The following is a 115343-nucleotide window of genomic DNA, read 5'->3' on the forward strand; positions in this document are numbered from 1 at the left end:
GTTAGCGACCAGCTCTGAGAGCAAAGTGGTTTTACCAGCACCAGGATCACCAGAAATAAGATTTACCGAACCGCGAGTGACACCACCGCATAAAACACGATCAAGCTCTCCTATGCCCGTTGGTATCTTTTCTGCATCGGAGGCGGCTATCTCGTTAATTTTCTTAGAGCCACCACCAATTAAACCCGCATAACCTGCCGTTTTTGCGGTGCGGGTGACCGCAGTTGTACTGGTCGATTTAGGAATTCTCATTTCTACCACGGTATTCCAAGCACCGCAACGGCATTGACCTTGCCAGCGCGTGAAATTCATGCCGCAATCTGTGCATACAAATTCGATTTTTGCTGCTTTTGCCATTGAGATTATTCCTACCTTTAAATGATAAAGTGATTGTAATAAGGATCTGTCATCGCAGATGTATTATGTTAATTGGACTAACTATAGCGTTATCAAGGAAAACACCATAGGATGAAAAAGTACCTTGCTCAACTTGCCTTGTTGATAGGCACAGAAATTGCTTGGTTTATTTTGATAAAGTCGGTTAGATTATAATGATTTTGATTTTTTTGTCTAAGCTAAAAAATGTTAACCTGCAATGTAAGTCATAGATTGCGATTAAAACAGCGAGTAAAGAGAAGTTAATAATAAAATTATGAATAAAGATTTCAGCAAACACCATAAAATCATTAATAATTTTCGTGGTGAAGTGAGCAGTAATAATTTTGAAACTAATTTTAGTGCTGTGACCAAGCACCTAAAAAAAACAGAAAGATTTTTGTTAAAAATGGAATTAAAACGCTTAGCTGGTCTTTGTACTCGAGCCATCGATTTACGAGGTTTGGTTGATGGCGAGTGCCAGTTATTTGACTTTCAAGGACAAAGTCACTTTTTGGATAATGTTGCTATTGCTACGTTCAATGACAATGTTGCGATTTATGGCGGTTATACTTTTGGTGTCTATGAGGTGGTAAAAGATGCCAAAAATAGTTTTCGTAACCTTTATCAAAATGAACAAGTTACCGCGAGTAGTATTGAGAATAATAAAAAATCTTCCATAGATAAACTGCAATATCCCGCCAAATTACAGCTTTTGGCAAACTACCCTGATCGCGTGGAAGAGCGGATGAACTTTGCTATATCGATCACCTTAACTTTGTCGAATAAGCAGCAGCTGATAACGACCAGTATTGATCTCAGTGTAACCGGTATCAAATTTAAACTTATTAATGAAGTGACGGTCTTTAAAGGTGATCAGTTAACCATAGCCTTTACTGGCTTAGAGCAAGAGTTTCAATTTAATAAAGAAAGCTTGTTTTCTTTTGACGTTAAAAATGTCTTACGTGATTCTGGCACTCAGCTTATTGGCTGCCAGCGCATAGCTATCCCTGATAATGATAGTTTTGAACGTTTTTTAGCCGGTTATATCCAAGGCAATAAACGCCGTTATAAAATAAATTTAGATAATAGCTTGGTGGCATTACAAGCGAGAAGCCTAGAGCAGTACGCTTTAGTTAAATTGAATGAGTTAGTTGTTTTTATGCATGGCACGGGTACAGACTCAGTGGCCAATACTATCCCTCGCTATGCGCTAACGACTAGAAATAATCAGAAATTATATCAATATTGGCTAGACGATAAAAAACACTCTACCTTGCACTACCTTATTAATGCGGAACGACTACAGCGTTTAGTTACCTTGCCACCCGGTAAAAGCTTGTTAGTTTTTAGCTTTACTCATCAACATAAGGGGCGTAAGTATTTCTACACTGTCGATGAAGAGCAGCTTAAGGACGATGATACATTTTTTCAACAATTTTTAGCTTTTGCGGCCAGTAAAAGTACTTTTGTCATCACAGCGTTAAGGTCCCACGCGGTGAACCCAGCACAGGCTTATTCACCGTTTACCTTGTCTACCGCGATGACCAAGCAGCAGAGTTATTTAAACCCGCCGCTAACCAATGAAGTCAATGCTATTCTGGCCAAATTACCTTATCTGGTAACGGTAACCGATGTCACTAACGTAAATGCTCTCAATGATTATCAAGCCTTGGGTTATGAAGGTGTTGATCTTGGACGTCTGAAAAGTTTTGGTCATACACAGGGTAATAAACAAAGCTGCAGAATTGATGAAATAGCGCTAGCTTATGGTCATCAACGTCAAGAAGTGCGTTTTAAATATAAGACCCCAGTTATCATTGAATGTGAAGGGTCAAAGTGGTCGGGACAATCGGCAGATTTTTCGGTTTCTGGACTGAAAGTTGACATACAAAACCCTGCGCGACTGACTAAAGGTGATATCGTTTATTTAACTTTTCCTAAATTGCAAAAAATCACCTCAGCATTTGACCTTAAAAAATTACCCTATAAGGTCATGAGGATCAGCAAAGATAAATCCGTGGTAAATTTACGGGTATCGATTAAAGAACATCAACATATTGGTCGTTCGTTTTTTAAATTATTAATTGATAAAAATAAGAGTAAGTTAACGCCTGATGAATATGCCATGTTAACCCCAGGTTTATCCAGCGCATTAAGAACCCTATATGCGGTGAATATGGCAATACCGACCGCTATAGTGCAATCAAGTGGTAGTCGTTATAAGATGGAAACCCTAGTGGCAGGGGAATATGCCTATCAAAATCATAAAAACTTATTATCAGCGATGTTACGATTAAGCGATCGTCATGGCTATTATAATTTATATCCATTACTGGGCAATATTCAGCTCAGTAGTTTACTTGATCAACATATGAAAAAGTTATTGGCAAGCGATGTTGCTGTTTGTGAACTTATCTATGTCGCCATCAATACCACGGTTAGCGATATTGAAAAATCGGTAATTATAAAACAGGACAGTGACTTAAATACCCCGCAACTACGAAACTTCTTTATTAAGCAATCGTTAAAAAAAGGGGATTTTTTTGCCTTGCAATTAAATCTGTCGCGTAGTGATGAAGCCCATATGGAATATTTAAACCCAGAGTTAGCTTATATTAGCGCTTATGCCATACATCGCGGTAAACAACTTGAGCAAGAGATATATAGTGTCGCCGGGCTAGTTCAATTGATTGATGTCACCCAAGAAACACTGTTAAGGTATTCATTCACTAAGTCGTACTAACGCGCTTATATTTACCATATAAAAAAGCCCCAGCATTGATAGCAATCAGTGCTGGGGCTTTTTGTTTATCAGCTTAACTCGTTAGGCTAACCAATGTAATAAGCAGTCTAAACCTTGTACGTTAATGCTACTGTCAGCTTGTGCTAAGACAATCGTTTTGGCATGAAAGGCAACACCAAAACTTGCTGCTGCCATCATCACTAAGTCATTAGCGCCGTCGCCCATGGCAACTGTTTGGCTTTTTGGAATGTTATATTTTTTACTCAATATAGCCAGAGAGTCGGCTTTAACTTGTGCATCCACCACATCACCTAATACCTTACCGGTGAGTTTGCCATCTATAATTTCTAACGTATTGGCAAACGCTGCATCTAAATTCAAGGTTTCTTTTAGGTGGTCAGCAAAATAAGTAAAGCCACCAGAAGCAATTGCTATACGCCAGTTGTGCTTTTTAAGCTCGGTAATCAAAGGCTTTAATCCTGCCATTAATGGCAGGTCTTTGGCGACATCACTTAATATGCTTATCGGAGCGCCAGCTAATGTCGCTACACGTTGATGTAAACTTTGCGCAAAGTCCAACTCACCTAACATAGCGCGCTCAGTGACTGCTGCCACTTCTTCACCGACACCGGCTAGTTTAGCTATTTCATCAATGCATTCTATTGCTATGGTGGTTGAGTCCATATCCATGACGAGTAAACCCGGTTCACTTAAGCGAGGTACTTGGCTTAATAAGGCCGCCTCAACTTTATTGGCTAAGGTAAAGTCAGCCAGCGCTTTACGTGCTTGTATAAAGTCGGCGCAATTTACTTGAAAACGACAGCTGGTTTGATTATTACGGTGATTGATTGTGGTTAATGAGATGATTTCAAGCTTCACTTTGCTTTGTATTGCTAACAGTTGCGCCAGGGTCAGTTGTTGAAATACCACCAATTCGATCTTATCTTGCGCCGAGCTTGTGCCCAGCGGGTGTTTATCAAGGTTAAGTGCTTGCTCGGATAAGTCAAAGGCAATGGGTAATCGCTTATCTTGTAGGTTTTGGGCTAAATACTGTGCAAGGGACAGGGGTAATACATTGGCGATAAAAGACACGTTAACTCTCTAGGGTATTGGTATATACCCAAGCCACATGAAACACGGACCTTCAAGTGGCTTGGGAATGTTATAAATATTAAACTTCACATCAGTTAATAATCTAACTATAGTGAGACTATTAATGCGCTAAAATAGTCACCTGTGTTTTTATGAAGCAAGCCGAACAGCCTTTATACCCTAAATTATCGTCGATTTATAATAAAATTCTGCAATTAGCTAGTGCTATTTTGCTTATCATAGTGCTGATCAGTATCTTACAAGCGAGCGGGATCAAAAATAGTAATAATTTAACTAAGCATTTTAACTTTATTGCTAAGCTGCAATTACAACAAGCCATTGTTGGTGTCACTGTGATACTTGAGCAGGAGTATAAAAAAAAACACCAACAAAAAGCCATATTACAACGCTACCTTGATGGCTTGGTACAGGTTGATTTTGTTAATCAAATACACTTATATGATGCCACCGGCCGGCTGTTCGTCTCTAGCACATCGTTGAAAAACGGTAAGCAAGCTAGTGGCATTGCTCGTCCTAAAGCGAAAAGTATTAACGATCTATATGGCATTTCACCCCAACAACGTAACCTAAGTGCTAAGTTAACGCCTCTTATTGCAGAAATTCGCCATAGCGATTTAGCCAGTGAGAAGCTTCATGGCTACCTACGTTTTACTATCGAGCCAACTTATTTAATTGCGATATTAGCAAAAGCGGATAAAGAGCAGCAGTCATTACAGCGATTAATGCTGCTAGTGGCAGGTGTAGTCGGTTTTCTGCTGACTCGCGGCTTAAACCGCTTTAGCAGACGCGGTTATCGTTTGTCTGCTAGCAGATCAAAGTCTAAAAGCGCGTTATCAAAAGAATGATCGGCTAAGCGTTAATAATTACTTGCTTAAGCTCATACCTTAAAAAAATCTGTAATAAAGACCTCAACTAAGGATGCTAGTCAAAGAATATCCGTTCAATATTAACTTCCAGTTGACGGGCAATTTCTTCAGCACTCTCTACACGTATTGTGCTTAACACGGCAAAAATCTTGCTTAAATTTACTGGGGAGTTTGCCGGGGCGTTAGCTTCTGCATGTGCAGAAACCCTATGTTTTTCTTGTTCAGTTAGTTCGCTATTAGTCAGTACGTCTTTACCCGTCTCATCAGCAGCCATTACCTCAGAGCTTAAGGGCATAGATGGCGAATCGGTTTCTAAGACTAAACAGTCTAAGGGCAGGCGTTTGAGGGTATTGATGGTTTTCTTCGCCCGAGAATAGGTGATGGTACTACCAACACCGAGTTTAAAACCCAAATCTAGGTAGCCCTTAGCTTGTTGGTAACTGCCAGTAAAGCCATGAATGATACCGGCCCGGTTTAGCTGGTAGCGTTTTAAAAAAGGCATGATTTTATCGTGCGATTGTCGATGATGAACTATTACCGGTAAGTTTTGCTGTTTAGCGAGATTAAGTTGAAAGTCAAAAAAATGTTGCTGTTTTGCTAATTCTGCTGCGGGATCATCACTGCGTTTGATAATGGCACCATCTAAACCAATCTCACCAATGGCAATAATGTTATTTTTAGCCTGGGTTACTTTTTCACTTAACAGTTCAAGATGAGTATCGTTTAATTCGTGTAAAAACCACGGATGAATACCTAAACACGGGTAAATTTTAATGGGCTTATTATGGTGGTATTGAGCTAGATTTAGTACTTTATCAAAGTTATCGGGGGCAATGGCGGGCACGATAATTCGCTTAATAGCCAATTTGGCGCATTGCGCTAATAAAGCGGGCAGTTGCTCACTAAAAACAGAGTCGTCAAGGTGACAATGACTATCGGTAAACTGCATCATTGCCTCCTCTCGTAATTATTTGCTATCACATGTAGTGGTTTATGAACTGCGGCTCAAACAAGCAAAGCGCGGTAAATCCATCCGTGAACGCTCTACGTAATCGTCAGGACAATATGCTCCATGCATTGTCTAATAAGATGTATCCATACACCGTCGTGATTATGAAGCTTGTTTGTTCTGAATCCACAATACATAAACTGTATTTCCGACAAGATGGGTTTTTAATCTCAAGTAATTCGGCTCTGTTGTAGCTTGGTGTTGTTGAGTAAACGAGCGAGACGCGTACACGCTCTTTGACATCCTGTCACCGCGATATACCGTCCCTCCTGAACATAATCCCGTCCATGGGGCTCTACACAAACATCAGGACAGTGTGCTCCTGCACTGTCTAATAAGGGTATATCCATATACCGTCATGCTTGTGAAGCTCGCTCTTATCACATCAGCAACACCTTCCTTTAAATCAGTATGTTACATTATAGACAACAGTGTTCTACGTTAGTCAGTAAGTACTTTTGACGTATCAATTGTGCTAAATAGAACTAAATTTATATAAATTACATGCGATCCATCACTTCAATGCCTAATATATCTAACCCTTGTTTTAAAGTGTTGGCAATCACTTGGCATAATGCCAAACGTGACGCTTTAACTTCCTCACTAATTCCTTCTTTAAGAATAGGGCAGGCTTCATAAAAACTCATGTAAAGACTGGCTAATTCGTAAAGGTAATTACATAACAAGTTAGGTGTACATTCACTAATGACCACATCAATGACATCTTCAAGTTGTAATAACTTTAATGCTAAGGCTTTTTCTTGTGGTTCAATGATGTTAATAGTGGCAGTGTTATCAAGGCTATCGGCCTTAGAGAATATACTTTGAATACGTGAATAAGCGTACTGCAAGTAAGGCGCGGTAGCGCCTTCAAAGCTCAACATGCTTTTCCAGTTGAAAATATAATCACTGGTACGGTTTTTCGATAAATCGGCAAACTTAACGGCGCCAATACCGACTTTCTTTGAAATTACGGCTAAATCATCATCAGTGATTTCTGGGTTTTTTTCCTTGATTAATGCCGCTGCACGAACGATAGCTTCATCAAGTAATTCTGCTAACTTGATAGTACCGCCAGTACGCGTTTTAAAGGGCTTGCCATCATCGCCCATCATCATACCAAAGGGACAATGTTGGTAACTTACATTGTCAGGTAAGAAGCCAGCTTTACGGGCAACGATCTCCACTTGTTTAAAGTGTAATGCTTGGCGAGCATCAGTAAATATAAGGATGCGATCAGCCGCTAGCTTGCCACTACGGTAGCGACACGCAGATAAATCAGTCGTGGCATATAAAAAACCGCCCCCCGATTTTTGTACGATGAACACAGGTGCATCACCATCTTTGTTGGCCATTTCATTAATAAAAACAACTTTAGCGCCTTGACTCTCCTCGGCAATCTCTTTCGCCATGAGTTCATCAACTACCCTTGATAAATCGTCGTTATAAGCACTTTCGCCCATAATGTCGGTACGCTGTAATGAAACATTTAACTTAGCGTAGATTTCTTCACTGTGGGCAATGGAGATATCAATAAATTGTTGCCATAATTTGGCGCAATCCGCATCACCACTTTGCAATTTAACGACATCAGCACGCGCTCTATCGGCAAAACCTTCTTCGTTGTCAAAGCGAACTTTTGCTTCACGGTAAAAGTTTTCTAAATCGCTAAGGGCCGTTTCAGCCACTTGCTCGCTGGCCAATTTATCGCTTAAGTGCGCGATTAACATACCAAATTGTGTACCCCAATCACCCATGTGATTTTGACGAATAACTTTGTCACCACGAAATTCTAGCGCGCGTACTACCGCATCACCAATAATGGTTGAGCGCAAGTGACCAACGTGCATTTCTTTGGCAAGGTTTGGTGCACTGTAATCAACCACGACAGTTTGCTGTTGATCATCGATGTTAACACCACGTTGTCTTACGCCGAGGTGAACATCTTGAGCAACCGTATTTAGTTGTGTCGCTAACCAATTTTCACATAAGTGAATATTGATAAAGCCAGGGCCGGCTAATTCGATTTTGCTAGCGATACCGTCTAGGTTTTTACTTGAGGTAAGGTGCGCAACAACCTTAGTAGCTAACTCGCGCGGATTAGTTTTTAATTTTTTTGCTGCGCCCATCACACCATTAGCTTGATAATCACCAAAATTTGGACGGTTAGATAAGCTAACTGCCGGGTTCGTGCCTTCAGGCAATCCCGCAGCAACCATAGCAGCACTGATTTTTTCACTCAATATTTCTTTAATATTCATTTAATAGACTCTTTATCATTGTTATTTGGCTCAATACATTCATCAATCGTGCTCATTGACATGCGTCAATTCCGCGCATTTTCTTCTGTCTTGAACCAACTAACTGCGATAAAGAAGCTATTACGCAGTTAGTGAAATTTATTTTTTATTATTTTTGATTTTTTACTTAATAGAGCATCAAAACTTTTTTAATTCGCTCAGGTTTGCAAACTAAATTGGACTTTAGCAAGCATCAAAAATAATATTATACTTCTCATGTTTGGCAAAGTAGTTTGCTTATTTTACCAGGCGCTTGGTCATTTTTATAAAGGAGCTTAGTACACTAAGTGACTGCATAAAAATGATTAAGCAACGCCGTAAAATGACAAACTAGGAAGCCAAACTAGTGTTCACGGGTCGAGTGGAATTGAATATCAGGATGACGCTCTTGCGCGAGTGATAAATTAACCATAGTTGGTGCGATATACGTTAAGTTATTACCACCGTCATAGGCTAGGTTATCACCGGCTTTCTTTTTAAATTGCTCTAAAGTGCGTTCATCATCACAAGTACACCAGCGTGCGGTAGCAACATTAATCGGTTCGTAAATAGCATCAACCTTGTATTCGCTCTTCAATCGGTGCACAACCACTTCAAACTGTAATACACCAACCGCGCCAACAATCATGTCATTGTTAATAAAAGGTCTAAATACTTGCACCGCACCTTCTTCAGATAACTGTATTAAGCCTTTTTGCAGTTGCTTAGCTTTTAGTGGGTCGCGCAGACGAATACGGCGGAACATTTCCGGGGCAAAGTTAGGGATACCGCCAAACTTCATCATTTCACCTGTGGTAAAGGTATCACCAATTTGGATACTGCCATGGTTGTGTAAACCGATAATATCGCCGGCATAAGCTTCATCAACGTTTGAGCGATCACCAGCCATAAAGGTTACCGCATCGGCAATTCTGACCTCTTTATTAATACGCACTTGTTTCATTTTCATGCCTTTTTCATACTTACCTGAGCAAATACGCATGAAAGCAATACGGTCTCTATGTTTCGGATCCATATTGGCTTGTATTTTGAAAATGAAACCCGTAAATTTTTCTTCTTCCGGGTTTACCGTACGTAAATCTGTTTTGCGAGGTAAGGGCTTAGGTGCCCATTTGATCAGACCATCAAGCATGTGATCAACACCAAAGTTACCGAGTGCGGTGCCAAAAAATACCGGTGTTAACTCACCTTTTAGAAAAGCATCTAAATCAAATTCATGGGAGGCGCCAAGTACTAACTCCATTTCTTCACGGAAATCTTCAGCAAACGGACCAATGGCTTTATCAAGCGCCGGATTATCAAGGCCTTTAATGACGCGCTTTTCTTGGATCATGTGGCCTAGGCCTGATTGATATAAAAATATTTCATCGGTCAATAAGTTATAAACACCTTTGAATTCTTTACCCATACCTATTGGCCAAGTTATCGGGGCACATTTTATCTTTAAAACGTCTTCAACTTCATCCATGACTTCAATAGGGTCGCGGACATCACGATCCATTTTGTTCATAAAAGTAATGATAGGAGTATCGCGTAGACGAGTAACTTCCATTAATTTAACGGTACGTGCTTCAACACCTTTGGCCACGTCAATGACCATTAAACAAGAATCAACGGCGGTTAATGTCCGGTAGGTATCTTCCGAGAAATCTTCATGACCTGGGGTATCAAGTAAGTTTACTAAACAGTCTTTGTAAGGAAATTGCATTACCGAGGTAGTAATTGAGATACCACGCTCTTTTTCTATTTCCATCCAGTCAGATTTTGCGTGTTGACCTGATTTTTTACCTTTTACCGTGCCGGCTCTTTGTATGGCTTGACCAAACAAAAGTACCTTTTCGGTGATGGTGGTTTTACCCGCATCGGGGTGAGAGATGATAGCAAAGGTGCGACGTAAGTCGACTTGCTGTTGCTGTACAGACATGCAAATTACCTGTTAAGTAAATAGTAGAGAAGCACCTTTAGCACTTGGTTTAGTACAGGGCTTTTCATAATGATGAGAAAATTGCATATATTGTATCATTAAAATAGAGCTGATCTGAAAAAAGCATAGTTATTAGCACTAACTTTTTATATTGATTGTCGTAGTGGTAGCGCGGTGGGGCAGAAGATAGCTAATAGCTCAGCATGGGTTGAGCTATTAGCTGGTTCAAGCTTAGTTTTTAGCTTTGATTTAGCGGCTTTTAGGGCTTAAAGGTATACGGGGGGTTTCTGGGTGATATGGCTAAAGTCAGAGCAGCTATATCACCCCATAGGGATTAACATCATGAATATTACAGACAATAATAGTCGACAAAAAAAAGGATTTTAAAATTTAACCGTATTTGTACTTGATTTACTTACCCAGCATTAATTAAATAGACTTGCAATGAATTGAGATTCATCTCCTTCTAATAATGGAGAGTGTACTTTTGAGGTGCTTTCAAGGCTAACTTGATTGCTCTGTCGGCTCACCTGACTCAGGAATAATGCAAAAGCCTGCTGTTGGTTCAGTCCGGTTAATTTGCTAATGTTCTTTAATGCATCATTTACCATAAGGTTGGCAACACCTTCATTTGATAACTGGCTATCTGTGGTAGGATTGATTTTAGTAAACATGTTGCTCTCCCTATTAATGGTTAGGAATCTTGTTAGCAATGTAGCTAAGAAAGTTGTTAACTATCTTAGCTAAAAGAGCGGGATTAACTAGCTAGTTTACGTATCGAAATGTGGTATTTTGTTAATGTTGTGGCTAAATTGTTATTTAAAGCTAGAGCGGTTACTTGTTCGATCAAGAACTATACCCGTTACCATTCAAGATGCATGTTTCAGAGTGCTTGAGCAATTTCAATTCAAGGCGCTGTGATGAAATAATGGTTATTCCCTTATAAATCATAGCAACGATGAAGTGATGTTGCTCAAACGCTTCTTCGATGGGTTTAACATGACTTTATACCGCGTTAAATAATTAAACCATAGAATGACTATGCTGCAATTATTTCACTTGCCTAAAGCCATGTTAATTCCCACTGAAATCGAGCACTTTGAATGGTGACGGGTATATATATTAGCAAGTGAGTGACATCACGATAGCATCTTCATAACCAAAGCCTGAACTGCTAGGGTAGTACCCTGTGCGGCGGTTAATTTCGATAAAACCGGCATTCATATAGAGCATGTGTGCCGCGATGTTTTTTGCACGTACTTCTAAGAATATTTTCGTTGCGCCGAGTTTTTTCGCTTGCGCTAAAAATTGCTTAAGTAAGACTTTACCATAGCCTTTACCTTGCTCACTTGGCAGTATACAAATATCCATAAGCGTGGCTTCACCGACAACGTATTCACCAATATAAAAACCAATGGCCGTTGCAACTTGTGGCGATTTTACTTCTCCCGGTATTACCGGGCTAAGTTTTTCACCAAAGTAACGGCCACCGATACAGCTTAAAAAGGTTTTTTCGCTCCACGGATGTGAGTGGCAAGCAAGCTCTATTAACATTAACTTATCGACATCGGCGGGTTTTATTTCAGTAAAATTATGGCTGTTTAGCTTTGAGGAATGACTCATTGTGTTTGTTTACCTAGTATTTGCCACAGTTGCTTTTTAAGCGTAGGCGACTTTGAAATTTCAGCGATAGCAGGGGTGATTAACTGCTGCTCAAGCCAGTGCATTTCACCGGGTAATGATTTCGAGGTGAAATACCAGTTAAAGAGTCCTAAATCTAAGTGGTCACCTTGATGTTTGATTTCACCGATACTCAGTCCTGCAGCTAGCAAAATATCATTAAATAATTGCTGTTTAGCTAAATCTTTTAAATCAATATCAAGATAACTTTGTACATGATCCTGAGCGGTATCATTCTTGTTATCACGCGAGCGGCTCTGCCATAGGCTAATACCCATTTCAGTTAGTTGCTCAAATTGATTTTGATTAATGCTCATCTGTGATGGCTCATTAGCGGTTAGATTTAAGGTTGGATATAATGACAGAATTTATCGCTAACGAAAAGCAGATATATTTATGCTTGATCGAATGTCTTTAGTCGTCATTTCTTTGCTGTTTATCAGATGTTTTACTGCTAATAACTTGATAAATTATTAGCTATTTTATTCGGGGATTAGACAAAAACTATTAAGATTAAGCAGAAGATGAAATGGCAGGGGTGGAGAGACTCGAACTCCCAACCATCGGTTTTGGAGACCGCTGTTCTACCAATTGGAACTACACCCCTGCAACGGATTCGAATTATACTGATGCGCGCTAAAAGGTAAAGCACAAATGCTGATTTTTTATTAAATAGCGGTTGTTTGCCTGATTTATCAACAAACTGGCAGTAAAGTAGCCAGTCCATCTACCTTTTTACTTTGTGCTAAGTTAACGCTTATTCATTAAGTGATAAATTTTTGGTGACAAAATCGGTATTTATCGGGATAAGGGAATACATCTTTATAAATACCATTGGCAACATCTTGCTGACACTGCTGCCAATAAGCCGGCGTTAATAAATCTTGATGATATATCTTAAAGGCTGTTAAATAACTCGGGTTAGCCAGTGCAAAAGTGGCAAGCTCTTCTGGGAACATGTCCCCAGGTAGAACACTGTACCATGGCTCGGCTGCATAGAGTTGTTCTTCGGTAATGGCTTTAGGTTTTACCCGGAAGTTGACTTCATTCATATACGTTATTTCATCATAATCATAAAAGATCACCCTGCCATGGCGAGTTACGCCAAAGTTTTTCAGTAACATGTCTCCTGGAAATATATCAGCCGAGATCAGCTGCTTAATGGCCTCGCCATAACCAAACATGGCTTGATTTATTTTTTCCTGGGCTTTATTTTTTAACGCATCCATTAGGTATAGATTAAGTGGCACCATGCGGCGCTCTATATAGAGATGTTCAATAATAATCAGTTCGTCTTTTCCTTCGCCTTCATAACGAATAATGGACGCTGCCACTTTTTGTAATTCAGCTAACAGTTCATCGTTAAAACGTGCTTTGGGAAAGGCGACTTCTGAATATTCCATGGTATCAGCCATGCGACCCACTCTATCGTGCAGTTTAACTAAGCGATATTTGCCCTTTACATCATTTTTAGTTATGTTTTTACTGGGAGAAAATTTATCTTTGATAATTTTAAAGACGTAAGGATAAGAGGGCAGGGTAAATACCGACATCACCATGCCCTTAATGCCGGCGGCTAATTCAAATTGATCGTCACTGCTATCGAGGTGATTGAGGAAATCTCGATAAAACTGGGTCTTGCCATGCTTATGAAAACCGATAGCGGAATATAAATCTGCTTTGGTTTTATGGGGCATAAGCCCTTGTAAGAAATTAACCAGAGCATAGGGGTGTAGGCAATCGACAAAAAAGTAAGCACGGGCAAAACCAAAAACTACCGCCATACTTTCGCTGGTGGTCAGTAAAGCATCTAAATATAAGCCGCCTTTCTCGTTGTTAAGTACCGCTACAATAAAAGGTGTTTCTCCTGCGGGGGATAATACTCGACCAATTAAGTAAGCGCCTTTATTACGGTAAAAAGTAAAGTTAAGTATATCAAACTGTAAATCTGCTAATTTAACGCGAGTTTTATGGGCATCACGACGAAAGGCTTTAATAAGTGCGTCGACATCACGGCCGAGGTTATCAAAGGGAATCACCGTTCGGTGACTATTCATAATGTCACAAATCGTTTGTTTTAAGCCAAGGGTTTGTGGTTGATAAGAGGTGTAAATGTCAGGAACCGCTTTATCATCAAGGCGGTGCGCAGTACTTTCGACAAAAATATAATTATTGTGATAATACTTACGCTCAAATAAGTGACAAAACACTGAGTTATAGAAGGTTTCCGCTAACTCTGGCTGGTTATGTTCAGTTAATAAATCAGAGTAGACGACTTTAACCTGTTGCCATAAAGTGTTATCAAGTGAGCTAATTTTTAAATCGGCCTTAATACAATTGAAGGTTTCCTTTACCCGTTCATCATAAAAGTTGGTCCTCGCTCTGGCCGAACGATGTACATCATGCCATTGGCATTGTTGAAACCGCTCTCGGGCTGATTGAGTAATTTCAATGAAAAGAGAAATATGGCGTTCAAAGCCGTTAATGATGGTGTTGGCTATAGTAAAAGCAAGTTCATCTCTCATAGGGCAATTAGCTCTTTAGTCAGTTTTAAGTAGGTGTTAAGTCAATATTGGCTGATTTACCAACATACACTAAAACCCTTAGTGTTGAGATTATTTTCATAAATAGTGGATATCACGGGCAATAATGTCATTAAAGATAACTTTGCTCACTGTGCTTTACTGTTAAGGTTTACGCTAAAGAGCTAAAAGTACGAATTAACTTGCTATCAAGGGCTCGCAGCTCTAAAATCACACCTTTTTTAAGCCAAAAAATAGCCAATATCATGCGTGTTTCAGACTTTTCCTTCAAATTACCCGAAGCCCTTATTGCTCGTTATCCAAAAGCCGAGCGTAGTGCTAGCCGTTTAATGTCCTTAAATGGTAATACTGGTGTGATAACTGATGGCGTTTTTACCGATATTGTTGCGCAATTAAATCCAGGTGATTTGCTGGTTTTTAATAACACTCGAGTGATCCCTGCTCGAATGTTCGGTCAAAAAGCCAGTGGTGGTAAAATTGAGGTCTTGGTTGAACGTATTATCGATGACAACACCGCGCTTGCTCACATTCGCGCCAGTAAATCACCTAAAGTCGGCAGTGAAATTTACTTAGGTAATGGCGAGGGGCAAGGTAAAGTGAAAGCAACCATGGTGGCCCGTCATGGTGCTCTTTTCGAGCTGAAATTTACCGGTGAGCAATCTGTGTTAGCTATTTTAGATGACATAGGTCATATGCCACTGCCGCCCTATATTGACCGCCCCGATGAAGACAGTGATAAAGAACGTTATCAAACGGTATATAATGAAAAGCCAGGTGCGGTGGCAGCACCAACGGCTGGTTTACATTTCGATAATGCCTTATTAGAGAAAATTAAAGCCAAGGGTGTTGAGCTGGCATTTATTACCTTGCATGTCGGTGCAGGTACTTTTCAACCGGTTAAAGTGGCCGAGATTGCCGATCATGTTATGCACGCTGAATATGTGGAAGTGTCAGATAAAGTAGTTGCGCAAATAACAAAAACTAAAGCGGCTGGTGGCCGAGTTGTCGCTGTTGGTACCACCTCGGTACGCTCCCTCGAAAGTGCGGCTAAAGCTGCGCAAGATAAAGGTGAAGCCTTAAGCGCTTTTTATGGTGACACGGATATTTTTATAACTCCAGGCTATCAATTTCAACTTATAGATGCTTTAGTGACCAACTTTCATTTGTCAGAGTCAACCTTACTTATGTTAGTCAGTGCCTTTGCCGGCTATGAGCATATAATGCCAGCTTATCAACATGCTATAGATAAAGAATACCGTTTTTTTAGTTATGGCGATGCTATGTTCTTGACCAAACAAGCGTTAACGAAAAAAGAGCAAAGCAAGAGCTAAGTAATCGTTAGTTAAGCAAAAATATTATTTTAAAAGCAAGCACCGCCAGCCTGTTTAGCTAGTAGGTGAGAGAGAAAACTTTATGACTAAAACTGTAAAAAATAAAATGACCTATGAGTTAATTACCACCGATGGTAAAGCACGTCGTGGTCGATTAACCTTTGATCGTGGGGTCGTGGAAACGCCCGCATTTATGCCCGTCGGTACTTATGGTACGGTTAAAGGTATGAAGCCAGAGGACGTTGCCGCGACTGGCGCAGATATAATTTTAGGTAATACCTTTCATTTGATGCTGCGCCCTGGTACTGACATTATTGAACAACATGGTGGCTTACATGGTTTTATGAATTGGGATAAGCCAATCTTAACGGATTCAGGTGGTTTCCAAGTTTTTAGTTTAGGAAAAACGAGCAAAATAACTGAAGAAGGTGTTCGTTTTAGCTCGCCGGTTAATGGTGAAAAAATTATGCTGACTCCTGAGCGTTCAATGGAAGTGCAGCGTAGCTTAAACTCTGATATTGTCATGATCTTTGATGAGTGCACGCCATATCCAGCAAGCCACAAAGAGTCAAAAGACTCTATGGAGTTATCACTTCGTTGGGCGCAACGTTCAAAAGATGCGCATGGCGATAGTCCTAATGCGCTGTTTGGTATAGTGCAAGGTGGTATGTTTGAAGACTTACGTGAAGTCTCTGTTGCTGGTTTACAAGCCATAGACTTTGATGGTTATGCTATTGGTGGTTTATCGGTAGGTGAGCCTAAAGAAGATATGATCCGTATATTAGATCATACTGCGCCCTTGATACCTAAAAATAAGCCCCGATATCTGATGGGAGTAGGCAAGCCAGAAGACTTAGTTGAAGGTGTTCGTCGTGGTATTGACATGTTTGATTGTGTTATGCCAACACGTAATGCCCGCAATGGTCATTTATTTGTCAATACGGGCGTTATTAAGATTCGCAACGCCGCTCATAAAACAGATACTGGCCCCCTTGATGATACCTGTGATTGTTATACCTGTAAAAACTACTCACGTGCCTACTTGCATCACTTAGATAAGTGTAAAGAAATTTTAGGCTCGCAGTTAAATACCCTGCATAACCTACATTTTTATCAAAAAGTAATGCAAGGTTTGCGTGATGCCATCGAGCAAGGTAGATTAGACGCCTTTGTAGAAGAGTTTTATGCTTTACGTGGTTTACCTGTACCACCATTAGCGACAGGTAGTAAGCAAGTTTAGCTTTAAGCCTTAACTAAAAAACAAGTTTAAGTAGTAAATAATTATCAACGTTTAATAAATCTAGTGGCTTAGTATTTTGCAGCTATTGGGTTCAATTGAAAGGAAAATGCACGGAGCTGACGTTAGTCAGTGAGTACCTTTGACGCCTCAATTGAGCGAAAGAGCAAAAAAATATAAAGTCACTAACCAATTAAGAATTAAAAATAAGAAGTAGAGGAATTTATGAGTTTATTTATCAGCACAGCACACGCCGCAGACGCATCCGCATTAACCGGTGGCGGTGGTATGGAAATGATCATTATGCTAGCCGTTTTTGGTTTGGTATTCTTTTTCATGATCTACCGTCCACAAGCTAAACGGGTAAAAGAGCATAAAGGTTTGATGTCTTCATTAGCGAAAGGCGATGAAGTGTTAACACAAGGTGGTATTGTTGGCAAAATCGTTAAAGTATCCGATGAAAAAGATTTTGTCGTTGTTAGCATTAGCGAAGGTACTGAAGTAACAGTACAAAAAAGTGCTATCAACACAGTACTTCCAAAAGGCACAATGAAAAATTTATAATCATTTTACCCTTGTTAATTGGCATTAGTTCGGCATCAAAAGTACTCATTAACGTGCGTAAATTCCGTGCATTTTCTTTGAATTAAAGCCAATTAACTTAGTTGAAAGTAATGATGAATATATCCCAATAATTATTTTTTGATAAAAATAGTGAAAGAAATAAACGAATAAAAAGGACTCATTGTGTTAAATAAATACCCTTTATGGAAAACACTGATGGTGGTAATTATTGTCGCTTTAGGTGCGCTCTATGCCACACCAAACTTATATGGTGAATCACCTGCGGTGCAAGTGTCAGGTTTACGTGGTATCGAAGCTGATGCCAGCACACTTGATAATATCAAGGCATATTTAGACGAAAATAACCTAGGTTTTGACAGTGTCGTTTTAGAAAATGGTCAAATATTAGCGCGTTTTAAAAATACTGAAGATCAGTTGAAAGCCCGTGATATATTGGATGATAAATTAGGTAATAAGTTTTCAGTTGCCTTAAATTTAACGCCTAATACACCAGACTGGCTAGCAGCTATTGGCGGTACGCCAATGAAATTAGGTTTAGATTTAAGTGGTGGTGTTAGCTTCTTGATGGAAGTAAACATGCAAGAAGCCATTAATAAAGCTAAAACCGCTATGGTGAGTGATTTTCGTGATGATTTACGCAGTGAAAAAATTCGCTATCGCAGCGTAAAAGAAGCCAATAATGGCGTCGTTGTTATCTTTCGTAAAGTTGCCGATCTAGAAGCCGCAGAGACACTACTGAAAAAACGTTATCGTGATTTACTGCTAAAAACGAATGATGATAAGTTAACGCTTAGCGCGAAAATGACCGAGCAAAAGCTGAAAGAAATTCGTGAATACGCTATTCAACAAAACATTACTATTATTCGTAACCGTGTTAACGAACTCGGTGTTGCCGAGCCGCTTGTCCAGCGACAAGGTAAAAAGCATATTGTTATTGAATTACCGGGTGTACAAGATACCGCTAAAGCAAAAGAAATACTTAATGCGACAGCAACTATCGAGTTTCGCTTAGTCGATACCGAAGGTGATTTAGCGAATGCCTTAAAAGGTCGTATACCGGCAAACTCTATTTTATTAAGGGATAAAGACGGTCGACCGAGCTTATTGAAAAAACGTGTCATGTTAACGGGTGATCATATTACCGATGCTAAATCAGGTTTTGACGAGTACTCACGTCCACAAGTTAATATTTCACTCGATAGTGCTGGTGGTGCAAAAATGTCCAATGGCACTAAAAGTAATATTGGTAAACCAATGGCGACGGTATTTATTGAGTATAAACCTACTGGTAAACGTGACGCCGAAGGCAATCTTATTTTTGAAAAAGTACAAGAAATAATCTCTATTGCTACAATCCAATCTCGATTAGGTAAATCCTTCCGTATTACTGGCGCAGGCAGTCCTGCTGAAGCGCATAACCTAGCGTTATTATTACGTGCTGGTGCGCTAATTGCGCCCATTACCATTGTTGAAGAGCGTACTGTTGGCCCGACATTAGGTGCTGAAAACGTGCGACTTGGCTTTGAAGCTATTATGCTGGGTTTTGGCTTAGTCTTTATCTTTATGATGGTTTACTATCGCGCCTTTGGTGTGGTTGCTAACCTTGCTTTAGGGGCAAACTTAATCCTGATAGTGGGTATTATGTCATTGATGCCAGGTGCAACATTAACATTACCCGGTATGGCAGGTATTGTCTTAACCGTTGGTATGGCGGTGGATGCTAATGTACTTATTTTTGAGCGGATTCGAGAAGAAATACGTGAAGGTAAGACCATTCAGCAAGCAATTCATCAAGGTTATGATGCCGCATTTTCTACTATTATCGATGCCAATGTCACTACTTTAATCGCAGCCGTAATTTTATATGCGATTGGCACTGGACCTGTTAAAGGTTTCGCCATCACCTTGTCTATCGGTATTATCACTTCAATGTTTACTTCTGTTATTGGTACTCGCGCAGTCGTTAATGCTATTTGGGGCGGTAAACGCCTTGATAAATTACCTATATAGAGACAGGAACGATAAATTATGCAAATTTTACACTTAAAAGAAACTGTCAAATTTATGAGCTATCGCAAGATAGCCCTAGTATTTAGCGCCTTAATGATGATCGCTTCCGTGATCTCGTTAGCAACAAACAAGTTAAATTTTGGTTTAGACTTTACTGGCGGCACCCTTATTGAAGTCGGTTTTGAACAACCAGCTGATTTAAAGATAATACGCCAAGTAATGAATGATAATGGTTTTTCTGATGCCAAAGTACAATTTTACGGCAGCAGTCGTGACGTAGTTATTCGCTTAGGTTTACGCGGTGATGTTAAAGCTGAGATGTTAGGTAATGAAATACTTAGCGTTTTACAAAAGGCTACTGGGCAAACTGTCGATATGCGCCGTATTGAATTTGTTGGTGCTAGTGTTGGTGATGAGTTAGCGGAGCAGGGCGGTTTAGCCATGTTAACGGCGCTTATCTGTATACTCATGTATGTAGCCTTCCGTTTTGAATGGCGCTTTGCTGTTGGCTCAGTGGTGGCGTTATTCCACGATGTATTATTAACACTGGGTTTGTTTTCTATTTTCCAACTAGAGTTTGACCTTACGGTATTGGCGGCGATATTAGCGGTTATTGGTTATTCACTGAACGATACTATTGTGGTTTCGGATCGTATTCGTGAAAACTTTAGGAAAATACGCAATAGTGATCCGGAAGACGTGATTAATATCTCTTTAACACAAACCTTGAGTCGTACCATTATTACTTCGTTTACCACGTTAATAGTATTGGCAGCTTTATTCTTTAGAGGTGGAGAGCTAATTCACGGTTTTGCCACAGCATTATTGTTTGGTGTTTTTGTTGGTACTTACTCTTCAATTTATGTTGCTAGTTTAGTCGCCTTAGCTTTAGGGGTCTCACGAGAAGATTTAATTCAAGAAGTGATTGAAAAAGAAGGTGCAGATCAAGACGCTATGATGCCTTAACAATTATTGTTATTGAGCCATAAAAAAAGCCGAGTAACGAAAGTTACTCGGCTTTTTTGTTTTACATGCTTTATTTTTCTATAAAACGACAATGTTACAAAACTCGCGCCGCGGTTCATCGCTTTAGATTACTTTAATTTAACCCTGAAAGTTCAACAGGCCCTAGCAATGATTCTGGTAAATCGAGCCGAGTCGGTAGATAACTTAATAGACTTGGTATTAACCTTACTGTATGCTGCCGCCCTTTCATGCTGCCAACATTTTCATTAGCGCTGTCAGTATTTGTTTAGGGCTGTTGAACTTTATTGATTGTTTTTACAGCCGCTTATTCGCTTTTTATAGCGGGCAGAGCAGATGTATCCTCATTATTTAGGACCATATGCTCCTACGTTGTCTAATAAGCTAGCTCCATGTAAGCCTGTTACACTAATAGGTGATAACGCATGATATGGCTACTACACGCTGTCCTTTGGCTTAGTTTAAATGCCTATTGCTCTGTGTTTGCGACGAATTTACATAGAACAACTATGTTTCATTCATAGCGCCTTGAGCAACAGGCAATTAATACCAACGAAATTTGAACATAAAAGGTCAATAGACCCTAATATATTTTAAAGAGATTACTTATGAGCGATACCCCGACAACTAAATTTACTGATTTAGGTTTATCTGAGCCATTACTAAAAGCAGTACGTGATAAGGGTTATGAAACACCATCTCCTATTCAAGCGCAAGCTATTCCAGCGGTTCTTTCTGGACGAGATATTATGGCAGTAGCGCAAACGGGCACCGGTAAAACGGCAGGTTTTACTTTACCGTTATTACAGCGCCTTTCTAGTAACAAAGGCAATAAGGTTGCGTCAAACAACGTAAGAGCATTAATACTTACCCCAACACGTGAACTAGCGGCGCAAATCCACGAAAGTATAGAGACCTATGGTAAGTATTTACATTTACACTCAATGGTAGTTTTTGGTGGCGTGAAAATTAATCCGCAAATGATGCGCCTTCGCCAAGGTGTTGATGTACTGGTGGCAACGCCAGGACGTTTACTCGATTTATACAATCAAAGAGCGGTAAAATTTAGTCAACTTGAAGTGTTTATTCTTGATGAAGCCGATCGCATGTTAGATATGGGCTTTATTCGCGATATTAAAAAGCTTATCGCAGTGCTACCAAAGGACCGTCAAAACTTACTTTTTTCAGCAACCTTCTCTCCTGAGATCCGTGCGCTTGCTAAAGGTCTGGTTAATAACCCATTAGAGATTTCGGTAGATGCTGAAAATAGCACCGCAGACAAAGTTACCCAATGGTTAATGGCCGTTGATAAAAAACGTAAGCCAGCAGTACTTACATATTTAATACAAGAAAATAACTGGCAACAAGTGTTGGTTTTCACTAAAACCAAACATGGCGCTAATAAGCTAACCAAGCACCTCGAAGCAGAAGGTATAACTGCAGCGGCTATCCATGGTAATAAAAGCCAAGGAGCACGTACTAAAGCACTTGCTGCCTTTAAAGATGGCTCAGTCAAGGTACTAGTGGCAACCGATATTGCTGCTCGTGGTATTGATATTGATTTATTACCCCAAGTGGTTAACTTTGATTTACCGAATGTGCCAGAGGATTATGTGCATCGTATTGGCCGTACAGCCCGTGCCGGTAATACTGGCCAAGCATTGTCATTAGTTTGTGCCGATGAGTTAGACTTGTTGTGGGGCATTGAACATGTTATTCAGCAGCATATTGAGCGTAAAGTTATTGAGAAGTTTATACCTGCCAATGAGCTGGGCGAATCACGTGCGATAAAACCTTTAAGAACAGGTAGGCCGCCAAAGTCTAAACCAAGTCAACATTCAGCACGTGGTAGAGGTCGAGTTGAACATAAAGATGGTCAACGCTCAGGTGGTAATGCTAATGGTCACAATACTGGTGGCAATAAAGCAAAACCAGCTAACAACTCCTCTAGACGTAAAAAGCCGGAATACGACGGTACTGGGCCTAAGCCACGTACCCCAAGACGTGCAGCAAATAATAGCTAGTTCTAATTAGCACATCGTAATAGCAAGAAAAAGGCTTATGACGAATAGTAATTCTATTCATCATAAGCCTTTTTTATTTGCTGCTCGGAATTGTTAGTGCAGTTAAGGTGTTAAGTAACCTAAGTTAGTGAGCTGCTCACTGGGAAATAGTCCAACAACATCACCAATCACAATTAAGCTTGGTGGTGTTATTTTATGTAAGGTTACCAGTTTGCTTAAATTAGCTAATGTCCCCTTTATCACCTGCTGATCTTGGTGAGTGCCTTTACGAATTAACGCTGCTGGGGTATTTATATCACGACCCGCAGCTATCAGTTGAGCGGTAATTATCGGTAAACTTTTTATACCCATATAAAAGACAATCGTTTGCTGTTTATCATTCAATGCCTGCCAAGGTAAGTCTAGTGCACCATTATCTTGCACATGCCCTGTGATAAAGGTGCAACTTCGAGCTATGTTTCTATGAGTTAACGGGATACCAGCATAACTAGTACAAGCCGATGCTGCGGTCATGCCAGGGACAATATGACACGCGATACCATGGCTTAATAAAAACTGGGCTTCTTCAGAGCCACGACCAAAGACAAAGGGATCGCCACCTTTTAAGCGGACCACTCTTTTACCTAATAGGGCATTATCAACCAAAAGTTGATTAATGCCTTCTTGCGGAACCCTATGATCTGCTTGCTTTTTACCAACATATATTTGCTGACAATCGCTAGGTAATAGTGCCATTACAGCTTCACTGACTAGCCGATCATAGATAACCACTTCTGCTTGTTTGATAAAACGATAGGCTTGAATGGTCAGTAAATCTGGGTCGCCAGGACCCGCGCCAACTAAGGCGACTTCTCCACCGATAAAAGCTTGTTTCGTGGTATTAATGTTATGCATGAGTCCTCTTAACAAAGGTACTAAAAACTATATAGCTAGTCTAAAGCAAAAAAAGCGCCACAGTGACCTTATTTAGTAAGGTTACTGTGGCGCTTAATATTATTGTGTTATTACTTAGCTATAATAATGTAAGTAAACTCAGACAAAAATTATTTGCTAAGTGCATCACCTAGGTGAGGACGAATTTCTTTCAACAAATCTTTTAATATGCGGGTATTTGCTGCAACAATATTACCTGATTGTGCATGATTATGACCGCCAGTAAAGTCAGTTACTAGACCACCAGCTTCAATTATTAATAGTTCGCCAGCAGCAGTATTCCAAGGTTTTAAGCCTATCTCGAAGAAACCATCAAAACGGCCAGCTGCGACATAAGCAAGGTCAAGAGCAGGAGAGCCTGTGCGGCGCATATCTGCGCTTTTTTGGAATAAGCCCGAGAACATTGCCATGTAAGCAGCAGTGTGTTGTTTGTGTTTGAACGGGAAACCCGTGGCTAAGACAGTTCCTGAAAGCTCTTTATTTTTATTAACTCGAATACGGAAACCGTTTAATTGTGCACCTTTACCACGACTGGCGGTGAATAACTCGCCACGAATAGGATCAAATACTACCGCTTGGTCTAGTTTACCTTTTACTTTTAAGGCAATTGAAACGGAAAAATGCGGAATACCTTTTATGAAGTTGGTGGTGCCGTCCAGTGGATCAACAATCCACTGGTAATCGTCATCACTACCTTTTAACACGCCAGACTCTTCACCGATAATGGTGTGATCTGGATATGATTTACGAATAGTCTCAATAATTGCCTCTTCAGCGCTAATATCAACACTGGTGACAAAATCGTTAGTTCCTTTTGATTCAATTTCAACTTTATCAAGTTGCTCCATAGAGCGAACGATAACTTTACCTGCTGTACGCGCTGCGCGCACGGCAATATTTAGCATGGGATGCATTATAGAGTACCTATTTGTAAATAATTTTTAAAGAACAATTTATTTCCAAGCAAACATTGTCTTGAAAATTGAGCGCGCAAATTATAGCAAATAAAAAGCCATTAAGCGATAATCTTATAAAATAAATCGTTTGATAAATGAGCGACTCATTGGCTTTATTTTTTAATAGAGAAAAAAAGACTATTAAATATCAAATTGCCCTAGATAAAGAGGCTTAATAAGCGTGCTTTTTGTTCGCTACAGCAGTAATCTTCTATGTTAGAATACTGGCCATCTAGATGGGCTAACAAACCCAGTAAAATAAACAGTAGAGTATAAGATGTCAGATCCCCAACAAGATTCTCAGCAAAGTAACACCCCAGGTTCACTATTAGATCGCGTTAAAATTATTTTAGTAAATACTTCTGATTGTCGAAACATAGGTAGTGCAGCACGCGCTATGAAAACCATGGGTTTAAGCCAGCTTATTTTAGTTGATCCTATTGAAATGCCTAATGGTCAAGCGCAAGCCATGGCAGCGGGTGCAACGGATGTGTTAGCCAATGCTAAAGTAGTTAGTACGTTGCAAGAAGCCATTGAAGATTGTGGTTTAGTGGTGGGTACCAGTGCTCGTTCTCGGACACTACCTTGGCCTATGCTAGAGCCCAGAGGCTGTGGTGAGAAGATGATTGCCGAAGCCGGTGAATATCCAGTAGCGTTAGTTTTTGGTCGAGAAAGTAGTGGTTTAACCAATGAAGAATTACAACTTTGTCATTTTCATGTACAGATACCCGCTAATCCAGATTATAGCTCGTTGAATTTAGCCATGGCGGTACAAACGTTAAGTTATGAAGTGCGTACCAGTTATTTACTGGCTCATGATAAAAATTATCAAGAACGCAGTACTGGTAATGGTAAATCTGTTGCTAAAAGCAAAAATGAAGGCGAAGAACTTTATCCGGTAAGTGAAGAAATTGAGCGGTTTTATCAACACTTTGAAAAAGCACTGAAAGCCACCGGCTTTATAGTAGAAAACCATCCTGGTTTAGTGATGACTAAGCTAAGGCGTTTATTTAATCGCGCTAGGCCAGATGTAAAAGAAGTTAAGATGATGCGTGGGATTTTTGCCTCAATGGAAAGGTCTAGTAAAGAGCAGTCATAATAGTTAGTCACTTAAGAGTAAATAGAAGGAATACTTTATGTTTAGCCGTATCAAAGAAGATATCAATAGTGTCTTTGATAGAGATCCCGCCGCTCGTACTAGTTTCGAGGTGTTACTTAATTACCCAGGCTTACATGCTATATGGTTTCATCGAGTGAGTCATAAATTATGGTGTGCTAATTGGAAGTTATTAGCGCGCGTTTTTTCTACGTTTTCACGTTGGTTAACGGGCATTGAAATACATCCCGGCGCCACTATTGGTCGACGATTTTTTATTGACCACGGCATGGGCGTTGTTATTGGCGGAACCGCCGAAATAGGTGATGATGTTACCCTTTATCAAGGTGTTACTCTCGGTGGTACTAGTTGGAAACCGGGTAAACGCCATCCCACCTTAGAAGACAATGTTGTTATTGGTGCAGGCGCCCAAGTACTAGGCCCTATCACTATCGGCAAGGGCGGTAAAGTTGGCTCTAATTCAGTGGTTGTTAAAGACTTACCCGCTAACGCTACTGCGGTAGGTATCCCTGGAAGAATCGTTCCGGATAAACCGAGTAAAGGTGAAGGCCAACAGCGAGAAGCCGCCGCTAAAAAATATGGCTTTGATGCCTATGCTGTTTCCCACGATAACCCTGATCCTGTGGCTAAAGCTATTGGTCGCTTACTTGACCATGTGCATTTAATGGATGATCGTGTGAGTGCTCTTTGCAAAGAAGTTAATAGCCTAGGTGGTAATATTTGTGATCAAAACTTGCCTGAATTAAGAGTGGGCGAGTTTATTGAAGATGAAAAAGCAGCGGCACAGCGTCGTGAAAGCAAGGTGAGCAGCTTTGATCCTGAAATTTAATTTCATTAAAAAATAATAGTTGACTAATTTAGTCAACTATTACTTCTCGCCTATCATTTCTTGGTGTACAATACTTGAGTAAATTACTAGGGTATTCATTTGACTAATATGTAGGGTTAAGTAGAATTGCGCAGCATTTACTAAACAAAGCATTTTTTTTATACTTTGGTGGTCAAATAGCTTTGACTTAATCGTCCTACTAAATTGATATATTGAGTACACTAACATAGTGTTTGAGAGCAGATTATGAAACTTACTTCTAAAGGTCGTTACGCAGTTACTGCCATGTTAGACGTTACTATTCATGCCGTATCTGGACCTGTATCTTTGGCGGATATTTCTGAGCGCCAAGGTATATCTTTGTCTTATTTAGAGCAACTGTTTTCTCGTTTACGCAAGCAAGGGCTAGTGACCAGTGTTCGTGGTCCTGGAGGCGGTTATCGCTTGAGCAGGAACTCAGCTGAAATAGCGGTTGCTGATGTTATTTGTGCGGTAAATGAAAGTGTTGATGCCACTAAATGTTCAGGAAAAGGCAATTGCCAGGATGGTCAACAATGTTTAACTCATTCTCTTTGGGAAGGGTTAAGCCAACGAATTGAAGAATTTTTGCAAAACATCAGCTTATCAGAATTAGTGGCAAAGCCTGATGTGATAGCCGTTTCTAAACGACAAGATAAACTATATATAAATGCTAATAAAAGCATAGCGTTAGAGACATTGATAACCACTAAAAATGTAATGAACGACTGGTAATAACCAGTCGCGTCGTATTAAAGATTTACCATCGGAGAGAGTTAGCGCATGAAGCTTCCTATATATTTTGATTACTCAGCTACTACACCTGTAGATAAGCGTGTAGCAGAAAAAATGATGCAATACATGACCACAGACGGTCATTTTGGTAACCCCGCGTCCCGTTCTCATAAATTTGGCTGGCTAGCCGAAGAGGCGGTTGATATCGCTCGTAATCAAGTTGCTGAATTAATTAATGCCGACCCACGTGAAATTGTATTCACCTCGGGCGCCACAGAATCAAATAACCTAGCCATTAAAGGCGCTGCTAATTTTTATCACAAACGTGGTAAACACATTATTACCAGTAAAACCGAACATAAAGCGGTATTAGATACTTGTCGCGAATTAGAGCGTCAAGGGTTTGAAGTAACGTACCTTGACCCGGAAGAAAATGGTTTAATTGATTTAAAAAAATTAAATGATGCCATGCGTGATGACACTGTTTTAGTGAGCATAATGCATGTAAATAATGAAATTGGTGTTATTCAAGACATCAATGAAATTGGTGAAATGTGTCGTGCTCGCAAAATTATTTTCCATGTTGATGCCGCACAAAGTGTCGGTAAAATTAACATTGATATGCAAGCGTTGAAAGTTGACTTGTTGTCTATTTCAGCACATAAAATGTACGGACCTAAAGGCATTGGCGCTTTATATGTGTCACGTAAACCGCGTGTTCGTCTTGAAGCACAAACTCACGGTGGTGGTCATGAACGTGGCATGCGCTCTGGTACCTTAGCAACGCATCAAATCGTTGGTCTGGGTGAAGCCTGTCGTTTGGCTAAAGCAGAAATGGCACAAGATCTTATCCATGTAACGGCAATGCGCGACCGTCTTTGGGCTGGTGTCAACTCAATGGAACAAGTTTTTGTTAACGGTGATTTTGACAAACGTTATCCTGGTAATTTAAACGTCAGTTTTAACTATGTTGAAGGTGAGTCGTTAATTATGGCACTGAAAGACCTTGCGGTTTCGTCAGGTAGTGCTTGTACATCAGCGAGCTTAGAACCGTCTTATGTACTACGCGCATTAGGGCTGAATGATGAAATGGCGCATAGCTCAATTCGTTTTAGCTTTGGTCGTTTTACTACAGCAGAAGAAATTGACTACGCTATTAAATTAATTAAAGGCGCTATTGGTCATTTACGTGATATGTCACCGCTTTGGGAAATGTTCAAAGACGGTATCGATTTAGATTCAATTGAATGGGCTGCTCACTAAGCTAAACTGAGTTAAATAAAATAACGTTTAGTAAAATAGTTCAGCACTTTAGATAACATTTAGTGTCAAATAAGGTGTATTAAGTAATTATCTCGAAATTATCTAATGACAATTTGGCACAAGTTAGGAGAGTAACATGGCTTACAGCGAAAAAGTAATTGATCACTATGAGAACCCACGTAATGTTGGTTCAATGGACAAAAACGATCCAACAGTAGCTACGGGTATGGTTGGCGCACCTGCGTGTGGTGACGTTATGAGGTTACAACTTAAGATTTCTGCTGATGGTATCATTGAAGATGCTAAATTCAAAACCTACGGTTGTGGTTCAGCGATTGCCTCAAGCTCATTGGTTACTGAATGGGTAAAGGGCAAGTCAATTGAAGAAGCGGGTAAAATTAAAAATACCGATATTGCTGAAGAGTTAGCTTTACCACCGGTAAAAATTCATTGCTCTATTTTGGCTGAAGATGCCATTAAAGCAGCGATTGAAGATTATAAAAGTAAACAAGGTAAATAACGGAGAAAACAATGTCTGTTACCATGACACCTGCAGCAGCTGAACGTATTCAATCGTTTATACAAAATCGTGGCAAAGGGCTTGGGCTTCGCTTAGGTATTAAAACTACCGGCTGTTCAGGTCTAGCTTATGTACTTGAGTTTGTCGATGATTTAAATGAAGATGATCAGCTGTTCTCTATTGATGATGTCAACATTATTATAGATGCGAAAAGCTTGGTTTATCTTGATGGCATTGAACTCGACTTTGTTAAAGAAGGCTTAAACGAAGGCTTTAAATTCACTAACCCCAACGCCAAAGGTGAGTGTGGTTGTGGTGAAAGCTTTAACGTATAATTGCTTAATTCTTTTGTCACTTGATTCAACTACGGTGTTGAAAGTACTCATTGACTAGCGTCAACTCCGTGCTTTCGCCTTGTATTTGAATCAAGTAGCTGCGAATTAAAGCATTGTCATGTGAAGTTTTTATAAGATAAATCTCTCTAGGTATAAGCAGTGAATTACTTTCAATTATTCGGCATTGAAGCCTCTTTCGATGTCGATTTACAAAATCTATCATCAAATTATCAAGCCTTACAAAAGGCTGCACACCCTGACAAGTTTGCCCACGCATCAGAGCAAGATCAACGCATTGCCGTACAAAAGTCTGCGCAAATTAATGACGCATATCAAACCCTAAAACAACCATTACCACGTGCTGAATATATATTAGTGCAACGCGGTGTTGATATGCCAAACGAGCAACACTCTTTTAGCGATACAGGTTTTTTATTGCATCAAATGGAATTGCGAGAAATGCTTGAAGACGTTAAGCTGGCAAGTGATGCGGATGCCGCCTTACTTGAAGTTCAACAAGTCTTATCGAGTGAATACTTACAGCTTACTCAACTGATGAGAGCACAGATAAGTGAAAATAACTCAGCATCTAATAATGCAGCATGCGATAATTTACGCAAATTAAAGTTTTATCAAAAGCTAAATATTGAAGTGGACCGCCTTGAAGATGCCTTGTTTGATGACTAGCAGAGCAAGCCGGCAGCAATAATTGAAAATCCAAGCACCTTAGTATTTACCATTTACCATTAACCTAAACTCAGATCATTGAATTAACATCATGGCTTTATTACAAATTGCAGAACCCGGTCAAAGTACCGTTCCTCATGAACACAGATTAGCTGCAGGCATCGATCTTGGTACCACAAACTCCTTGATAGCAAGTGTACAAAGCGGAAACGCTGGTATTTTAAGTGATGAGCAAGGCCGTGATTTATTGCCGTCAATAGTCAGCTATCAAGCAGACAATATTTTAGTAGGTCAGGCAGCACAAGCACTTAGCATTGAGGATGCAGAGAATACTATTACTTCTGCTAAGCGTTTAATTGGGCGCTCACTGCCTGATATTAAAAGTAAATATCCATCTTTACCCTATGAGTTTTGTGGTGATGAAAATCATCCTGAAATTATGACCAGGCAAGGTGCTATTAACCCAGTACAAGTATCAGCAGAAATATTAAAAACCCTAAAGCTACGCGCACAAGCGGCTTTAGGCGGCGAGTTAACCGGCGTTGTTATCACAGTGCCAGCTCACTTTGATGATGCTCAAAGGCAAAGTACTAAAGATGCGGCAAAATTAGCCGGTCTTAGCGTCTTACGGTTATTAAATGAACCCACTGCCGCTGCGGTAGCTTATGGGTTAGATTCAGGACAAGAAGGCATTATTGCTGTCTATGACCTAGGTGGTGGAACTTTTGATATTTCTGTTTTGCGCTTAAATAAAGGTGTCTTTGAAGTATTAGCTACGGGTGGTGATTCCGCACTTGGTGGTGATGACTTTGATGTAGCTGTTGTTGACTACCTTGTTAAACAAGCGGATTTAACCAGACCTTTATCGCCATCATTAGAGCGTCAATTGATGCAGCAAGCTTGTTTTGCCAAAGAGCAGTTAACTGATAATGAACAAGTTGAGATCAGTCTTTCTCTTGATAGCGGTAGTGATTGGACGGTAAGTTTCACAAAAGCACAATTGAATGAACTTATTGGCACATTAGTGAAGAAAACATTACGTGCTTGTCGTCGTACCCTTAAAGACGCTGGTATAGCGGTTGATGAAATCGTTGAAATTATTATGGTAGGTGGTTCAACACGTGTACCCTTGGTGCGCAGTGAAGTTGAAACGTACTTTAATAAAACGCCATTAACTACTATTGACCCCGATAAGGTGGTTGCTATTGGAGCGGCTATTCAAGCAGATATTTTAGCGGGAAATAAGCCTGATAGTGATATGTTATTGCTTGATGTTATACCCTTATCCCTTGGGCTTGAAACCATGGGCGGCTTAGTAGAAAAGGTGATCCCACGTAATACCACAATACCGGTGGCAAAGGCGCAAGAATTTACCACTTTTAAAGATGGTCAAACAGCAATGGCTGTCCATGTATTACAAGGCGAGCGTGAGTTAGTTGATGATTGTCGTTCACTAGCCCGTTTTGAGTTACGTGGCATTCCTCCTATGACTGCTGGAGCAGCCCATATAAGAGTGACATTTAATGTTGATGCGGATGGTTTACTTTCGGTAACTGCGATGGAAAAGTCCACCGGGGTAGAAGCAAGTATTGAAGTTAAACCTTCATTTGGTCTAGATGACAATCAAATTAGTCAGATGATTAAAGATTCAATGAATAATGCTGCCGAAGATATGCAAGCGCGTATGCTTAAAGAGCAACAAGTTGATGCTGCACGTGTTATTGAGTCAGTGCAAGCAGCTTTACTTGCCGATAGTAAATTGCTCAATAGTGATGAAGTTGCTGTTATTGAAAGTGCCATTAAGTCCCTAGTTCAAGTAAGTCAAGGTAGTGATAATAAAGCGATAGAAACAGCCCTTAATAAGTTGAACGATAGTACCGTATTATTTGCTGAACGACGTATGGATAGTTCAATTAGCCAAGCATTATCTGGTCAATCTGTCGATAAACTGTAGATAAACTGTAGGCGAGAATTTATTCTCGCTTTAAATTGAATAAGATAATAGCGCGAACAAGTTCACGCCGACAAAGAGAATAGATAAAATGCCAAAAATTATATTTTTACCTCATGAAGAACTATGTCCAGATGGCGCAGTTGTTGAAGCCGAAAAAGGCGAAAGCGTACTTAACGTTGCGTTAAGAAATAATATTGGAATAGAGCATGCGTGTGAAAAAGTATGTGCCTGTACTACTTGTCACGTTATTATTCGAGAAGGTTTTGACTCTATCGAAGAAGGTGATGAACTTGAAGAAGATTTGCTTGATAAAGCCTGGGGTTTAGAGCCTGAATCTCGTCTTAGTTGCCAATCAATTGTTGGTGATGAAGATTTAGTGGTTGATATCCCTAAATACACAATCAATATGGTTTCTGAAGCTCACTAATTTATTTTTACCTAGGTAACCTGAACTCTGGATAAGCAGCACTTGCTCAATATTCCCCTTTATCTGATTATCAGCGTTAAAACGTCGATAAATAACACGTTATTCATAAACGTTTTGCCTTGATAATCGAATAAATTGAAACATTGATAACATATACCCGTGACCATTCAAGGTGCATGTTTCAGAGTGCTTGAGCAATTTCAATTCAAGGCGCTGTGATGAAATAATGGTTGTTCAGGAGAATATGCTCCTGCATTCTCTAATAAGCTTCATCCATGTCGCGTCATTATGAGTTACAGTAACGATGAAGTGATGTTGCTCAAACGCTTCTTCGATGGGTTTAAAATGACTTTATACCGCGTTAAATAATTAAACCATAGAATGACTATGCTTCCATTATTTCCCTTGCCTAAAGTCATTTTAATTCCCACTGAAATCGAGCACTTTGAATGGTAACGGGTATATATCGCGACTGGTTTTGTAAATTTTATTCTTAATAATGGCAAGTTGTTGTTTTTACTTAACCATCAAGCACTCATTATCCAGAGTTCAGGTTATGTAAATTGAAAAGGCCATTGACATGAATATGTCAATGGCCTTTTTGTTATTTTTTGGCTGATTGTATCGTTAGCTCAACCAAGGTTTTATCATGGCTTATAAGCCATTATGATATTGCACGTTGGTCGACTCAGGTACTAAGCTATTAAGCTTGTTTTGGGCGTTTAACGACGAATTTGATAACGAGTTTGCTTGTCTGTCAAGTTGTCCAGCCTGCTCGATATTACTATTATTAAGTAACAGTTCAAATTGTGCAATGAGTACCGCTTTATTAGGTGACTCTTTATCACCAGCGCCAATATTGGTTAAATCAATCATAAAACCATCAAATAACTGCGCTAAGTCTTGGATTATTTCTGTGTTTAAGAATTGATCGTTATTATAAATACTTGGGTAGCCAGCTTTTTGCTTATCAATAGCAAAGGAAACGCCTTTGAGGTTGGTGATACTAGTCGATTTATCGCATGAAAGCATACAGCCATTATCAATCCTAGGCTTCTCGCAACCAACACTTTGCTGGAAGAAACACTGCCTACTGACCATTAATAAAATGGGGTGGTAAACGCTGTACAACATTTTAAAGTTTTCCGGACGGGCGATAGTCTTCATCTGTTGGCGGTTAATTTCGTTGGAAATAAAAGCGCCACTACAGTTAAAGTTTTCTTTCATCGCCAATAACGCATAAGAATTGGTGGTATTTAAAAACGGTCCAGCAATCCAGTCAATGCCTAATTCAAAGGCTCTATTGGCAATACCAGTGTTATTGGTGACAATCAATTTAGGTTTAACTTGCTGTAAAATATTTACCGCGACATCATAATCTTTACCAATTAATACCGAGGGAAACCAAGGAATAAGACGTGGGTTCTCTTGGAAAAAACTGACATATTTAGTACAGCCCCGCTTATAAGCATCGGGCAGTTTAAAATAAATATCGGCATCAGTTATGTCGCCAAGCTTGATGTCGCTCTCATCAGATATTAATAGTGATAATTTGACCGCCTGGTCTTGTTTTGCATGACGTACTAGTTTTGGTAGCTCTACTTCTGCTAATAACGGGATATCGTTATTGAGTAAGGCCGCTATGTTATTTTTAAGTGCGGTAAGCTCTCTAAAAGGAATAGTGACACCTTGAGGTACAGCGTCAGTACTTAACTGAGTTAAGTTAAACTCAGCGTTATTGAAGCTTTTAAAGCGCTTTTCAATGGCACTATGATCAATGCAGTTTTTTTCACTGGCTATAAGTAGGCGTTCAGAGTGCATAACATGGGTTTGCTCTGCTATAGCGTGCTCGGAAACTCCTGTACTTGCCGCTTCTTTTATTTTGATGGTAACGGTTAAAGGTTTACCAACTTGACCAGAGAATACTAAAGATAAGACACGTTTTTCAATACTTAGGTGTTTTATTTTGTCAAAGACACTGGCGTGAATTTGTTCTTTTTGATCACTTAGTTTTTGTTCAACATCTTGTATTTCTACTACAGAGATAGCGTTACTTTTATCTATAGCGTAATATTTTGAATTATCACGCGGGTTTTCAATAAACATCGATTGGTTTAAATCGCCGCGTAAAAAAGCATTAGAGAAATCGCGATTAAACACCTTATAAAGTCGTTCGCCGTCTTCAAGTAGTTCACCGGTGGCAACAAAGCCATCTATTTGCTTACGGAAACTATCGATAACGGTATGTACATAGCTAGCGCCTTTAATACGACCTTCAACTTTAAAGGAGTGCACGCCAGCATCGATTAGTGCCGGTAAATCGAAAAATGCAGAATTATCTTTAATGTTTAGTGGGAATTTATTACCTGTTTCGGTGGGTTTATATTCTTCACGACAAGCTTGGCTACAACGCCCTCTATTACCAGAATTACCGACACTGGCTGAAGTGGAATAACATAAACCTGAAAAGGCGATACATAATGAGCCGTGAACAAATACCTCGGTAAGCAAATCTAACTCCGTTGATACGGCAGTAATTTCGGTGATTTCTTTTAAGTTTAATTCACGAGATAAATTAACCCGTGAGGCACCCAATTTTTTTAAAAATGGAATTTGACCAATGTTATGGGTTGTTAATTGGGTCGAAGCATGGATGTCTAAGGTCGGGAAGTGCTTTTTAAGAATATACAGCATGCCTAAGTCTTGGACAATAACGCCATCGAGCGTGGTGTTAGCCAGTTTACTTAATAACTTAGCCAGGGTTTTAAATTCGCGCTCTAGAATAATGATATTAAGCGTTAAGAATATTTGGCATTCATACTGGTGTGCGAGTCGAATAATACGGACGAGTTCATCAAAAGAAATATTAGTAGCACGGTTTCTGGCATTAAAAGTATCTAAACCACAGTACACCGCATCTGCGCCAGCAATAATTGCCGCTTTTATCGCATCTACATCACCACCGGGGGCTAACAATTCAATTTTAGGACTCATTTATACAACTTTAGCCAATTAAACGGCGGTTAAATTTCAAAGGGGGGATTTTACTCGTATAATGAGCCGATGAATACCGTTAAAATAGCTCTTTAAAGTAATTGTTTATTGCAGCGCTGGAATATTTACAGTAATGAATAAAAGTACCAATGTAATTGTTAATAAAAACAGTAATATAATAGGGCTACCCATATTATATTCTTTAAGAAACTGCCCTTATGCCATGCGCGCGAGACTGGCAATTTTTAAAGCTAAACAGACAGTTTTGTTAAGAGACTTGGTATTAAGTAATAAACCCGCTGAAATGATAGCGGTATCGCCTAAAGGGACAGTACCGGTATTAGTCTTAACAAATGGTACGGTAATCGAAGAAAGTTTAGCTATCATGTTATGGGCTTTACGTGCAACGGATCCGGCTGATCTATTACAAAGGCAGCAAGGCAGTCAGCCACAGAGTAGGCAAGATAGCGCCTTAGCTGAAATACTCTTACTCATTAATGAATTTGATACTGGCTTTAAAACTTGTTTAGAAGCCTATAAATGCGCTAAACGCTATAAAGAAGATAATATTGGCCAGTGCCGCGAAGCTTGCCAGTTATACCTAGAAAAATTAGAGCTACGCTTATCTAAGCACTGTTATTTAATAGCTGATAAAGAAAGTCTCGCTGATATTGCTTTAATTCCATTTATTCGACAATTTGCCCGCATAGAGCGTCAGTGGTATTTGCAATCACCCTACCCAAGGGTAAGGCAATGGCTAAACAGTTATTTGCAGAGCCCTGTTTTTACCAAGGTTATGGCAAAGTATCCACTGTGGCTAGAGAACCAGCAAGATGTTTTATTTGGCGGTAACTAATCCGGTACTTAAGCCGGTACTGATTCGTTTAATAATTCACTAACAATGAGCTTTAGTAAAAAGGTCTCACGTTCTATCGAAAGACCTTTTTTCTTACTTGTTGCCATGGTTGCTTCGTTGTGAGCAATGGCTTGATGAATGTTCATCCATACTGGCTGCATGCCATTATTTAGCTCATGGGTTTCAAATTTTGGCTCAAGTAGTTCCTCATCAATTGTGCAGGTATAGCAGTAAGATTGCATATGAACAAAATCAAAGCCTGCTTTATGCCATGGCCTGAATTCTTCGTAGAGGCCAAATTCTACAATGTTTCTGACATTATGCGCGCCAGTTTCTTCTTTAAGCTCGCGCACTAGTCCGTCAATATGACTTTCTCCCGTATCTATGCCACCACCGGGTAGGCTATAGTCGTGATAACGCTTGGTATAAAGTAGCAATATACTCTCACCATTAAGCACTATGGCTCTGGTCGCTTTACGAATAAAATGCTTCTTATCAGAGGAATTAACCGTAAGCGGATTAATATTCGGGTGAATTGTTGATTTAAGTAAGCGCATAGTAAGTGATATTATAAAATTATTGTGTATTATACCAATTTCATTAAATTATTGCTCACTTGTGCTGGTTAAAATACCTCATGTCAGCGTTGCTCTCAATCCCAATAGCCAGCTATTGCTCAATCGAGCGCCTTGCCCTGAAGTGTTTTTCCTATGCACAACAAGATCACTCACTTAATGAAACTGGTATTAGATGGGGCTCATTTGAACTTAATCAATGACAAGAATTAATGGCAATGATATTTTCTATTGTTCTCAATGTGACAAACGATTAAAATAACCATTAGAGGTTTTAACTAGTTGTACTAATCTTTAATTGCAACCCGACTGGCTAATAAGCCTACTTTTGTTTTTGGTGTTATAGCTTTATTTTTATGGTTTTGAGCGTTGTCTATGCAAATGAATGATCCTTGTTTTACTCGTTTTAAGTCCTCTATTGATTGTTATAGTTTACCTGAACGTTTTACTTTCCCCTTTTATTATCAACCACACCCTTTGTGTTTATTAGCGGCACAAGAACTGCAAGTTAGCCTAGAGCAGAAACAGTCATTACAGCATGATTTTAGCCAAAGTGGCAAAATGTTTGGCGTTCTTTTAGTGGTAAATGCTCAAGGGGAGCTAGGCTATCTGTCCGGATTTTCAGGACAATTGGCCGATAATAATGATCTTAGTCATTTTGTGCCGCCGGTCGATGATTCAACCAAAGCTGAGTTCTTTAAAAAAGAGCAAAAGTTGATTAATGATCTTAACGCGCAGCTTAGCTTGTTAGAAGACAATCCTGAAATTGCGGTAAAGCAGCAAGCTCTAACCAAATTATCCTCTTTAGCTAATAATGATATTAGCCAATTACAAAGTGAACATTCGACTCAAAGACAAGCAAGAAAAGCACAACGTACCCTAGCTATGACCTCGCTCTCAGATGATGAATTTACCCGGTTAAAAGAGCAACTAGCAAAAGAAAGTGTTGCTGATAAAAATGCATTAAAGTATTTGAAATACTCTTGGCAAGAAAAGCTAACAACAGCCCAATATGCTCTAGATACCTTACTTAAGGTGATTTGGGCGATTAAAGAGAGAAGATCATTATTATCAAAGGCGTTACAACAGAAATTATTTGAGCAATACCGCTTTTTAAATATTAAGCAAGAAAAGAAAAACTTAACTGATTTATTTATTGATACGGCTTTTCACCATAGATATGGTGTTCCGCCAGCCGGTGCCGGGGATTGTGCAGCCCCTAAACTGTTGCAATACGCCTTTAAAGTAGGGCTGAAACCGCTTGCTATGGCAGAGTTTTGGTGGGGTAAATCACCTAAATCAGCAGTCAGACAACATAAAAATTTCTATACCGCCTGTATGGGTAAATGCCAACCTATTCTGGCTCACATGCTCAGTGGTATGCCCATGGATGATAATCCTATGCTGAAAGACCTAGCAAAAGAAAAAAGCATCGATATACTCTATCAAGATAATGAGATGGCGGTGATCAATAAACCCAGTGAACTTTTATCTGTACCAGGTAAGAGTATAACTGATTGTGTTTATAGCCGAATGAAGCTGTTTTTTCCTAAAGCAACCGGACCACTTATTGTCCATCGCCTGGATATGTCGACCTCAGGCTTAATGGTTATAGCACTGACTAAATCAGCACATAAAAGCTTGCAGCAGCAGTTTATCAAGCGAACAGTGGAAAAAAGGTATGTTGCTCTGTTGTCTGGTTGCCCTAAACAGATATTAGACAATGAAGAGGGCATTATTCGTCTACCCTTAGCCGGTGACTTTGATGATAGACCGAGACAAATGGTTTGTTTTGAAACCGGCAAAGACGCGGAAACAAAATGGCAGAGGGTTGCTTTTGAACAGCAAGGTAATCAAACCCTAGTTAGAGTACATCTATATCCTAAAACGGGTCGAACTCATCAACTAAGAGTGCACTGTGCTCATCACTTAGGCTTTAATACGCCCATTGTTGGTGATGATTTATATGGCTCTACAGCTAACCGCTTACATTTACATGCAGAAGTGTTAAAACTAAAACATCCAACAACAAATGAATTAATGGAATTCACTGTCGCTGCCAATTTTTAAACAGTCAGCAATGAAATAGTTAGCAAAGAGTCGCGTTAAATAATATGTCTACAGGTTATATTAACGGGACTGACTTTTAATAGTACTTAGCTTTACACCATTGCATTTTCGTCCTGAAAAACATCTTCAATGGCTAAGTTAAACAACCTAGCCGCTCTAAATGCCAAGGGTAAACTAGGATCAAACTTGCCCTTTTCAATGGCATTAATCGTTTGTCTCGATACTCCTAACGCGCTAGCAAGTTGAGCTTGTGTCCAGTTCGCTCTGCGCGTAATACCTTTAAGCGGTTTTTCATTGGTATTTCCTATGGCCGGAGACAACGGCTATTAGGTAAGTTATGCCCATCAATATAATCACATGAGATATTTCCGCTTGATAAGTGATTAACTTTATATCTTCTAATGATTCATAGCTTAGGCCGACGACTAAGCCAACCCCTAAAGCTAAGGCCATGGCTTCAAACAGTATTTTTTGTTGCATTTCATCTAGGCCACGAAAATAAGCTCTATTAGCTATTAACATATGCAAACCAACCCCTAGGTTAATTAGCACGGCGATAATGGTTAACACTGTGTTGAATTCCCAAATAAATTTCGGAGCGAAAGAGGCTATAGCCATGGTAATAACCCAGCAGCCCGTCCAATTTCTTAATGTTAGGTTATTGACATTATTTTTTATTTGGTCGCTATTAGGGGATATAAGAACTTATGCTATTTTCATTAAGTGTGTGAGCTCGTTGTACTTAGGGGAAAAAAATTCAGGACCAGGCGCTTGATTAAATAATAGCTGGCTCTTGGGATTGAGAGCAAGCTAGTCTTGGGTATTTTAACTGGCACAAGTGGGCAATAATTTAGTGAATTTAGTATTATTACTGATGAGGTGGAAAAATTGCAATGTGGCGCTATAATTCTTAATCGGGCCTTAATTCAACATCCACGTCTTTAACCAAAGGGATTTAATAAGATGAAAATATTAGTGGTAGATGACATGCCATCAATGCGCCAAGTTATGCTGCATATGCTAATTAGTTTAGGTCATAACGACCCTGATGAAGCAAGCTGCGGCCTGCATGCGCTGAAAATGTTGCGATTAAATGACTATGATTTATTAATTACCGACTTACATATGCCTAATTTAGATGGTGCGCAATTGCTAAGTAAAATAAGGCAGGATAAAAAGCTCTCTAACTTGCCTGTGCTGATGGTCTCTAGCGAAGATGATAAGGCAAAAATAATGGCGATTATTGCTGAGGAAGTCACTGGCTTTATGGTCAAACCTTTTAATTGCAACACCTTGAAAAAACAATTACATTGGATAGAATCCAATAAACAAGTTGCATAATAGCTGATTTATTCAATTAGATAGTTAGCTATCGTCTCAAGGTGATAATAGCTAACTATCACTCACCTGAGCTTGTTTTTCGTGTAAGTCTTGCCTTATTCTAGCTAAGTCAACTTGTAGCCAATGGATTAATTTTTCAGGGGGCATAGGTTTAGCAAAGTAATACCCTTGTATTAAGTCGACTTTCAATTGGTATAGCAGTTGAAAGTCATCAAAGTTTTCTACTCCTTCAGCTACCGTTGTTAAACCTAAATCTTTAGCAAGATTGACTGTGCTTTTTAATATTGCCAATTGCTGGGGTCTAGTGGCAACATTATCGACTAAAATACGATCTAGTTTTAACTCGGTGGCGGGTACTCGCGATAACTGCTGAGCATTGGCAAAGCCAGTACCGTAGTCATCAATTGCCAGTTTAAAACCTTTTAATCTTAATTTCGCTAGCGTTTCTATCGCAGTTGATATTTCGCCACAAATCGCATTTTCCGTTACCTCTAAGACAATATCTTTAGGTTCTATTTGGTGGCGTATAACTTGACTGTATATTTTTTCAGCAAGGTCATTGTCGGCAAGAGATAGTGGCGATAGATTGAAAGCAAGATGGAAATTTATGCCATGATCTCGCCACTGTACTTTTTGCTTGAGCGCGATATCAAATAAATAATGAGTTAATTCAGAAATAATATCAAATTCCTCTGCGGCAGTAATAAACTCCACCGGAGAGACACAACCTAGTTTAGGATGATTCCAACGAGCCAAGGCTTCTACTCCTTTGAGTAATAAGCCTTGGCAAGTCAATTTTGGTTGATAAAATAAAATAATTTGTTGCTCTTTTATGCCGTTAATTATGTCATCAATTACCAGTCGGTGGTATATCTTGTGAGTTTCATTGCTATTAGTATGGGTTGTTAGTCTATTTAAGCTATTTACTAGGTCATTAATTTTCATAGGCTTTTTAAATGTACCTAGGACAATTAAGCCATCAGATTCAGCCATGGTGCCAATACTGGAAATTAGAGAAGGGTCTTTTGAGCTTAAAATGATTACCGACTTTGCCAATTTATCTTTAGCAATTTTACGTGATAATTCCACACCATCCATGACCGGCATTTCTAGGTCTATGAAAACAAGATCAAATTTATCCTCTGATAATTTTTCAATGGCGTCCACACCATTGATGGCACCGACGATATTAGTAACACCTTGCTCTAAACACATATTAATGACATGGTTTCGTTGCACATTACTGTCATCAACAACTAATACATTTAATTTATTCATAGAGTCACTCATAAGGTTAATTTCACTATCAAGCTCATTTTTATTTTTAATGCTTAATTAGCTCCGCTATTTCACTTAAATCAACAATCCTTTGCGCAGCACCTAACTTTATCGCTTCTTTTGGCATACCAAATACTACACTAGAACTCTCATTTTGAGCCATGGTCTTACAACCAACATTTTTCATTTTTAGTAAGCCTTGAGCACCATCCTTACCCATCCCAGTCAGAATAATGCCGGTAGCATTTTGCTTAGCACTGATTGCTAGTGACTTAAACAATACATCAACAGATGGGCAGTGCCTATTTACGGCTGGCCCATCAGAGACAATAGCAATATATTGTGCACCGGATCGCTTGACTTGTAAGTGTTTGCCTCCAGGAGCAATCAGTGCTCTACCAGGGATAATTCTATCGCCAGAGCTTGCTTCTAAAACCTCTAACTCACATAAAGAGTTTAGTCTATCAGCAAATGCTTTGGTAAATTTTTCAGGCATATGCTGAACTATTACTATGCCGGGGCATGTTGCTGGCAGAGCGGTTAGTACTTTTTCAAGTGCTATAGTTCCGCCGGTAGATGAGCCAATAGCGATAACTTTATCTGTGGTAAGGCTCATGGATACTAAGTCATTTTCTGTAGCTGAAGTTGAGTTGTTTAGCACAGCTTCAATAAGGGACTTAGTGGCCTCATTTTTTTGTGCCATTGAAGAGCATTGAGTTTTAGTAGTCACCTTACTAACCAGTGGTTTTTGTAACCTTGCCTTTGCCGCAGCGCGGACAACCGCTGTTATTTGACCAGCGGCTTCTTCTAAAAAGTTCTTTAAACCCATTTGTGGTTTGGTAATAATATCAAAAGCTCCTGCCGCTAATGCATTTAAAGATATCTCAGCTCCTTTTTCCGCGAGTGATGAGCAAATAACTACCGGCGTTGGCCGCTCAGCCATAATTTTTTTTAAAAAAGATATACCATCCATACGCGGCATTTCAATATCGAGCACTATGACATCAGGCCATTTTTTTTGCATTTTTTTGTAAGCAAATATAGGGTCATTAGCCACAGCATAGACCTCAATATCAGTTGAATTATTGAGTATCTGTGAGATAATTTGCCGGACCACTGCCGAGTCATCAACTATCATTACTTGAATGCTCACTAAAGCCTCCTTTTTCGTCTTTATACTTGATAACTGTGATGCCACCTGTGGTTAACTCAAAAGTTATACTACGTCCATGATGACCTAAAGTATCTTGCTGGCAAAATGTTAGTTTGTTTTTCTTTGCCCAGTTTTTAGCAAACATGACATTAACTTCACCAATAGAAGGGTAGGTTATACTAGGGTACATATTACTGCCGCCATAAAGCGCCAATTCATATTCATCTAAGGGATAAAGTGATGACATTCTTTTTAATAAATAATCTAGCGCTTCTTCGCCATAACGATATTTTTTCATTACTTGTGATGATTTGGACTTTTCTGCTTCCTGAACTAATAAGTAGTGACACATGCCAGCAGTTTTACTCTTTGCATGCCAAACTATAACCGCAACACAAGAGCCTAATATTGTTTTTAATTCTTTTGGGGCATTATTTTCTAATGGTTGAGAAAAGTACAGCTCGCCTGGCGGTAAATTAGTGCAGCGATTATCTTGTCTCATCGACTTTATCTCCATAAATCACCTATAATTTATTAATTTTCATTTACGTTAATTTTTGATAAATTTGTGGTTTTATTCATTCAAATGAGTGGTTGAGAAAAGTACAGCTCGCCTGGCGGTAAATTAGTGCAGCGATTATCTTGTCTCATCGACTTTATCTCCATAAATCACCTATAATTTATTAATTTTCATTTACGTTAACTTTTGATAAATTGCCGGTTTTATTAATTCAAATGAATGCTCTAAACCATGTAATGTCTCTGAGTGGCTAATAAATAAGTAGCCACCTTTATTTAGACACTGTTGGAGACCATTAATTATTTTTTGCCGCGTTTTATCATCAAAATAAATCATCACATTGCGAATAAAGATAAGATCAAATTTTCCTAAACCTGACATGTTGTCAAGTAAGTTAAAAGTAAAAAAGTGTAGTCGTTTTCTTAATTCTGGTTTTATTCTTATGTAACCTTCAAATTCGTCAGTGCCTTTAGCACAATAAATTTGCCGATATTTTTTAGGCAGTGATTTAGTTCTATCATTAATATATATGCCTTTTCTGGCATGGGCTAAGACAGACTTGTTGACATCAGAAGCGACCACAGACCAAAGTGTAGGGCAATGTTCATTAAGCAGCATTGCTATACTGTAGGGTTCTTCACCGGTGGAGCTAGCAGCGCTCCATACTTTATACTCTCGGTTAGCGTTTATCCTTGGCAGAATAATATTGGCCATGTAATCAAAATGTTTTTCCTCGCGAAAGAAAAAAGTTTCATTTGTCGTCATCAATTCTAAAGCAACTTCTAATTCATGACTATTATCAGGGTTAGTGATAAATCTAAAGTAAGCAGAGAAGTTATCAACTTGAATATGTTTAACACGTTTTAACAAGCGGTGACCTAGCATCATGCGCTTTCGCTTGGCTAAATGAATACCAAGCTTGTCATAAACTAGTTTTTGAAAAAGGGTATAAACCTCCTCTGAAGGTAGTGTTTCCAATGTACTCATTACGGCTAACCCTTGCATTATCTAACCTTATTCCTTTGAGGCCATATTAAGTTCTCGGTAAAGGTGGATTAATATGACGGATTAAAAATAATATAACTTAATAGCTGACAAACTTATCATCGTCATCATCTCTATTACTGCCTTTTTTGATTAACGTACTCGCAGATCTTTTAGCCTTTGAATTTGAATCCTTATTAATGGTTGATCTACTGTTTGATGATAAAGGTTTTTCTAGTGGAGAGGCCTCTAAGGTGAAAAAATTTACCGAGTCTTGTAATTGTAATGCTTGTACATTCATTTCTTCAGAGGTAGCACTAAGTTCTTCTGAGGCCGCGGCATTATGCTGCATAGTTTGATTTACTTGAGCAATGGCTTCATTTATTTGATGAACCCCAGAGGCTTGTTCTGAAGAAGCGGCAGCAATTTCTTGTACCAATTCTGCTGTTTTATTAATTGAAGGTACCATATCTTTTATCGACTTACCGGCTAGGTCGGCGCGTATTACGCTATCTTTGGCTAACTCGCCAATTTCTTGAGCGGCGATTTGGCTGCGCTCAGCAAGTTTTCTTACTTCTGAGGCAACTACCGCGAAACCTTTACCGTGATCTCCCGCACGACCTGCTTCAATGGCGGCGTTAAGTGCCAACATATTGGTCTGGTAAGCAATATCATCAATGACACTTATTTTTTCGGCAATTTTTTGCATGGCAGCAACGGTTTCTGATACGGCTTCTCCACCAATCATTGCCTCTTTTGCCGCCTGTTGCGCCATTCCATTGGTTATGCCAGCATTCTCATTATTTTGTGAGATAGATGCTGACATTTCTTCCATTGAGGCCGACGTTTCTTCAACACTGGCCGCTTGTACTGAAGCACCTTTAGCAATAGTTTGTGCGGTGGAATTGACTTCTGTTGAAGCGGAAGACAAAGCCTCAGAAGAGGATCTTACATCGTGGATAATGGTGGCTAATTGGTTTTTCATGTTAGTGATGCTATAAAGTAGGGAGGTTTTGTCGTTGTGCTTTAATTCTATTTCGATACTTAAGTCACCATTGGCAACTTGATTACAAACATGTGCCGCGTAGCGAGGGTCACCACCTAACGTTTTAAACAAATCGTTAAAGATGAATACCATTAAACCTAAAATAATAAAGCCTTCAATAAAAGAGAAAGTAATTAAAGCCGATTTGTTTTTAACAAATTCTTCCTCCATGGCCGTAAGATTATTAGCAATTATCTCTTTGAAGTCTCTTTCTGTATTTGCAGCTAATTCAGTCATGCCTTTACTAGCCGGTCTATCAACACCACTGACACTTTTGTCTACTTTTTTTCCTGTTAAGGGATCTCTCCTATCAAAATTATTCAAGGCTTTTAAGTAGGAAATTTCAAGCTGCCCATGTGCCAATTTAACTTCCTTTATGGCACGATAGTCAAGGGATAACTCTTTGGAATTTTTAATCGCATGAGCTAATAATTGTTGTACTTTTCCAGAGCTTTTTTTAAATCGACTGGAATATTTTTCAAACTGATTTTTATCATTGCCTCGAAGTAGGATGTTTTTCCATTCTTGAACTTGAGTTTTAAAAATTACATGCGCATTGGTTAAATCTGTTAATATTTCGACATTTTGTTCAACAAAAACAAATCTTTTTTCGGTTGAATCACGAAATTTTGACAGTTCATTGACAGCCTCCCAGCTTAACAATACTAGTGATAATACTACCAGAAGGCCCAAAAATAGAACTTTGGCTTTTAAGCTTATTTTTTCTAACATGTTGTGTTCCTCTGCTCTCAAAATTATATTTAGTGAATGAGATTATTGCAGCTCAGCTTCAACTAAATGTGCTAATTCCCTAGGTGATAAGGTTTTTTCTGCATCTAAAAGTACAATAAACTCGTCATCTTTTTTTGCTATACCTTGAATAAATTCAGCTCTGATTTTTGCACCAAAAGCGGGAGCATCTTCAATATCACTAGCGGATATGTCGATAACTTCATTGACAGCATCTGCCAATAAACCGAGTACGCAAGGTTGTTCGTTAGTGTGTAATTCAATGACGATGACACACGTTCTTTTATGTATGGTAATAGGTTGGCGACCTAAGCGAATGCTTAAGTCGATTACCGGCACAACCTCGCCACGTAGGTTTATCACCCCAGATATAAATTTCGGCATTAAGGGCACTTGCGTTATACCGGCGTATTCAATAATTTCTCTCGTTTGATGCAAGTCCATACCGAAATGCTCATCTGCAATGGTAAAGGTTAAGAACTGGCTAGATTTATCCACCACTGTATCCTCCGAGTTATCATGTTCGTTCCTGTTAATTGGTATAATTTTCATAAGCTTATTACTCGATATTTATATTTATACTTTTACCTGTCTTGTTGGTAACAATGCTTTTACTGAATATCATTTCTCTTGGCTATGTATACTCTCAAGATAAGAGGCCTTGTTGGCTATTTCATTGGCGATAGCTAATTCAATTAATTGTGGTACATCTAAAATAAAAGCTATTTCACCATTACCGAGTAAGCTAGAGCCCCCTATACCTTTAAGTGCTTTAAAAAGTGGACCTAATGGTTTGACTACGGTTTGAATTTCGCCATTAAGTCGATCAACAGCAATACCGGCAACATCATTGCCAAATTGAACTATAACCAACTCTCTTTTAATTGAGTGCGGCATTTTATTATTGGCTAGTGTCTGTTCATGGCTTGGTGTTAGCTTGAATATTTCGGACATTTTTAGATAAGGGATCATTTCACCACGTAAATTTATGCAATGTCTGCCTTTGATGTCTTGGTGATTAGCCAGATTAATACATTCAATGATGGTCGCCTGCGGAATAATAAAATGTGTACCGCTAGCTTCCACGTGAAAACCATCAATAATAGCGAGAGTTAGGGGCAGTCGAATCTTAAACTCGGAGCCAACACCTGTTTGTGATCTGATATCAATGCTGCCTTGTAATGCTTCTACATTACGTTTTACTACATCCATACCAACCCCCCTGCCTGATAAGTTTGTCACTTCGGTTGCAGTTGAGAATCCAGGATGGAATATAAGTTGAAATAGTTCGTTATCACTCAATTCCGCGTCGGGGTGTATAATACCTTTTTCGATGGCTTTTTCTCGTACACGTACTTTATCAATGCCATTGCCATCATCACTTATAGCAATAATAATGTGTCCACCTTCATGGTAGGCCGCTAGTTTTAGCTGTCCTTTAATGTTTTTTCCCGCAGCTTTTCGCGCTTCTATTGATTCTAAACCATGGTCCATGGCATTTCGAACAATATGAGTGAGTGGGTCGCCCAATTTTTCCACCATTAAGCGATCTAGCTCAGTATCTGCGCCATCAATAATTAGTTCAACGTCCTTACCTAGTGCTTGGGCTGTATCTCTGACAAGACGTTTAAAGCGCTGAAAGGTAGCACCAATAGGTATCATTCTTAAACTTAAGGCAGCATCTCGTATTTGATTAGTGAAATTATCAAAATCATCGACCGCTTCAATTAATGCGGTGTTCTTAGTGTATTTAGAGAGTAAGTCAATACGTTGTTGATTGATGACTAATTCGCCAATAAGGTTAATTAGGTGGTCTAAACGATTTGAGTCAATGCGAATTTGCTTACCTTCAGATTTTTTACTTTTATTTTGTGTTTGCTTTGTTAGTGCAGCACTGACTACTTCTTCTGGCACTTTATGCTGTTCCGTTAATAGCTCACCTAGTTTGTGGGTTTCAGTTTGTTCACCACTGGCTGTACTTTCTTTACTTTGAGATATTAGGGCTTGTTCAAGGGAGTGCTTAGTTAGTGAGCCGCAGTTCACCAAAATATCCCCTAACCTTTGATTTTCTTCTGGCAGTTTATCAATCAAGGCAAGGTAGTCTTCAATCTTAGCGCTGGGAGGTAAAATGGTGATATTTGAGTCATCTTGGACAAACATAAAGGTGTTTTCTATTTCCTCTAAGCTAGCGTCAGACTGTAGCGCTATTTCATAGGCTAAATAGAGAGTCTCAGCATCAAAGTGGGCTGAATCAGGGAAGGCATCGATAATTGTTTCTATATGTTTAATTTCACCTAGGCTAGAGAGGAACTTGATAAAGGACAATGGGTCCATGCCATTTCTAAGGCAATCAGTTGATAGACGTAGAGAAATATGCCACAGCTTATTATTATCTCCCTCATCAGTTGGTTTATTATCATTTTTGCTTGCCGTTACGGTACTTGTTTTTGCTAGGGTTTGGTTACTTTCTTCACTCGCCCAAGGCGCTAATGCGGCAAGTAAATCACCGTCAATTTTTTGTAGGTCCGTTTGTCCATTAAATTCATCTAGTGTGACAGCAACTAAACTTTGCATGTGATCGCGACATTTGAACATAACGTCGATTAAATCTTTGTCTATCTTAATTTTATTGTCTCTAGCACGATCGAGTACATTTTCGACTATATGGGTAAAGCTAACAATATGATCTAGGCCAAAAATACCAGCCGAGCCTTTGATCGTGTGTGCAGAACGAAAAATATCATTAAGCATTTCGTTATCGCACTCACCCTCATCCATTTTTAGCAGCACATTTTCCATTGACTCTAAATGTTCTTGAGCCTCTACATAGAAAGTTTGTAATACGTCATCTAGGCTCATTACTCCACCTCTGCTTTACTGGCAGTCATTACTTTAATGTCTTCAAAGTCAATAAAGTAGCGGTTAAGCTGGAATAAATTACTATAATCAGTGAGCGCTTCACCTAAGCTAGTTATTTGATAATGACTATTTTGTTCATTGATTATTTTCATCAGCATAATGAGTAATTGCACACCAGCGGTATCAATCTCGGTAATATTATCGAGTTTGAGTCGGGTGAGACTTTTTAATTTTATTTGTTTAAAGTGCTGCTGAAATACGTCCATAGCACAATAAATTGTCAGCTCACCGCTAATGACAATTTCAGTACTGTCGTTGTTTGCTTGAGTTATTGTTATTTCAGCCATATTCTCTCAACCATTATCCTTTGCTTCTTGCGCCATTTTTTTTCGGTTCAGCAGCCGTACACTTTAGCTAAACTCTTAAGTAAGCATAGTCACTGCTTGCAACATTTGTTCTGGTTTGAAGGGTTTTACCATCCAAGCTTTAGCACCTATAGCCTTACCTTGCTTTTTCATATCATCAGATGCTTCAGTGGTAAGCATAATGATGGGAGTAAACTTATAAGCGGGCATTTGCTTAATCGCTTTAACCATATCAATGCCGCCCATATTTGGCATGTTGACATCGGAGATGATTAAGTGAATTTTTTTACCATCAAGTTTACTTAGGCCGTCTTTACCATCAACTGCTTCTAAAACTTCATAGCCCGCGCTTTTTAGCGTCATAGCGACTACTTGTCTGATACTTGCTGAATCATCAACTATTAAAATTGTTTTACTCATTACTCTGTTACCATTATTTAATTAAGCACGACAGAATTTCCCTTTAAAAAAAGGTAATTTCATCATTTTTATTATCGGGTGATTTTTCACTGCCATCATGCATGGCAACTTGCTCTAAGGTGGAATATGTCTGTTTAATATTATTAAGCCACTGATGTATATCTACCGGCTCTATAGGAAGCCCTTGGCTGAAATTGTATTGGCATTGTTGGAAGTTAGGGGCAAGTTTGTTCATATCATCAAATACATGGCCAAGTATTTGGCTAACTCTATCTTGGAATTGCAGCGATACCAGTACATCATCTATCGCCAATTGCACCGTGGTGTTTTCTTGTATTAGTTGGCTCGCATTGAGCATGATTTTCTCTCCAGCGACACTGTAATTTTCGATGACTTTTTTTATTGTTTCTTCAGCTGAGTTAATGATAAGGGTATCTTGTTCGGTAAATTCTTGGGTTTTAGTTAAGGTGTTTTGTAAGGTGGCATTAACTTGCTCAATGGTTTTGGTGATTCGGGCACCCGTTTCACCAGAGCGAGTTGATAAGGTTCTAACCTCATCGGCAACAACGGCAAATCCTCGGCCAGCTTCACCTGCACGCGCTGCTTCAATGGCGGCATTAAGAGCGAGTAAGTTAGTCTGTGAAGCTATCCCCGCAACTTCATCACCCATTCGGGAAAGCTCTTCAGCAATGGTGGATAAATTATTTATTTCACTTAAAATTTGATCACGACCTACCATGGCGTCGTGTAAAGATTGAATGATGGTATTTAATGACTGTTCCGATTGACTAATAATATGGGTTAGACCACCTTCGCCACTCATCTCGCCAGAACTATCTTGTGATGTTTTAATGGCTTCGGCTAATTGGTCCTTAATACAGGAAAAATTTGTTGCTAGTTTATTTATGTTTTCATCGCCTTGGTCCCTGGCCAATGATGTTTGTCCAGCCCAGACTGCAATGATTTGATGTGCTAAATCTAAATATTGTTCTATATGAATCTTGTCTTGCTTGTTTGTTGACGATGCTTGTTCCGCCTGTAATAGCTTTTGTTGGTATGCCATCGAGATTTTTTTTTGGAAAAAAAAACAAGCATAACCGGCAGAAATAACAACCACAGCAAGGATAATTGCTAATGTTATGCTTTGACCACTATCGAGTAAGGCGAGTAATACGCATATAGAGAGAATGAAAAAGCTAATATTTATTTTTTTTTGCATATTAATAAGCATTACTGTTCCTATAGATGATAGCGTGTGATTTATCATATATTCATAAAAAATTGACCTTAAACATAAAACTAAAAAGTTACGCTATAAATTAGCGTAGACAATGAAACTCAATAAAACAAGGCTTGCTAGTTATATGCTAAGTTATTTTATAATCTAACTATTGTATATATTTCATTCGTTTAGGTGCTTTCTCCGAGGAAATAGTCATAACAAAAGTTAGCTTATTACCGTTAAAACTGAGTATAATTCGGTCAAAGTTGTTTTGATGACCTCTTAATAGCAGCAAGGTTAGGCTGCTTGCGCAATGACAGCTTTATCGTTAGATTTTTTATCCTTCACTTTTAAATATATTCTGAGGAATTCTTCTTGAATAAATACTTAATATCCCCTCTATTGTTAACCATTTTTATTCAAGGTTGTGGTGGTAGTTCATCTAGTATTCCAGAAAAACCAGTAGAGCCAGTTGAATACAGCTTTTCTTTAACGTCACAATTAATCAACGATTGTGGCATCAGTAGCGCTTTTACTAAGGTTGAATTGTTACTTCAAGATGATACGTGGCAAACCATTGCTAGCTATAAACCCGATGAAAATGGTGTTATTAGTTTTGTGACGACAAATGAGTTTATTAACTATACCTTAGTGGCTGAAAATCAGCAGGGCAATGAAGCACAAGGTTTGAATGTGGTCAGTTTTTATCAAGCCAGTAGTGACACACCAGCGCATTATCAGGCTCAGTTCGATGACTTAATTGATAATGATACAAGCTGTGAGTGCGTCACGCAGGATCTAAATTTAGATCACGCTCCATTGGAAACGCTAGCATCGGTGACTAGTTCTTCTCACTTTGATAGTTGGCGGGTGATTAATAGCGAGAATACTTTATTTGAAGGCGTGCAAGTTTGCCGTACCATAGATGGTGATTGGCCATTACATTCATTTTCGGTAGAAGGTCTAGCTTTTAATCAAAAGCTGATTGCTGCTGGTAACTTTCTTGACCTTAATGTTGAGGCTAATATCGAAGGTGTTTGGTCATTATTTGCAAAGCTTCATGCAACTCCTTACGGGTTAACTCCACCATATCAAGAGGTCAGCAGTGAGCAGCTAATAAAAGGTGCTAAGCATTTTTCAACACAAGTAGCTGAAGGTGAGCAAAGCTTACTAGTTTTTGATAATCACATACATACCAGTGAAAATTATTATCAATCACAAGCCAGTGTAACCTTTGAGCTAAGTGGCTCTATTTTTGGTACTGCTGTTTCTAAGACTAAGCATCAAGTGATTTCAACCATTGCTGAGGTGTCTTTGGACGTGATGGCTGGTCAGTATAAACCGGCTTTCAACGAACCCTACTTTGATGAAATCAAAGAAGATGGTAGCTACGATTATAGTGCTATTTCTGGTTACCCTATGGCAATCATAAACTTCACTTTTAGGGCCACTGACCCTAAAACTGGTTTACCCATGCCGGCAAAGTGGACCTTTTATGGCCCTGAAAAAGGTCTATTAGCCATTAGTGCACCATTAACGGGTTATGACGATATTATTGATATTAAAACCAGCAAAAAATCCCAGGATGTGCAGTTAATTAAAAGTAAGATGGCCAATAATTACTCGGATTATATTAAATATTACCAAGCTAACAGTGCATTGGATCGGACTAATGATTTTGTTAAAGATATGACAGCAGCAGAGCTTAGGCTTAAATTTAATTAGCGCATTTTAGCCAGATTGTTTTCGTTATAAAAAAGCCTGCAATTGCAGGCTTTTTTGTGATTATCAATCTGATTTTTAGTTTTTATCGGTTTTATAAATATAACATAAGATTAAAATTTATAATCTAGCGTTAGGCTGTAACCACGTTCCGCTCCAGGATATTCACTGGCTGTTTGATAATCTTTATCGGTGAGGTTAGTTACTTTAGCGAATAAACTCAATTGATCATTTAGGCGGTAGTTTACCCCAACATCAAGTAAAGTATAAGCTTTAAGCGTCTTGTCTTCAGCGTTAGCGTTATCATAGCTACTACCTTGATATCTTACATCAAAAGTAAACTCTAACTGTCCAAGTGAATAGAAGAAGTTATAGTTAGCCGAAAAGTGTGGGCGTCTAGCTAGTTGCTTGCCTGTGGTTTTATCCTCAGCGTCAACATGGCTTAAGGTTAGTCTGTTACTCGTATCAGCTATATCTGCAGAAATAGTCGCTTCAGCACCTAGTATTTCAGCTTGGGCAATATTCTTTGGCTGCCAAGGACTAAAAGGGTCTGAGCTATCTACAGGTGCCCACTCGATTAAGTTATCAATATTGGTTTGATAAATAGACACTTCAGCCGAAAAAAAATCATTTTGATAACGGGTTAAAAACTCTGTGCTATCAGCTGTTTCTGAAACTAAGTCAGGGTTGCCTGAGAAAGGATAGTACAAGTCATTGAAGCTCGGCGCTTTAAAAGCAGTACCGTGACTTAAAGAGAAAAGTAACTGGTCGCTAACTTGGTAACCTGCAGCTAATTGATAGGTGGTTTCACCATTAATGTCACCTACTTTATCGTAACGCACTGAGGCTTCAAGTTTAATCTGCTCAATGTTATGACGACCGGTGACAAAAAACGCACTAGCATCGCGTTTGGTTTTGTCATATTCATTGTTGCTATCAATACTTTCACTATACCACTCAACGCCTGCGGTCACTTCTGATGAGTCAGCAAAGGGACGTTGTGCTAAAGCGGTTACTTGGTTTCGCGTTGTGGTGAATAAACTGTTTGGATTATTAAAGCCATTGTCATCATTGTAATCACTGTAGTTATCTTCATTGCTGTCTTGAGAGGTACTTAAACCCAATTGTAAGTACACTTGTTCAAGTTGCAGGTGATTTCTTAGCAAAAAATGATAATTTTCGTAACTGCTTTCGTCACCGCTATAAAGGGTATTAGTATCAATTTCTGTGGTGCCTTGGTCATATTGTGTGTTTAATTCAAGGGTATATTGCTTGGTAAATTGACTGGTACCAGCAAGACCTACAGATTGACGATCATAACCATCATCATCATTTTGGTCCACGGTAAACATGTTAGCGCCATTAGGCACAATAACATCAAAGCCATCTGATTTTTCAGCAGTTGCGGTAAATGTGTAGCTATGGTCTTCATTACCAAAACCTAGCGCTCCATAACCTTGGTATAAGCTATTACTACCAATTTTCACCCCTACTTGACCTTCACCAGGGCTTAAATCTCTAGTGAAAATTTGGATTACACCACCAACCGCATCTGAGCCCCATAATGCTGCTCTAGGCCCTCTGATTATTTCTATACGCTCAATTAATTGCACAGGAATATCAGCAATGCTTTTTACGCCAAGAGTAGCCGAGCCAACACGAACACCGTTCACTAGCACTAACACGTGATCTGAATTGGTACCGCGAATAAAGGCTGAAGATTTATGTGCAGAAGTACCTTGTGTGGTTATAGTAATACCAGCAACACGCCTTAGTAAGTCACTGACAGATAGCGGTTGAATTTGTTCAATATTTGCTCGGGTAAAAATGTCGACAGCAGCTAGGGTATCAAATTTATCTTGAATACTGCGGTTTGCGGTAACGACGATAGTTTCATCCGCTTTAAGTGTTTTATTAATCAGGGCAGTGTTAGTTTGCTCAGCAAAAGAAAGTGATGAGTAAAGTAGGCTGCTAATACTTAGTGCTATTAATTTTTTTTTCATGTTGTCCTCAGTTATAAGCACCCACCGTGCTTATAATGATTAATTTAATTTTAGGCCGGTCTCCGGACTTGAGTTACAAAAAACTGTAACTTACACCGTTGCGGGGGCAGTATTGGGTTAACAAGTTTCCCGTTTTACCTTCAGTTTTAGTCATGGTTATTTACCAATTATCATTAAAACTATCGGGCACCTAAAATAGGTATTATTGACTAGCGAATAGGCTAGTTATGTTTTTGTTGTAAAATCGTTCTTGTTTTATCGATTGCTGCACACAAATCTTTTAATGCCGTTAAGCTGCGTACCGTCATCCGATGCATAGCATCGGCGTCAGGTTGAATTATTTGCTTATTGGCTACTGCCGGTATCATTGGCCAATCTTGCCAATTAAAGCCCTCGCGCTCTTTTTGATTAACGGATAGTGGCTGAATAATGACTTGCACTGCCGCTGGTAGTACTTGCTCTATGCTAATTTGTGGATATGGTGTGATCACCTTGGCAAAGGGATTTTTGACTTTACAAATATTAAAAAATTGTTGTGGCCAACTGCCCTTGGCAACCGTTGTTAAGGGTCTTGACCACAGCTCGTAAAAGCCCGTTATTACTGTTTTATCTTGGTAAGTCATTATTATCTTTGCTAATTCAAGTTCGAACTTTTTCGCTACTCTTTCACCTTGTTCGCTATGGCCGGTCAGCTTAGCAAAGTGGCGAACTTCTTTCGCTATATCTGAAAAAATCAGGGGGTGGGAGTAAATAACGTTAAACCCCAGTTGCTCTAATCGTGCTAAGTCATCACTCGGATTGCCATTTTTCCAGGCGATAATTAAGTCAGGTTGCAACTCAATTACTCGTTCTAGTTGTAAACGGATATAATTACCTATACGCGGTATTTTTTTCGCCTGCTCTGGGTAGTCAGCAAAGGCTGTGGTACCAATAATTTGCTCACCGGCACCGACATCATAAAGCATCTCAACAATATGTGGGGCAAGGGCTATAATGCTTGGTTTGTTTTCTTCTTTAGATAGTTCTTTATCCAGTTCTTTATTAGTTTCTATACTCAGTTCGGCATAAGCTGAGCTTGAAATTAACAGTAAAGTTAACAGCAAAGAGGTTAATTTCATCGTATTGTTTCTGTTTGGTGATAAGTTGTGCAGCTAGCTCAGCAAGTGCTAGCTGCACGTTATTTTTAATGGCTGGAGTCGTATTTTACCAATCAATACCTTTTTGCGCTTTAATACCACTGTCAAAGGCATGTTTGATAGATTTTATTTCGCTAACTGTATCTGCCAGCTCTATGATGGCACGATGACAGGCACGACCAGTGATGATAACGTGCTGATGTTTAGGGCGATTGTTTAATGCGGTAATAACTTCATCTAAATCAATATATTTATACGACAACATGTATGTCATCTCATCAAGTAAGACCAAATCAATATTGGTATCGCTGAGTAACTCTTTACACTTAAGCCAAACCTGCTTGGCTGCAGCGATGTCTTTTTCTTTGTCTTGCGTATTCCAGGTAAAGCCTGTACCCATAACACTAAATTTTACCCCCGCATTTTCCAGCAGTTGTCGTTCACCACAAGCCCAGGTACCCTTAATAAATTGTGCAACTGCAGCATTAAGTCCATGACCGACGGCACGAGCGACAGTGCCAAACCCCGAGGTACTTTTGCCTTTACCATTACCTGTGATAACAATAAGTATGCCGCGCTCCTCGGTGGCACTATCAATGCGAGCATCAACTTTCTCTTTCATTTTTTGCATTCTTTGCTGGTGTTTATCAGTTATGTTGTGGTCAGTGGTTTTTTCATCAGTCATAGGGTTACCTCTGCTGTTCGTCTTTATTAAATATTAGTTTATTAAACGTTGATTTATTAATTTATCGCCCGAGAGCGATACATGATAAATAAGAAAAATATACTACCTAGTGCCGAAGTGATAATGCCAATTGGGATCTCCGCATGAGGCAGTGATGAGCGAGCAATAACATCTACCCATATAAGAAATATAGCGCCAATTAACGCACTGCCAATAATTAGTTTTAGTGTTGTCACTCCGACTAGCTGTCTAACAATATGAGGTATCATCAAGCCAACAAAACCAATACCGCCACAATAGGCCACTATAGTTGCGGTCAGGGCCGCACAAATGCCTAACATAAGTAAACGTAACTTATCGACATCAACACCTAAGCTGGCAGCACTTTCATCACCTAATAACAGCGCATCTATTTGTCTGTGTAGTGCAAAGACGGTAACTATTGCCACAATAAGAACACTAGCAATGACATAAAAATTACTCATTTCAACCCGCGCTAAGCTACCCATAAGCCAGAAAATAACGCGGTTGGTGGCAAAAGGTTCGCCAAAATATAAAATAAATTGAGTAATCGATGCCAGCATAAATGAAACCGCAACGCCAGCGAGCAATAATTGCTCCATGCGCTGCAGTACTTTAGCGATAAAGACTACAATAATGACGGCAAACAGTGCTCCTAGAAATGCCGCCAAAGGTAAGGCTATGGTGAGGTTATCGGCCAAGGTAATATTGGCGATGGTAGCGCCTAAGCCTGCGCCAGAAACAATACCAAAGAGATAGGGGTCAGCAAGCGGATTACGAGTGGTGTTTTGTAAAATCGCACCGGCAATGGCTAAGCCCATTCCTGCCACCAAGGCGACTAATACTCTTGGAATACGTATTTGCCAGATAATGACATTAGCGATGGGATTTTGGCAGTTACTGACTAAGCAGGTAATTAACTCAGCAGAGTCAATATCAGCAGGGCCAAAGGTTATTGCCGCCATTGCCGATAAAATAACTAAGACTAACAATCCCCATAAGGTAGTCGTAACTTTATTCATCAAGTGACTCCGAAAATTGACTATTTTGTCCATGAGACTCTGGTAAGTAGAAAGATACTTGGGTAGCACCTGTCATTCCATCGATACTTTGCTGACATGGTAAACCAAATACTTGGCTTAATTGCTTAGGTGCCAATACTTCTTCGGGGCTGCCATCACAAATTAATTGACCTTGATTTAATAATATTAATCGTTGGCAATATAAACTGGCCAAATTAAGATCATGGACTGTCATGATAACGGTGATATTAAGTTTGTTGACTAGTTGCAATACCTGATGTTGGTAATACACATCTAAATGAGTGGTCGGCTCATCAAGGATCAAGATTTGACTGGCTTGCACTAGTGCCCGAGCAATTAATACTCTTTGTTGTTCGCCACCGGATAGTTGATTAAAGTTAGTATGTAGCGCTTGCTCTAAACCCACTTTTTTAAGCGCTAAATTTATTTGTGCTTTGTCGTGATCGCTGTCTAAGGAAAAAAGCGTTTTGTGCGGTAATAAGCCCATTTTCATCACATCTTGCACAGAAAGCGCAAAAATACTGTCATTCTTTTGCATCACTAGGGCGAAGTGTTGGGCAATCTCTTTCGTACTATATCGAGTTATGGCACGATTTTTTAGTTTAACGCTACCGGTAACATTAGCGCTGGCGAGAATATTATTTTGATTTGTTATACAGCGTAGTAGGCTAGTTTTACCCGCACCATTGGGACCAATAATACCTATCACTTCACCTTTGCGGACATTGAAGTTAATGTTGTGCAAGATGGCTTTATTTGGCACCTGCCAACTTAGCTGAGAGATATTAAGGAGTGTCGACATAGTAAAATTCGTGTTTTCCCGCACGGTGATAAGTGAGCATAGTTTTTTTGGTTAGCTATCTGACTTTGAGGCGATATTTATCGGAAAACTGAATATCACTTCATTTACAGTTGCGGGCACAGCGATGGATTTTCACCATCTTCATAACACAAAAATTATTTAGGACGTGGATTCTAGCTTTATTTTATCTTATTAGCAAACTTTAGATGTTTAGACGGCTATTTGTTGTGCTGATGGAGCCTCCTACTTGAGTCCCTGGGTGATTTTTAGGAAATGTTTAGCACATTGTAAGTCTGATAATTTAACTAAGAGCAATAATGCAAATGATAATAATTTTCACTTAAAAAATAAATACTTAGTAACCGATGTTTAGCGGATTAATTCGATAATTCTGCTACTTTCTACTAGGATTTAAGGCAACTGAAGCAAAGTGTTTTTTAACTTATTATGTCGAGGTGTCAGATGAAAGGTAATGCAAAAGTTATAGCGAGTCTAAATGGCTTGTTACACAATGAATTAGCAGCAATTGATCAGTATTTTACTCATTCACGTATGTATCAAGATTGGGGTTTAGATAAACTCTATGAACAATTAGATCATGAAATGCAAGAAGAGATCACTCATGCCGATGCGTTAATAAAGCGTATTTTATTTCTTGAAGGCACGCCTAATTTAAAAGACCGTCGAGATTTACTTATTGGTAATGATGTTCCTAGCATGCTTAAAAATGACTTAATTCTGGAGATGGAAGTGGTAGCGGCATTAAAAACGACTATTAGCTTATGTGAAAGTGAGGGGGATTTTCAAAGTCGAGAAATTTTACAGAAACTGCTAGAAGATACCGAGGAAGATCATGTTTACTGGCTTGAGAAACAGCTTGGCCTTATCGACAAAATCGGCTTGCAAAATTATATTCAATCTCATATGGGTCAACATCTACCAGGGTAAGGGGAGTCATAATGAAAGGTAACAAACAAATTATTGCGCTATTAAATAGTGTTTTAGGTATTGAGTTAGTGGCAATTAATCAATATTTTTTACATGCCCGTATGTATAAAAATTGGGGCTTGGACAAACTTAATAAAGCCGACTACAAGCTTTCTATTGAGAAAATGAAGCAAGCAGATGGCTTGATTGAACGGATATTATTTTTAGAAGGTTTACCCAATTTACAAGACTTGGGACGTATACAGATAGGTGAGCACGCGACAGAAATGTTACAAGCAAATATGGAGTTAGAATATGTCTCTCGTAAGGCTTTACAAAGCTTAATCGAAGAGAGTGAAAAGCTGCAAGATTATATCAGTAGAGATTTAGCGGAAGATTTACTGGAAAACGTAGAAGAGCAAATAGACTGGATTGAATCGCAACAATATATTATTGACCATGCCGGTCTCGAAAATTACTTACAGTCTATGATGGCTTAGTCTTTGTTATGAGTTTCATCTAGTGATGAAACTAAAGCAGCTATTTTAAGCTACTTTGGGTTGTGCTTCAGCAATGTGTAATAGTCTTTTGTTCAATACCTGTTTAGTACATTGACAGCATTTCCCGCATTGCGAGCCGACATTGAGTTCATTAGTTAGCTGCTTCATCGTTTCTGCGCCATTATCTATTGCGGACTCTATTTGTCTGTCAGTGACCCCATGGCAAATACAAACGTACATACAACTCTCTACTTGAAAAATAACTCGTAATTTATGTTGCATATAATAACCTTAATGATAATAATTATCAATAAGGTTGTTTTGTAGGTAAATTAATACGTTAGTCTATTTGTACAAAAATATTGCAAGTCATGGGTGCTTTTTTAGCCAGAAGGCGATTTATTATCGTCCACTTTATTTGATTTAACAAAGCGAGTATTAATTTTATTGATTATAAAGTTTTACCATGTGGCAAAACCGCATTGGAGAAAATAATCCCCGCCACCAGTGACATAAATATTAAAAATGTTTGTGAGCCTAAATCGGGTACATTGAGCATATTCTGCCCTGAAACCGCACTATTGAGGCCTATATATACTTTAGAACCAGGGACTAGTACCACTAAACCGAGCAACCTGACAATGCTAGAGGGCAGGTTCATCACTCGTGAAAATAAGTTGCTATATAAGCCAAGGGCGAAAGCGCCAACAAATGCCCCTAAGGCCACGCCTAAATAAGTACTTGCCCAGATGCTAACACCAAAGGCAATATAGCCAGCAATCATCCCCCAAGGGGCATCCTTTAATCTGACTTTAAATAACACCACTAAACTTGCTGATAACGTTGTTACCGCTACCCATGAGGTCCACACTGGCATTGATTCGGGAGCAACAAACTCAGCGGTACCCCACATCAAGTTACCAAAGGCCATACCCAAGACGGCACCAAAATAAAGCTTAAATAACATCATGATACTGTCCATGATACGCGCCGTACCTGACATTAAATGTCGAGCGGCAAGTTCAGATAAACCAACCGTTAACGATAATCCGGGTATAAAAACTATAATGCTTGATAGAATGACCATGGGTATATTGATACTCGGGTCAAATATCGAGATGGCTGAGGCTAATAGCGATGCTGTTAGCGCCGCAATAGGCTCAAGTAATTCTGCCATACGGCGTGATCTTTCTGCCCACAGCACAAAAACAAAAATAACCCAGCCTAAGATAGCCGACCAGAATACATCGTGCCAACTGGTATGCATTAACATGGCAAAGGCGCCGCTTGAAGCGCCAAAAGCTAAAAAGGATAAAAAGGTGCCGTAAGGTGCGGGTTTATTTTTAACTTCGGCTAAACGGTCAATCGCTTCAGCTAAGGTGCGCTCACCATTGATTAATTCATCAACTAGCTCATCAATTCGCGCTAATGAGCCAAGATCTATATCTCCTGGGCTAACACGTACTAAATGATTATATTGCTGATCATCTTCATCATCGGATAAGATAAAGGTCAGCGACGTAGGCGTAATAATAAATGATGCGCGAATATCGAGAAATTTAGCAATAGATAAAAGGTTGTCTTCTAGGCGATAAGCGGTCGAGCCTAATTTATGTAAGGCTTTGCCTAATTTTATGATAAAACGACGTTTTTGGTAAAAATTATCGGTTTGCTGCATTGCGATATTTAATGGTAAGTGGCACTAAGTACTATGGTAATCGATTTTGCTAAAACAGGGTATAAAAAATTAACAAAAAGAGAGAAAAATGACATTAATAATTATTTTGGCTTGTGTCTTTTTAGCTATGTTCTTGATGGTTACTTTGGGTGAAAAATTTGGTAAACCCATGACCGATGAACAGCAAGCTAAGTACAGTAAAATTATACCTATATTGGTATTTGTATTAATAATCGCGGCTATTATCAGGGCAATGCTTTAAACCGCCTTAAACGACTTTATTGCCGAATCATCATCAGGTAAAATCTAATCATAATGGTTATTACCTATACATAGAGAGCTTTTGAAATGCAGCAACTGCCTAAACTAGATTTAAAAAACAAAGTATCAGCACCAGAGTGGCAATTACGTGTCGATTTAGCGGCTTGTTATCGATTAGTACAAATGCATGGCTGGGATGATCTTATTCATACTCATATTTCGGCGCGTATTCCCGGTTCCGAGCATATTTTGATCAATGCCTTTGGTTTGGCCTTTGAAGAAATAACCGCCTCAAATTTGGTGAAAATTGATATTGATGGCAATCTTATGGATAAAGATTGTCCGTTTGAGATCAACCCGGCAGGCTTTACTATTCATAGTGCCGTACATCAAGTACGTCATGACGATATCTGCGTCTTGCATATACACACCAATGAGACTATTGCCGTAGCCAGTGTCGAAAAAGGTTTATTACCAATAAGCCAGTATTCCATGTTTGCTTTAGCCTCGATGAGTTACCACGATTATGAAGGGTTAGCGGTTAACGATGAAGAAAAGCTTAGATTGCAAAATGACTTAGGGGATAAAAACTTTATGTTATTGCGTAACCATGGCGCCTTAACTATGGGTAAGACCATAGGCGATGCTTTTATGCATATGTATGATTTAACCCGTGCCTGTCAGATACAGTTACAAGTGATGGCAACAGGTATGCCACCTATTTATGCCCCACAAAGTATTATTGATGGCATTAAAGCCCAAGCCAATATTGTTCATCATGGCGAAACCGGCGGTCAAAAAGCGTGGCCAGCCATGCTACGCCGAGTATATCGAAATGACCCAAGTTTTGCCCTTTAGCGAGTTGCTGTTGCGCTATTCTTAATCACAATATTAACCGATGTTATTAATTAGCTCATTTTAGTATTTTTGTTTTACTACTAAAGCATTTAAGCTAAATTGTAATAACTATGGCTCATCATTTTTAACTAATTACAGACAAATTAATTAGGGCTAAGCTTTGATTTTCTAGCCAACTTACCAATAATAATTGAGAGATACATGAAAATTACCCACGTTGAAGTTTTTGATATCCATTGCCCTAAGCGCATTGGCTGGAATCCTGTTTTTATCCGTATTCACACCGATGAAGGTATTAGCGGTGTTGGTGAGGCGGGTTTAGCTTATGACTGGGGTCATAGTGCTGCTGCTGCCATGATTAAGGAAATCAGTGAAGCGATACTTATAGGCTTTAATCCTTTTAATACTGAGCTTTTATGGTCACGCATGTTACGCGAAAGTTTTTGGGGCTTAGGCGGCGGACCCGTTTTATATTCAGCGATGAGTGCTATTGATACCGCACTATGGGATATTAAAGGCAAGGCTTTAGGTGTGCCGGTGTACCAATTACTGGGTGGTAAGGTCAATGATAAATTACGAACTTATGCCAGCCAACTCCAGTTTGATTGGGACACTGAAATTAAAAAATTAATTGAGCCTGAGGAATATGCTGAGGCGGCGTTAAAAGCCGTGGCACAAGGTTATGACGCGGTTAAAGTTGACCCAATAGTATATAACGCTGATGGTAGTTCTTCCTTTGACCGCACTAAACTATTTACTAAGCCGCAAATGCGTCTATTTGGTGATAGGTTGCGTGCTATTCGTGCTGCGGTTGGTGAAGATGTTGATATTATTTTTGAAGCTCACTCTCTGATGGGCGCGGCATCAGCGATTCAAATGGGTAGAATTGTCGAAGAAGTCGGCTGTATGATGTACGAAGAGCCCGTTAATTTTTTAAACCCGGCAGTGCATAAAAAAGTAGCCGATAACGTTAATGTCCCCATGGCTGGTGGAGAACGCTTGTATCATAGATGGGATGTAAGACCTTATTTTGAAGATCAAAGCATTGATGTTTTACAGCCAGATATTGGTTTGTGTGGTGGTTTTACCGAAACGAAAAAAGTCTGTGACTATGCCGAGGTTTACGATATTCGCATTCAGGCACATGTATGTGGCGGTCCTGTTGCAACAGCAGCCTCATTGCATTTAGAAACCGCTATTCCAAACTTCTTGATTCATGAGCATCATACCTATGCGACTAAAGACTGGAATAGAGAGTTATGTCTACAAGACCCGCAACCCGTTGATGGTTTTTTCCAAGTAACGGAAGTACCGGGTATTGGTATTGAACTCAATGATGCTATTGTGAAAAAATCGCCAAACGTTACTATTAAGTAGGTAGTTAAGTAGGTAGTTAAGTAGGTAGTTAAATAGGCCATTCAATCGTTAGCTAAATAGCATTTTTAACTGTTTTGTCAGCTTATTTAAGCGTTACTTACAATTGGTAAATCTTAAGCGCATTGTCATACAGCAATGCGTTTTTTTCTTTTTTACTACACTGTTTAATCAAGGTGGACTCGAGAATATCTCGCCAATAGTCTTGATAGCTCTTGTTACTTAGCTTATTACCTACCTCACTTCCTACGCCATTACCGAGCTTCTTACCTACCTTATTAGCGAGTAAACACAGCGGAAAATTACTGGCTAACATCACCCGTTCAATTGAAAACGCACCAATACAAAAGTTGCTAACCGCTGAAAACCAAGACATTTTATATTGTCGGTCGGTCATCTCCCAGCCTGAGCACTTAATAAATACATTAGAGTATTTGGCTAGTGTAGTTATATGTTTTTGCCATAAGCGCCATGCATCACTATTAATATCTGTTGGCGGGAAGCCGGCATGATTGATAATAAAGCTAAGCTGGCTATTATTGGCGATAGTTTGCCTTAATAGTGGCATGACTTCTTTGGCACTTTCATCCGCCAATGATAATTGCAGCTCAAAGACTAAGTTGCTTACTTCATTAAGGCGGGCGAAATTACGCAGAGTGTTGTGATTCGCTAAGGTACTATAAGCTTGCTCATCAAGAATATGGCGAACACCAATCATACTTGCGTGTTGCTGTAATTTGTCTAGCGTCTGGTTAAAGTCTAATGGTGTTGTTAATAGGTTGATGCTGGCAACTGTTCGACTCTTTTGACATGAGCCGCTTTCCATGGCTAAGTTATCAAGGTATTCAAGTTCACGCCAAGGTTTAGTATTGTCAAAGCCCGCTTCAATATGAACAAATCCCGCTAACTTTATTTTATCCTGGGTTAATGAACTGGTTAAATTATCAATAGCCAAGTCTTTAATAGTAAAATCGCGCTGCAGCAGAGACTTATCTGGCCAAAAGGGTGGGTTTTCACTGTTAAGCCAGTGATAGTCACCGAGTGAACGATTAAATAAATGTAGGTGTGGGTCAATGATATTAATAGTCATAGTGTTTAGCTTTGCAGGGTTTTAACTTTTTATATGCTAATAAATGCTATTGTGCGGTATAGCCGCCATCAATCACTTGTAAACTGCCGGTGATAAATTTGGCCTTATCTGACGCCAAAAATAGTACCAATTCAGCAACTTCTTCTGGCTGCCCTAAGCGCTGTAGTGGTTGTAACTGTTCTTCTGCTCTATGCACAGCAGCTTTATCGGCACCTGATTTTTGACAATAGTTATCAATTGCTTGGTGATAAAGTGGTGTTTCAATAGTGCCAGGGCAAACGGCATTAGCACGAATGTTGAAGGCCGCATAATCAAGGGCAGTGGTTTTAGCGATAGAGGCTAGGGCACTTTTAGTTAAGTTGTAAGCAAACGAGTTATGCTTGGCAATTAGCGCCTGATCTGAAGCCATCAAGATGATGGCGCCATTTTTATTGGCTTTCATACTCGGTAAAACGGCTTTTATTGCCGCATAGGCACCCTTGACATTAATGCTAAAGACTTTATCTAAATCAGCTTCACTGGTGTTTTCTATATTGGCAGAAAAATGAATGCCCGCGTTAGATATCAAAACATTTATCGTGTTTTGCTCGGCAATATCATTAATTATTGCGGTTACTTGGGCTAAGTTGCTGACATCACATTGACGAAAATCACCATGGGCAGAAGGGGATAAGTCTAAATTAAAAACTCGATAATCATTATCGACAAAGAGTTTTACCATACTTAAGCCAATACCAGAGCTGCCACCGGTGATCACACACACTTTTTTCATTAAATTTACTCAATTAATTCAATTATGATAAATGATACCTGTAAGCTTAGTTAACTTCCATTAAGTTCAGTGTCATTATGTTCAGTTCCATTTACTTTGCGTGTATAATATTGGCAATTCGTTTAATGAGGTTTTTCCATGAGAGCTTGTGGTGTAGAAATTAAAAGTAATGATGCAATTATTTGTATCATGTCAAAAGAAAATAACTTGTATGATATTCCTCATACGCGGGTACAAAAAATTAGCCTTGATAACGCGGGTGATGCCGAGCAAGTGAAAAAATTTCAATTTGCTTTCGCCAAGTTGATGGAAGATTACCAAGTTACTCATGTACAAATTAAAGGTCGCGCTTTAAAAGGTAAATTTTCTGGCGGGCCTATTGGCTTTAAGATTGAAGCGGCTATTCAATTAATTAGTGAATTAAACGTGGAAATTTTAGCGGGTAGCTTCATTAAAAAAGAATTGTCGAAAAGCCAAGTGAATATCGATTTTCGTGATACTGGCTTAAAGCAATATCAAGAACAAGCCTTTACCACTGTTTTTGCTTATTTTGAAGCTCAAAATAATGCCTATAACGTACAACCTGAAAATAATAACCAAGCAGATTAAAGTTTTCTAATACGGATGATTAAGTACGTATTTATAAATTTTTGTTGAGATGAAAGTTTGACATAAAAAAGCTTAGTGATAATAAATCACTAAGCTTTTTTTATTTTTCAGCTATGAAACAATCATAAATTATATGAGGTAGGCATTGTTGCATTCTAATATTAAGCTAAATAGCTGTGCAACTTACCGATTTTGTAGTTATATTTATTTCTTTAAAAGGACTTTTACTTCATATAGGATATCTATAGTTAATAGGGAATCTTGTTTTGTTTAAGGATAGTTAGTGTGATTTTTAGAAGTTGTCTTACTACGTTTTTAGTTGTTTTTATTACCTCTTGCTCTAGCTATTCAAAAAGTCCTGCTCCTACACAAGCGTTTGAACAAATAGTGCTTAACTATGCTTTATTCGGCGCTAAAGCCGAGCAAGCAAAGATTACAGATGATATCTTTTATTTGACAAAAGAGCAGAAAGACAAAATTTTGACTCAAGTCAATAAAAGGATTGCGTTAGGGAAACCTAGGCATACTGCGTTGTCTGAAGTATTGCAGTCACGCTTAAGTGATTTTACTTATTATGGTAAGACATATAACGCAGAGGAAGGGGCGAGGTTAAACAAAGGCAATTGCATGAGCCTAGCAGTTATCACGGGAGCTTTTGCTGAGGTGATAGGCCTTGAATATAGCTTTAGAGAAATCACTACACTGCCTATCTTTGATAAACAGAATAACTTGATTTTGTCATCATCTCATGTACAAACTATTATATATGACGATAGATTTTTACCGGAAGATGGTTTTTTCTATATATCTAAGCCAAGTATTGTCATCGACTATTTTCCTAGTAGTGGCAACAGAGTTGGGCGTAAAGTCTCTAAATCCGCCTTCATTTCTCTGTATTATAAGAATCTTGCTGCAGATGCTCTTATTAATAATCAGCTTTCTGAAGCGTTCAACTTGGCTGAAAAATCATACCAATATGATAGCTCAAATATTGCTGTAATTAATTTACTGGGCGTTATTCATCGTCGGGCAGGGGATAATATATCGGCTGAAAATATCTATAAGACAGGAATGAAAGTAGATTCATCACATTTAGCATTATTAAGTAATTATATGGTGTTATTAAAAAGTGAGCAGCGTTTTGTTGAGGCTAATCGAATAGAACAAAAACTTGATTTACTTGATGATCCCAATCCATATCAGTGGTTAGAGCAAGCTTATGCTGCTAAAAACAACCGGAAAGCGGCTTTGTATTTTAAAAAAGCATTAAAAAAAGCGCCTTACTTACATCAAGCATATATGGGACTTTATCAAATTCATTTAGCTGAAGGTCAAAAGCTGCAGGCAAAACTAATGTTAAGCAAAGCACTCGAGTGGACTTATGAAGCCGAAGAAAGGAAGTTGTATAAATATAAATTATATAGCTTGAGATAGTACTGAAGGCCTATGGCTCTCAATCCTAGGCATTTTTATTTATACAAAAGTAACGAAATATGTTCCTTTTTTTATCTAGACTATTTAAAAAGTGTTAATAACATGATTTAATCAAACGCATGTTTGAAACTGTAAGTTCAGAGTGGTTTGTTTTTATCAAACCCAAAAGTAGCCATTGGAGAAAGTCATGCCAGAGTATAAAGCACCGATCAGAGACATTAAATTTGTTATGCAAGAGTTGCTTAATTGCGATAATCATTATCAAAAATTAGGTTATGAAGATGCTAGTTTAGATATGGTTGATGCCATTATTAGCGAAGCAGCAAAATTTGCTGAGCAAGTCGTCGCGCCTATAAATCAAATAGGTGATGAACAAGGCTGTACTTGGAAAGATGGTGAAGTGACAACTCCTGATGGCTTTAAAGACGCTTATCAACAATATGTTGCCGGCGGTTGGCCAACATTAGCACAAAGTGTTGAATTTGGTGGACAAGGTTTACCCCATTCATTAAACACCGCCATCACTGAGATTTTCTCTAGCGCGAATCATAGTTTTGCCATGTACCCAGGTTTAAGTCATGGCGCATTAGCGACCATTGAAGCCCATGGTAGTGAACAGCTAAAAAATAAATTCATCCCTAAATTAGTTGCAGGGTCTTGGACTGGGACAATGTGCTTAACTGAATCACATTGTGGTACCGATTTGGGCATGTTACGCACCAAAGCCGAGTTAAATGACGATGGTAGTTACAGCTTAACCGGTTCGAAAATATTTATTTCTGCCGGTGAACACGACCTATCCGACAATATTGTTCATATTGTTATTGCCAGGATCCCTGGCTCGCCAGCAGGTAGTAAAGGTATTTCGTTATTTATTGTGCCGAAGTTTAATGTTACCGATGATGGTGACATTAGCGAGCGTAATGCCGTTTCTTGTGGCTCTATTGAACACAAGATGGGTATTAACGCTAATGCAACTTGTGTGATTAACTTTGATGGCGCTAAAGGCTATTTAATTGGCGAAATCAATCGTGGCTTAAATTGCATGTTTACCTTTATGAATGTTGCCCGTTTAGGTGTGGCTACTGAAGGTGTTGCTGCTGCAGAGGCATCATTTCAAGGCGCATTAGCTTATGCCAAAGATCGATTGCAGATGCGCTCTTTATCAGGCGTGAAGAATCCTAATGGTCCAGCAGATGCCATCATAGTTCATCCCGATGTTCGTCGTATGTTATTAACACAGAAGTCTATTGCAGAAGGTGGTCGAGCACTGATTGCCTATTTAGCGCAATTAGTAGATATCGGCCATGTAAGTACATGTGAAGAGGAAAAAGCAGCAGCAGAAACTAAACTCGCTTTATTAACACCGATTGCTAAAGCTTTCCTTACGGAACTAGGTTTAGAGTGTACCGGTCATGGAGTACAGGTTTTTGGCGGCCACGGCTTTATTAAAGAGTGGGGCATGGAGCAACTAATGCGTGATACTAAAATTAGTTGTTTATATGAAGGCACGACTGGTATTCAAGCATTAGATTTATTGGCTAGAAAAATATTAGGCTCTAAGGGAAAAATTCTCAAAGCTTTTGCCAGTGAAGTAACCACATTCTGTTTAGATAATGCTGATGATGATGCCATGCAAGAGTTTATTCAACCCATTAGGAGCTTTGGTGGCGATTGGCAGAAAATGACCGAGAAAGTCGGTGCAAGAGCCATGAAAAACCCAGACGAGATCGGCGCTGCTTCTGTTGATTACTTGATGTATTCAGGCTATTTAACCCTGGCTTATTTTTGGGCGAAAATGGCAAAAGTGGCGCAAGATAAACTCGAAGAGGGTAGTGATGATGAGGCATTTTATCAAGCAAAAATTAAAACTGCCCGTTTTTACTTTCAACGTATATTACCACGCGCTAAAGGTCATGCCGCTTGTGTTGAAAATGGTGGTCAATCGATGATGGCACTAGATGCAGATGATTTTTCTTTTTAAATTTTTTTAAGGGAAATGTTTTTATAACCGTTAAAATCTTGTATTAAAACTAATAAAAAAGCGCCTATCGATTAAACTCGACAAGCGCTTTTTTGTAGCTTGTTATTTGTTATATTTATAGTACTAAAGTCCTAATACTTGTTTGCCTTGCTTGAAGAAAATATCTACCGGAATGTTCGCCGCTTCTAAACGGGCTAAATCTGCGGCCAGGGTTTCACCAATAACACCACTCTCTTTCAGTAATTTATCAACACCTTGATAATCGCCATTACCTTGCAGCGTTAATATCAGTTCAGACAACGAGTCAATTGCTGCGGTCATCTTTTCAATATTAATGCTATATAAACCCTGCTCATTACGGCTGAAGGCACCATGTTCTTGGAAATAATTAAAACGTACCATGTTGGCCTTCCCGTGAGCTGAACTTGCGCCAAAGCGAATTGAACGGAAAATTCCGGCCATAAAGGTAGTGTAATAATCTTCTAAGGTGCCGTCTGTGATTGCGCCTTTAATAAGTAACTGACGAATCATGTATAAACCAAGAATATCGGCTTTACCTTCCTCTAGTGCAGAAGCATGTTCTTTTAATGCTTGGCGAACTGGTCCTTGACCGTTAAGGGTATTTTTAATGCCTAAACCATGAGCAACTTCATGAAACATGGTATTAGCAAAGAAACCGGTAAAGGTAACGTTCTTACGCTGCTCAGGCACGATAAGGGTGTCAGCTATTGGTAACATGATGGCATCAAACTTTGCTCGCATGGCATTTTTTAATTGTAAACGTCTGGTGCCTTTTTTCAGTTGCACTTCTTCGTCATTAGGTAAGTTGATAGCGATGGTTTTACTACCCGAATTAGCATGTCCGGCATAATAAATAACATCATAAGCATTTAAGTCGGCATCAGAGCCTGGTACTTCAGCTTTATACTTCTTTGGTACAGGTAAACCCTTTTGCAGCTCAGGCAAAAATTGAGCATATTTAGCCAGTTTCTTACTCCAAGCTAAATCTTTAATTAATACGTATGATTCAAAAGCGGCGCGATAACCATAAAGTTGATCTTCATAGTTTTCAATGGGACCAATCACCACATCAATAGGGTTATTTTTCATATCCATCCAGGCGTAATCTGAGGCTTGATAGTCATCGGTACGTAATGCTTGCGCACGCATGGTGAGATAATTAGCAAACTCTTTATCATCGGCAAATTTTGAAGCTTCATCCAGTATTGCCGCAGCACGGTTCATTTTGTCATGATAAATCTCAGAATAAGCAACACTCATTAATTTACCGTTTTCATCACGTCTTACAACAGAATAAAGGCCCTTCTTATCGCTAAAGTCACTTTGTTCAAATTCGACTTTTGTCATGTCACTAGGATAAAATTCAGCACCGTGCGCTTTTGTAACCGCTTGGCTTAAAAATACCTTATCACCATCAAGACGATCCCAAGGGCCGTAGTTTTGCTCAGCAAAGCGCCTTACTTTTTCATCACTAATGCTAGCTAAAAAACTTTGTTTGTCTTGAGAATATGCTTGCTGCCAAAACAAGTCATCCATTATTTTAGAGGCATCAATAAGTAAAGCTAACATTTGCTTCTGGTTGGTCGATAAATGGCTTAAATCAGCCGTAAGGGTGACTTCTTTGTATATGTTTAAACGGCTCTCAAAGCCAGCAAGCAGTTCTGGTTGGTTTTCCGCCTTTAGCTGTACTTTTTTATGGCTTGGCGTTTTTTGTTCAATGGCACTCTTGTTAGCGCTAGTCGATTCATCGGTATTGTTGCATGCGGTTAACGTGGTGCTAGCAAGTAATACTACAGCGGCAATTTTTGTTAGTTTTAGTGCTTTCATAGCAGGTCTCTATAAATAAGTTGCCTAGAGACTAAAAAAAAATGAAGCTGAGTGCAATAGAAAGGAGGAATTTAATTGCTTAACGCTAACGGCCTTTTGTAAACGTAAGCTCAAGAGAGCAAAAAGGAAATGTTAAAAAGGGTAAGGCAATTTTAGGCATAAAAAAACCGACCTAGGTCGGTTTTTTAATCATTCATCAAGATTAACTAGATGAAGATAATTCATAAAATAATACAGTTTAAGCAATAATTAAAGTGCTTTGATCTTTGCATTTAAACGGCTCTTACTACGAGCTGCTTTATTTTTATGAATAAGACCTTTACTTGCGTAACGATCTAAAATCGGTGTAACAGCAGCAAATTCTTTTGTTGCTACATCTTTGTCACCAGCTGCAATTGCTGCTAATACTTTTTTAACTAAAGTACGCATCATTGAGCGACGACTTGCATTATGTTGACGGCGCTTTTCAGATTGTACTGCGCGCTTCTTAGCTTGCTTTGAGTTAGCCAAGGTGATCTCCTAAAAGATTGATTATAAGCTTAAATTTAAGGCGACGAAATATGCCTTTTTTTTAGCTGCTTGTCAAATGATTTAATTGTTTAATATGTATTTCAACGATAAAAAAGCAATTAAAAAGAATATGGTTGATGTTTACGACAAAAATCTTCGCCGATAGAACAAATCATGTTGTGAACAGCGGTAAGTATACATTGTTTAAATGGCTAAAATCATCACATAATACACATTATTTATTTTTGCTTTATTTTTGCTTTATTTTTACGTTATTTTCGCTTAAGTGTTGCGCTATTAAACAACCAAAAATGACCTTGGTTGGGGGATGTTTTTTTGAGTAAAAAGTTAATTAAATCAGGGCTGATTGTTAGTGTTATGACCTTGATTTCTCGGGTGTTAGGTTTAATACGCGATGTAGTGATTGCCAATGTGATGGGAACAGGTGTGATGGCAGATGTATTTATATTTGCGAATAAAATCCCTAACTTTTTCCGACGACTCTTTGCTGAAGGGGCCTTTGCCCAAGCATTTGTGCCGGTATTAAGTGAATATCGAGTTAAAGATGAACAGCAGGCTGAGCAGCATGGAGGGAAAAATAGCCATGAACAAACGCGTTTATTAATAGCGCAGGTCTCCGGTACCTTAGGTGTCATTATCACTGGGGTAACCTTGTTTGGTATGTTAGCGTCCCCCTTGTTTGTTATGCTGTTTGGCTTTGGTTGGTTTGTCGATTGGTTTAATGATGCACCCGGTGGCGAGCGGTATACTCTGGCAAGTAATCTACTGAGTATTACTTTTCCTTACTTATGGTTTATTAGTTTTACCGCGCTTTCAGGTGCTGTGCTAAATACTATGGGCCGCTTTGCGGTTGCCGCTTTTACGCCTGTGTTGCTTAATGTTGCCATCATCAGCATGGCTATTTACGGTGCACCCTATACCGAGACGCCTGCCCACGCATTAGCTTGGGGGGTGTTTTTAGGTGGTTTAATACAATTTCTTTTTCAAATTCCTTTTTTATACAAAGCGGGCATGTTAGTAAAACCGAAGTGGGCTTGGCATAGTGAAGGTGTTAGAAAAATAAGAAAATTGATTATACCGGCATTATTTGGTGTTTCAGTGACACAAATCAACTTATTACTTGATACCTTAATTGCTAGCTTTTTAATCTCAGGTTCAATTAGTTGGCTTTATTACGCCGATAGATTACTTGAATTTCCACTTGGCTTATTTGGCATCGGCATTGCCACTGTGGTATTGCCTAGCTTGGCAAAGCTGCATAGTAAAAATAACCCCGCGGAGTTTAGCGCGACTCTTGATTGGGGTATACGTGTTATTAGTCTTTTTGGTTGGCCAGCATTGGCGGGTTTAATGGTGTTAGCACAACCCATTATTATGGTGCTATTTATGCGCGGCGAGTTTAGCCAAGATGATGTTATGCAAGTATCTATGGCCTTATTTGCTTATTTGTCTGGTTTGCTAAGTTTTATGTTTATCAAAATACTCGCCCCAGGGTATTACGCACGCCAAGATACTAAAACACCGGTAAAAATTGGTATTAAAGCCATGGTTGCTAATATGATTTTTAACTTAATGTTGGCACCTTTTCTAGGGTATGTTGGCCTGGCGTTAGCCACGTCACTTTCAGCAACACTGAATGCTTGGCTGTTATATCGCGGTCTAAAAGCAGCGGGTGTCTATGAGTTATCAGCTAAAACTATGTTGTTTATTGGTAAATTAGTGCTGAGTGCCGGTGTTATGGCCTTGGTTGTTTATCAGTTATCCAGTGACTTTGATGTTTGGTTGTTGATGAGTTTCCTAGATAAGGTTGAACAGCTAAGTCTTTGTATTATATCAGGTGTTGCTAGTTATCTGCTGATGATTGTCTTATTAGGTATACGTTTAAGCGACTTTAAGGTTATGAAAGGCGAAAAATAAGCTAAATAAAGTGTTTGAGCTACTGATTATTAGCGCTCTCTGGTATATAATTTTCCGATTTATTTTATGCGAATGTCACAATAGAGATTCGTCGACGGCTTATCTGAGTCATTTAGCGTCATAGTAACAGGCAGAATAATAGCTAATGCAGTTAGTTCGCGGTATACATAATATTCGATTACAAGATCATGGTTGTGTATTAACTATTGGTAACTTCGATGGTGTGCATTTAGGTCATCAACAAGTGATTAAAGCCTTGGTAAGTAAAGCCCAAGCCTTAAATTGTGTGGCAGCGGTATTGGTTTTTGAACCACAACCGCAGGAGCTTTTCTCGCCTGAAACTGCTCCTGCTCGATTATGTCGTTTACGTGATAAATATAACTTGTTAGCGAAACTTGGTGTACAGCGGCTTATTTGTGTAAATTTTAATACTAAGTTTGCCAATCAAAGTGCCCAGCACTTTATCGAACACTTATTAGTTAAAAAGTTAGGTATAAAACATCTTATTGTCGGTGATGATTTTCATTTTGGTAAAAATCGTACCGGTAACTTTGCCATGTTATGTCAAGCGGGAAAAGAGTACGGTTTTAATGTGTCTGATACGACCAGCTATAAAATGGCAGATTGCCGCATAAGTTCAACGGCTATTCGCCAAGCCTTGGAGCAAGATGACCTAGTGTCGGTGAAGCAGATGCTAGGTAGAGAGTATTCAATCATAGGTCGGGTTTTTCATGGTGATAAACGAGGTCGTCAGTTAGGTTTTCCAACCGCTAATGTCTTGCTTAAAAGGCGAGTTTCACCGCTCAGTGGTGTATTTGCCGTGCTGGTAAATACCAATAGCGGACAATTTAAAGGTGTTGCAAATATTGGTGCTCGGCCAACCATTAATGGCGTAAGGCAACAACTGGAAGTGCATATTTTTGACTTTGATGAAAATTTGTACGGACAATGCATTGAAGTGATAGTAAAGAAAAAACTGCGCCCAGTAATAAAATTCGACAGTCTTGGCGCGCTAACTGCGCAAATTCATCAAGATTGTGAACAAGCAAAACAAGTATTAGCCTAGCTCTTGAACTAGGATAATTAAAAACAACATATTCAATAAACAGTTATAAATTTGGTTGATATTTATAGTGTTTCGTTAAATTTATCAGCCAACATAAACGGATAATGATTTAAATGAGTGATTACAAACAGACCCTGAATTTGCCAGCCACATCCTTCGCTATGAAAGGTAATATGGCTAACCGTGAACCTAATATGCTCAAAGAGTGGGCAGCTAAAGATCTTTATGGCAAGATCCGTTCAGCCAAAAAGGGTAAAAAATCGTTTATTTTGCATGATGGCCCCCCTTATGCCAATGGGAGCATTCATTTAGGCCATGCGGTTAATAAAATATTAAAAGATATTATTATTAAATCAAAAACCTTATCCGATTTTAACGCTCCGTTTGTACCTGGCTGGGATTGCCATGGTTTACCGATTGAATTAATGGTTGAGAAAAAAATAGGCAAACCAGGTCATAAAGTTTCTGCGAGTGTTTTTCGTGAAAAATGTCGTGAATACGCCGCTAAACAAGTCAATGGTCAACGAGAAGATTTCAAACGTTTAGGTATTTTTGCGGATTGGGATAACCCTTACCTAACCATGGATTTTGCTACTGAGGCGAATATTATCCGCTCGTTGGGTAAAATTGCTGCAAATGGTCACTTGCATCAAGGTTTTAAACCTGTGCATTGGTGTACCGATTGTGGTTCGTCTTTAGCTGAAGCTGAAGTGGAATATAAAGATAAAAAATCCCCCGCTATTGATGTGAAGTTTATCATTGCGGATGAAGCTGTAGCCGATAAGTTCTCTCATCCTGAAGGTCATAAAGGCGAAGGTGAAATTGGTATTGTTATCTGGACTACTACGCCGTGGACACTGCCCGCTAACCGCGCGATATCTGTTAACCCTGAGGTCGAATACACCTTAGTGCAATGTGATGTTGAAGGTCAGCAGCAACGATTAATTATCGCTTCAGACCTAGTAACCACATGTATGGACCGTTTTGGTCTAGCTAAATATCATGCTTTAGGTTTTTGTAAAGGTCAGGATTTAGAATTAGTACAATGTCAGCATCCATTTTATGACTTTACTGTGCCGGTTGTTTTAGGTGACCATGTTACTACTGATTCAGGTACCGGTTGTGTACATACAGCCCCTGGACATGGTGTCGACGATTTTGTCGTTGGCAAAAAATATGACTTAGAAATTGCTAACCCAGTGGGCGCTAACGGTGTATACCTTGAAGATACGCCATTACTTGCCGGTCAACATGTCTTTAAAGCCAACGCTAGTGTGATTGAAATATTAAAAGAAAATGGTGCTTTAGTGCATCATCACGCGATAGAACATTCTTATCCACATTGCTGGCGCCATAAAACGCCATTAATCTTCCGTGCTACGCCGCAGTGGTTTATCAGCATGGACAAAAAAGGTTTACGTCAAGATTCATTAAAGCAAATCGAAAAAACACAGTGGATCCCTGATTGGGGTCAACGTCGTATTGAGTCAATGGTTGAAGGTCGTCCAGATTGGTGTATTTCGCGTCAACGTACGTGGGGCGTTCCTATGGCCTTATTTATTCATCAAGATACCGGTGCTTTGCACCCACGTAGTATAGAGCTTATCGAAGAAGTTGCTCTTCGCGTTGAGAAATCAGGTATTCAAGCATGGTTCGATCTAGAGGCGAGCGAGTTGATTGGTGATGACGCTAAAGAATACATTAAAGTGCCTGATACTTTGGATGTTTGGTTTGATTCAGGTACTACGCATGAATCTGTTATCAAGGCGCGTGAAGAATTTGACGGCATTGCTGATTTATATCTTGAAGGCTCTGATCAACATCGTGGTTGGTTTATGTCATCGATGATTTCATCAGTAGCGATGAATGGTAAAGCGCCATATAAGCAAGTGCTTACTCACGGTTTTGTGGTTGACGCTAAAGGCCACAAAATGTCTAAGTCGTTAGGTAATGTTATTACGCCCTCAAGTATTACTAATAACTTAGGTGCTGATATTTTACGCTTATGGACAGCATCAGTTAACTACACCCAAGAAATAACTGCGGGTGATGAAATATTTAAACGTCAAGCCGATGCTTATCGCCGTATACGTAATACCTCACGTTTCTTATTGTCTAACTTAAATGGTTTCGAGCCGGCACAGCACAGTGTAGCCTTTGACGATATGGTGGCGCTTGATCGCTGGGTAGTTGATAAAGCAGCACGCTTACAAGAAGAAATTATTACCGCTTATGATGAATATGAATTCAGTGTGGTAGTACACAAACTAATGAATTTCTGTACTAACGAACTGGGTGGTTTCTACCTTGATATCATCAAAGACAGACAATATACCGCTAAAAGTGATGGTAAAGCACGTCGCTCTTGTCAAACGGCAATGTACTTAATTGCTGAAGCAATGACCGCATGGATGGCACCTATATTATCATTTACCGCACAAGAAATTTGGCAAGCGTTACCGTTACCAGCAAGCGGTGAGCGTGATGAGTTTGTCTTTACGGGTGTTTGGTTCGATGGCTTAACTAAGCAAGCTAAAGGTATTGAGTTAGTCGATGGGCTAGGCAATGAATATTGGACAGAGTTACTTAGTGTACGTACAGAAGTAAACCGTGCCTTAGAGCAAGCAAGAAAAGAAAAATCAGTAGGTAAAACATTAGAAGCCCAGGTTACTTTGTTCGCGACTGCCGATTTAGCTGCTAAATTAGCTAAATTGGGTGATGAGCTTCGTTTTGTTTTAATTACTTCAAAAGCAACTATTGAAACAGTAACACAAGCACCTGAAAATGCGCTAGAAACTGAAATGGAAGGTTTGTGGTTATCAGTAGCTCCAGCAGATGGGACTAAATGTGAGCGTTGTTGGCATGTCACTACCGATATTGGCGAAAGTGAAACACACCCGACAATATGCGGCCGTTGTATCACTAATATTGATGGTGCTGGTGAAACCAGACAGTTTGCTTAATTGGCTCAACCGATTGAATTAAACTTAACTTACTAAAATTAACGGGCTATTACCTCATCCTATTATTAGGAAAGGGAATAGCCTATTTTATTAGGCTATTACATTGTGCTATATGAGATTAACTCAATTGAAAAAACTATTTAATGACACCGGATTACGTTGGTTATGGCTAACCTTACTCTGTTTAATCATGGATCAAGTCAGCAAGTATTGGGTTGCCAGTACGTTTGACTATCGTGAAACCTTGTCGGTGTTACCCTTTTTTAACCTTACTTATGTCCATAATACCGGGGCGGCCTTTAGCTTTTTAGCAGATCAAGGTGGTTGGCAGCGTTGGTTTTTTACCGCTATTGCGGCTATTGCCAGTCTTGTCTTTCTCGTATGGATGGCAAAAACACCAAAAAAACAACGTTTATTAAGTATTTCTTTTGCTTTGATTTTAAGTGGCGCAGTCGGTAATTTAATCGATAGAGTTTTATTTGGCTATGTCATCGACTTTCTCGACTTCCATTGGGCGGGTTATCACTTTGCCGCTTTTAATGTTGCCGACTCGGTTATTTTTATTGGTGCCGCATTAATGATTTTTGAGTCATTTACTAATAAAGAAGAGCAAAAGAATAAAACAACTAAGATAGAGAGCTAAAATGACTGAAGCAACGCAATTAAAAATTAAAAGTGACTCAAGTATTCTTGTTCATATTACCATGAAACTGAGTGATGGCTCGGCGGCAGACAGTACTAAAGTCAATAATAAACCCGCTAAAATTATTATGGGCGATAACAGTATTTCACCGGCCTTTGAAGCGGAGCTTATTGGCATGTCAAAAGGTGATTCAAGAGAGTTTACTCTTGTCGCTAAAGACGCCTTTGGTGAGAGCAATCCGGATAATATCCATTATATGGATATTGATAAATTTACTGCTGATGCACCCGCCAAAGTAGGTAATATTATTACTTTTTCTCAACCCGGTGGTGAGTTACCCGGCATGATTAAAGACGTTAATGGCAACTCAGTGACTATTGATTTCAATCACCCGCTTGCGGGACAGACAGTGACTTTTGTCATCGATCTTGTCGACATTCTTTAGAAAATAATAGGTATATATTGTGAATTATTTGGCTCTTGATGCCTCAACGGAAGCATGCTCAGTTGCGTTGCAAGTAAACGGTAAAATATTTTCTCGCTTTGAGCTGTGCCCACAGTCCCATAGTTTACATTTACTGCCCATGATAGATGCAGTGCTTAAGGAGGCGAATATTAAACTAGCAGAGCTTGATGGCCTTATATTTGGTCAAGGGCCTGGTAGCTTTACTGGTGTTCGCATTGGTGTTGGTGTCGCTCAAGGCTTAGCATTTTCTGCCAGCTTACCTGTAGTCGGTGTGTCTAGCTTACAAGCTATGGCGCAACTGGCCTATATAAAACATGGGCATAAACAGGTCATTGCGGCAATAGATGCCCGTATGTCTGAAGTTTACAATGGTTATTATGTGCTCGATGAAGATAATATTATGCAAGCGCAGCAAGCTGAAGCGGTTACTCCGCCAGAGCAATTAGCACAACACTTATCTCCCGTGGTAACCACACCTACCTATGCAGTGGGTACAGGTTGGGATGCGTACTCTGAAAAGTTAAGTGCAAAGTTAAGTGAAAAGTCAGGGGAGCAGTTGAACGTCTTGAAAATGAATGACGGTAGCCCGGATATATTATTCCCGAGTGCTGAAGCTATGTTGGTAATAGGTAAAATAAAATTAGCACAAGGGCTAGGCGTGGCAGCAGAAGATGCTCAGCCAGTCTATGTTCGAGATACAGTTTCCTGGAAAAAGCTTCCGGGTAAATAACGGTAGCAAACTATGACAGTAAATATGGCAGCAAAGTATGACTAGCACCCCAAAAAAATCCACAGCCAGTCTTTGGCAAAAATACCAGTTATATTTCCTCTTGGTGGCGGCCATTGTCATCAGACAAATTCCGATCGTTTCTATTCCATTGAATTGGTTAGAAACATACTTTCATGAAATAAGTCATGGTATTGCTGCATTGCTTACGGGTGGCGAAATCATCAATATTCAACTGTATGCTACAGGCGCTGGTTTATGTACTACCCAAGGTGGCTTAAGCTTCTTTATTACTTTTTGTGGTTATGCAGGAGCAACGCTTTGGGGCTGGCTATTATTCAAGCTGGCGAATAGCCATCAACGTACAGCACAGATTTTTTCTGGCGTGATGATCGTTCTACTGCTCGCTTCAATCGTCTTGTGGGCAAGAGACTTGCTTACTATGATTATTATCGCAAGCTTAGCGGTTATGTTTGTGCTAAGTATAAAAATGCGTCGCTTATACTATTTACAGTTATTGTTAAAATTCTTTGGCTTGAGTATTTTATTAAACAGCTTATTTAGCCCAATGTATTTATTTGATGGCCGTGATTTAGGTGATGGCGCTGCTTTAGCCTCAATGACTATGGTGCCTGAGCTAGTTTGGGTGTTGATCTGGTGCGTGTTAGCCATTTTGGCGCTGTATTCCTTAATCAAAAGCAATAAAAAGTCTTATGCTTAAATCAAGGCCTAACCCTTATGGCAGATACAAATAACATTGATGCGCTTAGCTTTGAGTTAGACAGTTTAACGCTAACTGCAATGGCTTGTGGTAATAAGAATCAGCAACCAGTGCTATGCTTACATGGATACTTGGATAATGCAGCCAGCTTTTTACCCTTGATGCAGCAAATAGCGCAAGAACGTAATTTACTGCCTGATAAGTATGTTATTGCTTTAGATTGGCCAGGACATGGTCATTCGGACCATCGCAGTCTTGGTGCTCATTACCATTTTTTTGATTATGTTAGTGATTTAGTGGCTTTGTTTAGCCTTAATAACTGGCCAGCAATCGATATTGTCGCTCACTCAATGGGCGCTATGGTTGCCAGTGCATTTGCGGCCGCCTTTCCAGAAAAGGTAAAGTCACTGACGTTAATTGACTCGTTTGGTTTTATTTGTGCACCCGTAGAGCAAACCACTAAGCAATTACGTCAAGGTATATTAAGTCGGGTAAAGTCAGTTAAGTCTAACAGGACGTTTACGGAAGCAGCCGTTGTTAAAGCACGCATGCAGGTATCTGACTTAAAAGTTGCTCATGCTAAGTTAATTGTCCAAAGATCACTTATCGAAGTTAAAGATCAGTCAGGCAACATAAGTGCTGTTGGTGAGGCTAGTGCTTTATATCGTTGGCGATCTGACCCGCGGTTACGGACTGTTTCACCTTATCGATTAAGCCTAGCGCAAGGGCAACAGCTTTTTAGTGATATAAAATGTCCACTACAATTAATTTACGGTGATAAAGGCATGGACATGGTGGCAATAGGGCTAGCACGGTTTTCTTCTGGGATGAATAACCTGATAACAACCAAGCTGTCAGGTGGTCACCATGTACATATGGAACAAACGGAAGAATTAGCACATTTGCTCAGTAATTTTTTTAGTGGAATTCAAACAAGCGTTTAAATTTTACTGGCGCAATGATGAAAATTTTGCTAAAACAGTGGTATTAAAATTAGAGTTACTGTAAAAAATATAATTATTAGAAAGATTAATGCCTAATTACCTATTGAGGAAAGCCATTGTGGAAAAAATTTGGTTAGAAAAAAGTTACCCTAGTGATGTGCCGTTTGAAATAGATGCTGATAAGTATCCATCAATTGCCGCCATGTTCATTAAATACTCGACTAAATTCAGTGAAAAAACGGCATTCATTAATATGGGCGCAACTATCACCTATGGCGAACTCGCAGTACAAGCAGAGGCGTTTGCCGCTTATTTGCAACAAGACTTAGGCTTAGTAAAAGGTGATAAGTTCGCCATCATGGTGCCTAACACTTTGCAGTATCCTATTGCTCTATTTGGTGCTTTATTAGCGGGCCTTACCGTGGTTAACGTCAATCCTCTCTATACAGCCAGAGAGCTTGAACACCAGTTAAAAGATTCAGAAACCAAAGCTATGTTGATCATAGAAAACTTTGCGCAAACGCTGGAAAAAGTAATTGCTAAGACCCAGGTTGAACATGTCATTATGACATCACTTGGTGACCGTTTAGGCTTAGTGAAAGGCACTATGGTCAATTGTGTGGTTAAGTACGTTAAAAAAATGGTACCCGCTTTTAACCTGCCAGATGCTGTGCGTTTTAATAAAGCTTTAGCACAAGGTATGAAGCTTAAATTGACACCTGTTGATTTGTGCGGAGATGATCTTGCCTTCTTGCAATATACCGGTGGCACAACGGGTTTATCAAAAGGCGCTATGCTCACTCATAGAAATATGGTTGCTAACTTATTGCAAGCGAAAGCGGCAATAATGCCGTTATTAAAAGAAGGCAGTGAATTTATTGTTACCGCCTTACCGCTTTATCATATCTTCGCCTTAACCGCCAATTGCCTGACTTTTTTCACCTTAGGGGCACAAAACTTATTGATCACCAATCCTAGGGATATGCCTAATTTTATCAAAGAGTTATCCAAGTACCCTTTTACTGCGATTACCGGCGTGAATACCTTATTTAATGGTTTATTAAATACCCCAGGTTTTAAAGATTTAGATTTTAGTAAGTTAAAAATGACCCTAGGTGGTGGCATGGCGGTGCAACGTCCCGTAGCAGAACGTTGGCAAGAAGTTACCGGCACAAGATTATTAGAAGGTTATGGTTTAACAGAATGTGCGCCCATGGTCACCTTGAGTCCTCATAATTTACCTGCTTATGATGGCAGCATAGGTCTTCCTGCACCGTCAACGGATGTTAAAATCATGCGCGAAGATGGTAGTGACGCAGATATTGGCGAGTCAGGTGAGATGTGGGTGAAAGGGCCACAGGTAATGTTGGGTTATTACCAGCAACAAGCTGCCACCGATGAAATTTTAAAAGACGGTTGGCTGGCAACGGGCGATATTGCTTGCATGGACGAACGTGGATTTTTCAATATTGTTGATCGTAAAAAAGATATGATTATCGTTTCTGGTTTTAATGTTTATCCCAATGAAATTGAAGAAGTACTGGCCATGCATGAGGGTGTACTAGAGTCTGCCGCCATTGGTGTTCCCAATGAAGTATCCGGTGAAATTGTTAAAATATTTGTGGTTAAAAAGTCGGATGATTTAACAGAAGAAAGCCTTATTAAACATTGTCGTGAAAACCTCACCAACTACAAAGTACCAAAACTGGTTGAGTTTCGTAAAGAGCTACCAAAAACCAATGTCGGTAAAATCTTAAGGCGTGAATTGAGATAAAATAAATGTTGAGAGAGGGGACTCACTCGGTTAATTATTGAAGAAATCTTATTTTATACCAAACGGATTAATTTTCTGGCTAATCAATAGCTAGCTGTTTATAATTTGCGACAACACTCGCTTATAACACTAGCTATAGTTTGAACCTCCATGCGCCAATTGATTAAAAAGCTATTGCCTAATTTATTGCTTGTAAAATTAAAGTGTTTTATTAGTCATTTCCATCAAAAAACACAACCTTTTTTTGCACTCAGCCCCTTTTTAACTCGACTGTATTTTGCTTTTTTTAACTCGGCTTATCAAAGAGAGCAATTTTCTACCTTGCAAGGTATGTTAACGTATAACAAACGGATAAAATCTACTCGCGAGCAATCAAACCCTTTATTAAGACGTAATATTCATCGCATAGAAAAAGGGTTAATAATGCGGCCGTTAAGAGAGGTATTTGCTTTAGAATACATTGAAGAAACGCAAAAAGCATATGAGCTAGCTTATCAATCTTCTACCCATCAATCAGAAGAACTTGCTTGGGCGAAATCAGTATTAACTAAGTACTATGAGACAGTTTCACTCGAACGTAGTAGCTTACTTACTCGGTTGGCAAATGAATTTAGTCAATTGAATCAAGTTGACTCTTCAAACGTGCAATATTCGAATAAAACACCCTACAAACATCAAGAATTAGCAAGTAACCCGTTAACTTTTGAACAGTTTTCTCGGTTTATTGACATGCGTCGTTCTACTCGTTGGTTCAAGCAGACACCAGTCTGTCGAAATAAGCTTAAACAAGCTATTACGCTGGCTTCACAAGCTCCTAGTGCCTGTAATCGTCAGCCTTACGAATTTTATGTTGTTGATCAGCAACCGCTATTATCACAAGTGAGTAAATTAGCTATTGGTGGAGCTGGTTTTGCTAGTAATATACCTTGTTTGATTGCCATCATAGGTGATTACTCCTGTTATGAGCATGAAAGAGACAGACATGTTATTTACATTGATGCCAGCCTAGCTGCTATGCAGTTTATGCAAGCATTGCCAACATTAGGCTTAGCCTCATGCCCGATGAACTGGCCAGAATTAAATGTAATTGATACAAAAATCGCACGTTTATTAAAGCTGCCAAACTATAAAAAAACCATCATGTTAATTGCCGTTGGTGAGCCAGAGCTAGATGGCGGCATTCCCTATTCTCAAAAGAAAAGTGCAGAACAGTTAGTACACTTTGTTGATACGGTATAAAAAGGAAACAATTTGTTAAATATAGAAATTAAAGGTGTACAGTTCTCAAATAAAGGCGCTGAATTGATGTTAGTCGCTATTCTTGAGCAGTTAGATAAAGCATTAGGCGAATATCAAATTACACTCTCACCTGGCACGTACTTACCTTATCAAAAAAGAGCTCGTTTAGGTGCTTGGCAAAAATTAAGCTTTCGCCGCGGCAATATTGACCTTACCGGGGCTTTTGGAAAGCTGCCTAATAAATTACTTAATTTATTAAAGCGCTACGGCATAGTTACAGAAAAAGATGTTGACGTTATCTTAGATGCCAGTGGTTTTGCTTACGGTGAACAGTGGGGCGTTAAATCACTTAAACATACAGCTAAAGAAGTCACTCGCTTTCAGCAGCAAGGTAAAAAGTATATTTTTCTACCACAAGCCCTTGGTCCTTTTAAAAGTAGAGAAGTACAGCAACTTGCGATAAAAGTTTTTGCTAACGCTGACTTGGTTTTTCCTCGAGACGATGAATCTTACCGATCATTAACCGAACTACTCTCTAAATCAAAAACAACACATGTTCAGCAAGCTCCTGATTTTACTTGTTTAGTAGAGCCAGAGCCTTTTATAGATGAAATGGAGCCTGTACTTGATAAGCAAACTGTTTGCATCATTCCAAATAACAAAATGGTATCTAGGTTTCATCATAAAAAGGCGAGTGATGATGAACAAAGTTATATTGATTTTTTAGTGCAAGCGGGAAAGTATTACCAACAAGAGGGGTGGAATGTTGTATTACTTAATCATGAAGGCAAAGAAGATCAAAAAATTTGCCAACAAATAGCCAAAGAGTTATCAAGTAATAGCAATAAAGTGGTTATCAAAGACGACTTATCTGCTGTTGGTATCAAAGCTTATATCGGTAGTGTCGATGCTGTGCTTTCAAGTCGTTTTCATGGTTGCGTCAGCGCGTTAACACAAGGTATTCCATGTTTAGCCACAAGTTGGAGCCATAAATACCAAATGTTGTTTCAAGAATATGGCGTAGAGCAGAACGTACTTGATTTTAAAGTAACAGCCAGTGAACTAGAGCAAAGTTTAATGCTATTTACCCAGTGTTTATCTGAACAAAGAAAACAGTATCTTAAACATTCGGCTTGTGTGAAAGAGACAACGCGACACATGTGGCAACAAGTTTTTGCAACACTTAAGGTTTAGATTATCGACAAGGTTAGCATGACTTGATAAACTCATGCCATCTTAGTCTTAGTAGTTATTCCAGATACGTTTTATGCTGGAAATTATGTCCTTATACATCGCAATTAACACTTCGTGATTGTTATGGACCAAGTAAACACAGTTAACAGGATTTAAAATGAAAAAGAATAAAGGTTTCAGCTTAATGGAACTGATGATTGTACTTATTATTCTTGGGCTTTTAGGCTCACTAATTGCGCCTAAATTATTCTCAAAAGTAAGCTCGTCAAAAAGAAAAGTAGCGGTTGCTCAAATGCAAATGTTTGAAACCGCTATTGATACTTACCGTCTTGATATTGGTATCGTTCCTGCTAGTTTGGACGATTTACGTTCAAGTAACAACCCAAGTTGGGATGGCCCTTATTTACCGAAAGCTATTCCTTTAGATCCTTGGGGTAAAGCCTATATTTATACCATACCTGGTATCAATAATATGCCTTATGGCATCAAGTCTTATGGACTAGATGGCAAAGAAGGTGGGGAAGATGAAAGTGCGGACGTTATTCATAAATGATACCGCTTTTAGATGTATTAACCGATCGTTTTAAAATAAACCAAGCAGATCTTGATAAAGGTAAAACCTATCAAACGCGCAATGGTGGTCGTTTAGAGCAAATTTTAGTAAATATGGGTTGTCTTACCGAAGACGACCTTGCTCCTTTATATAGTGATGTACTTGAGCAACCACTATTTAAGGCCGAAGATTGGCAAACATGGCAAGCTGATGATTATTCCAACCAAGATTTACTGTTTTTAAAATCTAAAAATTGGTTACTGCTAGCTGAAGAAGAAACATCACAAGGTCTTTTTTGGACACTAGCTTGTAAAGACCCTCTTGATTTAGATGTTATACAATATTTACAAAAGCGCGATATAGAAGCCAATGTTTTTATTGCCACAGAATCAGACCTGCAAACATTCTTCTTTGCTATTCAAGATAATGATGAATCATTATCTAACAATGAAGAGCTTAGCGGTGACGAAGAAGCTCGTCTTAGAGAGTTAGCTCTAGAAGCGCCTACCGTAAACTTATTAAATAGCTTGATTACCAAAGCATTAGCTCGAGGTGCTTCAGATATGCACTTGGAACCACACCTTGGTAAGTTTAGAGTCCGTTATAGAATTGATGGTGTTTTACATGAAGTCGATACTCTAGCGGCTAAAATGAAATTACCTATTACCACACGTTTAAAAATACTATCAGGTATGGATATCGCTGAAAAAAGGCGTCCCCAAGATGGTAAAATAGCGATGCGCATTGCTAACCAAGAGCTTGATATCCGTGTGTCAGCGCTACCTTTAAACGATGGTGAAAGTATAGTCTTGCGTTTTTTACGTAAAGAATCGATTAAATATGATATGTCGGTATTAGGCTTATCTCAAGATACTAAAACACTAATCCAGCAAGATTTAAAGAAAACCGCAGGCGTTATATTACTTACCGGACCAACAGGCTCTGGTAAAACGACAACCCTTTATACGTTTTTAAATGAATTAAATACGCCTGATGTAAAAATAATCACCTTAGAAGATCCTGTTGAATATCAACTCGATGGTGTTAACCAAGTGCAAGTTAATCCGGAGATTGGTTTTGATTTTGCCGCAGGTATTCGCTCAATTGTTCGACAAGATCCTGACATTATTATGGTTGGTGAAATTCGTGATGCTGAAACGGCTCGAATAGCTTTACAAGCGGCGCTTACCGGACATTTAGTTTTCAGTACGGTACATACCAATGATGCTGCAAGTGCCTATACCCGTTTACTTGATTTAGGTGTAGAGGAGTTTTTACTGAATGCCGCGTTAATCTCTGTCGTTGCCCAGCGTTTGGCGCGTAAATTATGCCTACATTGCGCAGTGCCTGCTGAAAATATTGATGAATTATTAATAAAATATCCATTGGCTGAAGTACAACGCAAAGCAAAGCTTGAAAATATTAATATATTGCAAGCAAATGGCTGTGAACAATGTAATGGCTCAGGCTATAAAGGGCGAATTGCCATTAATGAATACTTACGTTGTGATGATGAGATTAAGCAGATGCCAAAAGATGATCAGTTTATCTCAAAGGCACAAAAATATAATGACTCATTAGGCCGTCGAAATTTATTGCAAGATGGTTTTTATAAAGTATTACTGGGTGTAACCACTATTGATGAAGTCTTGCGAGTTGCCGGCTAATGGACTTTGAATATAAAGCGATTGACCAACAAGGCGAGCGTCATATAGGCAGCATAGAGGCGGTTGATAAATTAGCCGCACAAAAAAAATTGCTAACTGATGGCTTACAGCCTATTGAACTCAATGAATTAAGCGCTAATGCAGGTTGGCGCAGCATTTTTTCGGGCACAGTAGGCCTGAATGAATTAGAATTTTTTACTTCTCAATTAGCTTTGTTACTTGAAAGTGGCGTTAGGGTAGATAAAGGCATAGATATCATAATGCAATCTAATGCCCAACCAGCGTTAACCAAACTGCTAAGTAAAATGTCAGCTATGCTAAAAAAAGGTAACTCACTTAGTGAAACCTTTGCCGAACACCCTGACTTGTTTAGTCCACTCTATATTAGCCTACTCAAAATTGGTGAATCATCAGGTAATTTAACTGAAGTATTAAATAGGCTCTCCGCTGATTTAAAATTTCAGAAAGAACTTAGAGCACAGATATCGGAAGCGCTGACTTACCCCGGTGTCATTATGATGGTTTGCCTCGCTGCCGTGTACTTTGTATTAACCTTTATTGTGCCTAAAATGTCGGGTATCTTTACTGACTTATCACAAGCGCCTTGGTATACCCAAGTTATCATTAATGTCAGCAGTTTTTTTGTAGAATATGAAGCACTTATTCTGGGCGGTTTGGCACTGGGGGTATTTGCTTTAGTTTATGCTTTTAAACAAATAGCGTTTAGAAACTGGTGTTATGTTAATTCAGCTAAACTACCCGGAGTTGGAAGAATTATTTTAACCGCAGAGCGTATTCGTTTTTCATCGTCAATGGCAATGATGTTAGAAGCCGGCGTACCGCTTGATACCACCTTAGAGTTGACGTCGGCAACCTTAAAACATCCTGACCTTAAACGGGATGCAAAACAAGCTTTAGCCCAGTTAAAAACAGGCAAGCAATTAAGCTTTGTCTTATCTAAAACCCAGATATTTCCTAAGATATTTCTTGCAATTATCAAGGTGGGTGAAGAAACAGGAAATTTACCACGAGTTTTTAATGAAGTTGCCAACCGAAGTCGAGTAGACCTAGATGCGGTAATTAAAAAATTAACTACTATTTTAGAGCCGCTGATGTTGGTATTTATGGGCGGTTTTGTCGGTGGTATCGTTATTTCTATGTTAATGAGTATGGTCTCCATAAACGATGTGCCTTTCTAAACAAGTAGGGCAGCGTTTGTTTTGCTATAAACCAACTCAAACCAGAGTTGTTAGCAAAGTAACAGGCTTTTCATTAATCGAACTAATGGTTGTCATGGCTATTATGGCGGTATTAATGAGTTTAAGTGGTGGTTTGATGCAAAAAAGCATTAACCAACAAACTAGGCAGGTTGAGTTAGAACAGGTAAGGCAACTCTTTAAAAACTTAAGTTACCGTGCTTATTACGGTGGTGGTGCTATGCAAGTCCGCCTTGAAAAAAATCAAATGCAAATTACCTATGTGGTCGATGCTATTAATTTTAGTAATGACGGGGGTTTAGCTGCAGAAGAGGCTGATCAATTCGGTGATAACCAATACTCTGATAACCAAGGTTTCGATAATCCAGGCAATGAAAATCAAGAAATGGAATTTATAAACTTTGCAGAGCTTACTTTTGTTGCACAAGACTTTAACGTTTCTTCAAAAGGTATTGTTACCCCTAACCAATATCAAGTTTTTTGGTTAGAAGGTATTAAAACGTTTCAACTGAAATCACTTTTTAGTGAGTACACACTCTGATGCCTTTATTTTGTCACTCCGGCTATCACACCCTTCATCATTCCGGTTGTCACTTAGGCCAGAATGCAATGGCTAATAGCAAAAGTTCTTCAGGCTTTACCTTAATCGAAGTACTGATTGCCGCGGTTATATTGTTCTCAGCACTGGCGGTTACAGCAGAGTTATACTCAGCATCAAGTTTGTCGTCGCAAAAAGCCAGTTATAAAGCGCACTTTTATCAAATCAACCCTATAGCAATCACCACAATAAAAGCTGAAGTAAGAAGCTTATCTGAAAATAGAAAACTAACTGAGTTAGCAAGTGAGTTTAATATTTCTGGTATTCACTATCAATGGCAAGCTCAGCGTATCGCATTTGAGCCAAGAGCGCCTGATGACGAGGACTCTTCACCACCTAGGCAACAATTTGGCTTGTTCCAAGTAAATGTTGTTGCTCAAAACACACAAACTGACAAAATAGATGAGTTTCAGTTTAGGGTGGCTACATGGTAAAGAGTAAAATAAAAATCATGTTACCAGAGTCTTCTTGTATAAATCCCCGTATTTCAAATCGCCATTTAAAAGTGCAACATAACAAAGGCTTTACCCTCATTGAGCTAATGTTAGCAACGTCACTTTTAATGATGATAATGTTTTCGGGGTATTATGCTTATAGTCTGTACAGTCAAAAGTGGCAAAAAAGGGTACAGGTTTTTTGGCAAGGTACAGAGCAAGCAATTGCCTTAGACAGTCTTCATAAAGTGCTTAATTCGGCCATGCCTTATATCGTTAACGGCAAAGATGATAAGGCGTGTATATACTTTAAAGGGACAAGTACTAGTGTTAGTTTTATTAGCAACTCAGCTATTTTTTCTGCGGAACCTGCGTTAGTACAGTTGCAAATTGAAGCCATGCCAGATAGTAATAATTATAATTTAATTTACCAAGAGCAAAGTATTAAACATAACCTAGTGTTAGAACTTGATCATCAGGCTCAGTGGCAGCATGAAATTATATTATTGGCCAATATTAATGACTTTGATTTATCTTATTTTGGCTGGCAGTCTTTTAGGGAGGCAGTAACACGACTTAATAGTGATGATTTTGTGAAAAAAGATGTTCGTACTTGGTACCACAATCATGAAACTAATGTTAGTCGCTTATTACCCGAAAAAGTACAAGTAAGTTTTACCAGCGAAAAGGGGTCTAGCAATTTTCAAATAGCATTGTCGCAGCACAGTATATATCGTCTATTAAGCTATATTCGAGTAGATGATTAATGTTAAAAATAATGAAGCTTAAAAATAAAGCCGTTAGTGCTAGTCGTGGCATTGCACTTATTCAAGTGTTAATTATTTCAATCATTTTAACTATGCTGGGGATTTATATTAACCAGACAGTACGTTCGCAAATAGCTGTAGTTAGCTTAATGAAAAGCGCTTTTGAATTAAACCTAGAACTTGAGAATGTTGAGGCAGAGTTATTACATGCTTTGTTGACCGAAAAGCGTTATCAAAAAAAAGACAATGAAAATAGGCTGGTACAAAGATGGAATTTTTATGGCAAGCCTTTTCGATTGAATGAAAATACGACGGTGATACTTCAAGACTTATCAGGCTTACTCAGTCTAAATACCTTAGATAAAACGTTAGCTCGCGGCCTTTTTTCACAATTAGGTTTCTCTGGTCATAAAGTACGTACATTTCTAGATTCACTTGCTGACTGGAAAGATAAAGATGATTTAAAGCGGCTCAATGGCGCTGAAAGTGACTATTATCGTTATATAAAAAAACCAGGGCCACGCAACGCTTATTTACAAACGTTGGCAGAGGTGGAAAGCATTCAGCAAGGGCAGCTATTAACCACAACGCAGTGGAATACTTATTTTACCGACATAATATTTTCTCGTTTTAATCCGCTCAATGCACCTAATTTAATATTAAAAGCATTCCTAAATAATGAGGCTGCTTATGAAGAGGTTTTACAGCAAAGGAAGGCGGGTGTACTAACAGGGCATAGTTTTTATCTAGCCACTTATGTTGATCAAGATGAATCGGTTACCTACGGAACGGGACGGTTTTTGAAAATTACTTTATTAGTGAAAGGACAAAACAATAAACTTAGTAAAGAATTTATAGTAGAATTGCGGCCTCGTTCTTTATCAAGACCTATCATCATTACTCAGTTAACTTGGAATCAAGTGTGAATTTAGCGTTATTATTAAAACAACCACTATTGAAAAAAACGTTACTCAAGCAATTGGCTTATTATGCCAATGGTTGGTATGTTTTTGAAGATAAGCAGGCTACTGCACATAAAGTCAAAAACAATGTTACTGATCAGTACGCTTTTAAAAAAGTCGATTCAAGTAAAGCCAAAGTCGTTATTGTCGCGAAAACGCATTACCGCCAGTCATGGCAAAGCTACACATCTATCAGTAAAAAAGAATTACAACAAATTTTAATATTGCAAAAAAGCAATGAGAACTCAGCGGCAACAATTTTTCAAGTGGTTAGTAATGGTGCTATTGATGGCTATGAAGTAAAAAAAACCACCTTTGATGCATTATTGCTCAATGAGCTAGGTGAACAAAGGTTGCTTATTCCTGAAACTGATCTTATTAGCCTAGAAAAAGAGCAACAAGACAGTTTTACTAATAATCAGGTTTGGCTAGCGTCCTTAGAAACACCCGTAGGTACTTTATTTGCCAGTTGTTTTGCTGATAAGTCTACTAGCTCTTATGCTAAAGGTTTAATAGCCAATATTGAGGCGTTTAAATTAAGTTCTGGTTTACCTAGCGAAATAACTGCCACTTATATCAACCAACAAAGTTACGCTACTTTTCTCTTTAGCTGTCTAACTCTGCAAAAAATTGATCAGCTCTACCGAAAAGTAGCGTTTAATGCAAAGTCATGGTTTAAAATAAAAGACTTGCACTTCTTGTACTGGCTGCCTTTATTAACCGCCACTGCTTTTTACTTACTAAGCAATAGTTATCTATGGTTGCAAACCTATAATATTGAAAGTGAATTAGCAGAGCAGGGTAGTGAAGTTAGTCAATTACTTAATGATAAATATCAGCAGGACCAGCAAAGTCAGTTGCTGAATTTACTGAATACAGAATTTTCAAAAACAAGTACTGTACATCAGCATTGGGCGATAGTTTATCAACTAGTTGAAAGTGGCATGGTAATAGAGCGCTTAAGTTTCGCTCAAAATGTAATTAGTATAAGAGGGCAAGCTCCTAATGCATCAAAGGTGTTAACCGAAATAACAAAAGATCCTTATGTGATTGATGCAAGTTTCAAAGGGTCAGTATTAAAATCTCGAGGGCAAGAATCTTTTACTTTGGAATTAGTTTCAAAAAAAGTACAAGACTTAAGGAGCAGCGAAGTGAAAATTGATAAAGCTCAAGCCGAAGTGAAAACGAAAGAGACAGCAATACCATGAAAACAGAGTTATTAAAATACAAGCACTACTTGTTAGTGTTATTAGCTTTATTGGTTGCCAATTACTTGTTAGAGCCGCTAACAGAATTACAAAGTGAGCAGCAGCAAACTTTAAATATGTTGCAAAAGAAACAAGACAAAACGAATGCATTAATAACCAATGGTGATGATTTTTTGAAAAAAAATGAAGAATTAGCACTTTATTTAGCTAACTCACATGATTATTTATTTACACAAAAGAGTGAAGCTGAGTTTAAATTAATTGCGCAAACTCAAATTGAGCAGTTATTACAAACATCGGGCTGTGCAATTACTCGTATTGGTTTTAAAGGAAAGCAGCAAATATTACCAAAAGTGCAAAAGTGGCACATGGAGGTTAGGTATACTGGCGATGCTAATTGTTTAATCAAAACCACCAGAGCATTAGAGACGGCAAAACCTTACATTAATATTGAAGAATACAACTATCGTGCAGATGCTTTTGATAAAAGAGCACAAGCAGAGTTTACTGCCATATTAAAAGTGAGTGTTTGGTATAAAGCACATGTGAACAACACTAACAGCGTAAAAGGTTAACCATGAGAGTTATCGCAATTTTTATGTCAGTGCTAACATTAAGCTATTTACTTTATAGCTTTATTATTGACCAGCAAGCTAGCCAGGTTACTCAGCAATTTGTAGGTTCACCTAAATTGGTTGTTCCTGCCAATATCAGCAGTACCCCTTTAAAGGTTGAGACAGTATGGCAGCAATTAAAAGCTGATCGTATTAAAGCAAAACAACCTATTGAGAAAGTTAAGCCAGACTCATTGCCGAAGAAAGATATACTGACAATTGGTGAAAACAAATATGCATTGTATGGTATCTTCAATGGTCGTAATGAAACGGTTAATAACAAACAAAACAAACCGTTAAACAAAGCCTTTATTTTAATAAAGGCTTTGGGAAATAAAGATAAATCAACAGAGAACCCTATGCTAAAAGTGTTAGAAGGTGATGAGTTGTCTGAGGGTATCTCGCTTATTTCAGTAACGACCAATTCAATAAGCTTTAAACAAGATGATCAATTGATTGAGTTTAAATTGTTTGAAGCGAAGAAATAGTCATAAAATTCGTCATCCCGAACTCGTCATCCTGAATTTATTTCAGGATCTCATGAGTGTGGCACTTGTTACTTGAGGTGCTGAAACGAGTTCAGCATGACGGAATTGGTGTCATCCTAAAATAAGTAGTTAAAAATAAACACTTTGGAATTTAATAGCGTGAACGAAATAATAACATCAACCGCAGTCTCAGTGCAAAGTCATAGTACTCAACATCTGTCTAAGTCATACAAAAAAAGTAAGTTAGCGATATTTATCGCCTTAACTTTTCTTGTTTCAGGTTGTAGTAGCACTATGATGAACCCTGATAAAGCGATTCAAGTAAGTAAGGTACAAGTAAATAGCTCTTTTCTAAACCTTGATAAAGTCGTTGTTATCGAGAAACAAGAACGGGCTAAAACTAATGAAGAAAAAAACAGCGGTGAATTTGTTCGTTTAAACCGTTTGGCTAATAATCAACAAAGTTTAAAGTTAGAAATAGACCTATCAAAACAGTTTGGTAGTCAAAAGCAATTTCAACTATCAGTCAATGAGTTGCCACTCAATGATTTTTTGCATTACGTGTTGGGGGACTTACTGCAGGTTTCTTACTTAATTGAGCCGAGCGTTAAAGCCAATGTCAGTCCAGTAACGTTAGAGTTAAAAGAGAAGGTTTCTGCGCAACGTTTATTTCAATTAGTACAACAAATACTTAACCAACACAAAGTAAATATTGCCTTAAATGAACAGGTTTTTTATGTACATCCATTAGCATCTTCCGGTAACAAAACCAATATGGCTTTTGGTTTTGGCCGCAAAGAAAGTGACGTACCAAGAGTCTCTAGCAACATCATTCAATTAGTGCCGTTAAAGTATGGTACGTCTACCCACCTAAGGAATACTATAGCCTCATTGGTGGATGCCAGCGTGGCTATAGACCCGGCACAAGGGCTGTTAACCATTAGAGGGCGTCGTGAACAAGTATTACGGGCTTTGTCTTTGGTTAATTTACTTGATAGCGCCGGCATACACAACAAGGCGATTGGCTTAGTAAGTTTTAATTACATTGATTCATTAACCTTTATCGATAAAGTCACGGAGCTGTTAGCACAAGAAGGCATTGTAGCATCAAGCAGTCGTACAAATTCTTCGAGTATTAAATTTGTGCCTATTGAGCACCTAGGTAAAGTAGTGGTATTTGCCAGTGCAGATGAAATACTCGATAGGGTCGAGTACTGGGCGAAACAATTAGATAAACCAGCCACAGGCTCAGAACAAAGCTTTTACACCTACCACCCACGTTATGCCCGTGCGTCCGACTTAGGGGCTAGTTTAGCGCCTTTACTTGGTGGTAGTAATAGCTTTAACGGTAATCGCAGTCAAAATAGCACTCGTTCAAATGTTAGCCGTGCGACTAACAATAACCAAAATAGACAGCAAAGCACTCAGCGAAATAATGGTAATAGTGTACAAACTATTGAAGGCGATAATATTCGCATGGTGGTAGATGAACGTTCTAATGCCTTGATTTTTTATTCTACCGGCAAGTTCTATCAAGGTTTATTACCCATTATTAAAAAACTTGATGTTATGCCCAAACAAGTGATGTTAGAAGTCATTATTGCCGAGGTTAAGCTAACCGGCAGTTTTTCTAAGGGGGTTCAGTTTGCACTTAAGAGTGGTGACTCAGGAAATAATAAAAAAAGTATTAGTTATAATGGTAAAGACGGCTTTGCTTATTCTATTGTTGGTTTAAGCGGTAATTTTAATATCAGTTTAAATCAAAAAGATGGTTTGATTAATGTATTATCAAGACCCACGTTATTAGTGCGTGATGGTGTTTCTGCATCTATTAGTGTTGGTGATGACATTCCTACCGTTGGCAGTACTACTTCAGATCCTATCAATGGTGAACGACAAACCACTACCATACAATATCGAAAAACCGGTATTGATTTAACGGTAACACCAACCATTAATGCGCAAGGTACGGTTATTATGACCATAGAGCTAAATATCTCTAATGTATCGCCTGATGGGGTAGACATTTCAGGAACACCATCAATTTTTGAGCGTAAACTCTCTACTGAAGTTGTTGCTGGTGATGGTCAAACGGTATTACTTGGCGGATTAATTAGTGAAAATAAAAGCTCTAATGCCAATGCTATTCCAATTTTAGGCAGTTTACCTATTATCGGCCACTTATTTAGAAGTGACGCGGATAGCTCAGACAAAACAGAGTTAGTGATACTGGTTACGCCCAGAATTATTCATAATGTAAGTGAATGGAACCGAATTCAACAAAGCTTTATCGATGGTTTAGAGAATATTCAGTTAGAATTGAAATAAAGGCAGCTAAGTACTGCTTAGAGAGTGCTAGAGCGATGAAATATAGTTAGCTTGAATGTAATTTGCATGTAATACATAGTTTTAAGAATATAACGTTATGTCGCTAGCGTACAATATTAACTAGTATGGGAAAAATATTAATTTTTTTTTGTTTTTATCCGGTTTTTTATAACAAGCGTCTTGAAAATGTCATAAATACAGGGTAACTTGTGCCTGTATGATTCAGCCTATTGAATTAGAATTTGTTTGTTTTAATATGCTCTTGATCTATAACAAGAAAAAATCCAGGTTCATTGTTTTATGATAAGCCTTAAGAGTAAGTACGGAACACAAAAGAAAGGTTTTTCACTGTTTAATTTTTTCTCAATAATCAAATAAGTTATTAGTTAATTAAGCAATGAAAAGCATAAAAATTGAGTAGATAGCACAAAAATCAATCAGCTGTGTTTTTTATCGGCAGTATTGGTAAATATAATACTATTTGCTTGACTTTTTCATAGGATTGTCATTAAATCGCACCTGGTTTTGGCTAGGCGCCTAGCCAAGGTGAGAAAAATATATTGGTATATAGTTTCATTAGCTATGTACTGGTTTCATGAAACTAGAAGGAAAATATAATGAATTTTTTTAAAAAAGCACTAATCGCTACTGCTATCGCAGGTACTTTTGGTACTGTACAAGCTGCTGATTTAACTGACGCTGTAACTAAAACATCAGCTCAAGGTTTAGAGATCAATGCTGTTGCAAACGGTTCTCTTCGAGCAATCGTTCGTCAACAATTAGAAGCTGGTGATAAAATCACTTTAGTGTTCGGTAAAGATATGTTTAGTACTGCACCTACTTCTGCAACATTCGCTTCAGTTGCTGTACCTGCTACAACAGAAGTAAGTATTACATACGGTTCTGGTACTTTTACTATGGGCAATGCTGTAATTACAACTACTCTTGGTGTAACTACTATGGTATTTGAAGTATTAACTGGTGACCCGGTACCTAAAGATGCTTCTTTTGAAATTGGTGTTTTTGGTAGTGATGTGGCTGCTGCAAAAGCGTCTGCAGCTACAGTAACATATTCAGCTGTTTCTGGTTTAACAGGTGATGCTAAAGATACTACTGGTGATAACACTGGTAAATTTATCGTTACTGCTGACCAATATGGTTCAAGTGTAACTACTAAACTTGACTCTGTGATTAAACGTGATGATTTAGAAATCTTTACTAACACAACTGGCGATACTAACGTAGATATTTTAGTTATTAAAATTACTGATGCTCAAGCATTGTTGTCAGCAGCAAATGGCGCAAATGTTAAAGCTACTGTAACAATTACAGGTGATTTTTCTGCTGCCACTGCTATGACTGGTGTAGTTGTAAATACTGATTCAGGTACTGCAAACACTGTAACTAACCTTGTAATAGCATCTGATAAAAAATCTGCTGATTTTACTGTTGTTGATGAAGCAACAGTTGCAGGTATCGGCGGTACATATACAGTAACATTCGATACTAACTCTTCTGGTAATAACCCGATTAAAGCTTCAGCTTTCCAAGCAACTGTTTCAATTGATGCTGACTCTACTGTAACTACGAACACTGCACAAGTTACTCAAACTCTTGCTGACGCTGGTCAATGGAAAATCGATGCTGCAATCATCAACGTTCCTTACTTTGTTGTTGGTAAAGAAGGTACGTCATCTTCAGTTCACTTCTCTAACTTAGGCCCTAAAGCTGACGTTATTGTTGAAGCTGTATCTGTAGTTGATGCTGCTGGCAAATCTGTAACTTACAAAGCAGTAGACTTAGGTTTTGACTTAGCTGCTAACTCAGTAACTAAAGTTAGCCAAGGCGCTATCATTTCAGCTCTAGGTATCCCTGCTGGTACTCAAAAGTTAAGCGTAACGTTTAACATTGACGGTAAAGCTTCTGACGTATCTGCTTATGCATTTACGCAAAATGAAAATGGTCGTTCAGAAATTTCTAACAGCCAACAGAAGTAATTATTAACTTAGCCTAAGGCTAATTGATATTACAAAAAAAACCCGGCTTAGCCCGGGTTTTTTATTGTCTAAATTTTATTGTCTAAATCTTATTGGCTAAATATACTGAAAGTGATTTTTACTGCTGAATTTGTTGTTATGTTAAGTTTCATTAAGTTGTATTAGGTTGTATTAAATCGTTTGTTTATTAATCTTGAATATGTTAGGAGTTGTTATGTTACCCCAAGTTATAAAATCTACCTTATTGTCAGTTCTTTTTATCGCCACCTTTGCCTTGTCTAATATCGTCAGTGCTGAGCAAGCTGCATTTACAGAGCAAGTTTGTCTGTTAAGCATGGAGCTAGACACCAAGCCAAAAAATAAAAGTCAAACACTTAACTTTGACGACAATATCAAAATGCAATTGACTAATACTGTTGCTACTAAGAGCCACAAAAGTGCCATTATCGCCAGTAATATCACCTGTCAGCAGTTAACTGGCGCAAGTTATACCGGCTCAAATGAAGAATGGGCAAAGTTTTTTGATTCGGCTTTTCAGGGCATGTTAAAAGCTAACTTTACCGATATTCAGTTTACTTTAGTGGGTGAAGAGGACAAAAGTTTTCACTCAGCAATTGCCAATGACTTTATTGTTAAAGAATATATTTTTACTGCAGATGCAGGTGGCAATAAACAAATCATTAAAAACTTAGCGCTATTGGATAAAGCGAATAATTCGGTTTATACCTTTTCAGTAAGCGGTAATGATATGGTGGAAGCTGAAATCTCACAAGAGTTTAGTAGGCTTGTTGCGAGTATTAAAAAAGCAGCTAAATAACTGAGATGCTGAAACGAGTTCAGCATGACGGGCACTTGTTATCTGAGGTGCTGAAACGAGTTCAGCATGCCAGGATAAGAGTCACCCTGAACTCGTTTCAGGATCCCATCAGTTAGGCACTTATTATCTGAGGTGCTGAAACAAGTTCAGCATGACGGTGGTCGTGCAGCATGATGCTAATTACTTTATCTGCTGTTTAACTGTTAAATAATTATCCATTTCAACCTGACACAATTCATTAAGTTTTTTTAACGTATTTGGCTCATTAAAAAACGCTTTCAACGTGTCTTGCAGCTTTGTCTGCTCAGATGAAGCGAGTTGCTCAGTAATATTTCGTTGCTCAATTTTTATCTGCTTTCCTGTTAAAGTAAAACAGTCCTGTTCAAACTTGGCTAAATTATCTAAAAACCCTATTACCTTAAATTTCGCTAAATTGGCGGCAACTTCAACTTGCATGTTTTCTGCATCGGCTTGATCTTTGGGATAACGGCCAGTTAAAAATAATGTACTGGTATTGGCCATTTGCCAACCGCGTCGGCTGCTTAGTATTTCTTTCGCTTCTTTTATCAAACTATCGCTAGTTAAATTTTCTAAGCTATTTGGCGGCATTATCGCCATGGTATTGGTTTGTTTGTTGAATAGATAATTAGAGATAAACCGTTCAACGGGATTCCTTAATACGGTGATAAAGTTATATTGCGGTGTAAAGTGGTTTAGTATTTTACTGTTAACGGGTAAATGTCCGCTGACATATTGCCAGTTTAGATTTAAATGATAAGTTAATATACGTTGTAATTCTTGGTTATGGTGTTCACTAAAATCACATTTGTCATTAAGGCTTTTAAGCTCTTTTTTATAGCTTAATAAGCTACTGGCGATGAGAGGATTACGCGTTATCTTGCGCTCGCCAATTTGCGCTAACTGAGCGCGTAGAGCGGTATCAATAGAAACACCACCACATTTGGGGATATGAATAAAAGCCACGGATTTGTTGTTGTTTTTAGACGAAGCGATTCTATGCAAAGCAATATCATAGCCCGTTTTTTGAATGATTTTTTTTAGTGTTTTTTTAATGTTTAGTGACATAGGGTTCAGTTTGATTTTAGTTCTGGAACCCGATTAGGACACCAAGGGAATGACTTACTCAACAAAGCTCAACAAGGGCTGAGTCTTTGCAATAACTTGTGGTTATGTTATTCGTTGAGCGGTTATCTAGTTTTGTGTTTTGCTTAAAATTACTAAAGGCTTGCTGGTAAGCATCCATAAGCTGAAAATAATTTGCATGTTCGCCTGCCTTCACTTTTATTTGTGCTAGTTCACTACTTTTACGTGTTAATGTGAAATCACCGGCAGCAACACGACTATTTCTCGATAATGACTTGCTTATTGCCGCTATTGTGTTGCTTGAATAGTTAAGGTCAGCAAAGTCAAATAACGCTTTAAATTGTTCATCAGGGCTTTGGCAAACATCTTCATAACGTATTATTGTTGCGGAGTTGTTTGTTATGGTTATTTGTTCTTTTACCATAGCCTCAACCCAACCCTGTAAATAACCCATTTGCAGCCAAATACTTTCGTTTTGTATGTTGGATGAAAAATTGTTTATCGCGGTAAGTGTTTCGGGATTAAATTTTTTACTAAATAAATCGTTGGCGCGCCAATTTAATGCTTGGTAGCTCTTTGCTACTGAAAATGGGTGCCTGACTAAATATATTAGCTTTATATCTTTGCTGAGGTAGTAATTAATGGCAAGTGGATTTACCTCTTTAATCAATAGAGCCTTTTTTTGTTTTACCGATTGCCACTGTTTTGGGTAGGCAATTACAGCATTAGTGAAATTAGGTTTTGCTGATAAACTGTCATCTATATATTGCTGATATTCAGGCCAGTTGTCACAACTCTCTTGATCGAATACTGAAATTCGTTTTATCTTAAAGCTGTCTTTAGTTTTATTATTTTTTTTACTTTCGGTTAAGGTGTAGTTGGTTGTTGCTGGCTCCCTTAGGTAACGAACATCTTCACCCATGCCCATAATTGAACCAATCCAACTTGAACCGCTACGCGGGAATGAAAGTAATAATATTGGTGGAGGGCAAGTGTTGAAGGTTTTTTTTGATAAAAAAAACAACCTTGGTGCTTTGATATAGAGTTTTAGTTTAAAAAGCGTTTTTCTTAAACGAAAAGGCACTCGTTTAATTAAGTTTGAGCGTATGCTTTGATTCATTGCTTTTATCTATCACTTTCTTTATTAATTATATGGAAGCTGTGTAAGTATTTAGGCCATTTTATCATAGCGGTAATCATTAACCGCATAAATTCACGCGTTTTACGGGTGAATGCCAAACTTAAGAAACTGGCAATCATGTAAGAAAGTAGTGTTGCCCATGCAGCACCAATACCACCATAAGTAGGAATAAGTAATAAATTTAACAGGATGTTACTAATAGCGCCTGCGCCATGGCTCATTAAGCTGAATTTATAATAACTTTCAATAATTAGCCATTTACTTAATATTGCTCGTTGAAAAATAAATAACGTAGCAAAAATGTGAATACTCAGTATGTTCGCACTAATCTGATACTCATCGCCGTAAATTAAATTGATCAGTGGGCTTGCGACAGCATAAGTAATTAGACTAATTAATATGGCGCTTGCCACCATAAAACTGAGTATTTTCAGTAAAAAAGTTTGATAGAGATCTGCTGATTGTTGTTTAAGTTGTATTAATTTTGGGTTAAACGCATTGGCAATTAATAGCGGAAAAACATACCAAAACTCTGAAAGTTTAGCCGCAGCGGCATAATAGGCAACCTCTTCTGTGCCGTGAAAGCTAGCTAACATTACTTGATCAATTTTAAGGTATAAAACTGCGGCAATACCAGAGAGTAATAACCACTTACCTTGATGAAATAAACTCGCAACACTTTGTTTTGAAGGTGCCTTACTTATTTGACCTTTTACCTGATTACCTTGTAGATAATAAAGTGTTAAGTAGCTCAATCCGATGGCAACAAACTCAAACCCATGAACGAACAGTAAACTGAATAAGTTAGCGCCATTCATTATGATGAATATCTTGGCTGTGCTAGTACATACAATAATTGCCAGCCTAATTTTTAGGGTATAACTGACTTGTTTTTTGGCTAAAAAGAAAAACTCCACCAAATAAAAAAGACTAAAACTTTGTAGTACTAATAAAAGTAATATGTAGGTGAGTTGCTCGTCTTTTATTCCTAATAAATAGGCACTAATGCCACCTAATACTATGCATATTAATGCACCGATACTCCTTAAAAATAAGGCACTGAGGAAAACATAATGACTATGCTTGGGGTATTTAACAAAATATTTGGTCGATATATTATTTAGACCCATTGCGCATAAGGGAATAAAGAGTGAAGTAAACGAGGTGATATAAGCATATTGCCCAAAAACTTCAGGGCCAGCAATACGCGCCATTAATACGCTAGTTAAAAATGACATACCCAGGATTATGACTTTTTCACTGATTAGTAATAAGCTGTTTTTAACGTTGATGGAAAGTGACATTAGTATTTAATTTATGTTTATGAAAATAGAGCTTATTGTTTGGTTAATATAACATGAAGCATTTGTTATCCTGAATTTTTTCAGGATCTAATTAGTGAGGCACTTGTTGCTTGGGGTGCTGAAACGAGTTCAGCATGACGGCGGTGGTTCAGCATGCAGTACTTTATCACCGAATATGATAAACTGAATTTAATTTTAGATGAATTAAAGTAAGTTGATAACTATGGCCAGTTCACTGAAAAGTCGATTAAAAAAAACCATTGTAAGTTTGCTTACAGCTAAACTGATTGATGTTGGTATTAGTATTAACATTGTTTATTTATTTGGCTCTTATGCTTCTGGTACTGAGACAAGCGCAAGCGATATTGATATCGCGGTGCTTGGTAATAAAAAAATCCCTTCATTAACAAGGTGGCAATTACAAGCTGAACTTGCCGATGCACTTGCTTGTGATGTTGATTTAGTTGATTTACTTAGTGCGTCAACTGTCATGCAAAATCAAATAATTCACCATGGGCTTTGTCTTTATGAAACTAAAAATTCAGCAGTTCTTTTTGAAATGCAAGTAATGTCAATGTATCAACATTTGAATGATGAACGAGCGGATATTTTAGCTCAATTTATAAAGGGTTAGTAAATTATGGATGATGTTGTTATCAATAAATTGGCGAAAATTGAGCGTTGCTTGTCTCGTATCACTGAGGTTTATCAGCAAGCAGGTGATGGTTTTATGACTGACTATACTCGCCAAGATTCGATTATATTAAATTTACAAAGAGCCTGTGAAGCGGCAATTGATTTAGCCAATTATATAAATAAATTAAAAAAATTGGGTATACCACAAAGTAGCAGAGACAGTTTTGAATTGTTACAAAGAGCCGGTTTTTTATCGCTAGAGATCAGTGATAATTTGAAAAAAATGGTAGGTTTGAGAAATATTGCAGTACATGATTACCAAGAACTCAATCTTGATATTGTTAAATTTGTTGTTGAAAACCACCTAGTTGATTTTCAACATTTCGGTAAAGCAATTAAATCCTTATTACTTTAGTGTTTTTCTCGTTATCCTGAATTTATTTCAGGATCTAATAAGCGTGGCACTTGTTGTTTGATGTGCTGAAACGAGTTCAGCATGACACCATCGTCATCCTGAATTCGTCATCCTGAATTTATTTCAGGATCTAGATCTAATGAGTGGGGCACCTGTTGGCTAGTGTTTTTATTCGAATAATTTGTAGTTTTATCCTCAGGTTAAAATGCTACAATGCGCGCCATTAATCAGATTTAGAATGCTTAGACGGAAGAATAGATGAAACATGAATTACTAGCCTTGGAAACGACTAACGATATCGTGAGTTTTAAAAAACTCTTCAGCATTATTTTTCGTATGAAATGGTTCATCCTATTTATCACCTTAGCTTTTGCCGTCGGTTCAGTTTATATAGCAATGGGTAAACCCAATGTTTACACGGCTAAAGGTATTTTTGTTCCCGCGCAAAGTGACTCAGGCGGAGGCTTATCTCAGCTTGCGGGGCAATTTGGCGGTTTGGCTGGAATAGCCGGTATTAGCTTAGGTGGTGGTAAGGGCGATGATAATGCTATTGCGTTACAATTGCTTAAATCGCGTAGCTTTTTACAATCATTTATTGAAAAACGTAACCTTCTCCCGCAGTTATTAGCTGCAACAAAATGGGATCAAGCCAGTGATTCATTGATTTACAATGAAGAGTTATATAACGCACAGGAGAAAAAATGGGTACGCGGTGCTCCCCCAGGGAGAAAAATCATTCCGACGCCTTGGGAAGGTTACTACACATTGTTGAGCTTAATTCAGATTGAGTATATAAGTAAAAAAGGTTACATAAATATATCTGTAACTTACCTTTCTCCAGAATTAGCTACTAAATGGTTAACATGGCTTGTTGCAGATTTAAATAGTTACTGGCGTTTACAAGAGAAAAAACTGGCCGATGACAGTATTGAATATTTACAGCAGCAAGTAGCTACTACGAATAACAGTGAAATGCTGACTATTTTTTATAGCATTATTGCCGAGCAAACGCAGAAAACTGTATTGGCTGAAGTACGTAAAGAATACTTATTTAAAACACTTGCGCCTATCGTGACTCCTGAAGAAAAATCAGGTCCTTCTCGTGCGTTAATCGCCGCAGCGGGTACATTTTTAGGTGCTTTGTTGTCTTTATTGTTTTCCTTTGTTTATGTCAATATTCGTCCTGAAAAAGTAAAGTAATGGTGCTAGAAGCTAAAATGCGAGGCTTGCTTAAAGCAATATCGCACGCTCTATCTGGTAATTTACTTGCCGCCTTATTTGCTTTTGCTTCGACCGCTTTGTATTCACGCTATCTAGAAGGTTCTGATTTTGGTGTGTTGGTGTTGTTGCAAAGTTATATTCTTGTTTTTGCAGCTTTAGCTAACCCACAGTCTTGGCAAGGGCTGATCAAATTCGGTGCCAAATATAAAGACAGTGATCTTGATTCGTTTCATTCTGTTGTCTCCATTTGTGCCATCCAAGATTTTATTTATGCGTTATTAGGCGCTATTTTAGCGGTTATACTCGCACCGTTTTATGTCGTTTTTTTTGAATTACCAGGCTATTTAACTCGCTACTTGCAATTATTTAGTGTAGTGGTTTTTTTCAGTCAAATAGGTTTGGGTATTGGTGTGCTTAGACTGGCAGGTAAATTTTCTTATGTGGCTTTGCATGCGGTTTTTGCTGCAGCTTTAAATTTAGTTGTGGCTTTGGCGGCTAGTTATTTTTCTTTATCGTTAGCTGAAATCATAACGTTTATGACTTTATCTATGTCTATCGGCGCCCTTAGCTTAATCGCTTTAGGTCTTTTTTCATTGAAGCGTCAGTTTATCTCTTTTGATAGCATACCTTTATTTAAAGGTACTTTTGATTGGCGGAATGTTGTCAAATTTAATAGTTATACCCACTTTACTAATATGGCTGATATCCCTGTCAGGCTATTAGATACTATTTTAGTAGGCGCTTTATTATCGGTAGAATCCGCTGGTGTTTATAAAATAATTCGACAATTGGGCACTATTATTGATAAATTCACTGGGCCAGTTGGGCAAGTGCTTTTTCCTGAATTTTCAATGTTATTAGCAAATAATCAACTAAGAAAAGCGACAGCCTTATCAAGTAAAGTAACCTTAGTGGTTATGGCCGTTAGTGTACCTTTTTCCTTATTACTTGCTTTCACGTCCTCTTATTGGCTGCCTTTAGTTTTTGGTGACTATATGTCGGCTTATGTTTGGCAGCTAGGTGTCTTCTTTGTCTTGCAGGCGGTAACGGTTAGTTTTATGAGCATTCACCCATTATTTGTGGCCTTGGGTTTTGTTAAGCAGCAGTTATGGTTAACTATTAGTTTAAATGTCACTTTTATAGTATGTACTTACTATTTTAGTCAATACTGGGCATTGTTTGGTATTATTTTAGCGCTAGCTGTGCAGTATTTTGGTACAATCTCGGTGAAATTATTTATGATCAAAAGAACTTTAAACTTAACTAATATAAAAAATTAATATGAAAATATTACATTACACACCAAATTTTTCCATGCAAACCGAAACCTTTATTTATGATCAAATTTGCGCTGTTGAGGCGAAAGATGGTTTTGATAATGTTATTGTTGCTTCTTATTTGACCAACTTGGAGTCGCGCCCTTTTAAATCAGTCAAACACATTCCGATTCAGCAGTTAATTTCAGCAAGGATTACTGGGATTTTAGCTTTTCGCTTTCAGCAGTTAGCTTTTTTCATTAATTATTCTGCTTGGTCTGTGTTATTAAAAAGTGAAAATCCTGATATTATTCATTCTCATACGGGTAATGGTGCGAAATTAATTTATCATATCCTTAATAAGTTAAAATTAGATATTCCGGTAGTGATCTCATATTATGGTTCTGATGTTACCAGTGAACCATTAAAACGCCGATTTTATCAACGAGATTTATCTCGTTTTTCTAATCAAATAAATACTATAAGTACCGTACCAACACATTTTTTGAAAGCCAAAGCGATAGAAAATATAGCTATATCTGCTGATAGGTTGAGGGTTTTACCTAATGGTTTTAGCCCTCACTTTTCCACCAATCCTAAACGTATTTTTTATCAAGAATCATTAGGGCAACCTTATAAAATACTAATGGTTGGTCGTATGGTTGCTTGTAAGGGCCATAGTGATTTACTGTATGCTTTTTCACTGTGGTTAAAAAAATATAAGAAAAATGCTCAGTTAATGTTAATAGGTGATGGCCCCTTAAAAAAGGTTATCGATAACTTAATCATTTCGTTAGGACTGGAAGATAATGTAAAAATATTTTCGGCACTTAGTCATCAAGAAGTTGCTGATAAAATGCGCATGCATGATTTATATGTTCAACCATCGATTACCGATCCTGTAAGCTTTCAAGCCGAATCTTTTGGTGTTGCGGCGTTAGAAGCGGTTTCTATTGGTTTACCTATTATTGTTTCTGATTGTGGTGGCTTACCTGAAGTGGTTGCCGGACCTGAGTCAGACGCTTGTTATATTTATCCGCAAAAAAACATTAATGCGTTAACTCTTGCGATTGAAAAGATGTACTCCAGTAAGTTTTGTGGTGATGAGGTTTTTAGAATGTCAGTGGTTAAACGTTTGAGCCAAGAAAGTAATACAAATAATATAATCGATATCTATAAAGAGCTAAAGCCGTATGATTAATTCAAATTACGTATTAATTACCAGTAATATGTATCGTCCAAGTGTCGGTGGTATTGAAAACTCGCTTTACCATTTAGCTAAAGAGTATAAGGCGCTTGGTTATAAGGTTTTGATAGTAACCAGTGATATTACTCATTTAAATGTTGAGTTACCTGAATATGAAATGGAAGATGGTATTGAAATATATCGTTATCGCACTTTTTCTGGACAAGGTGTTCTCGGTTTCAGCAAACATTTAACCAATGCTTTTTTCCTCTACAAAAGGTTGTTGAAAACATATCAACCCTCTACTGTTATTTGTCGATACCATTTTAATTTAATGTTACTCAAACTTGCAGGTTGTAAAAATATTACTTATTTGATACCCGGCGTGGTAAAAAATGAAACGAAAATAAGTATGAATTTAACCTTAAGTGGTTTTGCCAAAATAAGAGCTAAATTATCTTTTGCTTTTCATCAATACTTACAAGAAAAAGCACTAGAACACGCGAATAAATTATTTGTTTTTAGCCAAAATATGCTAACGCAAGTGAGTGAAATAACCGATCGGAAAGATATTACCATCACTAAACCTGGTGTTTCACTTAATCGTTTTTTTCCGCTGTGTAGAAAAGATAAATTACTTATTAGAGAAGAGTTAGGCTTAACAACGGATAAAATAGTTTTAATATGTATTGGTCGCTTAGTTAAAGCTAAAGGCTTTGAAACAGCGATTAGAGCAATAGTAGCAAGCCACAAAGACAATCTTGAATTGTGGATTTTAGGTGATGGCCATTTATTTGATGATTTTAAAAAATTAACCGCTGAATTACAATGCCAAACCCAAGTAAAGTTACTTGGTCGCCAACAATGTCCTGAACGTTATTATCAAGCCGCTGATGTTTTTGTGATGTCTTCAATTTATGAACCTTTAGGGCAAACTATATTAGAAGCATTAGCGACAGGGCTTCCTATTATTACCGCACCAAGTTCCAGTACGGTTGTCACTGCAAGTAATGAGATCATAGATAAAGAACATAATTTTTTTACGGCTGAGCATAGCATTGAAGCTTTTAGCCATGCTTTTTGTCAGGTTGCTGAATTACTCGATAACGACTATCGAACTATTAGTGAGTTTAATCGTCAACAAGCTAAAATTAAATTTAATTGGTCAGTTCTAGCGCAAGAATTGCTTGATGATGAGTTTATTCTTTCAAAAAAGAAGGATAACCGATAGTGATATTTTTAAAACTACAATATTACATCCTACGTATTATTCAATTGTTCACCTTTAATCATTATTTAAAAAACCGTGTTGCGAAAGCTCATTACGCATTTAATGTGGCTCGGTATAGCAAACAAGGGGTTGAACTAGGTGAAAATACGATTTTAATTGATTGTAAGTTTTCAAGTTCAAGTAAAGGTGATAAATTTTATATTGGTAATAATTGTACTCTTACTGGTGTTACTTTATTGGCTCATGATGCCTCACCTACATTGTTTTTACCAGAATTAGTCAACTTTGAACCTACTTATTTACCTGGGTCCCGTTGTTCATATCGTGATCCTATTCATATTGGTGATAATGTATTCATTGGTTGGGGTAGTATTGTTCTTCCTGGTGTTACTATTGGCTCAAATGTTGTAATTGGTGCCGGTAGTATAGTGATTAAAAGTATTCCTGATAATAGTGTTGCCGTGGGCAATCCTGCAAAAGTTATTAAAGATATAGAGTCTTATAAACGTGCCTATTATGAAACTTTCAATGATTTCCCCGAGCGTTTTTAATGGTTGCTGTACAAGTTTTGAATAGTAGCCTATTTCGACAAACCATACATGAACAGCGTGTGGTGTTTTGTCATTATATTATAGTGTGGATGTTAAGTTTTTACCTTTTAGCTGATATTGCTTCCGGCTTTTTTGTTTTACAATTAGGTATTGATTTGAAAATATCGTTGCTCTATAAAATGGTACTTTTTGTTTGCCTATTGTTAATGATTGCGCGTTATCAATTTAATGTTTTTATTGTCTTACTCTCTATTATTACCCTGTTATTAGTGAGCCCAGTTGCCGAGTTATTTCGTTTACCTGTAGCTGAGTATTTTATTGCAGATTTTTCAGCAGTCATTAAAATACTAATGCCATTAACTGTTTTTATGTATTTTGCCAGTGTTTATCAGGTTAATTCAGTATTTGTAGAAAAATGGCTTAAATTCGCATTGTTCTCAAATTTCACTATTTTACTTGTTAATTTAGCTGTCGGCGCTTTGGGATTTGGGCGGCCTTCTTACGCTTTAGCTAATGACGAAACTGCTGGCTCTAACGGTTATATTTATGCAGCAAATGAATTAGGCGCGACATTAATTGTTTTATTTGGTTTCGTCTTACATATGTTTTGGAACCACTATAGAAAATATTATATTGTTATGGCTGTTCTGACTTTACTTTGTGGTGTCTTAGTGGCTACAAAAACAGCAATGTTAGCGGCTATTTTATTGATTTTTCTTGTACCACTTTTTAATGAGCGGCAAGTGTTTTTCCGATTAACCTGGCTGAAAATAAAATTATTGGTACCTGCCACTATTTTAGTTATCACATTAATTATTTTTATTGTTGATTTTTTAAAAGGCTTAGGTCTGTACGATAGGATGATGTGGATATTATCGCAAAAAGGGATTATTGGTGTTATCTGGTCGGGAAGAAATGAATTTTCTGCAGAGTTATTAAATATTTATGTCTATCAAAGTACCTTGTTTCAACAAGTTTTTGGCCAAGGTGGTGGCGGCGTTGCCGAGCATGTTGGTATAAAATATTCTGCGGAGGTTGATGCTGTTGATACCTTAGTCTGGTTTGGTTTTATGGGCTTGCTTATCTGTTTAGCTATGCCATTTTATTTTATTGGACGAGCGGCTAAAATCTTTTTAAATACCGATAGCCTTTATGCACCCTGTGTTTTACTGGTCAATTTAATATTATTGTTTTTATCCCAGCTCAGTGGCCATGTATGGATGTCAGGAACATTAGGCATTAGTTTAGGTTTATTAAATGCCTTATTATTACTTGAAAATACCAAGTCGATTGAATACAAGGAGCGTTTAAGTGCCTAAGTCTCCTTTGGTTACTGTGTGGATACCAACGTTAAATCGACAAGATATGCTCAAGCGTGCGTTGAATTCCGTGCTTGCGCAAAGTTATGACAATATTGAAATTTTTATTGTTGATAATGGCTCAATCGACAATACACAAGTTGTTGTCGCTGATTATATGGCTAAGCATAAAAATATTAGCTATCACAGGTTTGATGAAAACAAAGGGGCTTGTGCAGCGAGAAATTACGCAATAATGCACGCTAAAGGCAGCCTAGTGACAGGACTTGATGATGATGACGAATTTTTACCTGAGCGTATAACCGAGCTAGTTAACGCCTTTGATGAGCGTTTTGCTTTTGTCTGTACTGGCTTTTATTGGGATTATGGTGCTCATCGTAAAGCAAGATTAAACCATGGGTTAGAAGTGAGCTTGCATGATCAGTTGAACTTTAATCAAACCTCCAATCAAGTGTTAGTTAGTAAGCAACGAATTATTGATGCTGGTTTATTTGATGAAACACTGACTTCTAGCCAAGATTGGGATATGTGGACACGCTTAATTGTTAAATATGGTACGGCACTTCGCATTGCTGGCGCTACCTATATTGTACATACCGCACATGATAAGCCAAGAATTACAGGGAATATTGATAACAGGCTTAAAGGGCTTAAGCAATTTTATGACAAACATCAAAAGTTAATGTCAGCACAAAATAATAAATGTTTTAACTTTTTAAGGTTTTATAATGCTGAAAAATGTTTAGGCTTAGTTGATTTTATTTTGTTATTCACTTGGCCGATTAAAGATCAAATTATTCGGTATTTTATCGTTTCACATTTCCCTCAATTAGCAGAAAGGCGTTTAGCACGCTTACGTAATAAATAATGTCTATAAAAAAAATTTGTTTTATTTCTAACTTATTTCCATCGGAAAAAGATCCTAGTTTTGGTAGTTTTGTCGGTTTAAGTTACCGACAACTAAAAAACATGGGTTATAACTTAAGTCAACCTATCGTCATTAACGCTAGAGTAGGCAAGTTTAAAAAACTATTGGCTTATATTAAATTTTTATTTATGGGCCTTAAGGCGATACTTAGTAATAAGTATGACTTTTTCTATATTCATTATTTAACTTATTCAACGTTATGCTTATTACCTATTTTACCGTTTAAGAAGGTTAAATATTTAGTCAATATACACGGTGATGACTTAGTTGGTACGCGTCTAATTCACAAAATAATGGGTTTACCTTCCGCTTATATATTAAAAAGAGCTACTGCTATTGTGGTACCTTCGCTATATTTTAAACGACAGCTATTGGCTAGACATGTTTTTGTCGATGAAGATAACGTTATTATTTCCGAATCGGCAGGTTTTCGAGAGGACTTTTTCTACCCGCCAAAAGTAGAGAGTAATCAGTTAATCACTAATAACGATGATTTACACTTTGGCTATATCTCTCGGGTGGATGAAGGCAAAGGTTGGGAGTTAATGCTTTTAGCATTTTCGCTATTGAAAGAAAACAATCCAACTGAATACGCTAAATCAAGGTTATCAGTTTATGGAGCTGGCGCTCAAGTTCCTGCGTTTAATGCTATGGTTTTACAGCTAAATTTAAGCGATATTGTCACTTATTACGGGCCTTTAGCACAAAAGATGTTAGGGGAGAAATACCGTAGCTTTGATTACTTTTTATTCCCCACACGACGAGAGAGTTTTGGTTTAGTTGCTGTAGAGTCTCTTGCTTGTGGTACACCCGTTATTTGTAGTGCTATAGAGCCGTTAACCGATATGTTGTTTCATGGGGATAATGGTTTTTTATTTAAAGATGGTTGCGCTGATAGTTTGTATGAAAATATCGTGAAGTGTTTCGATCTCACAGAAGAAAAATATTCATTATTAAGAAAACAAGCTGTGAAGTCGGCAAGGCAGTATAAGTCAGAGCATGTTGCCGAACGTTTATATGATGCCATTGAAAAAAAATTCTAATATTTTAAAACCTTCGCTAGGATAAGTTTAAGTGAAAGATCTAACAGACTTTAATGTCACACCTTTTAATACTAAAGAAGCGGTATTAAGTCATATCCACCAGCATTATAATGTGGATGAACCCTACCATATTATTACGGCTAACCCTGAAATTATTTTTGAAGCGGTCAATAACCCGACCTTCACCGAGTTGTTTATTAAAGCTGATTTAGTTATTGCTGATGGTATTGGTGTATCAATGCCTTTGGCTTGGCGAGGTTATGACAGTAAAAGAGTTCCAGGGATAGATGTTTTTGAAGCAATATTAGCTGATAAGGAACTTGGAAAAAAAGGTGTCTATTTAGTAGGGGCTAAATTGACTACTGTCACTAAAACAGCAAAGCTCCTGACTGAACAGGGCATTAATGTCTGTGGCTATCGCGATGGCTTCTTTGATGTTAATGAAGAAAATATAAGGCAATTATCACTGGAAATAAAAGCACTCACCCCTGGGATTGTTGCCATAGCAATGGGGGCACCTAGACAAGATGAAGTTATCGGCTTATTAAAAGAATCCGGTGTTAAGGGGATTCTTATTGGTGTCGGTGGTGCTTTTGATGTGCTATCGGGTGAATTAAAACGAGCACCCATTTTAGTTCAAAAAATTAAGTTAGAGTGGCTTTATCGTCTGTTAGGTGATTTGAAACGTTTACCTCGTTATAAAAAAATTATTAGCTATTTTATTTGGCTATTTAAAAGCTAGTTTATAAAGGTTCATTTATGAAAATATTAACTGTATTCGGTACTCGCCCTGAAGCCATCAAAATGGCACCTCTTGTACACAAGCTTGCAAATGATGATCGCTTCGAAGCGAAAGTTTGTGTTACTGGCCAGCACCGAGAAATGTTAGACCAAGTGTTAGCGTTATTTAAAATTACACCTGATTATGATTTGAATTTAATGAAACCAGGTCAAGATTTAAACGACATTACTTGCGGTATTTTGCAAGGATTAAAGCCTATTTTAGCCGAATTCCAACCTGATTATGTATTGGTTCATGGTGATACAGCGACAACTTTTTCTACAACACTTGCTGCTTATTATCAGCAAATAAAAGTAGGGCATGTGGAAGCGGGTTTACGTACGGGTAATTTATATTCACCTTGGCCTGAAGAAGGTAATCGAAAATTGACTGCTGCTTTGGCTGAAGTGCATTTTGTGCCCACATTAACATCTGAGCAAAACTTATTAGCAGAAAACATTCATATTGATCAAATCACTGTTACGGGAAATACCGTTATTGATGCTTTGTTAGATGTTAAAAGTAAACTTGATGAAGATGTTACCATTCAGAAAAGTATGGCTAAAAAATTCAGTTTTCTTGATGCAGATAAAAAAATGGTCTTGATCACTGGGCATCGCCGAGAGAGTTTTGGAGGTGGTTTTGAGCGTATTTGCCAAGCTATTGCTAACTTAGCTAATGAGTTTCCTCAGGTACAATTTGTTTACCCAATGCATTTAAACCCCAATGTACGTGAGCCAGTAAAGCGCTTATTAGCGGATAAAAGTAATGTGTATTTAATTGAGCCTGCAGACTATTTACCCTTTGTTTATTTGATGGATAAAGCTACGGTAATTTTAACGGACTCTGGTGGTGTTCAAGAAGAAGCACCTTCTTTGGGTAAGCCCGTGTTAGTAATGCGAGATACGACTGAGCGACCAGAAGCTGTTGATGCTGGCACGGTTAAATTGGTAGGTACAGATGTAGACGCTATTTTCAATAATGTTCATGAATTATTGACGAATAATGAAGCTTACGAAAAAATGGCTTTTGCTCATAACCCTTACGGGGATGGTAAAGCCTGTCAACGTATAGTTGATAAGCTTGCTAGTTTAAATTGATTGTAATTTTTAGTTAGCTCACATGAAAGTCAATGTTGAATATGCGCTCGCAGATGATGATTTAGCTATGAGTTAAGGCTTCTCTACAAGGTTTAATGGGATAAAATCGTCATTCCGAACTCGTCATCCTGAATTTATTTCAGGATCTAATGAGTGTGGCACTTGCTGTTTGAGATGCTGAAACAAGTTCAGCATGACGATGGAGCTTCAGCATGACGATTGTGGTTCAGCATGACGCTGTGTGTTTATTGAGCTTTCAAGGTTTGACCATTCACTTCAATGCTGTCGTTCGACATCAAATAAACATATAACGGCATAATAGCTTCTGGGTTAGCAATCTCTGTTTTATCTTCAGCGGGAAATGCACAAGAGCGCATGTTGGTATCGGTAGCGCCTGGGTTTATTGCGTTAGTACGCAAATTGCTGGTATCGTATTCATCAGCGATAACTTGCATCATGCCTTCAGTGGCAAATTTCGACATGCTATATGCTCCCCAATAAGCGCGACCTTGATTACCAACACCTGAAGAAGTGAAAACTAAAGAGGATTTTGGTGCTAACAATAATGTTGGTATTAATGCTTGAGCCAGCAGATATTGCGCGGTAACATTT

The 115343-nt window shown here is 38.4% G+C and carries 103 protein-coding genes, 1 tRNA gene, 2 pseudogenes and 2 riboswitches (2 of these 108 cut by a window edge); of the genes and pseudogenes, 65 read left to right on the forward strand and 41 right to left on the reverse strand.

Annotation, left to right across the window (positions count from 1 at the left end; genetic code table 11):
• Positions 1 to 357, reverse strand: the 5' portion of a protein-coding gene (gene radA, locus ASU03_RS04020; RefSeq protein WP_057830578.1) for a DNA repair protein RadA. The gene continues 1032 nt to the left of window position 1, outside the view; 357 of the gene's 1389 nt are visible here — the first part of the coding sequence; the start codon lies at positions 355 to 357; its stop codon lies beyond the left edge, outside the window.
• Positions 358 to 652: 295 nt separating this feature from the next.
• Between radA and ASU03_RS04025 the strand changes: the two genes are divergently transcribed.
• Entirely contained in the window at positions 653 to 3121 is a 2469-nt protein-coding gene (locus ASU03_RS04025; protein WP_057830579.1) for a PilZ domain-containing protein, read from the forward strand.
• Positions 3122 to 3202: 81 nt separating this feature from the next.
• Here the strand turns inward: ASU03_RS04025 and serB are convergent, their stop codons facing one another.
• Positions 3203 to 4213: a phosphoserine phosphatase SerB gene (gene serB, locus ASU03_RS04030; RefSeq protein ID WP_057830580.1), complete on the reverse strand. Its 1011-nt coding sequence runs from the start codon at positions 4211 to 4213 to the stop codon at positions 3203 to 3205.
• 152 nt (positions 4214 to 4365) lie between these two features.
• On the opposite strand from serB, the gene ASU03_RS04035 reads away from it, so the two are divergent.
• Entirely contained in the window at positions 4366 to 5079 is a 714-nt protein-coding gene (locus ASU03_RS04035) for a hypothetical protein (RefSeq protein WP_057830581.1), read from the forward strand.
• A 76-nt stretch (positions 5080 to 5155) separates the two neighbouring features.
• Here ASU03_RS04035 and ASU03_RS04040 read toward each other — a convergent pair whose 3' ends face one another.
• The 8 genes from ASU03_RS04040 to aceK all read right to left on the reverse strand — a co-directional run bounded on the left by ASU03_RS04040 (position 5156) and on the right by aceK (position 14538).
• Positions 5156 to 6052 carry a TatD family hydrolase gene (locus tag ASU03_RS04040; RefSeq protein WP_231731480.1) on the reverse strand — a complete coding sequence of 299 codons (897 nt, stop codon included), beginning with the start codon at positions 6050 to 6052 and terminating at the stop codon, positions 5156 to 5158.
• Between the two features lie 557 nt (positions 6053 to 6609).
• Positions 6610 to 8370 (reverse strand): arginine--tRNA ligase, encoded by a 1761-nt coding sequence (gene argS / locus ASU03_RS04045; RefSeq protein WP_057830583.1) that lies wholly within the window; start codon positions 8368 to 8370, stop codon positions 6610 to 6612.
• A 382-nt stretch (positions 8371 to 8752) separates the two neighbouring features.
• Positions 8753 to 10333, reverse strand: coding sequence for a peptide chain release factor 3 (prfC, locus tag ASU03_RS04050; RefSeq protein ID WP_057830584.1), 1581 nt, complete (start codon positions 10331 to 10333; stop codon positions 8753 to 8755).
• 425 nt (positions 10334 to 10758) lie between these two features.
• Positions 10759 to 11007, reverse strand: coding sequence for a hypothetical protein (locus ASU03_RS04055; RefSeq protein ID WP_057830585.1), 249 nt, complete (start codon positions 11005 to 11007; stop codon positions 10759 to 10761).
• Positions 11008 to 11455: 448 nt separating this feature from the next.
• Positions 11456 to 11956, reverse strand: a complete 501-nt coding sequence (rimI, locus tag ASU03_RS04060) for a ribosomal protein S18-alanine N-acetyltransferase (RefSeq protein ID WP_057830586.1) — start codon at positions 11954 to 11956, stop codon at positions 11456 to 11458.
• Positions 11953 to 12330 carry a DNA polymerase III subunit psi gene (locus tag ASU03_RS04065; RefSeq protein WP_057830587.1) on the reverse strand — a complete coding sequence of 126 codons (378 nt, stop codon included), beginning with the start codon at positions 12328 to 12330 and terminating at the stop codon, positions 11953 to 11955. The genes rimI and ASU03_RS04065 overlap by 4 nt, the downstream gene beginning before the upstream one ends.
• A gap of 213 nt (positions 12331 to 12543) precedes the next feature.
• Positions 12544 to 12620: transfer RNA gene (locus ASU03_RS04070), tRNA-Trp, on the reverse strand.
• Positions 12621 to 12777: 157 nt separating this feature from the next.
• The gene (gene aceK / locus ASU03_RS04075) at positions 12778 to 14538 is read right to left on the reverse strand and encodes a bifunctional isocitrate dehydrogenase kinase/phosphatase (RefSeq protein WP_057830588.1); all 1761 of its coding nucleotides are present in this window, start codon (positions 14536 to 14538) and stop codon (positions 12778 to 12780) included.
• 263 nt (positions 14539 to 14801) lie between these two features.
• Here aceK and queA point away from each other — a divergent pair, with 263 nt between their 5' ends.
• From queA to ASU03_RS04105, 6 genes are all read left to right on the forward strand, one after another.
• Positions 14802 to 15887, forward strand: a complete 1086-nt coding sequence (queA, locus tag ASU03_RS04080) for a tRNA preQ1(34) S-adenosylmethionine ribosyltransferase-isomerase QueA (protein ID WP_057830589.1) — start codon at positions 14802 to 14804, stop codon at positions 15885 to 15887.
• Positions 15888 to 15993: 106 nt separating this feature from the next.
• A complete protein-coding gene (gene tgt / locus ASU03_RS04085) occupies positions 15994 to 17127 on the forward strand; it encodes a tRNA guanosine(34) transglycosylase Tgt (protein WP_057830991.1) in 1134 nt (377 codons plus the stop codon).
• A 222-nt stretch (positions 17128 to 17349) separates the two neighbouring features.
• Positions 17350 to 17688, forward strand: a complete 339-nt coding sequence (gene yajC / locus ASU03_RS04090; protein WP_057830590.1) for a preprotein translocase subunit YajC — start codon at positions 17350 to 17352, stop codon at positions 17686 to 17688.
• A 183-nt stretch (positions 17689 to 17871) separates the two neighbouring features.
• Positions 17872 to 19719, forward strand: coding sequence for a protein translocase subunit SecD (gene secD / locus ASU03_RS04095; protein WP_057830591.1), 1848 nt, complete (start codon positions 17872 to 17874; stop codon positions 19717 to 19719).
• 18 nt (positions 19720 to 19737) lie between these two features.
• Positions 19738 to 20685 (forward strand): protein translocase subunit SecF, encoded by a 948-nt coding sequence (secF, locus tag ASU03_RS04100; RefSeq protein ID WP_057830592.1) that lies wholly within the window; start codon positions 19738 to 19740, stop codon positions 20683 to 20685.
• A 626-nt stretch (positions 20686 to 21311) separates the two neighbouring features.
• Positions 21312 to 22727 carry a DEAD/DEAH box helicase gene (locus ASU03_RS04105; protein ID WP_057179988.1) on the forward strand — a complete coding sequence of 472 codons (1416 nt, stop codon included), beginning with the start codon at positions 21312 to 21314 and terminating at the stop codon, positions 22725 to 22727.
• Between the two features lie 102 nt (positions 22728 to 22829).
• On the opposite strand, the gene cobA is transcribed toward ASU03_RS04105, so the two are convergent.
• Positions 22830 to 23621, reverse strand: coding sequence for a uroporphyrinogen-III C-methyltransferase (gene cobA, locus ASU03_RS04110; protein ID WP_057830593.1), 792 nt, complete (start codon positions 23619 to 23621; stop codon positions 22830 to 22832).
• Positions 23622 to 23770: 149 nt separating this feature from the next.
• The gene (gene suhB / locus ASU03_RS04115) at positions 23771 to 24574 is read right to left on the reverse strand and encodes an inositol-1-monophosphatase (protein ID WP_057830594.1); all 804 of its coding nucleotides are present in this window, start codon (positions 24572 to 24574) and stop codon (positions 23771 to 23773) included.
• 319 nt (positions 24575 to 24893) lie between these two features.
• On the opposite strand from suhB, the gene trmJ reads away from it, so the two are divergent.
• The 9 genes from trmJ (at position 24894) to fdx (ending at position 32501) form a co-directional block, all read left to right on the forward strand.
• Positions 24894 to 25715, forward strand: a complete 822-nt coding sequence (gene trmJ / locus ASU03_RS04120; protein WP_057830595.1) for a tRNA (cytosine(32)/uridine(32)-2'-O)-methyltransferase TrmJ — start codon at positions 24894 to 24896, stop codon at positions 25713 to 25715.
• A 37-nt stretch (positions 25716 to 25752) separates the two neighbouring features.
• Positions 25753 to 26562, forward strand: coding sequence for a serine O-acetyltransferase (cysE, locus tag ASU03_RS04125; protein WP_057179992.1), 810 nt, complete (start codon positions 25753 to 25755; stop codon positions 26560 to 26562).
• Positions 26563 to 26808: 246 nt separating this feature from the next.
• The gene (iscR, locus tag ASU03_RS04130; protein ID WP_057830596.1) at positions 26809 to 27315 is read left to right on the forward strand and encodes a Fe-S cluster assembly transcriptional regulator IscR; all 507 of its coding nucleotides are present in this window, start codon (positions 26809 to 26811) and stop codon (positions 27313 to 27315) included.
• A 48-nt stretch (positions 27316 to 27363) separates the two neighbouring features.
• The gene (locus ASU03_RS04135; RefSeq protein WP_057830597.1) at positions 27364 to 28578 is read left to right on the forward strand and encodes an IscS subfamily cysteine desulfurase; all 1215 of its coding nucleotides are present in this window, start codon (positions 27364 to 27366) and stop codon (positions 28576 to 28578) included.
• Positions 28579 to 28714: 136 nt separating this feature from the next.
• Positions 28715 to 29098 (forward strand): Fe-S cluster assembly scaffold IscU, encoded by a 384-nt coding sequence (gene iscU / locus ASU03_RS04140; RefSeq protein ID WP_057830598.1) that lies wholly within the window; start codon positions 28715 to 28717, stop codon positions 29096 to 29098.
• 11 nt (positions 29099 to 29109) lie between these two features.
• Positions 29110 to 29433, forward strand: a complete 324-nt coding sequence (gene iscA, locus ASU03_RS04145; RefSeq protein WP_057830599.1) for an iron-sulfur cluster assembly protein IscA — start codon at positions 29110 to 29112, stop codon at positions 29431 to 29433.
• A gap of 159 nt (positions 29434 to 29592) precedes the next feature.
• Positions 29593 to 30120 carry a co-chaperone HscB gene (gene hscB, locus ASU03_RS04150; RefSeq protein ID WP_057830600.1) on the forward strand — a complete coding sequence of 176 codons (528 nt, stop codon included), beginning with the start codon at positions 29593 to 29595 and terminating at the stop codon, positions 30118 to 30120.
• Positions 30121 to 30211: 91 nt separating this feature from the next.
• Positions 30212 to 32074 (forward strand): Fe-S protein assembly chaperone HscA, encoded by a 1863-nt coding sequence (gene hscA / locus ASU03_RS04155; protein WP_057830601.1) that lies wholly within the window; start codon positions 30212 to 30214, stop codon positions 32072 to 32074.
• An 88-nt stretch (positions 32075 to 32162) separates the two neighbouring features.
• The gene (fdx, locus tag ASU03_RS04160; RefSeq protein WP_057830602.1) at positions 32163 to 32501 is read left to right on the forward strand and encodes an ISC system 2Fe-2S type ferredoxin; all 339 of its coding nucleotides are present in this window, start codon (positions 32163 to 32165) and stop codon (positions 32499 to 32501) included.
• Positions 32502 to 33155: 654 nt separating this feature from the next.
• Here the strand turns inward: fdx and ASU03_RS04165 are convergent.
• Positions 33156 to 35495 carry a peptidase U32 family protein gene (locus ASU03_RS04165; protein ID WP_057830603.1) on the reverse strand — a complete coding sequence of 780 codons (2340 nt, stop codon included), beginning with the start codon at positions 35493 to 35495 and terminating at the stop codon, positions 33156 to 33158.
• A 133-nt stretch (positions 35496 to 35628) separates the two neighbouring features.
• Here ASU03_RS04165 and ASU03_RS04170 point away from each other — a divergent pair, with 133 nt between their 5' ends.
• Complete coding sequence (locus ASU03_RS04170; RefSeq protein ID WP_057830604.1) at positions 35629 to 36351, forward strand: glutathione S-transferase; 723 nt, start codon at positions 35629 to 35631, stop codon at positions 36349 to 36351.
• Positions 36352 to 36359: 8 nt separating this feature from the next.
• Here ASU03_RS04170 and ASU03_RS04175 read toward each other — a convergent pair whose 3' ends face one another.
• Positions 36360 to 36908, reverse strand: coding sequence for an NUDIX domain-containing protein (locus ASU03_RS04175; protein ID WP_057830605.1), 549 nt, complete (start codon positions 36906 to 36908; stop codon positions 36360 to 36362).
• Between the two features lie 393 nt (positions 36909 to 37301).
• Here ASU03_RS04175 and ASU03_RS04180 point away from each other — a divergent pair, with 393 nt between their 5' ends.
• Entirely contained in the window at positions 37302 to 38996 is a 1695-nt protein-coding gene (locus tag ASU03_RS04180) for a pseudouridine synthase (protein ID WP_057830606.1), read from the forward strand.
• A 92-nt stretch (positions 38997 to 39088) separates the two neighbouring features.
• Here the strand turns inward: ASU03_RS04180 and ASU03_RS04185 are convergent.
• Together ASU03_RS04185 and ASU03_RS04190 are read right to left on the reverse strand one after the other, a co-directional pair.
• Positions 39089 to 39291, reverse strand: a pseudogene (locus tag ASU03_RS04185) (helix-turn-helix transcriptional regulator).
• A complete protein-coding gene (locus ASU03_RS04190; protein ID WP_231731482.1) occupies positions 39288 to 39614 on the reverse strand; it encodes a hypothetical protein in 327 nt (108 codons plus the stop codon). The pseudogene ASU03_RS04185 and the gene ASU03_RS04190 overlap by 4 nt, the downstream one beginning before the upstream one ends.
• Positions 39615 to 39959: 345 nt before the next feature.
• Here ASU03_RS04190 and ASU03_RS04195 point away from each other — a divergent pair, with 345 nt between their 5' ends.
• Positions 39960 to 40337 carry a response regulator gene (locus ASU03_RS04195; RefSeq protein WP_057830608.1) on the forward strand — a complete coding sequence of 126 codons (378 nt, stop codon included), beginning with the start codon at positions 39960 to 39962 and terminating at the stop codon, positions 40335 to 40337.
• Between the two features lie 51 nt (positions 40338 to 40388).
• Here ASU03_RS04195 and ASU03_RS04200 read toward each other — a convergent pair whose 3' ends face one another.
• From ASU03_RS04200 to ASU03_RS04245, 10 genes and pseudogenes are all read right to left on the reverse strand, one after another.
• Positions 40389 to 41615, reverse strand: a complete 1227-nt coding sequence (locus tag ASU03_RS04200; RefSeq protein WP_197411190.1) for an EAL domain-containing response regulator — start codon at positions 41613 to 41615, stop codon at positions 40389 to 40391.
• A 46-nt stretch (positions 41616 to 41661) separates the two neighbouring features.
• On the reverse strand, positions 41662 to 42768 hold the full coding sequence (locus ASU03_RS04205) for a protein-glutamate methylesterase/protein-glutamine glutaminase (RefSeq protein ID WP_331456654.1): 1107 nt from the start codon (positions 42766 to 42768) through the stop codon (positions 41662 to 41664).
• Positions 42743 to 43270, reverse strand: coding sequence for a chemotaxis protein CheD (locus ASU03_RS04210; protein ID WP_057830611.1), 528 nt, complete (start codon positions 43268 to 43270; stop codon positions 42743 to 42745). Before ASU03_RS04210 ends, ASU03_RS04205 begins: the two co-directional genes overlap by 26 nt.
• 192 nt (positions 43271 to 43462) lie before the next feature.
• Positions 43463 to 44275, reverse strand: coding sequence for a CheR family methyltransferase (locus tag ASU03_RS04215; RefSeq protein WP_197411191.1), 813 nt, complete (start codon positions 44273 to 44275; stop codon positions 43463 to 43465).
• 97 nt (positions 44276 to 44372) lie between these two features.
• Positions 44373 to 44990: pseudogene (locus tag ASU03_RS22040) on the reverse strand (methyl-accepting chemotaxis protein); the annotation flags it as partial.
• Positions 44991 to 46091: 1101 nt separating this feature from the next.
• Entirely contained in the window at positions 46092 to 46565 is a 474-nt protein-coding gene (locus ASU03_RS04225; RefSeq protein ID WP_197411192.1) for a chemotaxis protein CheW, read from the reverse strand.
• A 123-nt stretch (positions 46566 to 46688) separates the two neighbouring features.
• Positions 46689 to 48926 carry a chemotaxis protein CheA gene (locus ASU03_RS04230; protein ID WP_057830614.1) on the reverse strand — a complete coding sequence of 746 codons (2238 nt, stop codon included), beginning with the start codon at positions 48924 to 48926 and terminating at the stop codon, positions 46689 to 46691.
• Entirely contained in the window at positions 48926 to 49273 is a 348-nt protein-coding gene (locus ASU03_RS04235; RefSeq protein ID WP_057830615.1) for an STAS domain-containing protein, read from the reverse strand. Before ASU03_RS04235 ends, ASU03_RS04230 begins: the two co-directional genes overlap by 1 nt.
• Before the next feature lie 75 nt (positions 49274 to 49348).
• On the reverse strand, positions 49349 to 49711 hold the full coding sequence (locus ASU03_RS04240) for a response regulator (protein WP_057830616.1): 363 nt from the start codon (positions 49709 to 49711) through the stop codon (positions 49349 to 49351).
• Positions 49712 to 49754: 43 nt separating this feature from the next.
• A complete protein-coding gene (locus ASU03_RS04245; RefSeq protein WP_057830617.1) occupies positions 49755 to 50942 on the reverse strand; it encodes a methyl-accepting chemotaxis protein in 1188 nt (395 codons plus the stop codon).
• 366 nt (positions 50943 to 51308) lie between these two features.
• Between ASU03_RS04245 and ASU03_RS04250 the strand changes: the two genes are divergently transcribed.
• Positions 51309 to 52658, forward strand: coding sequence for a hypothetical protein (locus ASU03_RS04250; protein ID WP_057830618.1), 1350 nt, complete (start codon positions 51309 to 51311; stop codon positions 52656 to 52658).
• A gap of 110 nt (positions 52659 to 52768) precedes the next feature.
• Here the strand turns inward: ASU03_RS04250 and ASU03_RS04255 are convergent, their stop codons facing one another.
• The 5 genes from ASU03_RS04255 to ASU03_RS04275 form a co-directional block, all read right to left on the reverse strand.
• A complete protein-coding gene (locus ASU03_RS04255; RefSeq protein WP_057830619.1) occupies positions 52769 to 54658 on the reverse strand; it encodes a TonB-dependent receptor domain-containing protein in 1890 nt (629 codons plus the stop codon).
• A 36-nt stretch (positions 54659 to 54694) separates the two neighbouring features.
• Positions 54695 to 54867: riboswitch (cobalamin riboswitch) on the reverse strand.
• A 12-nt stretch (positions 54868 to 54879) separates the two neighbouring features.
• Positions 54880 to 55776 carry a cobalamin-binding protein gene (locus tag ASU03_RS04260; protein WP_057830620.1) on the reverse strand — a complete coding sequence of 299 codons (897 nt, stop codon included), beginning with the start codon at positions 55774 to 55776 and terminating at the stop codon, positions 54880 to 54882.
• Positions 55777 to 55861: 85 nt separating this feature from the next.
• Positions 55862 to 56479, reverse strand: coding sequence for a cob(I)yrinic acid a,c-diamide adenosyltransferase (gene cobO / locus ASU03_RS04265; protein ID WP_057830621.1), 618 nt, complete (start codon positions 56477 to 56479; stop codon positions 55862 to 55864).
• Between the two features lie 56 nt (positions 56480 to 56535).
• On the reverse strand, positions 56536 to 57522 hold the full coding sequence (locus tag ASU03_RS04270) for a FecCD family ABC transporter permease (protein ID WP_057830622.1): 987 nt from the start codon (positions 57520 to 57522) through the stop codon (positions 56536 to 56538).
• A complete protein-coding gene (locus ASU03_RS04275; RefSeq protein WP_057830623.1) occupies positions 57515 to 58345 on the reverse strand; it encodes an ABC transporter ATP-binding protein in 831 nt (276 codons plus the stop codon). Before ASU03_RS04275 ends, ASU03_RS04270 begins: the two co-directional genes overlap by 8 nt.
• Positions 58346 to 58389: 44 nt before the next feature.
• Positions 58390 to 58500, reverse strand: a riboswitch (adenosylcobalamin-variant (AdoCbl-variant) riboswitch).
• A gap of 307 nt (positions 58501 to 58807) precedes the next feature.
• Here ASU03_RS04275 and bfr (ASU03_RS04280) point away from each other — a divergent pair.
• Both bfr (ASU03_RS04280) and bfr (ASU03_RS04285) read left to right on the forward strand, forming a co-directional pair.
• On the forward strand, positions 58808 to 59293 hold the full coding sequence (bfr, locus tag ASU03_RS04280; protein WP_057830624.1) for a bacterioferritin: 486 nt from the start codon (positions 58808 to 58810) through the stop codon (positions 59291 to 59293).
• 11 nt (positions 59294 to 59304) lie between these two features.
• The gene (gene bfr / locus ASU03_RS04285) at positions 59305 to 59772 is read left to right on the forward strand and encodes a bacterioferritin (RefSeq protein WP_057830625.1); all 468 of its coding nucleotides are present in this window, start codon (positions 59305 to 59307) and stop codon (positions 59770 to 59772) included.
• A gap of 45 nt (positions 59773 to 59817) precedes the next feature.
• Here bfr (ASU03_RS04285) and ASU03_RS04290 read toward each other — a convergent pair whose 3' ends face one another.
• Together ASU03_RS04290 and ASU03_RS04295 are read right to left on the reverse strand one after the other, a co-directional pair.
• Positions 59818 to 60012 (reverse strand): (2Fe-2S)-binding protein, encoded by a 195-nt coding sequence (locus tag ASU03_RS04290; protein ID WP_057830993.1) that lies wholly within the window; start codon positions 60010 to 60012, stop codon positions 59818 to 59820.
• Between the two features lie 211 nt (positions 60013 to 60223).
• Positions 60224 to 61450 carry a threonine/serine ThrE exporter family protein gene (locus ASU03_RS04295; RefSeq protein WP_057830626.1) on the reverse strand — a complete coding sequence of 409 codons (1227 nt, stop codon included), beginning with the start codon at positions 61448 to 61450 and terminating at the stop codon, positions 60224 to 60226.
• Positions 61451 to 61538: 88 nt separating this feature from the next.
• On the opposite strand from ASU03_RS04295, the gene ASU03_RS21040 reads away from it, so the two are divergent.
• The 3 genes from ASU03_RS21040 (at position 61539) to ASU03_RS04305 (ending at position 63946) form a co-directional block, all read left to right on the forward strand.
• A complete protein-coding gene (locus tag ASU03_RS21040) occupies positions 61539 to 61712 on the forward strand; it encodes a hypothetical protein (protein WP_197411193.1) in 174 nt (57 codons plus the stop codon).
• A gap of 86 nt (positions 61713 to 61798) precedes the next feature.
• Positions 61799 to 62569: a class II aldolase/adducin family protein gene (locus ASU03_RS04300; protein WP_057830627.1), complete on the forward strand. Its 771-nt coding sequence runs from the start codon at positions 61799 to 61801 to the stop codon at positions 62567 to 62569.
• A 201-nt stretch (positions 62570 to 62770) separates the two neighbouring features.
• Positions 62771 to 63946 carry a mandelate racemase/muconate lactonizing enzyme family protein gene (locus tag ASU03_RS04305; protein WP_057830628.1) on the forward strand — a complete coding sequence of 392 codons (1176 nt, stop codon included), beginning with the start codon at positions 62771 to 62773 and terminating at the stop codon, positions 63944 to 63946.
• Between the two features lie 97 nt (positions 63947 to 64043).
• Here the strand turns inward: ASU03_RS04305 and ASU03_RS04310 are convergent, their stop codons facing one another.
• Positions 64044 to 65033 carry an amidohydrolase family protein gene (locus ASU03_RS04310; protein WP_057830629.1) on the reverse strand — a complete coding sequence of 330 codons (990 nt, stop codon included), beginning with the start codon at positions 65031 to 65033 and terminating at the stop codon, positions 64044 to 64046.
• A 46-nt stretch (positions 65034 to 65079) separates the two neighbouring features.
• Positions 65080 to 65805 (reverse strand): SDR family NAD(P)-dependent oxidoreductase, encoded by a 726-nt coding sequence (locus tag ASU03_RS04315; RefSeq protein ID WP_057830630.1) that lies wholly within the window; start codon positions 65803 to 65805, stop codon positions 65080 to 65082.
• A 138-nt stretch (positions 65806 to 65943) separates the two neighbouring features.
• Here ASU03_RS04315 and ASU03_RS04320 point away from each other — a divergent pair, with 138 nt between their 5' ends.
• The 3 genes from ASU03_RS04320 (at position 65944) to ASU03_RS04330 (ending at position 69832) form a co-directional block, all read left to right on the forward strand.
• A complete protein-coding gene (locus ASU03_RS04320; RefSeq protein ID WP_057830631.1) occupies positions 65944 to 66414 on the forward strand; it encodes a DUF3010 family protein in 471 nt (156 codons plus the stop codon).
• Between the two features lie 285 nt (positions 66415 to 66699).
• Positions 66700 to 67848, forward strand: a complete 1149-nt coding sequence (locus ASU03_RS04325; RefSeq protein WP_057830632.1) for a tetratricopeptide repeat protein — start codon at positions 66700 to 66702, stop codon at positions 67846 to 67848.
• 187 nt (positions 67849 to 68035) lie between these two features.
• Positions 68036 to 69832: an acyl-CoA dehydrogenase C-terminal domain-containing protein gene (locus ASU03_RS04330; RefSeq protein WP_057830633.1), complete on the forward strand. Its 1797-nt coding sequence runs from the start codon at positions 68036 to 68038 to the stop codon at positions 69830 to 69832.
• 123 nt (positions 69833 to 69955) lie between these two features.
• On the opposite strand, the gene ASU03_RS04335 is transcribed toward ASU03_RS04330, so the two are convergent.
• Positions 69956 to 71680: a dipeptidyl-peptidase 3 family protein gene (locus ASU03_RS04335; protein WP_057830634.1), complete on the reverse strand. Its 1725-nt coding sequence runs from the start codon at positions 71678 to 71680 to the stop codon at positions 69956 to 69958.
• A gap of 249 nt (positions 71681 to 71929) precedes the next feature.
• Positions 71930 to 72190, reverse strand: a complete 261-nt coding sequence (gene rpsT, locus ASU03_RS04340; RefSeq protein ID WP_057830635.1) for a 30S ribosomal protein S20 — start codon at positions 72188 to 72190, stop codon at positions 71930 to 71932.
• A 336-nt stretch (positions 72191 to 72526) separates the two neighbouring features.
• On the opposite strand from rpsT, the gene murJ reads away from it, so the two are divergent.
• From murJ to ASU03_RS04460, 24 genes are all read left to right on the forward strand, one after another.
• The gene (gene murJ, locus ASU03_RS04345; protein ID WP_057830636.1) at positions 72527 to 74128 is read left to right on the forward strand and encodes a murein biosynthesis integral membrane protein MurJ; all 1602 of its coding nucleotides are present in this window, start codon (positions 72527 to 72529) and stop codon (positions 74126 to 74128) included.
• A gap of 145 nt (positions 74129 to 74273) precedes the next feature.
• Positions 74274 to 75194 (forward strand): bifunctional riboflavin kinase/FAD synthetase, encoded by a 921-nt coding sequence (ribF, locus tag ASU03_RS04350; RefSeq protein ID WP_057830637.1) that lies wholly within the window; start codon positions 74274 to 74276, stop codon positions 75192 to 75194.
• A gap of 113 nt (positions 75195 to 75307) precedes the next feature.
• Complete coding sequence (gene ileS, locus ASU03_RS04355) at positions 75308 to 78157, forward strand: isoleucine--tRNA ligase (protein WP_057830638.1); 2850 nt, start codon at positions 75308 to 75310, stop codon at positions 78155 to 78157.
• Between the two features lie 112 nt (positions 78158 to 78269).
• Positions 78270 to 78800: a signal peptidase II gene (lspA, locus tag ASU03_RS04360; protein ID WP_082627136.1), complete on the forward strand. Its 531-nt coding sequence runs from the start codon at positions 78270 to 78272 to the stop codon at positions 78798 to 78800.
• Between the two features lies 1 nt (position 78801).
• Positions 78802 to 79245 carry an FKBP-type peptidyl-prolyl cis-trans isomerase gene (gene fkpB / locus ASU03_RS04365; protein WP_057830639.1) on the forward strand — a complete coding sequence of 148 codons (444 nt, stop codon included), beginning with the start codon at positions 78802 to 78804 and terminating at the stop codon, positions 79243 to 79245.
• A 19-nt stretch (positions 79246 to 79264) separates the two neighbouring features.
• A complete protein-coding gene (tsaB, locus tag ASU03_RS04370; RefSeq protein ID WP_082627137.1) occupies positions 79265 to 79996 on the forward strand; it encodes a tRNA (adenosine(37)-N6)-threonylcarbamoyltransferase complex dimerization subunit type 1 TsaB in 732 nt (243 codons plus the stop codon).
• A gap of 37 nt (positions 79997 to 80033) precedes the next feature.
• On the forward strand, positions 80034 to 80714 hold the full coding sequence (locus tag ASU03_RS04375; RefSeq protein ID WP_057830641.1) for a M50 family metallopeptidase: 681 nt from the start codon (positions 80034 to 80036) through the stop codon (positions 80712 to 80714).
• A gap of 17 nt (positions 80715 to 80731) precedes the next feature.
• A complete protein-coding gene (locus ASU03_RS04380) occupies positions 80732 to 81658 on the forward strand; it encodes an alpha/beta fold hydrolase (RefSeq protein ID WP_057830642.1) in 927 nt (308 codons plus the stop codon).
• A 118-nt stretch (positions 81659 to 81776) separates the two neighbouring features.
• Positions 81777 to 83432 carry a long-chain-fatty-acid--CoA ligase FadD gene (fadD, locus tag ASU03_RS04385; protein ID WP_057830643.1) on the forward strand — a complete coding sequence of 552 codons (1656 nt, stop codon included), beginning with the start codon at positions 81777 to 81779 and terminating at the stop codon, positions 83430 to 83432.
• A 150-nt stretch (positions 83433 to 83582) separates the two neighbouring features.
• The gene (locus ASU03_RS04390; protein ID WP_057830644.1) at positions 83583 to 84671 is read left to right on the forward strand and encodes a nitroreductase family protein; all 1089 of its coding nucleotides are present in this window, start codon (positions 83583 to 83585) and stop codon (positions 84669 to 84671) included.
• Positions 84672 to 84683: 12 nt separating this feature from the next.
• Positions 84684 to 85865, forward strand: coding sequence for a polysaccharide pyruvyl transferase family protein (locus ASU03_RS04395; protein ID WP_057830645.1), 1182 nt, complete (start codon positions 84684 to 84686; stop codon positions 85863 to 85865).
• Positions 85866 to 86022: 157 nt separating this feature from the next.
• Positions 86023 to 86418, forward strand: a complete 396-nt coding sequence (gene gspG, locus ASU03_RS04400) for a type II secretion system major pseudopilin GspG (RefSeq protein ID WP_057830646.1) — start codon at positions 86023 to 86025, stop codon at positions 86416 to 86418.
• Positions 86415 to 88085 (forward strand): GspE/PulE family protein, encoded by a 1671-nt coding sequence (locus ASU03_RS04405; protein WP_057830647.1) that lies wholly within the window; start codon positions 86415 to 86417, stop codon positions 88083 to 88085. The genes gspG and ASU03_RS04405 overlap by 4 nt, the downstream gene beginning before the upstream one ends.
• Positions 88085 to 89284: a type II secretion system F family protein gene (locus ASU03_RS04410; RefSeq protein ID WP_057830648.1), complete on the forward strand. Its 1200-nt coding sequence runs from the start codon at positions 88085 to 88087 to the stop codon at positions 89282 to 89284. Before ASU03_RS04405 ends, ASU03_RS04410 begins: the two co-directional genes overlap by 1 nt.
• Complete coding sequence (locus ASU03_RS04415; RefSeq protein ID WP_057830649.1) at positions 89271 to 89843, forward strand: type II secretion system protein; 573 nt, start codon at positions 89271 to 89273, stop codon at positions 89841 to 89843. Before ASU03_RS04410 ends, ASU03_RS04415 begins: the two co-directional genes overlap by 14 nt.
• A 68-nt stretch (positions 89844 to 89911) precedes the next feature.
• Positions 89912 to 90334 carry a type IV pilus modification PilV family protein gene (locus ASU03_RS04420; RefSeq protein WP_057830650.1) on the forward strand — a complete coding sequence of 141 codons (423 nt, stop codon included), beginning with the start codon at positions 89912 to 89914 and terminating at the stop codon, positions 90332 to 90334.
• Positions 90328 to 91101 carry a PulJ/GspJ family protein gene (locus tag ASU03_RS04425; RefSeq protein ID WP_057830651.1) on the forward strand — a complete coding sequence of 258 codons (774 nt, stop codon included), beginning with the start codon at positions 90328 to 90330 and terminating at the stop codon, positions 91099 to 91101. Before ASU03_RS04420 ends, ASU03_RS04425 begins: the two co-directional genes overlap by 7 nt.
• Complete coding sequence (locus ASU03_RS04430) at positions 91101 to 92027, forward strand: type II secretion system protein GspK (protein WP_057830652.1); 927 nt, start codon at positions 91101 to 91103, stop codon at positions 92025 to 92027. The genes ASU03_RS04425 and ASU03_RS04430 overlap by 1 nt, the downstream gene beginning before the upstream one ends.
• The gene (locus ASU03_RS04435) at positions 92024 to 93271 is read left to right on the forward strand and encodes a hypothetical protein (protein WP_057830653.1); all 1248 of its coding nucleotides are present in this window, start codon (positions 92024 to 92026) and stop codon (positions 93269 to 93271) included. The genes ASU03_RS04430 and ASU03_RS04435 overlap by 4 nt, the downstream gene beginning before the upstream one ends.
• Positions 93268 to 93846, forward strand: coding sequence for a hypothetical protein (locus ASU03_RS04440; RefSeq protein WP_057830654.1), 579 nt, complete (start codon positions 93268 to 93270; stop codon positions 93844 to 93846). The genes ASU03_RS04435 and ASU03_RS04440 overlap by 4 nt, the downstream gene beginning before the upstream one ends.
• Before the next feature lie 2 nt (positions 93847 to 93848).
• Positions 93849 to 94373 carry a hypothetical protein gene (locus ASU03_RS04445; protein WP_057830655.1) on the forward strand — a complete coding sequence of 175 codons (525 nt, stop codon included), beginning with the start codon at positions 93849 to 93851 and terminating at the stop codon, positions 94371 to 94373.
• A gap of 159 nt (positions 94374 to 94532) precedes the next feature.
• Positions 94533 to 96701 carry a secretin N-terminal domain-containing protein gene (locus ASU03_RS04450; RefSeq protein WP_231731483.1) on the forward strand — a complete coding sequence of 723 codons (2169 nt, stop codon included), beginning with the start codon at positions 94533 to 94535 and terminating at the stop codon, positions 96699 to 96701.
• A gap of 617 nt (positions 96702 to 97318) precedes the next feature.
• Positions 97319 to 98698, forward strand: a complete 1380-nt coding sequence (locus tag ASU03_RS04455) for a hypothetical protein (RefSeq protein WP_057830656.1) — start codon at positions 97319 to 97321, stop codon at positions 98696 to 98698.
• 214 nt (positions 98699 to 98912) lie between these two features.
• On the forward strand, positions 98913 to 99515 hold the full coding sequence (locus ASU03_RS04460) for a hypothetical protein (RefSeq protein ID WP_057830657.1): 603 nt from the start codon (positions 98913 to 98915) through the stop codon (positions 99513 to 99515).
• A 180-nt stretch (positions 99516 to 99695) separates the two neighbouring features.
• On the opposite strand, the gene ASU03_RS04465 is transcribed toward ASU03_RS04460, so the two are convergent.
• The 3 genes from ASU03_RS04465 to ASU03_RS04475 are packed head-to-tail and all read right to left on the reverse strand — an operon-like array spanning position 99696 to position 103064.
• On the reverse strand, positions 99696 to 100601 hold the full coding sequence (locus tag ASU03_RS04465) for a sulfotransferase family 2 domain-containing protein (RefSeq protein WP_057830658.1): 906 nt from the start codon (positions 100599 to 100601) through the stop codon (positions 99696 to 99698).
• Positions 100602 to 100659: 58 nt separating this feature from the next.
• On the reverse strand, positions 100660 to 101739 hold the full coding sequence (locus ASU03_RS04470; RefSeq protein ID WP_057830659.1) for a sulfotransferase domain-containing protein: 1080 nt from the start codon (positions 101737 to 101739) through the stop codon (positions 100660 to 100662).
• 5 nt (positions 101740 to 101744) lie between these two features.
• Complete coding sequence (locus tag ASU03_RS04475) at positions 101745 to 103064, reverse strand: flippase (RefSeq protein WP_057830660.1); 1320 nt, start codon at positions 103062 to 103064, stop codon at positions 101745 to 101747.
• A 223-nt stretch (positions 103065 to 103287) separates the two neighbouring features.
• On the opposite strand from ASU03_RS04475, the gene mntA reads away from it, so the two are divergent.
• The 12 genes from mntA to wecB all read left to right on the forward strand — a co-directional run bounded on the left by mntA (position 103288) and on the right by wecB (position 114731).
• Positions 103288 to 103698: a type VII toxin-antitoxin system MntA family adenylyltransferase antitoxin gene (mntA, locus tag ASU03_RS04480; protein ID WP_057830661.1), complete on the forward strand. Its 411-nt coding sequence runs from the start codon at positions 103288 to 103290 to the stop codon at positions 103696 to 103698.
• 6 nt (positions 103699 to 103704) lie between these two features.
• Complete coding sequence (gene hepT / locus ASU03_RS04485) at positions 103705 to 104115, forward strand: type VII toxin-antitoxin system HepT family RNase toxin (protein ID WP_157465806.1); 411 nt, start codon at positions 103705 to 103707, stop codon at positions 104113 to 104115.
• Positions 104116 to 104373: 258 nt separating this feature from the next.
• Positions 104374 to 105315: a Wzz/FepE/Etk N-terminal domain-containing protein gene (locus tag ASU03_RS04490; RefSeq protein ID WP_057830663.1), complete on the forward strand. Its 942-nt coding sequence runs from the start codon at positions 104374 to 104376 to the stop codon at positions 105313 to 105315.
• A complete protein-coding gene (locus ASU03_RS04495; RefSeq protein ID WP_057830664.1) occupies positions 105315 to 106616 on the forward strand; it encodes a lipopolysaccharide biosynthesis protein in 1302 nt (433 codons plus the stop codon). The genes ASU03_RS04490 and ASU03_RS04495 overlap by 1 nt, the downstream gene beginning before the upstream one ends.
• A gap of 1 nt (position 106617) precedes the next feature.
• On the forward strand, positions 106618 to 107793 hold the full coding sequence (locus tag ASU03_RS04500; RefSeq protein WP_057830665.1) for a glycosyltransferase family 4 protein: 1176 nt from the start codon (positions 106618 to 106620) through the stop codon (positions 107791 to 107793).
• On the forward strand, positions 107786 to 109009 hold the full coding sequence (locus ASU03_RS04505) for a glycosyltransferase family 4 protein (RefSeq protein WP_057830666.1): 1224 nt from the start codon (positions 107786 to 107788) through the stop codon (positions 109007 to 109009). The genes ASU03_RS04500 and ASU03_RS04505 overlap by 8 nt, the downstream gene beginning before the upstream one ends.
• The gene (locus ASU03_RS04510) at positions 109009 to 109560 is read left to right on the forward strand and encodes an acyltransferase (RefSeq protein ID WP_231731484.1); all 552 of its coding nucleotides are present in this window, start codon (positions 109009 to 109011) and stop codon (positions 109558 to 109560) included. The genes ASU03_RS04505 and ASU03_RS04510 overlap by 1 nt, the downstream gene beginning before the upstream one ends.
• On the forward strand, positions 109560 to 110879 hold the full coding sequence (locus ASU03_RS04515) for an O-antigen ligase family protein (protein WP_057830667.1): 1320 nt from the start codon (positions 109560 to 109562) through the stop codon (positions 110877 to 110879). The genes ASU03_RS04510 and ASU03_RS04515 overlap by 1 nt, the downstream gene beginning before the upstream one ends.
• A complete protein-coding gene (locus ASU03_RS04520) occupies positions 110872 to 111747 on the forward strand; it encodes a glycosyltransferase (protein ID WP_057830668.1) in 876 nt (291 codons plus the stop codon). The genes ASU03_RS04515 and ASU03_RS04520 overlap by 8 nt, the downstream gene beginning before the upstream one ends.
• Positions 111747 to 112850, forward strand: coding sequence for a glycosyltransferase family 4 protein (locus tag ASU03_RS04525; protein ID WP_057830669.1), 1104 nt, complete (start codon positions 111747 to 111749; stop codon positions 112848 to 112850). The genes ASU03_RS04520 and ASU03_RS04525 overlap by 1 nt, the downstream gene beginning before the upstream one ends.
• Positions 112851 to 112881: 31 nt before the next feature.
• Entirely contained in the window at positions 112882 to 113592 is a 711-nt protein-coding gene (locus tag ASU03_RS04530) for a WecB/TagA/CpsF family glycosyltransferase (protein ID WP_057830670.1), read from the forward strand.
• Between the two features lie 17 nt (positions 113593 to 113609).
• On the forward strand, positions 113610 to 114731 hold the full coding sequence (gene wecB, locus ASU03_RS04535) for a non-hydrolyzing UDP-N-acetylglucosamine 2-epimerase (protein ID WP_057830671.1): 1122 nt from the start codon (positions 113610 to 113612) through the stop codon (positions 114729 to 114731).
• 245 nt (positions 114732 to 114976) lie between these two features.
• Here the strand turns inward: wecB and ASU03_RS04540 are convergent, their stop codons facing one another.
• A protein-coding gene (locus ASU03_RS04540) for a YciK family oxidoreductase (RefSeq protein ID WP_057830672.1) crosses the window boundary here: on the reverse strand, positions 114977 to 115343 show its end. 371 nt of this gene lie beyond the right edge of the window; 367 of the gene's 738 nt are visible here — the last part of the coding sequence; its start codon lies off the right edge, out of view — the gene reads right to left on this strand; its stop codon occupies positions 114977 to 114979.

The organism is Colwellia sp. TT2012 (assembly GCF_001440345.1).
Lineage (GTDB): Bacteria > Pseudomonadota > Gammaproteobacteria > Enterobacterales > Alteromonadaceae > Colwellia.

Bases quoted from the DNA above. Each gene is read 5' to 3' on its own strand.
- rimI (WP_057830586.1), bottom strand. From the start codon at position 11,956: ATGAGTCATTCCTCAAAGCTAAACAGCCATAATTTTACTGAAATAAAA.
- ASU03_RS04320 (WP_057830631.1), top strand. From the start codon at position 65,944: ATGAGAGCTTGTGGTGTAGAAATTAAAAGTAATGATGCAATTATTTGT.
- ASU03_RS04240 (WP_057830616.1), bottom strand. From the start codon at position 49,711: ATGAGTAAAACAATTTTAATAGTTGATGATTCAGCAAGTATCAGACAA.
- ASU03_RS04315 (WP_057830630.1), bottom strand. From the start codon at position 65,805: ATGAAAAAAGTGTGTGTGATCACCGGTGGCAGCTCTGGTATTGGCTTA.
- fdx (WP_057830602.1), top strand. From the start codon at position 32,163: ATGCCAAAAATTATATTTTTACCTCATGAAGAACTATGTCCAGATGGC.
- ASU03_RS04380 (WP_057830642.1), top strand. From the start codon at position 80,732: ATGGCAGATACAAATAACATTGATGCGCTTAGCTTTGAGTTAGACAGT.
- ASU03_RS04465 (WP_057830658.1), bottom strand. From the start codon at position 100,601: ATGTCACTAAACATTAAAAAAACACTAAAAAAAATCATTCAAAAAACG.
- iscA (WP_057830599.1), top strand. From the start codon at position 29,110: ATGTCTGTTACCATGACACCTGCAGCAGCTGAACGTATTCAATCGTTT.
- ASU03_RS04420 (WP_057830650.1), top strand. From the start codon at position 89,912: ATGGCTAATAGCAAAAGTTCTTCAGGCTTTACCTTAATCGAAGTACTG.
- ASU03_RS04475 (WP_057830660.1), bottom strand. From the start codon at position 103,064: ATGTCACTTTCCATCAACGTTAAAAACAGCTTATTACTAATCAGTGAA.
- ASU03_RS04290 (WP_057830993.1), bottom strand. From the start codon at position 60,012: ATGTACGTTTGTATTTGCCATGGGGTCACTGACAGACAAATAGAGTCC.
- suhB (WP_057830594.1), bottom strand. From the start codon at position 24,574: ATGCATCCCATGCTAAATATTGCCGTGCGCGCAGCGCGTACAGCAGGT.
- ASU03_RS04495 (WP_057830664.1), top strand. From the start codon at position 105,315: ATGGTGCTAGAAGCTAAAATGCGAGGCTTGCTTAAAGCAATATCGCAC.
- lspA (WP_082627136.1), top strand. From the start codon at position 78,270: ATGAGATTAACTCAATTGAAAAAACTATTTAATGACACCGGATTACGT.
- ASU03_RS04390 (WP_057830644.1), top strand. From the start codon at position 83,583: ATGCGCCAATTGATTAAAAAGCTATTGCCTAATTTATTGCTTGTAAAA.
- ASU03_RS04200 (WP_197411190.1), bottom strand. From the start codon at position 41,615: ATGAATAAATTAAATGTATTAGTTGTTGATGACAGTAATGTGCAACGA.
- iscU (WP_057830598.1), top strand. From the start codon at position 28,715: ATGGCTTACAGCGAAAAAGTAATTGATCACTATGAGAACCCACGTAAT.
- ASU03_RS04235 (WP_057830615.1), bottom strand. From the start codon at position 49,273: ATGGCTGAAATAACAATAACTCAAGCAAACAACGACAGTACTGAAATT.
- ASU03_RS04500 (WP_057830665.1), top strand. From the start codon at position 106,618: ATGAAAATATTACATTACACACCAAATTTTTCCATGCAAACCGAAACC.
- ASU03_RS04270 (WP_057830622.1), bottom strand. From the start codon at position 57,522: ATGAATAAAGTTACGACTACCTTATGGGGATTGTTAGTCTTAGTTATT.
- aceK (WP_057830588.1), bottom strand. From the start codon at position 14,538: ATGAGAGATGAACTTGCTTTTACTATAGCCAACACCATCATTAACGGC.
- ileS (WP_057830638.1), top strand. From the start codon at position 75,308: ATGAGTGATTACAAACAGACCCTGAATTTGCCAGCCACATCCTTCGCT.
- hepT (WP_157465806.1), top strand. From the start codon at position 103,705: ATGGATGATGTTGTTATCAATAAATTGGCGAAAATTGAGCGTTGCTTG.
- ASU03_RS04255 (WP_057830619.1), bottom strand. From the start codon at position 54,658: ATGAAAAAAAAATTAATAGCACTAAGTATTAGCAGCCTACTTTACTCA.
- trmJ (WP_057830595.1), top strand. From the start codon at position 24,894: ATGTCAGATCCCCAACAAGATTCTCAGCAAAGTAACACCCCAGGTTCA.
- ASU03_RS04300 (WP_057830627.1), top strand. From the start codon at position 61,799: ATGCAGCAACTGCCTAAACTAGATTTAAAAAACAAAGTATCAGCACCA.
- ASU03_RS04215 (WP_197411191.1), bottom strand. From the start codon at position 44,275: ATGAGTACATTGGAAACACTACCTTCAGAGGAGGTTTATACCCTTTTT.
- ASU03_RS04210 (WP_057830611.1), bottom strand. From the start codon at position 43,270: ATGAGACAAGATAATCGCTGCACTAATTTACCGCCAGGCGAGCTGTAC.
- cysE (WP_057179992.1), top strand. From the start codon at position 25,753: ATGTTTAGCCGTATCAAAGAAGATATCAATAGTGTCTTTGATAGAGAT.
- ASU03_RS04330 (WP_057830633.1), top strand. From the start codon at position 68,036: ATGCCAGAGTATAAAGCACCGATCAGAGACATTAAATTTGTTATGCAA.
- iscR (WP_057830596.1), top strand. From the start codon at position 26,809: ATGAAACTTACTTCTAAAGGTCGTTACGCAGTTACTGCCATGTTAGAC.
- hscA (WP_057830601.1), top strand. From the start codon at position 30,212: ATGGCTTTATTACAAATTGCAGAACCCGGTCAAAGTACCGTTCCTCAT.
- ASU03_RS04180 (WP_057830606.1), top strand. From the start codon at position 37,302: ATGCAAATGAATGATCCTTGTTTTACTCGTTTTAAGTCCTCTATTGAT.
- cobA (WP_057830593.1), bottom strand. From the start codon at position 23,621: ATGCATAACATTAATACCACGAAACAAGCTTTTATCGGTGGAGAAGTC.
- ASU03_RS04260 (WP_057830620.1), bottom strand. From the start codon at position 55,776: ATGAAATTAACCTCTTTGCTGTTAACTTTACTGTTAATTTCAAGCTCA.
- ASU03_RS04505 (WP_057830666.1), top strand. From the start codon at position 107,786: ATGATTAATTCAAATTACGTATTAATTACCAGTAATATGTATCGTCCA.
- ASU03_RS04440 (WP_057830654.1), top strand. From the start codon at position 93,268: ATGAAAACAGAGTTATTAAAATACAAGCACTACTTGTTAGTGTTATTA.
- argS (WP_057830583.1), bottom strand. From the start codon at position 8,370: ATGAATATTAAAGAAATATTGAGTGAAAAAATCAGTGCTGCTATGGTT.
- ASU03_RS04170 (WP_057830604.1), top strand. From the start codon at position 35,629: ATGAATAAAAGTACCAATGTAATTGTTAATAAAAACAGTAATATAATA.
- ASU03_RS04065 (WP_057830587.1), bottom strand. From the start codon at position 12,330: ATGAGCATTAATCAAAATCAATTTGAGCAACTAACTGAAATGGGTATT.
- ASU03_RS04445 (WP_057830655.1), top strand. From the start codon at position 93,849: ATGAGAGTTATCGCAATTTTTATGTCAGTGCTAACATTAAGCTATTTA.
- ASU03_RS04275 (WP_057830623.1), bottom strand. From the start codon at position 58,345: ATGTCGACACTCCTTAATATCTCTCAGCTAAGTTGGCAGGTGCCAAAT.
- ASU03_RS04525 (WP_057830669.1), top strand. From the start codon at position 111,747: ATGTCTATAAAAAAAATTTGTTTTATTTCTAACTTATTTCCATCGGAA.
- ASU03_RS04230 (WP_057830614.1), bottom strand. From the start codon at position 48,926: ATGAGCCTAGATGACGTATTACAAACTTTCTATGTAGAGGCTCAAGAA.
- queA (WP_057830589.1), top strand. From the start codon at position 14,802: ATGCGTGTTTCAGACTTTTCCTTCAAATTACCCGAAGCCCTTATTGCT.
- ASU03_RS04460 (WP_057830657.1), top strand. From the start codon at position 98,913: ATGTTACCCCAAGTTATAAAATCTACCTTATTGTCAGTTCTTTTTATC.
- ASU03_RS04490 (WP_057830663.1), top strand. From the start codon at position 104,374: ATGAAACATGAATTACTAGCCTTGGAAACGACTAACGATATCGTGAGT.
- fkpB (WP_057830639.1), top strand. From the start codon at position 78,802: ATGACTGAAGCAACGCAATTAAAAATTAAAAGTGACTCAAGTATTCTT.
- bfr (WP_057830624.1), top strand. From the start codon at position 58,808: ATGAAAGGTAATGCAAAAGTTATAGCGAGTCTAAATGGCTTGTTACAC.
- ASU03_RS04175 (WP_057830605.1), bottom strand. From the start codon at position 36,908: ATGCGCTTACTTAAATCAACAATTCACCCGAATATTAATCCGCTTACG.
- prfC (WP_057830584.1), bottom strand. From the start codon at position 10,333: ATGTCTGTACAGCAACAGCAAGTCGACTTACGTCGCACCTTTGCTATC.
- ribF (WP_057830637.1), top strand. From the start codon at position 74,274: ATGCAGTTAGTTCGCGGTATACATAATATTCGATTACAAGATCATGGT.
- ASU03_RS04035 (WP_057830581.1), top strand. From the start codon at position 4,366: ATGAAGCAAGCCGAACAGCCTTTATACCCTAAATTATCGTCGATTTAT.
- ASU03_RS04135 (WP_057830597.1), top strand. From the start codon at position 27,364: ATGAAGCTTCCTATATATTTTGATTACTCAGCTACTACACCTGTAGAT.
- ASU03_RS04405 (WP_057830647.1), top strand. From the start codon at position 86,415: ATGATACCGCTTTTAGATGTATTAACCGATCGTTTTAAAATAAACCAA.
- ASU03_RS04335 (WP_057830634.1), bottom strand. From the start codon at position 71,680: ATGAAAGCACTAAAACTAACAAAAATTGCCGCTGTAGTATTACTTGCT.
- ASU03_RS04455 (WP_057830656.1), top strand. From the start codon at position 97,319: ATGAATTTTTTTAAAAAAGCACTAATCGCTACTGCTATCGCAGGTACT.
- bfr (WP_057830625.1), top strand. From the start codon at position 59,305: ATGAAAGGTAACAAACAAATTATTGCGCTATTAAATAGTGTTTTAGGT.
- ASU03_RS04515 (WP_057830667.1), top strand. From the start codon at position 109,560: ATGGTTGCTGTACAAGTTTTGAATAGTAGCCTATTTCGACAAACCATA.
- ASU03_RS04375 (WP_057830641.1), top strand. From the start codon at position 80,034: ATGACTAGCACCCCAAAAAAATCCACAGCCAGTCTTTGGCAAAAATAC.
- wecB (WP_057830671.1), top strand. From the start codon at position 113,610: ATGAAAATATTAACTGTATTCGGTACTCGCCCTGAAGCCATCAAAATG.
- ASU03_RS04055 (WP_057830585.1), bottom strand. From the start codon at position 11,007: ATGTTTACTAAAATCAATCCTACCACAGATAGCCAGTTATCAAATGAA.
- ASU03_RS04190 (WP_231731482.1), bottom strand. From the start codon at position 39,614: ATGGCTATAGCCTCTTTCGCTCCGAAATTTATTTGGGAATTCAACACA.
- mntA (WP_057830661.1), top strand. From the start codon at position 103,288: ATGGCCAGTTCACTGAAAAGTCGATTAAAAAAAACCATTGTAAGTTTG.
- ASU03_RS04025 (WP_057830579.1), top strand. From the start codon at position 653: ATGAATAAAGATTTCAGCAAACACCATAAAATCATTAATAATTTTCGT.
- ASU03_RS04425 (WP_057830651.1), top strand. From the start codon at position 90,328: ATGGTAAAGAGTAAAATAAAAATCATGTTACCAGAGTCTTCTTGTATA.
- ASU03_RS04245 (WP_057830617.1), bottom strand. From the start codon at position 50,942: ATGCTTATTAATATGCAAAAAAAAATAAATATTAGCTTTTTCATTCTC.
- ASU03_RS04165 (WP_057830603.1), bottom strand. From the start codon at position 35,495: ATGAGTCCTAAAATTGAATTGTTAGCCCCCGGTGGTGATGTAGATGCG.
- ASU03_RS04105 (WP_057179988.1), top strand. From the start codon at position 21,312: ATGAGCGATACCCCGACAACTAAATTTACTGATTTAGGTTTATCTGAG.
- ASU03_RS04410 (WP_057830648.1), top strand. From the start codon at position 88,085: ATGGACTTTGAATATAAAGCGATTGACCAACAAGGCGAGCGTCATATA.
- ASU03_RS21040 (WP_197411193.1), top strand. From the start codon at position 61,539: ATGACATTAATAATTATTTTGGCTTGTGTCTTTTTAGCTATGTTCTTG.
- ASU03_RS04470 (WP_057830659.1), bottom strand. From the start codon at position 101,739: ATGAATCAAAGCATACGCTCAAACTTAATTAAACGAGTGCCTTTTCGT.
- ASU03_RS04430 (WP_057830652.1), top strand. From the start codon at position 91,101: ATGTTAAAAATAATGAAGCTTAAAAATAAAGCCGTTAGTGCTAGTCGT.
- ASU03_RS04415 (WP_057830649.1), top strand. From the start codon at position 89,271: ATGTGCCTTTCTAAACAAGTAGGGCAGCGTTTGTTTTGCTATAAACCA.
- cobO (WP_057830621.1), bottom strand. From the start codon at position 56,479: ATGACTGATGAAAAAACCACTGACCACAACATAACTGATAAACACCAG.
- ASU03_RS04295 (WP_057830626.1), bottom strand. From the start codon at position 61,450: ATGCAGCAAACCGATAATTTTTACCAAAAACGTCGTTTTATCATAAAA.
- ASU03_RS04305 (WP_057830628.1), top strand. From the start codon at position 62,771: ATGAAAATTACCCACGTTGAAGTTTTTGATATCCATTGCCCTAAGCGC.
- ASU03_RS04310 (WP_057830629.1), bottom strand. From the start codon at position 65,033: ATGACTATTAATATCATTGACCCACACCTACATTTATTTAATCGTTCA.
- ASU03_RS04040 (WP_231731480.1), bottom strand. From the start codon at position 6,052: ATGATGCAGTTTACCGATAGTCATTGTCACCTTGACGACTCTGTTTTT.
- gspG (WP_057830646.1), top strand. From the start codon at position 86,023: ATGAAAAAGAATAAAGGTTTCAGCTTAATGGAACTGATGATTGTACTT.
- ASU03_RS04195 (WP_057830608.1), top strand. From the start codon at position 39,960: ATGAAAATATTAGTGGTAGATGACATGCCATCAATGCGCCAAGTTATG.
- tgt (WP_057830991.1), top strand. From the start codon at position 15,994: ATGACCTATGAGTTAATTACCACCGATGGTAAAGCACGTCGTGGTCGA.
- secF (WP_057830592.1), top strand. From the start codon at position 19,738: ATGCAAATTTTACACTTAAAAGAAACTGTCAAATTTATGAGCTATCGC.
- yajC (WP_057830590.1), top strand. From the start codon at position 17,350: ATGAGTTTATTTATCAGCACAGCACACGCCGCAGACGCATCCGCATTA.